Annotated in this window: 114 protein-coding genes and 1 riboswitch; of the genes, 38 read left to right on the top strand and 76 right to left on the bottom strand. The window is 69.9% G+C overall.

Going from position 1 to position 113471, the window contains the following annotated elements:
• Nucleotides 1-112: 112 nt before the first annotated feature.
• From murD to mraZ, 9 genes are all read right to left on the bottom strand, one after another.
• On the bottom strand, nucleotides 113-1561 hold the full coding sequence (gene murD, locus WBG06_RS19650; protein WP_336738655.1) for a UDP-N-acetylmuramoyl-L-alanine--D-glutamate ligase: 1449 nt from the start codon (nucleotides 1559-1561) through the stop codon (nucleotides 113-115).
• Nucleotides 1561-2679 carry a phospho-N-acetylmuramoyl-pentapeptide-transferase gene (gene mraY, locus WBG06_RS19645; RefSeq protein ID WP_336738654.1) on the bottom strand — a complete coding sequence of 373 codons (1119 nt, stop codon included), beginning with the start codon at nucleotides 2677-2679 and terminating at the stop codon, nucleotides 1561-1563. Before mraY ends, murD begins: the two co-directional genes overlap by 1 nt.
• A 138-nt stretch (nucleotides 2680-2817) precedes the next feature.
• On the bottom strand, nucleotides 2818-4296 hold the full coding sequence (locus WBG06_RS19640) for a UDP-N-acetylmuramoyl-L-alanyl-D-glutamate--2,6-diaminopimelate ligase (RefSeq protein ID WP_442945487.1): 1479 nt from the start codon (nucleotides 4294-4296) through the stop codon (nucleotides 2818-2820).
• A gap of 139 nt (nucleotides 4297-4435) precedes the next feature.
• Nucleotides 4436-6151, bottom strand: a complete 1716-nt coding sequence (locus tag WBG06_RS19635; protein WP_336738653.1) for an MFS transporter — start codon at nucleotides 6149-6151, stop codon at nucleotides 4436-4438.
• Nucleotides 6152-6207: 56 nt separating this feature from the next.
• Nucleotides 6208-6636, bottom strand: a complete 429-nt coding sequence (locus tag WBG06_RS19630; protein WP_336738652.1) for a MarR family transcriptional regulator — start codon at nucleotides 6634-6636, stop codon at nucleotides 6208-6210.
• Nucleotides 6637-6745: 109 nt separating this feature from the next.
• The gene (locus WBG06_RS19625) at nucleotides 6746-8503 is read right to left on the bottom strand and encodes a peptidoglycan D,D-transpeptidase FtsI family protein (protein WP_336738651.1); all 1758 of its coding nucleotides are present in this window, start codon (nucleotides 8501-8503) and stop codon (nucleotides 6746-6748) included.
• An 82-nt stretch (nucleotides 8504-8585) separates the two neighbouring features.
• Entirely contained in the window at nucleotides 8586-9167 is a 582-nt protein-coding gene (locus WBG06_RS19620) for a hypothetical protein (RefSeq protein ID WP_336738650.1), read from the bottom strand.
• Nucleotides 9164-10174, bottom strand: a complete 1011-nt coding sequence (gene rsmH, locus WBG06_RS19615) for a 16S rRNA (cytosine(1402)-N(4))-methyltransferase RsmH (RefSeq protein ID WP_336738649.1) — start codon at nucleotides 10172-10174, stop codon at nucleotides 9164-9166. The genes WBG06_RS19620 and rsmH overlap by 4 nt, the downstream gene beginning before the upstream one ends.
• A 250-nt stretch (nucleotides 10175-10424) precedes the next feature.
• Entirely contained in the window at nucleotides 10425-10847 is a 423-nt protein-coding gene (gene mraZ, locus WBG06_RS19610) for a division/cell wall cluster transcriptional repressor MraZ (protein ID WP_183545302.1), read from the bottom strand.
• Between the two features lie 218 nt (nucleotides 10848-11065).
• On the opposite strand from mraZ, the gene WBG06_RS19605 reads away from it, so the two are divergent.
• Genes WBG06_RS19605 through WBG06_RS19595 form a run of 3 tightly spaced genes read left to right on the top strand, consistent with a single transcriptional unit; the run spans nucleotide 11066 to nucleotide 15673 of the window.
• Nucleotides 11066-12055 carry an AAA family ATPase gene (locus tag WBG06_RS19605; RefSeq protein ID WP_442945480.1) on the top strand — a complete coding sequence of 330 codons (990 nt, stop codon included), beginning with the start codon at nucleotides 11066-11068 and terminating at the stop codon, nucleotides 12053-12055.
• Between the two features lie 31 nt (nucleotides 12056-12086).
• Nucleotides 12087-13382: a DUF58 domain-containing protein gene (locus WBG06_RS19600; protein ID WP_336738648.1), complete on the top strand. Its 1296-nt coding sequence runs from the start codon at nucleotides 12087-12089 to the stop codon at nucleotides 13380-13382.
• Nucleotides 13379-15673, top strand: coding sequence for a transglutaminase family protein (locus WBG06_RS19595; RefSeq protein ID WP_336738647.1), 2295 nt, complete (start codon nucleotides 13379-13381; stop codon nucleotides 15671-15673). The genes WBG06_RS19600 and WBG06_RS19595 overlap by 4 nt, the downstream gene beginning before the upstream one ends.
• A 7-nt stretch (nucleotides 15674-15680) precedes the next feature.
• On the opposite strand, the gene WBG06_RS19590 is transcribed toward WBG06_RS19595, so the two are convergent.
• From WBG06_RS19590 to WBG06_RS19570, 5 genes are all read right to left on the bottom strand, one after another.
• The gene (locus tag WBG06_RS19590; protein WP_336738646.1) at nucleotides 15681-16049 is read right to left on the bottom strand and encodes a DUF3040 domain-containing protein; all 369 of its coding nucleotides are present in this window, start codon (nucleotides 16047-16049) and stop codon (nucleotides 15681-15683) included.
• Between the two features lie 145 nt (nucleotides 16050-16194).
• On the bottom strand, nucleotides 16195-17400 hold the full coding sequence (gene dinB, locus WBG06_RS19585; RefSeq protein WP_336738645.1) for a DNA polymerase IV: 1206 nt from the start codon (nucleotides 17398-17400) through the stop codon (nucleotides 16195-16197).
• Nucleotides 17401-17472: 72 nt separating this feature from the next.
• Nucleotides 17473-18198 carry a methyltransferase domain-containing protein gene (locus WBG06_RS19580; RefSeq protein WP_336738644.1) on the bottom strand — a complete coding sequence of 242 codons (726 nt, stop codon included), beginning with the start codon at nucleotides 18196-18198 and terminating at the stop codon, nucleotides 17473-17475.
• Nucleotides 18199-18235: 37 nt separating this feature from the next.
• On the bottom strand, nucleotides 18236-18676 hold the full coding sequence (locus WBG06_RS19575; protein ID WP_336738643.1) for an SAV_6107 family HEPN domain-containing protein: 441 nt from the start codon (nucleotides 18674-18676) through the stop codon (nucleotides 18236-18238).
• 193 nt (nucleotides 18677-18869) lie between these two features.
• The gene (locus WBG06_RS19570) at nucleotides 18870-19463 is read right to left on the bottom strand and encodes a hypothetical protein (RefSeq protein WP_336738642.1); all 594 of its coding nucleotides are present in this window, start codon (nucleotides 19461-19463) and stop codon (nucleotides 18870-18872) included.
• Between the two features lie 162 nt (nucleotides 19464-19625).
• Between WBG06_RS19570 and WBG06_RS19565 the strand changes: the two genes are divergently transcribed.
• Both WBG06_RS19565 and WBG06_RS19560 read left to right on the top strand, forming a co-directional pair.
• A complete protein-coding gene (locus WBG06_RS19565; protein ID WP_336738641.1) occupies nucleotides 19626-20261 on the top strand; it encodes a DUF4126 domain-containing protein in 636 nt (211 codons plus the stop codon).
• Nucleotides 20262-20265: 4 nt separating this feature from the next.
• Nucleotides 20266-21597: a phytoene desaturase family protein gene (locus tag WBG06_RS19560; RefSeq protein WP_336738640.1), complete on the top strand. Its 1332-nt coding sequence runs from the start codon at nucleotides 20266-20268 to the stop codon at nucleotides 21595-21597.
• Between the two features lie 7 nt (nucleotides 21598-21604).
• Here WBG06_RS19560 and metF read toward each other — a convergent pair whose 3' ends face one another.
• Complete coding sequence (gene metF / locus WBG06_RS19555) at nucleotides 21605-22495, bottom strand: methylenetetrahydrofolate reductase [NAD(P)H] (protein WP_336738639.1); 891 nt, start codon at nucleotides 22493-22495, stop codon at nucleotides 21605-21607.
• A gap of 35 nt (nucleotides 22496-22530) precedes the next feature.
• Between metF and WBG06_RS19550 the strand changes: the two genes are divergently transcribed.
• Nucleotides 22531-23616 (top strand): polyprenyl synthetase family protein, encoded by a 1086-nt coding sequence (locus tag WBG06_RS19550; protein WP_336738638.1) that lies wholly within the window; start codon nucleotides 22531-22533, stop codon nucleotides 23614-23616.
• A 116-nt stretch (nucleotides 23617-23732) separates the two neighbouring features.
• Here WBG06_RS19550 and WBG06_RS19545 read toward each other — a convergent pair whose 3' ends face one another.
• The gene (locus tag WBG06_RS19545; RefSeq protein WP_336738637.1) at nucleotides 23733-24413 is read right to left on the bottom strand and encodes an anti-sigma factor; all 681 of its coding nucleotides are present in this window, start codon (nucleotides 24411-24413) and stop codon (nucleotides 23733-23735) included.
• Entirely contained in the window at nucleotides 24403-25035 is a 633-nt protein-coding gene (gene sigK, locus WBG06_RS19540; RefSeq protein WP_336738636.1) for an ECF RNA polymerase sigma factor SigK, read from the bottom strand. The genes WBG06_RS19545 and sigK overlap by 11 nt, the downstream gene beginning before the upstream one ends.
• A gap of 102 nt (nucleotides 25036-25137) precedes the next feature.
• Here sigK and WBG06_RS19535 point away from each other — a divergent pair, with 102 nt between their 5' ends.
• Entirely contained in the window at nucleotides 25138-26670 is a 1533-nt protein-coding gene (locus WBG06_RS19535; protein WP_336738635.1) for a molybdopterin-dependent oxidoreductase, read from the top strand.
• Here WBG06_RS19535 and WBG06_RS19530 read toward each other — a convergent pair whose 3' ends face one another.
• From WBG06_RS19530 to WBG06_RS19520, 3 genes are read right to left on the bottom strand one after another with little or no spacing between them, the layout of a single operon-like run.
• A complete protein-coding gene (locus WBG06_RS19530) occupies nucleotides 26671-27093 on the bottom strand; it encodes a barstar family protein (RefSeq protein ID WP_336738634.1) in 423 nt (140 codons plus the stop codon). It abuts the gene before it with no gap.
• A gap of 5 nt (nucleotides 27094-27098) precedes the next feature.
• The gene (locus WBG06_RS19525) at nucleotides 27099-27518 is read right to left on the bottom strand and encodes a ribonuclease domain-containing protein (protein ID WP_336738633.1); all 420 of its coding nucleotides are present in this window, start codon (nucleotides 27516-27518) and stop codon (nucleotides 27099-27101) included.
• 36 nt (nucleotides 27519-27554) lie between these two features.
• On the bottom strand, nucleotides 27555-27926 hold the full coding sequence (locus WBG06_RS19520) for an Rv2175c family DNA-binding protein (RefSeq protein WP_336738632.1): 372 nt from the start codon (nucleotides 27924-27926) through the stop codon (nucleotides 27555-27557).
• Nucleotides 27927-28119: 193 nt separating this feature from the next.
• Here WBG06_RS19520 and pknB point away from each other — a divergent pair, with 193 nt between their 5' ends.
• From pknB to WBG06_RS19500, 4 genes are all read left to right on the top strand, one after another.
• Nucleotides 28120-30246 carry a Stk1 family PASTA domain-containing Ser/Thr kinase gene (pknB, locus tag WBG06_RS19515; protein WP_336738631.1) on the top strand — a complete coding sequence of 709 codons (2127 nt, stop codon included), beginning with the start codon at nucleotides 28120-28122 and terminating at the stop codon, nucleotides 30244-30246.
• 2 nt (nucleotides 30247-30248) lie between these two features.
• Nucleotides 30249-31148, top strand: coding sequence for a deoxyribonuclease IV (locus tag WBG06_RS19510; protein WP_336738630.1), 900 nt, complete (start codon nucleotides 30249-30251; stop codon nucleotides 31146-31148).
• A gap of 184 nt (nucleotides 31149-31332) precedes the next feature.
• On the top strand, nucleotides 31333-32328 hold the full coding sequence (locus WBG06_RS19505; protein ID WP_336738629.1) for a hypothetical protein: 996 nt from the start codon (nucleotides 31333-31335) through the stop codon (nucleotides 32326-32328).
• 10 nt (nucleotides 32329-32338) lie between these two features.
• The gene (locus tag WBG06_RS19500) at nucleotides 32339-32809 is read left to right on the top strand and encodes a GNAT family N-acetyltransferase (protein WP_336738628.1); all 471 of its coding nucleotides are present in this window, start codon (nucleotides 32339-32341) and stop codon (nucleotides 32807-32809) included.
• Between the two features lie 28 nt (nucleotides 32810-32837).
• Here the strand turns inward: WBG06_RS19500 and WBG06_RS19495 are convergent, their stop codons facing one another.
• Complete coding sequence (locus WBG06_RS19495) at nucleotides 32838-34178, bottom strand: class II 3-deoxy-7-phosphoheptulonate synthase (protein ID WP_336738627.1); 1341 nt, start codon at nucleotides 34176-34178, stop codon at nucleotides 32838-32840.
• A gap of 112 nt (nucleotides 34179-34290) precedes the next feature.
• Complete coding sequence (locus WBG06_RS19490; protein ID WP_336738626.1) at nucleotides 34291-35754, bottom strand: APC family permease; 1464 nt, start codon at nucleotides 35752-35754, stop codon at nucleotides 34291-34293.
• Nucleotides 35755-35898: 144 nt separating this feature from the next.
• On the opposite strand from WBG06_RS19490, the gene WBG06_RS19485 reads away from it, so the two are divergent.
• From WBG06_RS19485 to WBG06_RS19475, 3 genes are all read left to right on the top strand, one after another.
• Complete coding sequence (locus tag WBG06_RS19485) at nucleotides 35899-36741, top strand: DUF1028 domain-containing protein (RefSeq protein WP_336738625.1); 843 nt, start codon at nucleotides 35899-35901, stop codon at nucleotides 36739-36741.
• Entirely contained in the window at nucleotides 36738-38222 is a 1485-nt protein-coding gene (glpK, locus tag WBG06_RS19480; RefSeq protein ID WP_336738624.1) for a glycerol kinase GlpK, read from the top strand. Before WBG06_RS19485 ends, glpK begins: the two co-directional genes overlap by 4 nt.
• A gap of 79 nt (nucleotides 38223-38301) precedes the next feature.
• Nucleotides 38302-39174 carry a metallophosphoesterase gene (locus tag WBG06_RS19475; protein ID WP_336738623.1) on the top strand — a complete coding sequence of 291 codons (873 nt, stop codon included), beginning with the start codon at nucleotides 38302-38304 and terminating at the stop codon, nucleotides 39172-39174.
• A gap of 10 nt (nucleotides 39175-39184) precedes the next feature.
• On the opposite strand, the gene WBG06_RS19470 is transcribed toward WBG06_RS19475, so the two are convergent.
• Nucleotides 39185-40486: an HNH endonuclease gene (locus tag WBG06_RS19470; RefSeq protein ID WP_336738622.1), complete on the bottom strand. Its 1302-nt coding sequence runs from the start codon at nucleotides 40484-40486 to the stop codon at nucleotides 39185-39187.
• 206 nt (nucleotides 40487-40692) lie between these two features.
• Here WBG06_RS19470 and WBG06_RS19465 point away from each other — a divergent pair, with 206 nt between their 5' ends.
• Complete coding sequence (locus tag WBG06_RS19465; RefSeq protein ID WP_336738621.1) at nucleotides 40693-41250, top strand: GNAT family N-acetyltransferase; 558 nt, start codon at nucleotides 40693-40695, stop codon at nucleotides 41248-41250.
• Between the two features lie 3 nt (nucleotides 41251-41253).
• Here the strand turns inward: WBG06_RS19465 and WBG06_RS19460 are convergent, their stop codons facing one another.
• The 5 genes from WBG06_RS19460 to WBG06_RS19440 all read right to left on the bottom strand — a co-directional run bounded on the left by WBG06_RS19460 (nucleotide 41254) and on the right by WBG06_RS19440 (nucleotide 44460).
• Nucleotides 41254-41454 carry a hypothetical protein gene (locus tag WBG06_RS19460; protein WP_336738620.1) on the bottom strand — a complete coding sequence of 67 codons (201 nt, stop codon included), beginning with the start codon at nucleotides 41452-41454 and terminating at the stop codon, nucleotides 41254-41256.
• 4 nt (nucleotides 41455-41458) lie between these two features.
• Entirely contained in the window at nucleotides 41459-42352 is an 894-nt protein-coding gene (locus WBG06_RS19455) for a hypothetical protein (protein WP_336738619.1), read from the bottom strand.
• Nucleotides 42353-42377: 25 nt separating this feature from the next.
• Nucleotides 42378-43223, bottom strand: coding sequence for an arylamine N-acetyltransferase family protein (locus WBG06_RS19450; protein ID WP_336738618.1), 846 nt, complete (start codon nucleotides 43221-43223; stop codon nucleotides 42378-42380).
• Nucleotides 43220-43633 carry a flavin reductase family protein gene (locus WBG06_RS19445; RefSeq protein WP_442945485.1) on the bottom strand — a complete coding sequence of 138 codons (414 nt, stop codon included), beginning with the start codon at nucleotides 43631-43633 and terminating at the stop codon, nucleotides 43220-43222. Before WBG06_RS19445 ends, WBG06_RS19450 begins: the two co-directional genes overlap by 4 nt.
• An 80-nt stretch (nucleotides 43634-43713) precedes the next feature.
• A complete protein-coding gene (locus WBG06_RS19440; RefSeq protein WP_336738617.1) occupies nucleotides 43714-44460 on the bottom strand; it encodes a lysophospholipid acyltransferase family protein in 747 nt (248 codons plus the stop codon).
• A gap of 182 nt (nucleotides 44461-44642) precedes the next feature.
• On the opposite strand from WBG06_RS19440, the gene WBG06_RS19435 reads away from it, so the two are divergent.
• Nucleotides 44643-45131, top strand: a complete 489-nt coding sequence (locus WBG06_RS19435; protein WP_336738616.1) for a hypothetical protein — start codon at nucleotides 44643-44645, stop codon at nucleotides 45129-45131.
• On the opposite strand, the gene WBG06_RS19430 is transcribed toward WBG06_RS19435, so the two are convergent.
• Together WBG06_RS19430 and WBG06_RS19425 are read right to left on the bottom strand one after the other, a co-directional pair.
• Nucleotides 45132-46235, bottom strand: coding sequence for a hypothetical protein (locus tag WBG06_RS19430; protein WP_336738615.1), 1104 nt, complete (start codon nucleotides 46233-46235; stop codon nucleotides 45132-45134).
• A gap of 328 nt (nucleotides 46236-46563) precedes the next feature.
• Nucleotides 46564-47064: a hypothetical protein gene (locus WBG06_RS19425; RefSeq protein ID WP_336738614.1), complete on the bottom strand. Its 501-nt coding sequence runs from the start codon at nucleotides 47062-47064 to the stop codon at nucleotides 46564-46566.
• A 160-nt stretch (nucleotides 47065-47224) separates the two neighbouring features.
• On the opposite strand from WBG06_RS19425, the gene WBG06_RS19420 reads away from it, so the two are divergent.
• Nucleotides 47225-47833 (top strand): hypothetical protein, encoded by a 609-nt coding sequence (locus tag WBG06_RS19420; RefSeq protein ID WP_336738613.1) that lies wholly within the window; start codon nucleotides 47225-47227, stop codon nucleotides 47831-47833.
• A gap of 119 nt (nucleotides 47834-47952) precedes the next feature.
• Here WBG06_RS19420 and WBG06_RS19415 read toward each other — a convergent pair whose 3' ends face one another.
• From WBG06_RS19415 to WBG06_RS19395, 5 genes are read right to left on the bottom strand one after another with little or no spacing between them, the layout of a single operon-like run.
• A complete protein-coding gene (locus WBG06_RS19415) occupies nucleotides 47953-48924 on the bottom strand; it encodes an ROK family protein (RefSeq protein WP_336738612.1) in 972 nt (323 codons plus the stop codon).
• Nucleotides 48921-49874 carry an ROK family glucokinase gene (locus tag WBG06_RS19410; RefSeq protein ID WP_336738611.1) on the bottom strand — a complete coding sequence of 318 codons (954 nt, stop codon included), beginning with the start codon at nucleotides 49872-49874 and terminating at the stop codon, nucleotides 48921-48923. The genes WBG06_RS19415 and WBG06_RS19410 overlap by 4 nt, the downstream gene beginning before the upstream one ends.
• A gap of 3 nt (nucleotides 49875-49877) precedes the next feature.
• Entirely contained in the window at nucleotides 49878-50300 is a 423-nt protein-coding gene (locus WBG06_RS19405) for a DUF5304 family protein (protein WP_336738610.1), read from the bottom strand.
• Entirely contained in the window at nucleotides 50297-51514 is a 1218-nt protein-coding gene (locus WBG06_RS19400; protein ID WP_336738609.1) for an ArsA family ATPase, read from the bottom strand. Before WBG06_RS19400 ends, WBG06_RS19405 begins: the two co-directional genes overlap by 4 nt.
• Nucleotides 51511-51957: an SRPBCC family protein gene (locus WBG06_RS19395; RefSeq protein WP_336738608.1), complete on the bottom strand. Its 447-nt coding sequence runs from the start codon at nucleotides 51955-51957 to the stop codon at nucleotides 51511-51513. Before WBG06_RS19395 ends, WBG06_RS19400 begins: the two co-directional genes overlap by 4 nt.
• Before the next feature lie 132 nt (nucleotides 51958-52089).
• Here WBG06_RS19395 and WBG06_RS19390 point away from each other — a divergent pair, with 132 nt between their 5' ends.
• Nucleotides 52090-53880, top strand: a complete 1791-nt coding sequence (locus WBG06_RS19390; RefSeq protein ID WP_336738607.1) for an AMP-dependent synthetase/ligase — start codon at nucleotides 52090-52092, stop codon at nucleotides 53878-53880.
• Nucleotides 53881-53965: 85 nt separating this feature from the next.
• Here the strand turns inward: WBG06_RS19390 and WBG06_RS19385 are convergent, their stop codons facing one another.
• From WBG06_RS19385 to WBG06_RS19370, 4 genes are all read right to left on the bottom strand, one after another.
• Entirely contained in the window at nucleotides 53966-55195 is a 1230-nt protein-coding gene (locus WBG06_RS19385; protein WP_336738606.1) for a M48 family metalloprotease, read from the bottom strand.
• 93 nt (nucleotides 55196-55288) lie between these two features.
• Complete coding sequence (locus tag WBG06_RS19380; protein WP_336738605.1) at nucleotides 55289-56491, bottom strand: hypothetical protein; 1203 nt, start codon at nucleotides 56489-56491, stop codon at nucleotides 55289-55291.
• Between the two features lie 38 nt (nucleotides 56492-56529).
• Nucleotides 56530-57522: a C40 family peptidase gene (locus WBG06_RS19375; protein WP_336738604.1), complete on the bottom strand. Its 993-nt coding sequence runs from the start codon at nucleotides 57520-57522 to the stop codon at nucleotides 56530-56532.
• A gap of 15 nt (nucleotides 57523-57537) precedes the next feature.
• Nucleotides 57538-57741: riboswitch (cyclic di-AMP (ydaO/yuaA leader) on the bottom strand.
• A 96-nt stretch (nucleotides 57742-57837) separates the two neighbouring features.
• Nucleotides 57838-58020 (bottom strand): hypothetical protein, encoded by a 183-nt coding sequence (locus WBG06_RS19370; RefSeq protein WP_336738603.1) that lies wholly within the window; start codon nucleotides 58018-58020, stop codon nucleotides 57838-57840.
• 122 nt (nucleotides 58021-58142) lie between these two features.
• Here WBG06_RS19370 and WBG06_RS19365 point away from each other — a divergent pair, with 122 nt between their 5' ends.
• The 3 genes from WBG06_RS19365 to WBG06_RS19355 all read left to right on the top strand — a co-directional run bounded on the left by WBG06_RS19365 (nucleotide 58143) and on the right by WBG06_RS19355 (nucleotide 61690).
• A complete protein-coding gene (locus WBG06_RS19365) occupies nucleotides 58143-59408 on the top strand; it encodes an NYN domain-containing protein (protein ID WP_336738602.1) in 1266 nt (421 codons plus the stop codon).
• Between the two features lie 225 nt (nucleotides 59409-59633).
• On the top strand, nucleotides 59634-61388 hold the full coding sequence (locus WBG06_RS19360) for a DEDD exonuclease domain-containing protein (RefSeq protein WP_336738601.1): 1755 nt from the start codon (nucleotides 59634-59636) through the stop codon (nucleotides 61386-61388).
• Between the two features lie 23 nt (nucleotides 61389-61411).
• Nucleotides 61412-61690 carry an Lrp/AsnC family transcriptional regulator gene (locus WBG06_RS19355; protein ID WP_336738600.1) on the top strand — a complete coding sequence of 93 codons (279 nt, stop codon included), beginning with the start codon at nucleotides 61412-61414 and terminating at the stop codon, nucleotides 61688-61690.
• Between the two features lie 48 nt (nucleotides 61691-61738).
• Here WBG06_RS19355 and trpD read toward each other — a convergent pair whose 3' ends face one another.
• Both trpD and WBG06_RS19345 read right to left on the bottom strand, forming a co-directional pair.
• Nucleotides 61739-62776, bottom strand: coding sequence for an anthranilate phosphoribosyltransferase (gene trpD / locus WBG06_RS19350; RefSeq protein WP_336738599.1), 1038 nt, complete (start codon nucleotides 62774-62776; stop codon nucleotides 61739-61741).
• Nucleotides 62773-63183, bottom strand: a complete 411-nt coding sequence (locus WBG06_RS19345) for an Rv3143 family two-component system response regulator (protein WP_336738598.1) — start codon at nucleotides 63181-63183, stop codon at nucleotides 62773-62775. The genes trpD and WBG06_RS19345 overlap by 4 nt, the downstream gene beginning before the upstream one ends.
• Nucleotides 63184-63322: 139 nt before the next feature.
• Here WBG06_RS19345 and ctaE point away from each other — a divergent pair, with 139 nt between their 5' ends.
• The 5 genes from ctaE (at nucleotide 63323) to WBG06_RS19320 (ending at nucleotide 68230) form a co-directional block, all read left to right on the top strand.
• Entirely contained in the window at nucleotides 63323-63988 is a 666-nt protein-coding gene (gene ctaE, locus WBG06_RS19340; protein WP_336738597.1) for an aa3-type cytochrome oxidase subunit III, read from the top strand.
• Between the two features lie 13 nt (nucleotides 63989-64001).
• Nucleotides 64002-64883, top strand: coding sequence for a cytochrome bc1 complex diheme cytochrome c subunit (gene qcrC, locus WBG06_RS19335; RefSeq protein ID WP_336738596.1), 882 nt, complete (start codon nucleotides 64002-64004; stop codon nucleotides 64881-64883).
• On the top strand, nucleotides 64880-66043 hold the full coding sequence (gene qcrA / locus WBG06_RS19330; protein WP_336738595.1) for a cytochrome bc1 complex Rieske iron-sulfur subunit: 1164 nt from the start codon (nucleotides 64880-64882) through the stop codon (nucleotides 66041-66043). The genes qcrC and qcrA overlap by 4 nt, the downstream gene beginning before the upstream one ends.
• Nucleotides 66040-67767 carry a cytochrome bc1 complex cytochrome b subunit gene (gene qcrB, locus WBG06_RS19325; protein WP_336738594.1) on the top strand — a complete coding sequence of 576 codons (1728 nt, stop codon included), beginning with the start codon at nucleotides 66040-66042 and terminating at the stop codon, nucleotides 67765-67767. The genes qcrA and qcrB overlap by 4 nt, the downstream gene beginning before the upstream one ends.
• 112 nt (nucleotides 67768-67879) lie before the next feature.
• Complete coding sequence (locus tag WBG06_RS19320; RefSeq protein WP_336738593.1) at nucleotides 67880-68230, top strand: hypothetical protein; 351 nt, start codon at nucleotides 67880-67882, stop codon at nucleotides 68228-68230.
• Nucleotides 68231-68234: 4 nt separating this feature from the next.
• Here WBG06_RS19320 and WBG06_RS19315 read toward each other — a convergent pair whose 3' ends face one another.
• From WBG06_RS19315 to ctaC, 10 genes are all read right to left on the bottom strand, one after another.
• On the bottom strand, nucleotides 68235-69086 hold the full coding sequence (locus tag WBG06_RS19315; protein ID WP_336738592.1) for a MurR/RpiR family transcriptional regulator: 852 nt from the start codon (nucleotides 69084-69086) through the stop codon (nucleotides 68235-68237).
• Nucleotides 69083-69958 (bottom strand): phosphonate ABC transporter, permease protein PhnE, encoded by an 876-nt coding sequence (gene phnE / locus WBG06_RS19310; protein WP_336738591.1) that lies wholly within the window; start codon nucleotides 69956-69958, stop codon nucleotides 69083-69085. The genes WBG06_RS19315 and phnE (WBG06_RS19310) overlap by 4 nt, the downstream gene beginning before the upstream one ends.
• A complete protein-coding gene (phnE, locus tag WBG06_RS19305) occupies nucleotides 69955-70767 on the bottom strand; it encodes a phosphonate ABC transporter, permease protein PhnE (protein ID WP_336738590.1) in 813 nt (270 codons plus the stop codon). Before phnE (WBG06_RS19305) ends, phnE (WBG06_RS19310) begins: the two co-directional genes overlap by 4 nt.
• Nucleotides 70768-70921: 154 nt before the next feature.
• Nucleotides 70922-71686: a phosphonate ABC transporter ATP-binding protein gene (phnC, locus tag WBG06_RS19300; protein ID WP_336738589.1), complete on the bottom strand. Its 765-nt coding sequence runs from the start codon at nucleotides 71684-71686 to the stop codon at nucleotides 70922-70924.
• Entirely contained in the window at nucleotides 71683-72651 is a 969-nt protein-coding gene (gene phnD / locus WBG06_RS19295; RefSeq protein WP_336738588.1) for a phosphate/phosphite/phosphonate ABC transporter substrate-binding protein, read from the bottom strand. The genes phnC and phnD overlap by 4 nt, the downstream gene beginning before the upstream one ends.
• On the bottom strand, nucleotides 72645-73379 hold the full coding sequence (locus WBG06_RS19290) for an HAD family hydrolase (RefSeq protein ID WP_336738587.1): 735 nt from the start codon (nucleotides 73377-73379) through the stop codon (nucleotides 72645-72647). Before WBG06_RS19290 ends, phnD begins: the two co-directional genes overlap by 7 nt.
• A 192-nt stretch (nucleotides 73380-73571) precedes the next feature.
• The gene (locus WBG06_RS19285) at nucleotides 73572-74780 is read right to left on the bottom strand and encodes a L,D-transpeptidase (RefSeq protein WP_336738586.1); all 1209 of its coding nucleotides are present in this window, start codon (nucleotides 74778-74780) and stop codon (nucleotides 73572-73574) included.
• Between the two features lie 150 nt (nucleotides 74781-74930).
• Nucleotides 74931-75347, bottom strand: a complete 417-nt coding sequence (locus WBG06_RS19280; RefSeq protein WP_336738585.1) for a cytochrome c oxidase subunit 4 — start codon at nucleotides 75345-75347, stop codon at nucleotides 74931-74933.
• A 5-nt stretch (nucleotides 75348-75352) separates the two neighbouring features.
• Nucleotides 75353-77035 carry an aa3-type cytochrome oxidase subunit I gene (ctaD, locus tag WBG06_RS19275; protein WP_336738584.1) on the bottom strand — a complete coding sequence of 561 codons (1683 nt, stop codon included), beginning with the start codon at nucleotides 77033-77035 and terminating at the stop codon, nucleotides 75353-75355.
• The gene (ctaC, locus tag WBG06_RS19270) at nucleotides 77032-77919 is read right to left on the bottom strand and encodes an aa3-type cytochrome oxidase subunit II (protein WP_336738583.1); all 888 of its coding nucleotides are present in this window, start codon (nucleotides 77917-77919) and stop codon (nucleotides 77032-77034) included. Before ctaC ends, ctaD begins: the two co-directional genes overlap by 4 nt.
• 174 nt (nucleotides 77920-78093) lie before the next feature.
• Between ctaC and WBG06_RS19265 the strand changes: the two genes are divergently transcribed.
• Together WBG06_RS19265 and WBG06_RS19260 are read left to right on the top strand one after the other, a co-directional pair.
• Nucleotides 78094-79203: a cysteine desulfurase family protein gene (locus WBG06_RS19265; protein ID WP_336738582.1), complete on the top strand. Its 1110-nt coding sequence runs from the start codon at nucleotides 78094-78096 to the stop codon at nucleotides 79201-79203.
• Nucleotides 79204-79282: 79 nt separating this feature from the next.
• Nucleotides 79283-79519: a sulfurtransferase TusA family protein gene (locus WBG06_RS19260; RefSeq protein WP_336738581.1), complete on the top strand. Its 237-nt coding sequence runs from the start codon at nucleotides 79283-79285 to the stop codon at nucleotides 79517-79519.
• A gap of 8 nt (nucleotides 79520-79527) precedes the next feature.
• On the opposite strand, the gene WBG06_RS19255 is transcribed toward WBG06_RS19260, so the two are convergent.
• Entirely contained in the window at nucleotides 79528-80511 is a 984-nt protein-coding gene (locus tag WBG06_RS19255; protein WP_336738580.1) for a carbohydrate kinase family protein, read from the bottom strand.
• Between the two features lie 119 nt (nucleotides 80512-80630).
• On the opposite strand from WBG06_RS19255, the gene WBG06_RS19250 reads away from it, so the two are divergent.
• Nucleotides 80631-80846 (top strand): hypothetical protein, encoded by a 216-nt coding sequence (locus tag WBG06_RS19250; RefSeq protein ID WP_336738579.1) that lies wholly within the window; start codon nucleotides 80631-80633, stop codon nucleotides 80844-80846.
• 180 nt (nucleotides 80847-81026) lie between these two features.
• On the opposite strand, the gene erpA is transcribed toward WBG06_RS19250, so the two are convergent.
• Nucleotides 81027-81380 (bottom strand): iron-sulfur cluster insertion protein ErpA, encoded by a 354-nt coding sequence (erpA, locus tag WBG06_RS19245; protein WP_008363173.1) that lies wholly within the window; start codon nucleotides 81378-81380, stop codon nucleotides 81027-81029.
• A gap of 64 nt (nucleotides 81381-81444) precedes the next feature.
• Complete coding sequence (locus WBG06_RS19240) at nucleotides 81445-82530, bottom strand: glycerate kinase family protein (RefSeq protein ID WP_336738578.1); 1086 nt, start codon at nucleotides 82528-82530, stop codon at nucleotides 81445-81447.
• A gap of 91 nt (nucleotides 82531-82621) precedes the next feature.
• Here WBG06_RS19240 and WBG06_RS19235 point away from each other — a divergent pair, with 91 nt between their 5' ends.
• From WBG06_RS19235 to nadA, 3 genes are read left to right on the top strand one after another with little or no spacing between them, the layout of a single operon-like run.
• On the top strand, nucleotides 82622-83671 hold the full coding sequence (locus tag WBG06_RS19235; RefSeq protein WP_336738577.1) for a DUF695 domain-containing protein: 1050 nt from the start codon (nucleotides 82622-82624) through the stop codon (nucleotides 83669-83671).
• A 23-nt stretch (nucleotides 83672-83694) separates the two neighbouring features.
• Complete coding sequence (locus tag WBG06_RS19230; protein ID WP_336738576.1) at nucleotides 83695-84561, top strand: GNAT family N-acetyltransferase; 867 nt, start codon at nucleotides 83695-83697, stop codon at nucleotides 84559-84561.
• A 57-nt stretch (nucleotides 84562-84618) separates the two neighbouring features.
• Nucleotides 84619-85815: a quinolinate synthase NadA gene (nadA, locus tag WBG06_RS19225; protein WP_336738575.1), complete on the top strand. Its 1197-nt coding sequence runs from the start codon at nucleotides 84619-84621 to the stop codon at nucleotides 85813-85815.
• Between the two features lie 101 nt (nucleotides 85816-85916).
• On the opposite strand, the gene WBG06_RS19220 is transcribed toward nadA, so the two are convergent.
• The 11 genes from WBG06_RS19220 to WBG06_RS19170 form a co-directional block, all read right to left on the bottom strand.
• Complete coding sequence (locus WBG06_RS19220; protein WP_336738862.1) at nucleotides 85917-86558, bottom strand: response regulator transcription factor; 642 nt, start codon at nucleotides 86556-86558, stop codon at nucleotides 85917-85919.
• 8 nt (nucleotides 86559-86566) lie between these two features.
• Complete coding sequence (locus tag WBG06_RS19215) at nucleotides 86567-87799, bottom strand: sensor histidine kinase (protein ID WP_336738574.1); 1233 nt, start codon at nucleotides 87797-87799, stop codon at nucleotides 86567-86569.
• A 17-nt stretch (nucleotides 87800-87816) separates the two neighbouring features.
• Complete coding sequence (locus WBG06_RS19210; protein ID WP_336738573.1) at nucleotides 87817-89166, bottom strand: FtsX-like permease family protein; 1350 nt, start codon at nucleotides 89164-89166, stop codon at nucleotides 87817-87819.
• The gene (locus WBG06_RS19205) at nucleotides 89166-89933 is read right to left on the bottom strand and encodes an ABC transporter ATP-binding protein (RefSeq protein WP_336738572.1); all 768 of its coding nucleotides are present in this window, start codon (nucleotides 89931-89933) and stop codon (nucleotides 89166-89168) included. Before WBG06_RS19205 ends, WBG06_RS19210 begins: the two co-directional genes overlap by 1 nt.
• Before the next feature lie 110 nt (nucleotides 89934-90043).
• Entirely contained in the window at nucleotides 90044-91495 is a 1452-nt protein-coding gene (locus WBG06_RS19200) for a sensor histidine kinase (protein WP_336738571.1), read from the bottom strand.
• A complete protein-coding gene (locus WBG06_RS19195) occupies nucleotides 91492-92217 on the bottom strand; it encodes a response regulator transcription factor (RefSeq protein ID WP_336738570.1) in 726 nt (241 codons plus the stop codon). The genes WBG06_RS19200 and WBG06_RS19195 overlap by 4 nt, the downstream gene beginning before the upstream one ends.
• Nucleotides 92218-92277: 60 nt before the next feature.
• Entirely contained in the window at nucleotides 92278-93060 is a 783-nt protein-coding gene (locus WBG06_RS19190) for a class I SAM-dependent methyltransferase (protein ID WP_336738569.1), read from the bottom strand.
• A 5-nt stretch (nucleotides 93061-93065) separates the two neighbouring features.
• Nucleotides 93066-93665: a PspA-associated protein PspAB gene (gene pspAB / locus WBG06_RS19185; protein WP_336738568.1), complete on the bottom strand. Its 600-nt coding sequence runs from the start codon at nucleotides 93663-93665 to the stop codon at nucleotides 93066-93068.
• Nucleotides 93666-93675: 10 nt separating this feature from the next.
• Complete coding sequence (htpX, locus tag WBG06_RS19180) at nucleotides 93676-94584, bottom strand: zinc metalloprotease HtpX (protein WP_336738567.1); 909 nt, start codon at nucleotides 94582-94584, stop codon at nucleotides 93676-93678.
• A gap of 14 nt (nucleotides 94585-94598) precedes the next feature.
• On the bottom strand, nucleotides 94599-94877 hold the full coding sequence (gene pspAA / locus WBG06_RS19175; protein ID WP_336738566.1) for a PspA-associated protein PspAA: 279 nt from the start codon (nucleotides 94875-94877) through the stop codon (nucleotides 94599-94601).
• A complete protein-coding gene (locus tag WBG06_RS19170) occupies nucleotides 94874-95656 on the bottom strand; it encodes a PspA/IM30 family protein (protein ID WP_336738565.1) in 783 nt (260 codons plus the stop codon). Before WBG06_RS19170 ends, pspAA begins: the two co-directional genes overlap by 4 nt.
• Before the next feature lie 187 nt (nucleotides 95657-95843).
• On the opposite strand from WBG06_RS19170, the gene WBG06_RS19165 reads away from it, so the two are divergent.
• Nucleotides 95844-96428 (top strand): DUF3043 domain-containing protein, encoded by a 585-nt coding sequence (locus WBG06_RS19165; protein WP_336738564.1) that lies wholly within the window; start codon nucleotides 95844-95846, stop codon nucleotides 96426-96428.
• A gap of 3 nt (nucleotides 96429-96431) precedes the next feature.
• Here the strand turns inward: WBG06_RS19165 and WBG06_RS19160 are convergent, their stop codons facing one another.
• Together WBG06_RS19160 and WBG06_RS19155 are read right to left on the bottom strand one after the other, a co-directional pair.
• Nucleotides 96432-96815, bottom strand: a complete 384-nt coding sequence (locus WBG06_RS19160; protein WP_336738563.1) for a hypothetical protein — start codon at nucleotides 96813-96815, stop codon at nucleotides 96432-96434.
• Nucleotides 96815-97159 carry an STAS domain-containing protein gene (locus WBG06_RS19155; protein WP_336738562.1) on the bottom strand — a complete coding sequence of 115 codons (345 nt, stop codon included), beginning with the start codon at nucleotides 97157-97159 and terminating at the stop codon, nucleotides 96815-96817. Before WBG06_RS19155 ends, WBG06_RS19160 begins: the two co-directional genes overlap by 1 nt.
• Before the next feature lie 124 nt (nucleotides 97160-97283).
• Here WBG06_RS19155 and WBG06_RS19150 point away from each other — a divergent pair, with 124 nt between their 5' ends.
• Genes WBG06_RS19150 through WBG06_RS19140 form a run of 3 tightly spaced genes read left to right on the top strand, consistent with a single transcriptional unit; the run spans nucleotide 97284 to nucleotide 100041 of the window.
• Complete coding sequence (locus tag WBG06_RS19150) at nucleotides 97284-98009, top strand: response regulator transcription factor (protein WP_336738561.1); 726 nt, start codon at nucleotides 97284-97286, stop codon at nucleotides 98007-98009.
• On the top strand, nucleotides 98006-99394 hold the full coding sequence (locus tag WBG06_RS19145) for a HAMP domain-containing sensor histidine kinase (RefSeq protein ID WP_336738560.1): 1389 nt from the start codon (nucleotides 98006-98008) through the stop codon (nucleotides 99392-99394). Before WBG06_RS19150 ends, WBG06_RS19145 begins: the two co-directional genes overlap by 4 nt.
• Complete coding sequence (locus WBG06_RS19140) at nucleotides 99391-100041, top strand: GerMN domain-containing protein (RefSeq protein WP_336738559.1); 651 nt, start codon at nucleotides 99391-99393, stop codon at nucleotides 100039-100041. Before WBG06_RS19145 ends, WBG06_RS19140 begins: the two co-directional genes overlap by 4 nt.
• 16 nt (nucleotides 100042-100057) lie before the next feature.
• Here the strand turns inward: WBG06_RS19140 and dapB are convergent, their stop codons facing one another.
• Nucleotides 100058-100804: a 4-hydroxy-tetrahydrodipicolinate reductase gene (dapB, locus tag WBG06_RS19135; RefSeq protein WP_336738558.1), complete on the bottom strand. Its 747-nt coding sequence runs from the start codon at nucleotides 100802-100804 to the stop codon at nucleotides 100058-100060.
• A 215-nt stretch (nucleotides 100805-101019) separates the two neighbouring features.
• On the opposite strand from dapB, the gene WBG06_RS19130 reads away from it, so the two are divergent.
• On the top strand, nucleotides 101020-101487 hold the full coding sequence (locus tag WBG06_RS19130) for a class I SAM-dependent methyltransferase (RefSeq protein WP_336738557.1): 468 nt from the start codon (nucleotides 101020-101022) through the stop codon (nucleotides 101485-101487).
• 101 nt (nucleotides 101488-101588) lie between these two features.
• Here the strand turns inward: WBG06_RS19130 and WBG06_RS19125 are convergent, their stop codons facing one another.
• The 8 genes from WBG06_RS19125 to WBG06_RS19090 form a co-directional block, all read right to left on the bottom strand.
• Nucleotides 101589-102959: a M16 family metallopeptidase gene (locus tag WBG06_RS19125; protein ID WP_442945479.1), complete on the bottom strand. Its 1371-nt coding sequence runs from the start codon at nucleotides 102957-102959 to the stop codon at nucleotides 101589-101591.
• The gene (locus WBG06_RS19120; protein WP_336738555.1) at nucleotides 102956-105217 is read right to left on the bottom strand and encodes a polyribonucleotide nucleotidyltransferase; all 2262 of its coding nucleotides are present in this window, start codon (nucleotides 105215-105217) and stop codon (nucleotides 102956-102958) included. Before WBG06_RS19120 ends, WBG06_RS19125 begins: the two co-directional genes overlap by 4 nt.
• Before the next feature lie 275 nt (nucleotides 105218-105492).
• The gene (locus tag WBG06_RS19115; protein ID WP_336738554.1) at nucleotides 105493-106677 is read right to left on the bottom strand and encodes a molybdopterin-dependent oxidoreductase; all 1185 of its coding nucleotides are present in this window, start codon (nucleotides 106675-106677) and stop codon (nucleotides 105493-105495) included.
• Nucleotides 106678-106796: 119 nt separating this feature from the next.
• The gene (gene rpsO / locus WBG06_RS19110) at nucleotides 106797-107072 is read right to left on the bottom strand and encodes a 30S ribosomal protein S15 (protein WP_336738553.1); all 276 of its coding nucleotides are present in this window, start codon (nucleotides 107070-107072) and stop codon (nucleotides 106797-106799) included.
• A gap of 343 nt (nucleotides 107073-107415) precedes the next feature.
• Nucleotides 107416-108567: a hypothetical protein gene (locus WBG06_RS19105; protein ID WP_336738552.1), complete on the bottom strand. Its 1152-nt coding sequence runs from the start codon at nucleotides 108565-108567 to the stop codon at nucleotides 107416-107418.
• The gene (locus WBG06_RS19100) at nucleotides 108564-108890 is read right to left on the bottom strand and encodes a PadR family transcriptional regulator (protein ID WP_176884102.1); all 327 of its coding nucleotides are present in this window, start codon (nucleotides 108888-108890) and stop codon (nucleotides 108564-108566) included. The genes WBG06_RS19105 and WBG06_RS19100 overlap by 4 nt, the downstream gene beginning before the upstream one ends.
• A 92-nt stretch (nucleotides 108891-108982) precedes the next feature.
• Nucleotides 108983-109819 (bottom strand): hypothetical protein, encoded by an 837-nt coding sequence (locus WBG06_RS19095; RefSeq protein ID WP_336738551.1) that lies wholly within the window; start codon nucleotides 109817-109819, stop codon nucleotides 108983-108985.
• 48 nt (nucleotides 109820-109867) lie between these two features.
• Entirely contained in the window at nucleotides 109868-110815 is a 948-nt protein-coding gene (locus WBG06_RS19090) for a bifunctional riboflavin kinase/FAD synthetase (RefSeq protein WP_336738550.1), read from the bottom strand.
• A gap of 95 nt (nucleotides 110816-110910) precedes the next feature.
• On the opposite strand from WBG06_RS19090, the gene WBG06_RS19085 reads away from it, so the two are divergent.
• Nucleotides 110911-113322: a penicillin acylase family protein gene (locus tag WBG06_RS19085; protein WP_336738549.1), complete on the top strand. Its 2412-nt coding sequence runs from the start codon at nucleotides 110911-110913 to the stop codon at nucleotides 113320-113322.
• The last annotated feature ends 149 nt before the right edge of the window (nucleotides 113323-113471 follow it).

The raw sequence follows: 113471 nt of genomic DNA, 5'->3' as shown, positions 1-113471 counted from the left end.
CAGTCCCGGTGCCACGTACGTCCGTTACATTCTCGCCGCCGTCGCCTCGTTCCCCGCGCATCTGGCCCGCGTGTCGCCCCGGCCGCGGCGTCTCCCGGGTCGGCCGAGTGGGTCAGAGCTGGCGGCGTACGGCGTCGGCGAAGGCGTCGCCTCGGGCCTTGTAGTCGCGGAACTGGTCCTGGCTGGCGCAGCCGGGGGCCAGGAGCACGGTGTCGCCGGGCTTGGCCAGGGCGGCGGCGATCTCGACGGCCTCCGCGAGGGCGGCCTCGCCGTCGGGGTCGTCGATCTGGACGACCTCCAGGTCACCGGCGTGGGCGGCGAGAGCGGAGGCGATGACGTCGCGGTCCTGACCGATCATGATCACAGCACGCAGGTGATCGTGGACTGACGCCACCAGGTCCTCGAAGCGAGCGCCCTTGGCCAGGCCGCCGGCGATCCAGACCACCGGGTCGTAGGCCTGCAGCGAGGCCTGGGCGGCGTGCGGGTTGGTGGCCTTGGAGTCGTCGACCCAGGTGACGCCCCCGGACTCGGCGACGACCTCGATGCGGTGACCGTCGGGACGGAACGACTTCAGCCCGTCGCGTACGGCTGCCTGAGAGACGCCGTGCGCGCGGGCGAGCGCGGCGGCGGCGAGCGCGTTCTGGACGTAGTGGGGCGCGGAGGAGGCGAGGTCGGAGATCTGGCACAGCTCCGCGGCGGAGGTCTGGCGCTCCTCGATGAAGGCGCGGTCGACCAGGATGTCCTCGACGATGCCGACCTGGCCCACCGCCGGGGTGCCGAGGGTGAAGCCGATCGCCCGGGCGCCCTCGACGACGTCGGCCTCCTCGACCAGATGCATCGTGGCCTCGTCGGCGACGTTGTAGACGCAGGCCCGCTCGACGCCCTCGTAGACGCGGCCCTTGTCGGCGGCGTACTCGGTCATCGAGGGGTACCAGTCGAGGTGGTCCTCGGCGATGTTGAGGACGACAGCGGCCTCGGCGGCCATCGAGGTCGTGTAGTGGAGCTGGAAGGAGGAGAGCTCGACGGCGAAGACGTCGTAGGGCTCGGGGTCCATCACGGCCTCGACGATCGGCAGGCCGACGTTGCCGACGGCGACGGACCGGAGCCCTGCCGTACGCAGGATGTTGTCGAGCATCTGCACGGTCGTGGTCTTGCCGTTGGTGCCGGTGACCGCCAGCCAGGGGGCGGCGTTGTCGGGGTCGCGCAGGCGCCAGGCCAGCTCGACCTCTCCCCAGATGGGGATCCCGCGCTCACGCGCCTGGGCGAGCAGCGGCGCCGTCGGCCGCCAGCCGGGCGAGGTGACCACGACGTCGACGTCGTCGGGCAGCACGTGGGTGGCGCCTTCGCCGAGGCGTACGTCGGCTCCCAGGATGCCGAGGAGCTTGGCCTTCTCCTGGCGCTCCTCGTCGCCCGGCGACTCGTCGAGCGCGATCACCGAGGCACCCAGGTGGGTGAGGTTGTCGGCGGCAGCGAAGCCGGAGACGCCGAAGCCGGCCACGACCGCCTTCACGCCCTCCCAGGAGTCGTTGCGGCCGAGCTTGTCGAGAGTTTCCTGGTCCATCAGATCGTTGCCACCCATTCGGCGTAGAAGATTCCCAGGCCGGCCGCGACGCAGAGGCCGGTGATGATCCAGAACCGGATCACCACGGTCACCTGCTCCCACCCGAGCATCTCGAAGTGGTGATGGATCGGAGTCATCCGGAAGATGCGTTTGGGGGTCCCGGTCACCTTGCGGGTGATCTTGAACCAGCCGGTCTGCAGGATGACCGAGACCGTCTCCGTGACGAAGAGGCCACCGAGGATGATCAGCAGGAACTCGGTGTGCGACAGGATCGCGAAGCCGGCCAGCACGGAGCCGAGCGCGAGCGAGCCGGTGTCGCCCATGAAGATCTTGGCGGGGCTGGCGTTCCACCACAGGAACCCGATGCACGCGCCGCTGATCGCGGCGCCGAGGATGGCCATGTCGAGCGGGTCGCGCACCTCGTAGCAGGTGCCGATCTCCACGCTCGGGCGGCCACAGCGCTGGTTGTTCTGCCAGATCGAGATGATCGTGTAGGCGGCGAAGACGATCGCCGAGGAAGCGGCCAGCAGGCCGTCGAGACCGTCGGTGAGGTTGGTCGCGTTGGACGTGCCGGTGACCATGATCCAGAAGATGCCCAGCAGCAGCGCCCCGCCCAGCCAGAAGAGCACGCCGTCGCCACCGAGGAAGTGCGGCCCGAAGTCGCGGATGAAGGAGAGCTGATCGGCGGCCGGGGTGATGCCGTCGTCGTTCTCCAGCGCCGGATGGATCGCCACCGCACCGAAGCCGACCGCGACCAGCGTCTGCCCGACCATCTTGGACCACGCGCGCAGACCGAGGTTGCGCTGCATGAAGACCTTGATGAAGTCGTCGACGAAGCCGACCGCGGCCATGCCCACGAGCAGGAAGAGCAGCAGATAGGCAGTCGCGCTCGGGGCGTCTCCGGTCAGCAGCTTGGCCGCGAAGTAGCCCACCACGACCGAGATCACGATCGCGACGCCACCCATGGTCGGGGTGCCGCGCTTGGTGCGGTGGGTCGTCGGCCCGTCCTCGCGGATCTCCTGGCCGTAGCCCAACTTCGTGAACTGTACGATCGCAAATCGGGTGCCGAGCAGCGAGAACAGAAGCGCAATCGCTCCGCTCAGCAAGATCGCTCTCATGTCAGCCGGGTGCCTTCCTTGCCATGCCGTTCGTGGTCCTTGCCCCCGGGCCGGTGTGCATAGCGAAGACACCGGCCCCGGGCATTCTTCCCTACGGCTTCGCCGGCTCTGCGGCACCCCGCCGTATCGGCCAGTCGATCAGTGTGCCGCCAACGCCTCGCGGACGACGTCGCGGTCGTCGAACGGGTGAGTGACGCCATCGATCTCCTGGCCCGTCTCATGCCCCTTACCTGCGACGACAACGATATCGCCGGGCTCGGCGAGGGCGATCGCCCGGGCGATCGCGGCACGCCGGTCACCGATCTCCTCGACGCTGGCGCTCCCGCCGGTGGTCCCCGCCAGCACCTGTCGCCGGATGCTCGCCGGATCCTCGGTGCGGGGGTTGTCGTCGGTGACGATGACGTGGTCGGCCAGGCGCGCGCTGATCTCGCCCATGATCGGCCGCTTGCCGGTGTCGCGGTCTCCCCCGGCCCCGATCACGACGATCAGCCTGGACTCGGTCAGCGGACGGAGCGTGCCGAGCGCGGCCTCGACCGCGTCCGGCTTGTGCGCGTAGTCGACCACGACGGTGAACGGCTGGCCCTCGTCGATCCGCTCGAGGCGCCCCGGGACCCCGGAGCCCTTGGCGAGGGCGGTGGCGACGTCGCGTACGACCGACTCGTCACGGTAGGCATGATGGATGCTGGCCAGCGCGGCGAGGGTGTTGCTGACGTTGTAGTCACCGGCCAGCGGGCTGGCCGCCAGGAAGGACAGGCCGGCGGGGCCGTGGACGGTGAAGCTGGAGCCGTCGGGGCGCAGCTCGATGTCGGTGGCTCGCCAGTCGGCGGCGTCGTCGTGCAGGGCGTAGGTGAGGATCGGGATGGTCGCCTCGGCAGCAAGCCGGCGGCCGTGCTCGTCGTCGATGTTGACGATGCCCAACATCGCCCGCTCCGGGGTGAACAGGTCGGCCTTCGCCGCGTAGTAGTCCTCGACCGTGTCGTGGAAGTCGAGGTGGTCACGACCCAGGTTGAGGAAGACGGCGACGTCGAAGACGACCCCGTCGACACGCCCCATCACCAGGGCATGGGAGGAGACCTCCATCGCGCACGCCTCGGTGCCCTCCTCCACCATCCGGGCGAAGAGGCCGTGCAGGTCGGGGGCCTCGGGCGTGGTCAGCGGCGTCTTCACGTCGCGCCCGCCGATCCGGGTGCCGACGGTGCCGATGACCCCGGCGCGGTGGCCGGCGTCGAGCAGTGCGCTCTCGGCCAGCCGGGTGGTCGTCGTCTTGCCCTGGGTGCCGGTCACCCCGATCAGCCGCAGCCGGCCCGACGGGTTGCCGTAGATGTGGGCCGAGAGCGCGCCGAGCACCGTGCGCGGCTGCTCCACGACCAGCATCGGCACCTGGTCGAGGCCCTGGGTCTCCAGCAGGGAGGCACCGGCGGCGTCGGTGAGCACGGCGACCGCCCCGGCCTCGACGGCACCGGCGGCGTAGCCGGCGCCGTGCGCCCGGCTGCCGGGGAGCGCGGCGTAGAGGTCCCCCGGCAGCACCCGCTGGGAGCTCAGCGTGACCCCGGTGACCCGGGCCTCGCCCCGGACCTCCAGATCGACACCGCCGTCCCGGCCGAGCTCGTCGGCCAGCTCGGCCAGCGTCACCGGCTCGGTCACTCGGGGGCGGGTCGGGCTCTGGGGCTCCGCCGTCTCGTACGCACTGCTCACCTGCCGAAGGTTATCCGCCCGGCGGGACCAGGTCCCGCCGGGCCGACCTCGGGCATGGCGCTCAGGCGTGACGCAGCTGGGCGAGCGCCGCAGCGCTGAGCTCGTGCGGGTCCTCGCCGGGCACGACGAGCACGACGGGTACGCCGGCGTTCCGCACGACCGCGGAGGTGATCGAGCCGTCGGCGAGCTGGGCGGCACGGCCACGGGGCGAGGAGCCGAGGGCGATGGTGCGGGCCCGGGCCTCGGTGGCGTACCGGGCCAGCACGACCCCGGCGCTGGCGTGGTCACCGACGCTGTGCAGAACCAGCCCGGTCGCGGTGATGCCGCGGGCGGCGAGGCGGTCCAGGTGAGCGCGTACGGTCGCGGCGGCCACCTCCGGCTCCTCGGCGTCGATCGCGAGCTCCTCGACGACCTCGGTCTCGCGGACGTGGACGACCTCGAGCGGTGCCCCCTCGGCAGCGGCCATCTCCGCGGCACGGTCGACGACCGCGTCGGCGTCGAGGGTGGCACCGACGGCGACCAGCACGGGACGACCCTCACCGCGGACGGGACCGACGGGCTCCAGCGTCGGCGCGACCGGCTCGGCGGTCTCGGCCGACTCCGCGGCCGTGATCAACCGGTGGCCGCTGGCCAGGACCGGGATCGCGACCAGGAACGCAGCGGCCCCGACGTAGAAGGCCACCGACTGGTCGGTCGCCTCGGCGATCTTGCCCGCGGCGAACGGGGCGAGGCCGCCACCGACGAAACGTACGAAACCGTAGGCCGACGACGCGATCGGCCGCTCCACCGGCGAGACCAGCATGACGGCCTGGGTGGTCAGCGTGTTGTTCAGGCCCACGAAGATCCCCGAGAGGATCACCGCGACGATCACCACGGTCGGCGAGGAGACGCCCAGGCCGATGACGGCGAGCAGCACGCCGAGACCGAGGAGGTTGACGTAGAGGGTGGGCGCGGTGCCGAACCGGCGCTGCGCCCACGGCGCACCCCACACGGCGAAGACGGCGACCAGGATGCCCCAGGCGAAGAAGACCCAGCCGAGCTGGAGCGGGTCGTGCAGCTCCATCGGGTAGGGCGCGTAGCCGAGCAGGGTGAAGAAGCCCCAGTTGTAGAGGAGCGCCATGATGCCCATGGTCAGCAGCCCGCGATGGCGCAGCGCCGCGAGCGGCGCGACCAGCGAGACCTTCTTCTCCGGCTTCGGGGTCGGGGGCAGGAAGAGCAGCGTGGCGACCAGTGCGATCGCCATCAGCGCGGAGACGCCGAAGAACGGGCCGCGCCAGGAGATGCCGCCGAGGACGCCGCCCAGGAGCGGCCCGACCGCGATGCCCAGGCCGAGCGCGGTCTCGTAGAGGATGATCGCGCCGGCGAACCCACCGGTCGCCGAGCTGACGATCACCGCCAGGCTCGTGGAGATGAACAGCGCGTTGCCCAGACCCCAGCCGGCCCGGAAGCCGACGATGCCGTCCACGCCGCTGGCCGTCCCGGCCAGTCCCGCGAACCCGACGATCAGGACCAGGCCGAGGATCAGCGTCCGCTTCGCGCCGATCCGGCTGGAGACCCAGCCGACGCCGAGCATCGCGACGGCGGTCACCACGAGGTAGCTGGTGAACAGCAGCGACACCTGCGCGGGCGTCGCCTCCAGCTCCTCGGCGAGCACCGGGAGGATCGGGTCGACGAGCCCGATGCCCATGAACGACACCACGCACGCGAACGCGACCGCCCACACGGCGCGGGGTTGCTTGAACGGACTTGCGGCAGCTGCCCCTGGGTGGGAGCTCATACTTCTTGCCTCTTCTCAGACGTTGGTTTCGTACGCGTCGCCGGCAGGCCGGCGCGTCAGGAATCGAGCACGGCGTCGACGAGCCGGTCGAGCGCGGGCAGCGCGGCCGCGATGGCGGCCCGGTCGGCCCGGTCGAGGCGCTCCAACGCCGCCTCGAGAGCCTCGGCCCGCTGCGTACGCCGCGCCTCGATGACCTCACGACCCCGGTCGGTGGTCTCGACGAGGACGCCACGACGGTCGGCCGAGTCGGCCGTCCGGCGGACCAGCCCGTCGTGCTCGAGCCGGTTGACCAGCTGGGTCATCGCCGGCTGGGTCACACCCTCGGCCCGGGCGAGGTCGGTGATCCGCTGGCCTCCGAGCCGGCCCAGCCGGGCGAGGACCGCGGCTCCGGTCGTGGAGACCTCCCCTGCCGTCGACACCTCCCGCACGAGTCGCACCAGGCGCTCCATGACGGGCGCCAGACTCCGGCCGGTTGCTTCGCTCACCCCAACAACATAACACGCTTATGCATCTATGGTGAAGACGGGTTCCTGGCCCGCAGTGCGAGATGCAGGCCCGAGCCCGACGGGCAGGTCGACCGGGTGTTGGACCCGCTCACCACCCGGTAGGCATCTTCGAGGGCTCCGTGCCCGTCGGCGGGACGCCGTAGCGGCGCAGCGCGAAGGACATGATCTGCGAGAAGACCGGACCGGTGACGGAGCCACCGCCACCACCGTTGCCGGGATTGTGGATCGCGACGTAGACCGTGAACCGCGGGTCGTCGGTGGGAGCGAAGCCGCCGAAGGAGACGGTGGTGGTGCCGTCGTAGCACTTGCACTCGGAGTTGACCCGCTGCGCGGTCCCGGTCTTGCCGGAGACGCGGTAGCCGGGGACGGCCGCCTGCTTGGCGGTACCGTTGACGGGGTCGTTGATGACCCGCTCCATCATCTCCGCGGTCTGGGAGGCGGCCTCCTCGGAGACCACGCGGGTGCGCTCGGCGGTGTCGGTGCCGACCTCGACGCCGGAGTTGTTGGTGGCGCTGCCGGCGATCAGGCTGGGGTCGATGCGGACGCCGCCGTTGGCGATGGTGTTGAGGGCGGCAGCCATCTGCACGGCGTTGACGGAGATGGACTGACCGAAGTCGATGCGGTCCTCGTCGGCGGCGTTCCAGGTCTCCGGCGAGGCCAGCAAGCCGGCCGACTCGGTGTCGAGCCCCAGGCCGGTGCGCCGGCCCTGGCCGAATGCGGACAGATACTCGCGCAGCTGACCGTCGGCGTACTTGTCGGCGGCCATCACGGTGCCGATGTTGGAGGACTTCGCGATCACGCCGGCGAGGGTGAGCTTCTCGACGCCGTGCGGATACCAGTCGCGGATGGGGGCGCCACCCGACATGTAGGACTCCGGGATCTTGATCCGGGTCGAGGGCGAGACCAGACCCTGGTCGAGCAGGCCGGCGACGGTCAGCACCTTCTGCACCGAGCCGGGCTCGTAGACGTTGGAGAGGGCGTTGCTCCCGCGCAGCGCCTTCGGCGAGGCTGCCGGGTCTCGGGCATCGAAGGTCGGGTAGTCGGCCAGGCTCAGGATCTCGCCGGTCTGGGTGTCGATGACCACCGCCATCCCCGACTCGGCGCGCGACTTCTGCACCGCGTCCATCAGGGTCTGCTGCACGTAGTACTGCAGGTCCCGGTCGATGGTGAGGGTCAGGTCCTTGCCGTCGACCGGGGCGACCCGGTTGTTGGTGCCCAGCGGCATCCGGGTGCCACTGACCGGGCTGGTCGCGTCGTACTCGGCGTGCCCGTCCTTGCCGGCGAGGTGCTTGTCGAAGGCGGCCTCGAGGCCGGCCAGCGGGCCGTCGTTGCCGAGGAAGCCGACCAGGTTGGCCGCGACGTCACCGTTGGGGTAGTTGCGCAGCGGGTCGCGGCTCGTCCACAGCCCCTGGAAGCCCTGCTTGCCTGCCTTCTCCACCGCAGCGGTCGCCTGGGTCGCGGGCACCTGCCGCTTGATGTACTGGAACCGGCTGCCGTCCTTGCGGAGCTTGGCGAGCGCGGACGCGTAGTCGACTCCGAGCTCCTTGGCCAGGAACGCGGCGATCGCCGGGGCGTCCTTCTTGGTCTGCTTCGGGTCGGCCAGCACCATCAGGCCGTCGGCCGAGTCGGCCAGCGCCTCACCGTCGCGATCGAGGATCTCGCCGCGCTCGGCGGGCAGCACGACGTCGACGACGTTCTCGGCGGCCGCCATCGCGGCGTACGAGTGGGGGTCGATGCCCTGCAGCTGCACCAGCCGGCCACCGAAGACCGAGAGCACCATCGCCACCAGGATGAAGCCGACGCGGAGCCGGATGTGCACCGGCCCACGCCGCTGTGGCTTCGCCATCGCCGTTCTCCTCACCTACCGACCGTGACTGGTGTTGCCAGTGTGTCCCAAGTGACCCCTGGGATCAGCCAGCGACTCGCCCTCAGCGAGCCTCACCCGACGACGTACGCTGCTGCTCGTCGGCCGCCTGCTGCTCGGACTTCTTCTTGGCGATCTCGGCCGCCTTCTTCTTCGCGGCCTCCGCCGCGGCCGCCTTCCGCTCGGCGACCAGCACGCTGTAGGGCTTGGAGACCTTCGGGTGCAGCGGCGGCGTCGCCGAGCGGTCGGCAGGGGCCGCCTCGCCCTCGATCTTCGCCTCGGGGACCCGCAGCATGGCCGCGTTCTGCGGGACGACCATGCCGAGCTCCTTCGCCTTGGCGGCGATCTTGTGCGGGTCCTCCATCTTCTTCAGCTCGCCGTCGAGCGCCTGCTCCCGGGCAGCCAAGGTGGTCGCCTGCTCCTGGAGGCGCTGCTCCTGGAAGGCCGACTGCTGCATGGACGTGTTGAAGACGAGCAGCCCGACGACGCCCCCGATGAGCAGCATCGAGACGAGCACGACGAACGGCAGCCGAGGCGCCATCGGCGCCGGCAGCGGCGCCGGGACAGCGGTGAGCCGGGTCTGGGTCTTCTCGCTGGCCCTGTCCGGGCTGCGCGCGGGCGCCTGCGGCGCGGCGGCGATGCTCATCTGGTCGCTCCAGGGTTTGGCTTGGCGGTCGTGGCTCGTGGGGTGGTGCGGCGCTTGGTGCGCTCCACCGCGCGCAGTCGCACCGAGGCGGCGCGCGGGTTCTCCTCGATCTCTTCGTCGGTGGCCTGCTCGGCGCCCCGGGTGAGCAGCCGGAAGGACGGCTCGGCCTCGGGCGGCACGATCGGCATGTCCGGAGGTACGTCGAGCTTCGTCGCCTCCGCGAAGGCCCGCTTGGTGAGCCGGTCCTCGAGCGAGTGGTAGGACTCGACGACCACCCGGCCACCGAGACCGACGGCCTCGAGCGAGTCCGGCAGTGCCTGCCGCAGCGCCCCGAGCTCGTCGTTGACCTCCATCCGCAGCGCCTGGAAGGTGCGCTTGGCCGGATGTCCGCCGGTGCGGCGGGCCGGAGCCGGGATCTCCGCGTAGAGAAGCTCGACCAGGGGTCCGCTCGTCGTGAACGGCACCTTCTCGCGTCGGTTGACGATCGCGTAGGCGATCTTCTTGGCGAACTTCTCCTCGCCGTAGTCCCGCAGGATGCGGGTCAGGTCAGCCGCGGAGTAGGTGTTGAGGACGTCGGCCGCAGTCTGGCCACGGGTGGCGTCCATCCGCATGTCGAGCGGTGCGTCCTCCGCGTACGCGAATCCCCGCTCCCGCTGGTCGAGCTGCATCGAGGAGACACCCAGGTCGAAGAGCACCGCCTGGACCTCGTCCAGCCCCTGCCCGGCGACGACGTCGAGGATCTCGTCGTAGACCGCGTGGACGCCCGTCCACCGGTCTCCGAAACGGGCCAGCCGCTCCCCCGCGATGCCGAGGGCATAGGTGTCGCGGTCGATGCCGATCACCCGTGCGTCCGGGATGCGCTCCAGGACCGCCTCGGTGTGGCCACCGTGACCAGTCGTGCAGTCGACCAGGACGCCACCGTCGGTGAGCGCCGGCGCGAGCAGGTCGACGATGCGGTCGAGCATCACCGGCACGTGCTTCTGGTTCGTCACCGCCTCGACCCCCATCGCACGGCTTCGTCTGGTGTGTGTTCTCGCCCGCTCTCCGGCTGAGCCACGGGCTGACAACGCCACGGATCCGCAGAGCCAGGTCTCATGCCCGCTCCGTCACGCCGAGTGCCGTCCGGAACCGGGGAAGGTGCCCCGGATGGCTGGCTGAGTGGAGCGGGACTGAGACCTCGTCCTGCGGATCCGCTGTTGACTTGTTTGCTTCTGATCAGTTGATCGCTGCTTGTCGCTTTGTCGATCTGTCCCTTTATCAGTCCGCCGACTCGTCGAGGTCTGCGAACTTGGCCTGTGCACCCGCGGAGTACTCCGCCCACTTGGCCGGGTCCCAGATCTCGATCCGGTCCATCACACCGATCACGACCACGTCCTTGACGATCCCGGCGTAGTCACGCAGGAGCGGCGGGATGCCGATCCGGCCTTGCTTGTCGGGTGTCGTCTGCTCTGCCCCCGCGAAGAGGACACGGGCGTAGTCACGTGCGTCCCGAGAGGTGAGCGGCGTCTGCTGGGCCCGCTGCGCCTCCTGCATGAAGACGTCCTCGGGCCACACCACGAGGCAGTTCTCCTGACCTTGCGTCACGACAACCCCCTCCGCCAGTCGATCTCGGAACTTTGCAGGGAGGAAGACCCGGCCCTTCTCGTCGAGCTTCGGCGTGTACGTGCCCATGAAGAACATGTGCTCGCCCCCGCGGTCAGCTCAACGTGGATCGTTCCTCCACTTTGCCCCACCGTACCCCACTATCCCCCACTTTCAAACCACCTTCCTCCCCCACGGGGCGATTTCGCACCACACCCCGCTCCACCATGCAGGTCACAGTCGGGTGAATGACGCAGACGCCATGGACGGCTACCCCGTACGGTGTTCTCATCAGCAGTGAGTCGGAAGGACGCGACGTGGCGACGCCGTTGGAGGCCCCCGGATCGAACCCGGTGGATGGGGCAGAGATCGAGACATTGGTGCGGGTCGCGGGCCGCATTCGCGACAACATCGAGAAGGTGATCGAGGGAAAGACCGACGTCGTCGACTCCACGCTCACCGTGCTGCTCGCCGAGGGCCACCTCCTGATCGAGGACGTGCCCGGCGTCGGCAAGACCCAGCTCGCCAAGGCGCTGGCGCGCTCGATCGACTGTTCGGTCCGCCGCATCCAGTTCACGCCCGACCTGCTCCCGAGCGACGTCACCGGGGTGTCGATCTTCAATCAAAACAGTCGGGAGTTCGAGTTCCGCCCGGGCGGCATCTTCGCCAACATCGTGGTCGGTGACGAGATCAACCGCGCCTCTCCCAAGACCCAGTCGGCGCTCCTGGAGTGCATGGAGGAGCACCAGGTCACGGTGGACAACGTGACCTATCAGCTGGAGTCGCCGTTCATGGTGATCGCGACCCAGAACCCGATCGAGATGGAGGGGACCTACGCCCTTCCCGAGGCACAGCGTGACCGGTTCATGGCACGCGTCTCGGTCGGCTATCCGCCGGTCGCCTCCGAGATCGCGATGCTGGCCAGCCACAGCGCGGCCAATCCCCTCGACGACCTCGACCCGGTGACCGACGCCGCCGAGATCCGCAAGCTGGTCGGCGTCGTCAACCAGGTGTACGTCGCGGACGCGGTGCGCCGCTACACCGTTGCCCTGACCGCGGCCACCCGCGCCAACAACGAGCTCGCCCTGGGTGCCTCACCGCGGGCGAGCCTGCACCTGCTGCGGGCCGCGAAGGCTCATGCCGCTCTGCACGGACGCGAGTTCGTCCTTCCCGATGACGTACGCAGGCTGACCGGCCCGGTCCTTGCCCACCGTCTCCTCCCCAGCGCCTCCGCGGCGATGCACGGCCGGTCGGTCACCGACATCCTCGAGACCGTCGTGTCCGCCGTACCGGTGCCGCAGACCTGACCTGCCGGGCCGAGCTCCAGGAGAGAGAACCATGCGCGAGGCGCTGTCCGGACTCACCGTCCGAGGACGGACCTTCCTGGCCGCCGGGATCACCGCCATCGTCTGCGGGATCCTGTTGGACCAGTCCACGCTGTCTCGGATCGGGATGCTGCTGGTCGCGCTGCCGCTGGTCACCGCGGTGGTCGCCGCCTGGGGTCGTTACCGGCTCGCGCTCGTGCGTCGCATCGAGCCGCACCTGACCGAGGCCGGGCAGCCGGCCAAGGTCGAGCTCACCCTCGCCAACGAGGGCCGGATTCCCACCGGGACCCTGCTGCTCGAGGAGACCGTTCCCTACGCACTGGGCGGGCGTCCGCGCTTCGTGGTCGACAGGATCGGCTTCGGGTGGCGCCACAAGCTCGGCTACCAGATCCGCTCGGAGATCCGCGGCCGCTTCGACATCGGTCCGATGCGGGTGACGGTGGCCGATCCGTTCGGTCTGGTCGAGCTCAACCGTGCCTTCCAGTCCACGGTCCCGTTCACGGTCACGCCGCGGGTGCTCCCGTTGCCCTCGACTCCGCTGACCGGCAACGCGACCTCGTCGGGCGACTCGCGGCCCAGGGCCTTCCTCGGCGGCAGCGCGGAGGACGTCACCGTGCGCGAGTACCGCCGCGGCGACGAGCTCCGGCGGGTGCACTGGCGCAGCTCGGCCCGGCTCGGTGAGCTGATGGTCCGCCGGGAGGAGCAGCCCTGGCAGGCCCGCGCCACCGTCTTCCTCGACAACCGGCGCTCGGTCCACCGCGGACAGGGCGCGAGCTCGTCCTTCGAACAGGCCGTGGTGGTCGCCGCCTCGGTCGCGGTCCACCTGGTCGAGGCCGGCTACTCCGTACGCCTGGTGACCTCCACGGGCACCGCGGCAGGACTCGGTTCGGCCGGGAGCGAGCTCGCCGGCGGCTGGCACGACCGCGAGGGCCAGGCCGACGCGGCTGCCCTGCTGGAGGCGCTGGCCGTGGTCGAGACCGTCCAGCACCATCGCATCGACGCCTCCTGGATCGGCGAGGCCGGCCAGGGTGGAGTCACCGTCGCCGTGCTCGGCTCCCTCGACGAGGAGGACGCCGGGGTCCTCCGCCGCGTACGCCACCACACCGGTGTCGCGCTCGCCTTCTCACTCGCCGTCGACGACTGGAGCGCAGTGCATCTCGCGCCCGAGCAGCGGCGCCCCAGCGGCGTACCACTGCTCGTCCAGCACGGCTGGAAGGCGGTCGAGCTCGGGGTCGGAGACCCGGTGGCGACGCGCTGGCGCGAGCTCGGCACCCGGGGTGCGGCAGCGGGAGCAGGTGCCGCGCGATGATGAGCTCCACCAACGTACGCGGTGTCCTGCCCTCGATGGCGGTGCCGATGACGTGCTTCCTGACCGTCCTGTTCGCGCTGTCGTCGTGGGGCTCGTTCACGAGCTCCCGCTTCCCCTATCTCGGCCCGATCCTGGTCGCCGGTCTGCTCGTGGTCGGCACCGGCATCTCTGCGCGTCTGCTGCGCGTGCACGGCTCGGTCGTGGTGCTGCTGCAGGCGCTCCTCGGCACCATCGCGACGAGTCTCCTGGTCGTGCAGCACCCCTTCCCGGTCGCCGGCAGCGGCACGGCGCGGGTCGTCGCCGAGATGACCGAGGCGTACGCCGCGTTCGACCCCTACCACCTGCCGATGTCCGCACCGGAGGTGGCCGCCTATCTCATCCCGGGCGGGGTGGCCGCGGTGCTGCTGGCCGACATCCTGGCGGTCACGCTGCGGCGGCCACCGATGATGGGGCTCGTGGTGCTGGGCGTCTTCACGGTGCCGTTCAGCATCATCGGCGCCGGTGGCTGGGGCGGAGTCTCCTGGGTCGTGTTCGCGCTCACCGCGACCTCGTTCCTGGTGATGCTGCGCCTCGACCGCGCCGAGCAGCTCGGTCGCTGGGGCCGGCGTCTCGACGAGGATCTGCCGGTGGTGCCTGCGGCCGGTCCGGCGGTCATCGGAGTCTCCGCGCTCGCGATCGCGCTGCTCACGCCTGCCTGGCTGCCCAGCCCCAACGTTACGCTCCCCGGCCTGGGACCGGGCGACGGCAACGGCCCGCTACGGGTGATCAACCCGACGGTGGGTCTCTACGACGACCTGCGCCGGCAGAGCGACCAGGTGATGGTGACGGTGACCCCCGTCTACGGGGACACCGAGACTCCTCCGTCGTATCTGCGGGTGGGCGCGCTCACCAAGTTCACCGGGACGGAATGGACCTCGGGCAACCGCGACGTGCCCTCCGACCAGACCGGCGTGACCACCATCGAGCCCCCGATGTCGGACGAGACTCTCCTGGGCGAGTCCACGACCTACCAGATGAGGGCCAGCGAGAAGTTCGAGTCGACCTGGCTCCCGGTCTTCTCCCATCCCCTCGAGGTCACTGCCAACGGCCCGTGGCGCTATGACGAGGACACCCTCGACTTCATGTCCACCGAGGGCCGGGACGAGACCGTCGCCGGACAGCAGTGGCGGTTGACGGCCGCCCCGGTGGAGCCGTCGCAGGAGCGGCTGCTGGCCGCCGGCGAGCCCGGCGTCGGATCACCGCCGGGGATGACCGACCTGCCGCTGCTCCCCGACGAGATCGAGAAGATCGCCCGCGAACGAACCGCCGGTCAGGACCGGCCGTTCACCCAGGCCGTCGCCCTGCAGAACTGGTTCCGGCACAGCGGCGAGTTCACCTACAGCCTGGAACGAGACGTCGGCACCGACGGCGCCGCGCTGCTGGACTTCCTGACCGACAACAAGGTCGGCTACTGCCAGCAGTACGCCACTGCCATGGCCGTGCTCGCTCGCGAGCTCGGCATCCCGGCCCGTGTCGCCTTCGGCTTCCTGGGCGGCGACCAGGACGAGGAGGGCCGTTGGCTGTTCCGCGGCCGCGACCTGCACGCCTGGCCCGAGCTGTGGTTCGAGGACATCGGCTGGGTGCGCTTCGAGCCGACACCGGCCGCTGCCGACACCCGTGAGCCCGACTACACCACGGGCGCCCTGGGCAATGCCCGCAACGAACCGGAGGCACCCGTTCCCAGCGCAGGCACGAGCCTGGCGCCGGTGCCCAACCGGCCGGAGCGGGAGGCGCCGGAGACGCCCGAGGTCGCCGACACCGGCAGCGAGGAGTCCAGCTCCGGTGCCGTCTGGACCGGACTGGGAATCATCGCCCTGATCGGCGCGATCGCACTCGCCGCGCCCGCCGTGATCCGACGCCGGCGACGTGCCGCGCGGCTCGCCGGCGACGCCGAGGCCGGCTGGGCCGAGCTGGGCGACACCGCGATCGACCTGGGCCTCGCCTGGTCCGGGACGCGTTCACCGCGGGAGGAGGCCACCGCCCTGGCCTCGCAGCTGCAGGGTCGGCGCGAACCGATGATCGCGCTGCAGCGGATCGTCACCGCCGTCGAGCGCGACCGCTATGCCGAGCGCAGCGACGCCGCAGCGATCGGAGACGACGTGAGCCTGGTCTCGGCCGCTCTCAGGGAGCACGCCGACCGGCGGGCCCGGCGCCGAGCGCGCCTGTGGCCGGCGTCGGTCTTCCGTCGCCCGAGCGCAGCAGCCACCGACGGACCGGCGACGCGGTCCGAGCGGGAGCTGATCTCCTCGTAGCGTGAGGTCAGAGGTCCTTGTCGCGGCGGCGCTGCTTCCAGCGCTCGCTGGCCCGGTCGAGGAACGACGAGCGTGGAGCGTGGTCCCCGTCGTCCTCCTCGACCGCGGCAGCACCGCGCAGAGCGGTCAGCAGCACCGAGGTCGAGGCCAGCATCACCAGGAAACCGACCACTCCGACGATCCACATCCCTGAGATCACACCGGTCATCAACAACGCGACGCCACCGGCGAGCACGATGCCCGCGATGACCGCATGACGACGTTGGGCACGGCGCAAAGCCGTGCCTCGGAGGGCGGAGGCGAACTTCGGGTCCTCCGCCGAGAGCGCGCGCTCCATCTGCTCGAGCAGGCGAAGCTCCTCTTCCGAGAGTGGCACCGTACCTCCCATGTCCTGTTGGGGTATCTCCAAGTCTAGGCTCGCCACCCTGACGGCGGTAGGGAGCCCGGGAAATTCTTCCCCTGTGACGTTCTGCCCCTTGGCACAACCTGAGCTGATTGTGTCAAGCAGACCGGCAGATGCGTCAACCCCGGCCGTTGCCGAGGAGGCTCGCGCGGCGTAGAAGACTGGATCCGAACCGCTCGGCGACCTGGTCCGCGGCACGATCCGCCTCGGACCAGCCCCGCTCCCGCTCCCCGAGAACGAGCTGACGGTCGGTCCCCTCCCGCGCGACCAGATGCTCCACCCGGACCCCGACCAGGCGGAGGGCCCGGCCACGAAGGTTCAGCTCGTCGAAGAGCCGGACCGCGGTGGCGTGGACCTCCTGGGTGACGTCGGTGGGGTCGGGCAGCGTACGGGAGCGCGAGATGGTCCTGAAGTCGGTGAACCGGACCGTCAGGGCGACCGTGCGGCCGACCGTGCCGGCCTTCCTCATCCGGCGCGTGACGCGGGCCGAGAGGCGAAGCAGCTCGCGGACGATGTCCTCGCGGTCGCTCAGGTCGTGGCCGAAGGTCTCCTGGGCCCCGGTCGACCGGTCCGGGAGATCGGGGCCCAGCCGCCCGGTCAGCTCGCGCCGGTCGGTGCCGGTGGCGAGCCGGTGCAGATGGCCACCGAGTCGAGGCCCGAGAATCTGATGGAGCGTCGGGACCGGGGTGCGGGCGATGTCGCCGACCGTCTCGAACCCGAGCCGCCGCAGCCGGTTCCGAGTGCTCGGTCCCACGCCGTAGAGCTCACCGACGTCGAGCGGGTGGAGGAAGCCGGGGATGTCCTCGGGGCGGACGACCACCACGCCGTCCGGCTTGGCCTTGCGGCTGCCGACCTTGGCCACGCTCGGCGTCGGGGCGACGCCGACCGAGCAGGTGATGCTCAGCTCGTCCGCGATCTGGCCCCGGATCCGCTCCGCGATCTGCTCCGGGCTCCCGAAGAGCCGCGTCGCCCCGCTGACGTCGAGGAACGCCTCGTCGACACTGACCACCTCGACCAGCGGGGTGGCGCGGCGAAAGATCTCGCGCACCTTCCGGGAGACCTCGGCGACCTCGCCGAAGTCGAGACGGACCGAGACGAGCTGAGGGCACAGCCGTCTCGCCATCGAACCCGGCATCGCCGCCTTCACCCCGAAGGCCCGGGCCGGGTAGTTGGCGCAGGTCACCACGCCTCGGGCGTGTCCCCCGACCACGACCGGCTGGTCCCACAGCTCGGGCTGGTGCCTGATGGCCACCGACACGAAGAAGGCGTCCATGTCGACATGGAGGATCGGGGTGGCCTCTGGAGCGCCGGCGGAGGAGATCACCCCGATCCTCCGAGGACGCGGACCAGCGCTGACGCGCCGCGTCGGCGCCGGGCGGCGACGCCAGGCGCGCCGTCAGCGAAGCGACGCGAGCAGGTGCACCTGCGAGGCCAACGGCAGATAGTCGCCCCGTGTAGAAGCGGCCTGCTCGAGCTCGACCAGCGCAGAGGTAGCGGCCGGATCCACGTCGAGCAGCGACCCCGGGACGTGATCGACGAACACCCGTACGCCTCGAACGTCCGAGACCTCGAACCCAGCCCCCTCGAGCAGCTCGCGAGCCTCGTCGAGCGAGAACCTCCGTCCCGAGCGTCCCTGCGGGGCCGTGTCGTCGAGCAGCTCGGCAGCCTGGGCGAACTGACCGGCCAAGGCCCGGGAGAGCACGGCGGCGGTCCGCTGGGCGACCAGCAGGCTGAGCGTGCCGCCGGGACGGAGCACGTCGCGGATCCCCGCCAGTGCCGCTGCCGGGTCGGGGACGATCTCGAGGACACCGTGGCAGAGCACCACGTCGACCCCGCCGGGGTCGGCGACATCGGCGAGCGCGGCGAGGTCGCCCTGGCGCGCGTCGACCGAGACCCCGGCCTCGCGGGCGCGGCGGTCGAGCGCGGCGAGAGCGTCAGGGCTGGGGTCGACCACGGTGACGTGGTGGCCGAGCCCGGCGATGCGTACGGCTGAGGTGCCGGTGCCACCGCCGATGTCGAGGACGTCGAGGGAGCCGGCCGCCAGGACCGGGTCGAGCGCATCCCAGACGGCGACGGTCCGGGCCCCTGCCCGACGACTGGTTGATGCGGAGCCAGCTGCCATGGGGCCAAGCGTAGGCCCTGATCCCACCACACTTGAATCAGCCCACGAGGCGGTCACGCCGGGGGCGGGTGACCGGAGAGCTGTGGGCCATCAGCCCGAGGGACTCTTCGACGACGGCGAGGAAGCGGTCGGCGTCGCGCACCTGGTCGTCGGCCTCCTCGGCGGTGACGGCCCGGATCGATCCGGCCTCCGCGGCGGCACGCTTCGCCGCACCGGCGGCAAAGTAGTCGGCCCACTCGGAGAGCTCGGGTGCCACCTTCTTGAGCCGGACCCAGGCGTTCCAGGGGCGTCGGCGACCGGCGCGGCTGGCGGCCTCGACGGGGTCGGTGCGGGCGGCGATCAGGGCCGCGGCGGCCTGGAGGGCGGCGACATGAGCGATGGCGTACCTGCTCGGCACGTCGTCAGCCACGATCGCCTCGGAGAGCGACTCCGTGGCTCGGAAGAGGTAGTTGTGCGTCGTCGCCGGCAGCAGATGCATCGGGGTCGTCCTTCTCGCTCAAAGGTCGACCCCGCAGTGGACGGCTCCGGCGGGCGCCGGGGGTCGAGGACGACACCCGCCAGAGCCTGGTTGTTCGAACACTTGTTCGAACACGAGATCAAACTACACCCCGCCACCGACAGTCACAAGACGTTTCGGTGACGGGGCGTGTCGAGCCGGTGCTGCGGCTCGCTCAGTCCTCGGCGACCGCGCCGCGGATCCGGTGCGGCGGGTGGATGTAGCGGGTGTTCGCCGGCAGCCACATGACCACCAGCAGCGTCGCGGCGATGACGATCGCGATCGCGGTGAGCACGCTGATGATCACCGGCGGGCCGGTCAGGATGCCACCGATGCTGGCCACGGTGGAGATGAACACCAGGAAGGTGATCGTGATGCGCGCCCACTCGAAGCCGTTGCGCATGAAGACGGCGAGCACACCCATCATGGTGGCCATCACGCCGAACAGGGTGATGGCGGGGGCGATGAACGCCGGCGCGCTGACCCGGTTGTCGGTGGGCGGGTTGATGAGGGCGTCGAGGCCCTCGGTCTCGAGGATGCGCTTGGCCGAGGCGTTGCCCTCCGCCCAGGCGCGCACCAGGTCGTCGGAGCGCAGCACCATCACCACGACCACGACGGCGCTGAACGCGATCAGCCCGATCATCAGTCGGATCGCCCACGTCATCTCCCGGGGCACGGGTTCGGCTGCGAGGGCAGCCACCTCGACCGCGGCCTCCGGGCCCTCGCTCACGACCACACCTTCGTTCTCGTCGGGTGTCGTCATGGTCATCCGGTCTCCTTGCGACGTGGGGGTTCAGTCTCTGATCAGCCCATTCTGCCGCACGGGGCGCAACGGAGGTAAATACGGGATCACGTGCTCTTGGTCTCGGGTCGGCACGACTCGGTCTCGGCCGCAGGCTCGGATGTCGGTGGCGTACGTCAATATGTCCCCATGGAATCTCTAGCGCTGACCTTCTCCAGCGGGTGGGCCAGTGGCATCAACGCCTACCTGGTCGTGCTGGTTCTCGGCATCGTGCAGCGCGCGACGGGGGCCGAGGAGATCCCCGACGTGCTCGGCACCTGGCCGGTGCTGGCCGCGGCGGCGACGATGTTCGCGATCGAGTTCATCGCCGACAAGGTGCCCTACGTCGACTCGACGTGGGACTCGATCTCCACGGTGATCCGGCCCACGATCGGCGCCGTGATCGGCGTCCTGCTCGCCGGTGAGGCCGACTCCCTCAACGCGGCCGTCGCGGGCGTCGTCGGCGGCACCTCGGCGCTGATGTCCCATCTGGTCAAGGCCAGCGAGCGGCTCGCGGTCAACTCCTCCCCCGAGCCGGTCTCCAACTCGGTGGTCAGCCTGGCCGAGGACGGCCTGGTCCTCGGCGTGGTCTGGTTCGCGACCGAGCATCCCCTGGCCGCCGCCGGGATTGCCGCAGCTCTGCTGGCGGCCGGGCTGGTGCTGATGTACTTCATCATCCGCACCGTTCGCGGCGGTTGGCGCAGGCTCACCCGCCGTGGCAGACGGGGCGCGCCGCCGCCGGACGAGCCCTCCGACGGCACCACCAAGCCCTACCCCGTCCAGTGAGTGAGTGCCAGTGAGTGAAGTCGTCGTCCTCGGAGGCGGGTACGCCGGGATGGCCAGCGCCGCGAGGCTGGCCAAGCTCGGCCACTCGGTGACCCTCCTGGAGGCCTCCGGTCAGCTCGGCGGCGCGCTGGTGCCGGTCCGCGAGGAGGGCTTCACCTGGGACGCCTCGGCGACCTCGACGCTGCTGCCCGCGGTGATGCGCGACCTCTTCCGGAAGTCGGGGCGGCCCGCGGAGCGCGAGCTCGAGCTGGTGCCGATGGACGTCGTCCGCGAGCACCGGTTCACCGACAAGACCTCGGTCGCGGTGCCCGGCGGCACCCGCGGGGCCCAGCTGGCGGCGTTCGACGAGCTGGGTCCGGGCATGGGGCGGCAGTGGACCGACTACGTCGCCCGGTTCAGCGAGGACTGGGAGGTGCTGCGCAAGCACTACTTCGAGGTTCCCTGGGAACCCTCGGCGCTGCCGTCAGCGGTCGCGGAACGGTTCCGGTCCCGCGAGACCCTCCACAAGCGACTGCGCAAGACCTTCAAGGACGAGCGGCTCCGGCTGGTCGCGGCGCACCCGTTCGTCGCCGCCGGACAGGAACTGCGCGACGTACCTGCCTGGGCAGGACTCACCGCCTACCTCGAGCAGCGGTTCGGCGCCTGGCGGGTCGAGGGCGGCATGGGCGTGGTCGCCGAGGTGCTCGCCGCCCGGATGACCACCCGCCGGGTCTCGGTGCAGACCGCGACCCGGGTGGAGGACATCGTCGTCCGCGACGGACGGGCGGTCGCGGTCGCCACCACGGCCGGCGAGATCGACCTCGGCGCCGACGGAGCGGTCGTGGTCGCCTTCGACCCCCGCTCGCTGCCGGCCCTGCGGCCGCTGGTGGACCGCACCCTGCCGGCGATCCCGCCGATGACGTTCCACCTCGGTCTCTCCTCGCTCCCCGACCACCTCACCGACCTGCCCGACGAGCTGGTCCTGCACGGCGAGCCCACCCTGGTGGTCCGCACTCGCGGGTTCGCCCCGGAGGGCCAGCACGCCTGGACCATCCACTCCTACGGCAAGCTGATGGAGGACGTCCTGCTCGCGCTGGCGCGCCACAAGATCGACGTCCGTGAGCACATCGTGCACCGTGTCGACCTGGGTGCCGCCGAGCTCGTACGCCGCTGGCGCGGGTCCCCGCTGGGCATCAAGTGGGTGGGCCGGAGCACGGTGTTCCAGCGCCTCGGACCGCGCACCCCCATCCCGAACGTCTACGCCGCCGGCGCCCACGCCACCCCCGGATCCGGGCTGCCGTACGCCGGGCTGTCGGCGGCACTGGTCGCGCAGTCGATCGGGCCCGCCGAGAAGTGAGCGGGGTCTAGACCGTCACGTTGAGCTTGGCGAAGATCTCCAGCGTCGCCTTGGAGCGGTTGAGCGTGTAGAAGTGCAGCCCGGGCGCGCCTCCGTCGAGGAGCTCCCGGCAGAGCTCGGCGGCCACCGCGATGCCCTCGGCACGGATGTCGGCGGGTTCGGGGCCGGCCGCGGTGAGACGCTCGACTATCTCGTCGGGGACCTCGGCGCCGATGAGCTCGCTCTGCCGGCGGATGGCGGCAAGGTTCAGGATCGGCATGATCCCGGGCAGGATCGGGATGTCGACGCCGCGGGCACGCACACGGTCGACGAGACCGAAGTAGTCGTCGGCCCGGAAGAACATCTGGGTGACCGCGAACTCCGCGCCGGCTCGCGCCTTGGCGACCAGCACGTCGGCGTCGGCCTCGATCGACTCGGCGCTCGGGTGGCCCTCGGGGAAGGCGGCGACGCCGATGCGGAAGTCGCCCCGCTCCCTGGCCAGCCGCACCACGTCGATGGCGTAGTCGAGGCCGCCCGGCGTCGGCGTCCACTCGGCGCGCGGGCCGTCAGCGGGGTCACCGCGCAGTGCCATCACGTGGGCGACACCCTGAGCGGCGTACGCGTCCAGGATCCCGGCGACCTCGTCACGGGTGTGTCCGACGCAGGTCAGATGGGCGACGGGCAGCAGCTCGGTCTCGGCGGCGATCCGGCCGGTGATCGCCACGGTCTTGTCGCGGGTCGACCCACCGGCGCCGTAGGTGACGCTCACGAAGGTCGGACGGTAGGGCTCGAGCGCGCGCACGGCGTTCCACAGCTGCTCCTCGCCGGCCTCGTCCTTCGGCGGGAAGAACTCGAACGAGAACGAGCGTTCGCCCTCGTTGATCAGCTCGGCCAGAGAACGTCCACGTCCGGTCACCATCGGGTCATCGTAGTGAGTGCCCTAGGCTCAGGAGGGTGAATGAGACGTGGGACGCTGATGAATTCCGAAGTCGCGTCCAGGGGGCGCTGGACAACTTTCTCGAGACGATGTCGGAGCGGTTGGCCCCGCTCGGTGACGAGGTCGAGCCGCTGCTGCGCAGGGCTCGCGAGTCGATGTCCGGCGGCAAGCGGCTGCGGGCCGCGTTCTGCTACTGGGGCTACCGCGCAGTCCGCCCCTTCCCGTCGCCTGCCGAGGAGGAGTCGCTCGTGCGCGCGGCCGCCGCGCTCGAGCTCCTCCAGGCCTCCGCACTCGTCCACGACGACGTCATCGACGACTCCGACACTCGGCGCGGCGCACCCGCCGCGCACCGCGCCTTCGAGGCCGACCACTCCGCGGCGGGCTGGCCGGGCCGGTCCCGCGCCTACGGCGACGCCGCTGCGGTGCTCCTCGGCGACCTGCTGCTGACCTGGTCGGACGAGCTGCTGCGTACGGCTGGCTTCGGGGCACCCGAGACCGCCGCCGCGCTGTCGGTGTTCGACCACACCCGCAGCGAGGTCATCGCCGGACAGTTCCTCGACATCACCGTGCAGGCGCGTGGCTCCGCCGACGTCGAGGCCGCCATGAAGGTGGTGCGCTACAAGGCCGCCAAATACTCCGTCGAGCGCCCTCTCCACGTCGGCGCCGCCCTGGCCGGGGCATCCAATGAGCAGATCGAGGCTCTGACGGCCTACGGCCTGCCCGTCGGCGAGGCCTTCCAGCTCCGCGACGACCTCCTCGGCGTCTTCGGCGACCCTTCGGCCACCGGCAAGCCCGCCGGCGACGACCTGGTCGAGGGCAAGCGCACCGTCTTGGTCGCCCTCGCCCTCGCCGGCTCGACCCCCGAGGACGCCGACCTGTTGGACCAGGCCCTCGGACAGCCGCTCAGCGTGGACCAGGTCGCGGCGCTGCGTGCTCTCATCGCCGACTCCGGCGCCGAGCAGCAGGTCGAGAAGTCCATCACCGAGCTCGCCGACCAGGGCCTCACCGCCCTCGACGAGGCCAAGTCCTCGGGCGTCCTGGACGCGAACGCCGCCGAGGTCCTCCGCGCCCTCGCCACCGCTGCCACCCAGCGCACCGTCTGAATCGAGCCGTCAGGTACGTCGGCCGAAGCGTCTCCCCGGCCGGCCGAGACGTCACGTGATGCCGTCTCGGCCGACCTACCTGCCGTCTCGGCCGACCTAGTCGACGCCTCGGCGGGTCAGAGACGTTCGGCGGGCATGTGGAAGAGGACCTTCTCGGACGGTTGGTCGGAGCCACCCTCGGGCTCCATGGTGACCATCAGCTCGCCGTCCTCGACAGGTAGGGCGACGGCCATCTCCTCGTCGAGGACCCCGGCGGACTCCATGCCGGCGTCGGTGTGCCACCAGACCTGGTAGGTCATCCCGTCGGGACGCGAGAGGCGGGCGGTGTCGACGGCGACCATGTGCATCTCCTCGGACATGGCGACCATGAGCTCGCCGTCGGAGGTCTTCTCCTTGTGCATCGTCGCGTCGGGAGCGGACATCACCTGGGCCGCGGTCATCGCGGGCGGGTTGTCGTCTCGTACGACCACCCCGACCGTCACGCCGACACCGACGACCACTGCGGCGGCCGCGGCGGCAGCGCCGACGAGCCATCGACGACGCCGACGCCGGCTCACGGCGACCACCGGCGGCAGCTGCGGCGTCTCCGAGGCCGTACGCAGCACCCGCCCGCGCAGCGTGGCCGGCGGCGTCTCGGCGACCTCTTCGGCGAGCGAGGCGGTCGCCGACCGGAGCGAGTCGACCTCCTCGCGACACTCGGCGCAGACCGCCAGGTGGGCCTCGAACTCGGCCCGCTCGGGCGGCTTCAGCGCGTCGAGGAGATAGGCCCCGACCAGGCCGTGGACGTCAGGCGCCATCGCGAGTCTCTCCGTCCATCGCCTCGAACTCCGTCTCGGCCAAGCAGTCGCGCAGACGGATCAGCCCGTCCCGCATCCGCGTCTTGACCGTCGACAGCGGCCGGCCGAGCATCTCGGCGACCTCGGGATAGGTGAACCCCTGGTAGTAGGCGAGCCGTACGGCCTGTGACTGCAGCGGTGTGAGCGAGTCCAGGCAGCGGCGTACGCCGGCGTGCTCGGCCGCTCTGACCACGGCCTCCTCCGGACCCGCGGTCTCCACCGGCTCACGCCGAGCGACATGCTCCTCCCGTGCCCGCGAGGCCTGCGAGGAGCGCACCGTGTCGACCGCCCGCCGGTGCGCGACCGTCAGCACCCAGGTCCGGACCGAGCCGCGCGACGCGTCGAACCGAGCCGCCTGGCGCCACACCTCGGTGAACACCTCCTGGGTCACCTCCTCCGCCCGTGAGGGATCCCGCACCACCCGCCGGGCGACACCGAAGACGAGCGGAGCCAGGTCGTCGTAGAGCCGGCCGAACGCATCGAGATCGCCGCCGGCGACCGCGGCGAGCACCGCCGCCGGGGCCAGGTCGTCGTCCCGGCCCGGTGGCGACTCCTCGCCCACGACCCGCAATGCTCTCCGCACGCGCACCTCATCTCGACAGTTGACTGATCTCACCCCGGGTTCGCAGCCGAGGAGTGGGAGGATTGGTCCCATCCGACCAGTGATCGGCCACGAACCCACAGCATGACATCCCGCAACCTCCCTGGACCTCGTCCCTACGGTCCCGCCGCGGGCATCGCCGCTGGCGTGCTCGGCCTCGGTGTCGCCGAGCTCATCGCCGCTCTCGCCGGTGGTGCCTCTCCCCTGCTCGCGCTCGGAGACCGGGTCATCGACCTCACCCCTCGTTGGCTCAAGGAGGCAGCGGTCGCCACCTTCGGCACCGCCGACAAGCCGATCCTGCTGGCCTGCGTCGCGCTGGTGACGCTGGCACTGCTCGGGGTCGCCGGCGCCCTGGCCGTACGCCGTCTCGCGCTCGGCGCGGGCATGCTGATCCTCCTCGGGGCCGTCGACATCGCCGCCCTGCTGGCCGACCGGGCCGGCAACGGGACGGCCGGGATCGTCGCGCTGGTCGTCGGTCTGGCGGTCGGCATCGGCGCGCTGGGTCTGCTGACCCGGCCCCTGAGGGTGCCTGACCGAGCACCTGCCGACGCGGAGGCCCCCGAGGGCTTCGACCGCCGCAGGTTCCTGGTCTCGGCCACAGCCGTCGCCGCGGCGGGCGTCGCCGGCGGCGTCGGCGCGAAGGTGGTCACCGCCCGCCGACACCCGGCGACGACGGTGGCGATCCCGGCGGTCGTCTCCCCCGCCGCGCCCCTCCCGGCGGGCGCGGAACTCCGGATCGACGGGCTGACGCCCCACCTGACCCCCGTCGACGACTTCTATCGCATCGACATCGCGCTGCTCACCCCACGCGTCGACATCGCCGACTACCGGCTCAAGATCCACGGCCTCGTCGACAACCCGGTCGAGCTCACCTACGAGGATCTGCTCGCGATGCCCCTCTACGAGCGCCGGGTCACGATCTGCTGCGTCTCCAACGAGGTCGGCGGCGACCTGATCGGCAACGCGACCTGGACCGGCGTACGCATCCGCGACGTGCTCCAGCGTGCCGGCCTCGACCCCGACGCCGACGCGGTGAAGTCCACCGGTGCCGACGGCATCACCATCGGCACCCCGCTCGAGGCACTCACCGACGGGCGGGACTCCCTGCTGGCGATCGCCCAGGACGGTGAGCCGCTGACCCGGGACCACGGATTCCCGGTCCGCATGGTCGTCCCCGGTCTCTACGGCTACGTCTCGGCGACCAAGTGGCTCACCGATCTCGAGGTGACCCGGTTCGCCGACTTCCGCGCCTACTGGACCGACCGCGGCTGGTCCGCCGAGGGCCCGATCAAGACCCAGTGCCGCATCGACCTCCCCGGCGAGGAGGTCATGCCCGGCGAGCGCACCGTCGCCGGCGTCGCCTGGGCACAGCACCGCGGCGTGAGCAAGGTCGAGGTGCGCATCGACGACGGCGCCTGGCAGCCCGCCACGCTCGCCGCCGAGGACAGCATCGACACCTGGCGCCAGTGGACCTTCCGCTGGGACGCGACCGAGGGCGAGCACCGGATCCAGGCGCGCGCCTACGACCGCACCGGCACGCCGCAGACCGAGACCGAGGCGCCACCCGCACCCGACGGCGCCAGCGGCTACCCGACCCGCACCGTCACGGTCGGGTGATCAGCCCAGGTCGGTCAGATCCGTCTCCGGGCCGTCACCGCGCAGCAGCACGGTGAACGCCGGCCGGTCCTCGGAGATCTCGGCCGCGCGGTCCCGGAGCACCCCGACGATCTTGTCGAAACCGGCTCGGTCCGCGTAGGCAGCGCACCCCCAGGTCTCCCACAGCAGCACCGTGGGGGCGGAGAGGTCACGCAGCGAGTCCCACAGTGCGTCGAGGTTGCGGCCGAAGTGGGTCGGGAACCCGAGCGCGGCACCGATGGCGCCGAGCACCTCCTCCTTGGTCTCGGCCACGTCGGCGATCTGCGCCAGCGACCAGCCCGCACCGGTCACCGACTCGGTGAGGTCGGCCACCGCCAGCTCGGTGTGCCATCGGTAGACACCGGGATCGATCCTCCCGGCCAGTAGACCTGCCAGCCCGCTCATTCCCATCACCCCCGGTCGATCCGCGAGAACGACTCGTAATGGTCCTCGGTGTAATAGAACTCTCCGCCGTCACCTGTGACGATACGCCGCGCACCGCGATCCTCGGAGCCGGGCGTCGGCACGGTGTATTCGGCGTAGTAGCCCGACGGCTCCTCGGGCAGGATCCCCTCGCGGTTGCCGAAGGTGCTGCCGTCCTTGCCCGGGTAGGGGAAGGGGCCGCCGGCATCGATCAGCTCGAGCGTCTCCACCCCTTCGGGCGGCAGATCCGACTCCGCGATCCAGGCCAGACCGCTCTCGGGGTCCGTGCCGGTCTTCCCGCCACCCGAGCCGGAGCTCGTGGAGTCCCCCGTCCCGCCTCCGCATCCGGCGAGTAGGGCCAGCACGAGCGCCAGCAGCAGACCGACCAGAGCAGACTTAGACCTCACGACGGTCCTCCGAGACGTACGGGTGGGCAGGTGGGATCACAGTGCCATGGCCTGAGCCCGGCGCTTGACCTCCGACCCGCGGTTCTCCCGAAGTGCGTCGATCGGACGGCCGGGGAGGTCGTCGTCGAGGAAGAGCCAGGCGATGATCTCGCGGTCGTCGTAGCGTCCGTCGTGAAGCACGTGCAGCAGCCCGCTCAGGCCCTTGACCGGCAGGCCGTCCTGGATGAACAGAGCCGGGATGTGTTGGCCCTTCATCCCGGGAGGAACCGCGGCGGCGAGCTCGTGCTCGCGGATCATGGTGCGCACCTTCCCCACCGTCACACCGAGCTGCGACGCGGCGGTGGACCAGTCGATCCAGTCCTCCACCAGGACACCCAGGTCCTGCTCTGCCAGCGGCAACTCACTCATCCCGCCACCTCTGTAGCGCAAGCGCCAGGATACGGACGTGGCGGCCTGAGGCCCATGGTCACTCGCTGACGCTCGCTCATAACGATCACATTACCGGCCGAGGCACCCGCGCCGGAAAGTCGTGAGTCGGACCCCCTGGTCCGTACCATTGCCCGGTCCGGAATACTTCTCCAACCGGAGACAGGAGGATCGCGTGGCTAGTGAGGCTGACCCCCGCGACGGCATCATCGGCCGCCACGGCGGAACCTCGGCTACCGCATCCGACCCTCTGCTGGGCAAGCTCTTGGGGATGCGTTACCGGATCGTCGAGAAGGTCGCGAAGGGCGGGATGGCGACGGTCTACGTCGCCCACGACACCCGGCTGGACCGGATCGTCGCCGTCAAGGTCATGCACCAGGACCTCGACGAGGAAGGCAACTTCGCCGAGCGGTTCGTACGCGAGGGCAGGTCGGCCGCGAAGCTGTCCCACCCCAACGTGGTCGCCGTCTACGACCAGGACGAGGACGACGGCGTCGCCTTCCTCGCGATGGAATACATCGAGGGCCACACCCTGCGCGACACGATCGCCTCGCAGGCTCCGCTGGGCGCAGCGAAGGCGCTCGCCTACATCGAGCCCATCCTGAGCGCGATGACTGCAGCGCATGCGGTCGGCATCGTGCACCGTGACATCAAGCCCGAGAACGTGCTCATCACCACCGGGGCCGGCTCGATCTCGCAGCGGGTCAAGGTCGCCGACTTCGGCCTGGCCCGGGTGATGAACAACAACTCCAACGACGCCACCACCGGCAACCTGGTCGGCACGGTCTCCTATCTGGCACCTGAGCTGGTCACCGAGTCCAAGTCGGGCCCTCGGAGCGATGTCTACGCCGTCGGCGTCGTGCTCTATGAGCTGCTCACCGGGCGCAAGCCGCACAGCGGCCCCTCTCCGGTCGAGGTCGCCTACAAGCACGTCCACGAGGACGTCCCGCCACCGTCGAAGGCGGCACCCGGGATCCCGAGGTACGTCGACGCCCTGGTCGCCCGTGCGACCGCCCGCGACCCGGAGCTGCGCCCGGCCGACGCCGGCGTGCTGCTGCGGATGGTCAACCGCGTGATGGCCACCCTGTCCGCCGGCATCTTCGACGACCCCGATCTCACCGCAGACCTGGCCCTGCCGTCAGCCGGTGCCCCGGACACCGCGACCAAGACCCCCGGCGGCGGGGAGCTCCCGGCGAGCGCCCACGACGAGACCAGTGCCGAGTCGACCGCCGTCCTGCCCCCGCTCGGCCTCGGGTCCCCGGACCCGTCCGGCCCGGCCGCGGGCCGGCCCCAGGGTCCGTCCGGACCCCCTCCCGGCGTCGGTCTCCCCGCGGGCGCTCGGCTCTCGTTGAGCGAGCCCGAGGAGAACGTACGCATCGCCCCGACGCCCGTGCAGCCGAAGCAGCGCCGGCGGATGCCGGGAAGGTGGAAGGGACCGATCGCGATCGGTGCCGCCGTGGTCGCCGTCGCGCTGGTCGCGACCGGGCTGTGGTGGTTCATCGACGGCCGCTATGAGCGGGTGCCCTCGGTGGCCGGCCTGAGCAAGGCCGACGCGACCGCCGAGCTGCAGGACGCCGGCTTCGAGGTCTCGGCCGACACCGAGTTCTCCGACACCGTCGAGAAGGGTGTCGTGATCGACTCCGATCCCGGCCGCGGCCACAAGGCGCTGCCCGGTTCGACGGTCGAGATCAGCGTGAGCAGAGGGGTCGAGGAATACTCCGTGCCCAAGGTCAAGGGCATGCTCGCCGACGACGCCCAGGACAAGATCCAGGACCTCGGGCTCAACATCGGCGACCCGATCGAGAAGTTCAACGACAACGTTCCCGCCGGCCACGTCATCAACTCCCAGCCCCGCGCCGGCACGATGGTGAGGCCCGGCAAGGCCGTGGTGCTCGTGATCAGCAAGGGCCCGGCGCCCGTCGACATCGTCGACTGGACCGGTCGTAGCGCCGAGCGGGCCAAGAAGTCGCTGGAGGCCGACGGTCTGAAGGTCGAGATCCAGGAGGAGGAGAACCGGGAGATCCAGCCCGGGACCGTGCTCAGCCAGAGCCCCAACTCCGGCACCCTTCCCAAGGGCGAGACCGTGACGCTGGTCGTGGCCAAGGGCCCTGCCGCCGTGCCCGTCCCCAACGTCGTCGGCGCCGACAAGGACACCGCCAGGCAGGCCCTCGAGTCGGCCGGGTTCAAGGTCAGGGAGGAGCCGGAGGCCGGCATCAACCTCGGGCTCGGCTACGTGACCCGTCAGGAACCCGCGAGCGGCGAGGCGCCGTACGGCTCCGAGATCACGATCTGGCTGAACTGACCTTGATCTCCTCTCTTCGCAACCCGATCGGCACCCACGTCCAGGTCGGCAAGGGCCTCGTCGCGGGTGCCCTCGCCAACACCGACGCGGTCGGTGGCGAGACCCTGCAGATCTTCGTCGGCAACCCGCGGGGCTGGGCGCTGTCGGCGGGGAAACCGGCCGATGACAGGGCATTTCGCGCCGAGCTCGAACGCCGCGGGATGCGCGCGTTCATCCACGCCCCCTACCTGGTCAACCTGGGGTCGCCGACGCCGGCGACCTACGAGAAGTCGGCGGCCCTGGTCGCGCACAACCTGCGCCGCGCCGCCGAGATCGGTGCCGAAGGGGTCGTCATCCACACCGGCTCGTTCGTCTCTCCCGAGGGGGACGCGGGGCAGAACCACGCCGCCGCGATGAAGCAGGTGCGCGAGGCGTTGCTGCCCGTGCTCGACAGCATCTCGGCCGACGGCGCCCCCTGGCTGCTCCTGGAGCCGACCGCCGGCCAGGGCCGGTCGCTGTGCGCGGGAGTCGAGGACCTGCCCACCTACCTGGGGGCCGTCGACTTCCATCCCAAGGCCGGGATCTGCCTGGACACCTGCCACGTCTTCGCCGCCGGGGCCCCGCTCGACGAGCCGGGCGGCGCCACCGCCTGCGTCGACCGGATCGTCGAGATCGGCGGGCCCGGGCGGCTCCGGCTGATCCACGCCAACGACTCCAAGGACGTACGCGGCAAGAATCTCGACCGCCACGAGCAGATCGGTCGCGGCCACATCGGAACGACCGCGTTCGAGGAGCTCTTCGCGCATCCGGCGACCAGCGGAGTGCCGTTCATCCTGGAGACTCCGGGCTCCCGCGACTCGGACAACCCCGATATCCCACTGCTCCGCGATCTGCGGGCATCGGCGCACCGTCAAGGCGTGTGACCTAGTCTTGGAGACGCACAGGAGTGATCTTCCAAGCCATGGGGGTGGCATGACCAACTGCGCACAGTGCGGATACCGGCTGTCCGGAGAGCCGACGTGTCCGGTGTGTGGTCTCGAGGTCGCCACGGAGCTCGACCCAGCAACCGAGGCTGACTCCACCGATGTAGAGGAAAGGACGCCACCCGTGTCCAGTGCTGCGAAAGACGACGTCACACCCGAGCCCGAAGAGCTCGATGAGCCGAACGAGTCCACGGTGATCCGGAAGCCGGTCGAGGCGATCGCCCCGGAGGCCGTCGACGATGTGCCCGAGGCGGAGCAGACCTCGCTGAGCCTGCCCCGGATCAGCGCCTACGGCGACGACGACCGGCCCGGCCCGGCCTCCTCGATCGCCGCCACCGCCCCTGGCGAGGGAGCAGCCGCGCACAGCGCGGAGCCCACCGAGCGCACCTCGAGGCGCACGTCCCCGGATGTCGAGGAGAAGCTCGACACCGACGAGCCCAACGAGTCCACCGCGATCCGTCCGGCGTACGCACCCCCGACCGCGCCGCCGCCCAGCACTCCCCCTCCGGTGCACGAGCCGGCCGCCGAGGACGCGGTGATCCCCGACCCGGAGCCCTCGCCTGTCCCCGATCCCTCGCCCTTCCCGGAGCCGACTCCCGAACCGCCGCCGGTCCCGGACCCCGAGCCCGTCCCCGACCCGGAGCCGACACCCGCCCCGGTGCCCGAGCCGGGGCCCCTCCCCGGTCCGGAGCCCGTGCCCGTCCCGGAGCCCGATCCGGTCTCCGAGACCACGGTCGATGCTGCCTACCGGCCCTTCGTCGAGCCCTCCGGGACTCTCGTCGAGGGGTCGCGCAACGGGCAGGTCCGCCGCTGGGCGCCGCCGGAGAGCACGACCGCCGACCATGCCCACGAGCCCGAGCCCGCCTACGCGACCGGTTATGCCGAGGAGGCCTTCGCGACCGAGGGTGCCGGTGACTGGCAGGCCGACTACGGCTACGCCGGTGAACCGGAGCCGATCGAGCAGGACTTCGGCGACTACGGCGCCCAGCAGGAGTACGTCTCCTCGCTGATGGCCGGCGAGGCCGAGGACAACCCCTCGACCTGGATCGTGCTGCTGTGGGTGGGTGCGATCTTCATGATCGTGATGCTCGTGCTCGGCATCTGGCTGATGACGCTGTAGCGCCGGCCCAGTGCCCCGGATCATCGTCGCCGAGATAGCCAGCGACGAGCAGCGCGCGCTCGCCCTCGACATCTGGCGAGCAGCCAACGCGGCTCGTCGCCGGACCGCCACCGAGGCCCGGGTCCGTCGGGTCCGGGAGAAGCTGGACACCGCTGAGCTCGCGCTGCTCGCCCACTACGGCGACCGGCCCGCGGGGATGCTGGTGGCCGAGACCTACCTCGTCGACGGCGTACCGCTCCCCGGCTACGGCCACATCTCGATGGTCTTCGTCGACCCCGCCGTGTGGGGCTCCCACGTCGGCACCGAGATGATCCGCGACCTCCAGTCGCGCGGCTGGGAGGGCCTCAGCGTGTGGACCCGCACCGACAACCGGCGCGCCCAACGCCTCTACGAGCGGACCGGCTTCACCGACACCGACAACCGCAGCACCCTCCACGACGGCGAAGAGATCATGCAGCTCGCCTGGGCGCGGCAGGAGTGAGCCTCGTCCCGGTGTGCCGGGGCGACGCTCAGCGGGACCGCAGCATCTCCGCGACCTGAAACGCCATCTCTAGGGACTGGACACGGTTCAACCGCGGGTCGACGACGGACTCGTAACGGTGCACGAGGCCGGCCTCGTCGAGCTCCTCGCCACCGCCGATGATCTCGGTGACGTCATCGCCGGTGTTCTCGACGAGGATGCCACCGGGCACCGTCCCCAACGCGTGATGGACGTCGAAGAAGCCCTGGACCTCGTCGAGGACGTCCTCGAAGCGGCGGGTCTTGTAGCCGTTGGAGGTGGAGAAGGTGTTGCCGTGCATCGGGTCGGAGATCCAGGTGACGTTGACGCCCTCGGCGGTGATCTTCTCGACCAGACCGGGCAGCCCGTCGCGCACCTTGCCCGCACCGAAGCGGGTGATGAAGGTGAGCCGGCCCTCCTCGTTCTTCGGGTTGAGCTTGGCGGCCAGGGCGAGCGCGTCGTCGGGGGTCGCGGTCGGGCCGAGCTTGCAGCCGATCGGGTTGTTGAGGTGGCGGAAGTACTCCACGTGGGCACCGTCGAGCTGACGGGTGCGCTCGCCGATCCAGACGAAGTGGCCGGAGACGTTGTAAGGGGTCTCGGTGCGCGAGTCGATGCGGGTCATCGCGTGCTCGTACTCGAGCAGCAGCGCCTCGTGCGAGGAGTAGAAGTCGACCCCGTGGAACTCGTCGAGGTCCGCGCCGATGGCCTCCATGAACGCGATCGCGCGCTCGATCTCGGAGCCCATCGCCTCGTACTTGGCGCCGACGGGCGAGTTGCGCACGAACTCGGAGTTCCAGGTGTGCACCTGACGCAGGTCGGCGTAACCACCGGTGGTGAACGCGCGCACGAGGTTCAGCGTGGAGGCGGAGGCGTGGTAGACGTCCAGCAGCCGCTGCGGGTCGGGGATGCGGGCCTCGGGGGTGAACTCGTAGCCGTTGACCGCGTCGCCGCGGTAGGCCGGCAGGGTCACGTCGCCACGGGTCTCGGTGTCGGAGGAGCGCGGCTTGGCGTACTGCCCCGCGAGACGTCCGATCTTGACGACCGGGACGGAGGCCGCGTACGTCAGGACGACCGCCATCTGCAGCAGCACCCGAAGCTTGTTGCGGGTGTTGTCGGCGGTCGCCTCGGCGAACGTCTCGGCGCAGTCGCCGCCCTGCAGGATGAACGCCTCACCGCGGCCGGCGGCGGCGATCGAGCTCTTGAGCTGGTCGCACTCCCCCGCAAAGACGAGCGGCGGCTGGTTCCTCAGCTTCTCGACCGCCGCGGCCAGCGCGGCCGGGTCGGAATACGTCGGCTGCTGAAGGGCTCCGATGGCGTGCAGCTGCTCGAGAGAGGGGAAGGCGTCGTTCACGTGCCTCAGGGTACGCGGAGAGGACGGTGGTTACGAAGTCATCTCAGAGACGGCGGGGCCGGCGTACGTCCCAGAAGTTCGTACGCCGGCCCCGACCGCGAAAACCCTTCGTTTACTTGTCGTCCTCCGGGTTGACATCCATGTGCTCGATGTCCTGGAAGTGCGGCGGCTCGTCGTCCTTGTTGGCGAACTTGTTGATCAGCCAGGTGATGGCCCACAGGATCACACCGATGACCATCAGGCCCCCGGCGATCTCGTAGACGATCCCGTCACGGTCGACCCACGGGCCGGCCAGGTAGATGCACAGGATCGCGGCGGCCGGCGCCACCCACCTCGGCGCGGTGAAGAACGCCTTGTCGGTGTCGCCACGGCGGTTGCGCAGCACCACGGCGGCGATGTTGACGATCGCGAACACGCACAGCAGGAGCAGTGCGGTCGTGGAGCCGAGGTTGGAGACGATGTTGCTGTCGGGGTCGCTGGAGACGTACCAGATCAGCAGCAGCGCCAGGATGGTCGTGAAGACGATCGCGATGTAGGGAGTGCGACGTCCGGGCAGGACCGCGCCCAGCTGCTTGGGCAGCACCCGCTGCTTGGCCATGCCGTAGACCAGCCGGCTGGCCATCAGCATGTTGATCAGCGCGGTGTTGGCGACCGCGAAGACCGCCAGGAACGGGAACACCTTGTCGATCGGGAAGTCCGGAGCACCCTTGCTGACCACCTCCAGCAGGGCCCGTCCCTCGGACTCACGGATCGTCTCGAGCTCACCTGGGCTCAGCACGCTGACCACCGAGATGGCGACCAGGATGTAGAGGAGCGCGGCGGCCCCCAGACCCATGAACATGGTGCGCGGGAAGATCCGCTCCGGCTCCTTGGTCTCCTCGACCATGTTGACCGCGTCCTCGAACCCGACCATGGCGAAGAAGGCGACCGAGGTCGCGGCGGTCACCGCGAAGACGGCGCCCATGTTGTTGTAGTCCTCGAAGGAGATCAGCTCGGCCATATCGGCCTTGCCCTGGGCGATCACGTAGAAACCGACGCCGATCACGATGCACAGGGCGACCATCTCGACGAGGGTGAGGATGATGTTGAACTTCACGCTCTCGCCCACGCCACGCAGGTTGATCAGCGCGAGCAGGACCATGAAGCCCAACGCGACCAGGGTGACGACGCCTTCGCTGGGCGCGTCCATCCAGCCGTTGATCTCCAGGCCGCCGAAGAAGTTCTGCGCCAGCGTGTTGGCCGAGGTCGACGCACTGGTGATGCCCGAGCAGGCGACCGCGAAGGTCACCATGAAGGTGAGGAAATGGATGCCGAACGCCTTGTGGGTGTAGAGCGCGGCACCGGCGGCACTGGGATACTTCGTCACCAGCTCGAGATAGGAGAACGCGGTCATCGCGGCGACCACGAACGCGAGCAGGAACGGCAACCACAGGATGCCGCCCACGTATCCGGCCATGGTCCCGGTCACGGCGTAGACGCCGGCTCCCAGGATGTCACCGACGATGAAGAGAAGCAGGAGCCATGGCCCCATCACTCTCTTCAGCTCGGGTGTTTCTTCTTTCGCCAGGGTTGTCATGATGTCCTTCCTGGTCACGATCGAAACTCAGTTCCGAAATTGGGATGAAGGGATCCCTCAATCAAAGCCCAACCTGAGCGTCAGGTGTACGACAATTCGTCAACACGCCGTAACCGGTCGAAATTTCGCGGATAGGGTCGCGCCATGACCTTCTCCATCGTCGCCAGAGCAGTTGATCCAGGCACCGGGGAGCCCACCTGGGGTGTGGCCGTAGCCTCGAAGTTCCTGGCCGTCGGATCGGCCGTCCCGGCCGCCGTCGCCGGCGTCGGAGCCATCGCCACCCAGGCCGAGGCCAACGTCGCCTACAAGGGTCTCGCGCTCGCTCATCTCGACGAGGGAGCGACCGCGGCGGTCGCGCTCGAGCGGCTCCTGGAGGAGGACGATCGCCGCGACCACCGCCAGGTCGGCATCGTCGACGTCGACGGCAACGCCGCCACCTACACCGGGCCGTCCTGCTTCGACTGGGCGGGCGGCCGGTCCGGCTCCACCGACGACGGGGCCTACGCGATCCAGGGCAACATCCTCACCGGCCCCGAGGTCGTCGAGGCGATGGAGGCCGCATGGCTCGCCTCGTCCCCCAACGAGCCCCTGCAGCACCGGCTCCTGGCGGCCCTGGCCGCGGGCGACGACGCCGGCGGCGACAGCCGTGGACGGCAGAGCGCGGCCCTCCTGGTCGTGCGCGAGGAGGCCGGCTACGGCGGCAACGACGACATCGCCGCCGACCTCCGGGTCGACGACCACCCCGCGCCGATCACCGAGCTGAAGCGACTCCTCGACCTCAGCGACCTCTACCTGACCGCCTCGACCGACGCCGAGAAGGTGGCGGTCACGCCGGAGATCGAGGCCGAGCTGGAGACGTACGCCGCCGCGCGCGGCTTCACCGGCTTCCTCGCCTGGGTCGCCACCGAGAACTACGAGATGCGGGTGGCCGACGACCTGTCCTGGATCGACCGGCGCATCCTCGACATCATCAGGACGCCCCAGTGAGTTCGGTTCTTGCCATCGACGCCGGCACCACCGGGGTCACCGCCCTGATCGTCGACGAGCGGGGCGCGGTCGTCGCCAAGGGCTACGAGGAGTTCGACCAGCACTTCCCCAGGCCGGGATGGGTCGAGCACGTCCCCGAGGGGATCTGGCAGGCCACCCTGGAGGCGTGCCGTACGGCGCTCTCCGCGCACGGGGCCCACACGAACGGGCACGGTGATCTCGTCGGCATCGGGATCACCAACCAGCGCGAGACGGTCGTCCTGTGGGACCGGGAGACGCTGGGCACCCCGCGGCGCGCGATCGTGTGGCAGGACCGGCGTACGACGGCGATGTGCTCGTCGATGGCCGCCCACGACGCTCGCGTCCGGGAGCTGACCGGGCTCCGGCTGGACCCCTACTTCAGCGCCACCAAGCTGGCCTGGATCCGCGAGAACGAGCCGCACACCTGGGCTCACGTGGAGTCGGGGCGCTATGCGATCGGCACCGTCGACTCCTACCTGATCGCCCGGATGACCCGGGGTCTGCACCACGTCACCGACGTGTCCAACGCGTCGCGTACGTTGCTGTTCGACATCGGCGCCAACGACTGGTCCGACGAGCTGTGCGACCTGTTCGGGGTGCCGCGCGACGCCCTGCCCGAGATCGGCCCCAACTGGGGCGAAGGAGTCGTCACCGACCCGCGCTCGTTCCTGGGCCTCTCCCTGCCGATCGCCGGCGTCGCCGGTGATCAGCAGGCCGCGCTGTTCGGTCAGGCCGCGTTCCAGGTAGGCGATTCCAAGTGCACCTACGGCACCGGCTCGTTCGTGCTGACCAACACCGGCACCACGCCCCAGCGTTCCGAGTCCGGACTGCTCACCTCGCCCGGCTGGATGTCGCCCTCCGGTGAGGTCACCTACGTCCTCGAGGGTTCGATCTTCGTGACCGGCGCTGCCGTGCAGTGGCTCCGTGACGGCCTGCAGATCATCGGCTCGGCCGCGGAGACCGAGGCTCTGGCGGGCACCGTCTCCTCCTCCGACGGGGTCGTCTTCGTGCCCGCCCTGACCGGTCTCGGTGCGCCCCACTGGGACCCCGATGCCCGCGGCACCATCATCGGCCTCACCCGCGGCACCACCCGCGCCCACATCGTGCGGGCGACCTTGGAGGCGATCGCCTTCGAGGTACGCGACGTGGTCGCGACCATGCCCACGCCGGTCGCCTCCCTCAATGTCGACGGCGGCGCGGCCGCCAACAACCTGCTGTGCCAGCTCCAGGCCGACCAGCTCGGAGTCGACGTCTCCCGCCCTCGTTTCGTCGAGACCACCGGTCTCGGTGCGGCCTTCCTCGCGGGCCTCGGTGTCGGGGTGTGGTCCTCGTTCGACGAGATCCGCGAGACCTGGGCCCTGGACCGCACCTTCTCCCCCGATGCCTCGCGACGCGAAGCGGCCGACGAGGCGTACGCCTCGTGGACCAAGGCGGTCGATCGGTCGAGGGATTGGGCGTGATCCTGGCCGAGTTCCTCGATCCGAGCCGATCTCGCCATGTCGACCGCGTCGCCGGCGCGCGCATGGCAGCCTTCACCACGTGACCCGGATCCTGCATCTCTCCGACACCCACGTCTCCGCCAGCGGCCACGACATGGACGGCGTCGACGCCGTGGCCTCGCTCGAGGGCATCCTGCGCGACGCCCGCCACGTGCCAGGTCTGGACGCTGTCGTCGTCAGCGGCGACATCGCCGATGACGGCTCGGTCGAAGGCTGCCGCTCGGTCCTGGATCGGGTGGGTGCGTTCGCGGCCGAGCGCGGCATCCCGCACGTCTACTCGACGGGCAATCATGATGCTCGCGGACCGTTCCGCGAGGTCCTCGGCAGCGGTCACCTCGAGGCCGACGGCAGCGACCGCGGCCGCCTGCTGGACCCGGACTCGGACCTGTGCGCGGCGGTCAGCTTCCTCGGCGACCTCCGGGTCGTCACCGTCGACAGTCTGGTGCCGGGCAAGACCCACGGCTTCCTCGACGAGCACCAGCTAGCCGGCCTCGCGGCGGAGCTGGCCACCCCGACACGCGACGGAACGGTCCTCGTCCTCCACCATCCGCCCCTCCACCTCACTGCCCTCCCGTGGGTAGCCGATGTCGTCCTGCAGAACATCTCGGCCCTGGGCCGGGTGGTGCGGAGCAGCGACGTACGCGTGATCCTCGCCGGACACCTTCACTTCCAGGCCAGCGGGTTCCTCGCCGGCATCCCCGTCTGGGTCACCCCTGGCGTCGTCACCCGCATCGACACCACCGCGCCACCACATCTCGTACGCGGCGTGCTCGGAGCCGGCGCCTCCGTCATCGATCTCGCCGACCCCGCCTCCCCCACCTTCCACGTCATCTCCGCGCGCGACCCTCGCGCGGGCGAGCAGGTCTACCTCTACGACCCCGTCTCCGGCGACGACGTCCTCGAGGAGCTCTGACTCGGCTCGCTCAGGCTGCGAGGGTGTGGTCGAGGAGTACGTTGCGCAGCCTGAGCTCTCCCCGCGACAGCGGTGGTGGGTCCGGTCGCCAGGTGTCCGGGGGCGGGCTGGTGTAGGTGTGCCCGGTGGGTGTGATGGTGGTGATGCTGCCGTCCGGGCCGGGTCTGGCCCGCCATCCGATCGCCTCCTTCGCCTGATTACACCTCTCACACAACCCTTGAAGATTGCCGGCACTGGTCGTGCCGCCATCAGCGTGGCGCTCGATGTGGTCGATGTTCCGGATCGGGGCGTCACACCCAACCGTCCGGCAGATCCCGGCATCGCGGGTGGCGATGAACTCAGCCAACCCCTCAGGGGCTTTGCGTGCCCGGGACTCCATCGTGACCAGCTGACCGACAGGGTCGGTGAACAGACGACGCACAAAGACCTCGGCATCAGCAAGCGCTTCGCGAGCCCACGTGGCAGGCACCGGGCCGTAACCCTCCACCATCGCCGGCTGGTCACTGGTGTTGGCGAGCGCGTCGGCGCTCATCACGATCTTCACCTCGACCCGAGGCCGCGCAGCACCGTCCACGCTCTCGCGCCCGGTGACCCGCTCGACCAGGGTGTCGGCCATCACCTGACCCCGAGTGCGTCCATCGCCAGCCGCACGAGCCGCGTTCGCGGCTTGATCCAGGGCGGCGAACACCGCGACGCCGTCCTTGACCGGGAGCAGGGCACCGAGCCAGGTCATCGTGTCCGGTGCGGGTCGCACACTGACCCGCCGGTCCTTGACTGCGTTGGCGGCACGGGCGACGACCGATTCTTGGTCGAGGGTGATGGCCAGTGTCTTGGCGGCCTTCTCGAGCTGCTTGAGCCCCATCGCCAGCACCCTCGGGGCCTGACCGTCCTCGCCCGGCCCGCACAGTTGCGTGTCGATGATCCGACGGTCTTCCAACGACAGGCAGGCTGTCTCGCGGGCCAGGATGGTGGCCTGCCACTGCGAGAACTGCCCGGCTTTCATCAACTCGAACGTATGCGGCATCTCCGCGATCAAGACCTTCGCCAGACCCAGCAGGCTCGCCCCCTTGACCGGTGCCACCCGCCGAGCGAGAGCGATCTGGGAGGCCGCACCTTCTCCGAGGCGACGAGCGGGAACTCCCGCGGCAGCCTGTCGCGACCGGACCGCGTCTTCGAGGCGTACCGCTGCTTCTGCTTGGACCGCTTCAGCGCGACACTTGATCTCTTCGAGGCGCGTGATCCAGTCGATCAGCTCGCCCTCGGACGCACCCGTGGGAGGCCCGGCGAGCAACTGGTCAGCGGTCTCGTTCATACGTTCCATTATGCCCCGAGAAGCACACGCGGTCCAGGCCATTCATGCTGGTCAGATGATAGTTATGCGGTCAGCGAACAAGTGATGGCGAATTTGCGCTGCGCCCCAAGGGACGACCCAGATCGATCTCTCGTCCCCCGGTCTCCGACCTCTCGCGCCAAGAACTGACGCCTCTGCAGTGGCCCCGCACGTGGCAGTCTCTTCCCGTGCCATTCACCCACCGCATCGCAACACCAGCAGACATCCCAGCCCTGACCTCGATCATGAACAGATCGATCGCCGAGCTCCAGAAAGAGTTCCTCACGGAGTCCCAGATCACCTCCAGCAAGACAGTGATGGGCATCGACACCCAGCTGATCGAGGACGGCACCTACTTCGTCGTCGAAGAGGACCGACAGATCGCCGGCTGCGGCGGCTGGAGCAGGCGGGCGACGCTGTACGGCGGCGACCACACCCCAGGGCGCGAGCCGACGCTGCTCGACCCTGCCACCGATCCCGCGCGGGTGCGTGCCATGTACACCGACCCCGGATTCGCCAGGCGCGGCGTGGGCAGACTGATCCTCGACCTCTGCGAGCGTGCGGCCGCGGCAGAGGGTTTCACCACTCTCGAGCTGATGGGCACGCTGTCCGGCGAGCCGCTCTACCGGGCGTACGGCTTCGAACCGGTCGAGCGGATCACCGACGACCGCGGCGGCGCCCCGGTGCCGCTGGTCAGGATGCGAAAGGACATCAGGCCCGAGACCGGGAGCACCCTCGCCGTCTGAAGCTCAGCGCGCGAAGGCGAACAGCCTCTCGGGGAGAGGCACGCGCGCGTCCTCGACAGAGCGCCGATGTACCCCGACCCGAAAGCCTGCATCGGCAGGACGTACGAACGTCTCCTCGGTGAAGCCGTGACGGGCGAAGACCCCACGAACGAGGTCGGCCGGGTCGTCGCAGAGCTTCTGCCACTCGTGCCAGTCGGTGCTCACTCCGCTACCCCTCGAGCCGCTCGACCTCGGCGGCAGCGGCGTCGCGGGCTGCGGCAGCGTCGGAGACCGCGGTCTCGGCGGAGTCCCGCGCCTCCTCGGCCTCGGTGAGCTCGTCCTCGACCTCGAGCGCGGTCGACTCCAGGTCGGCCAAGCGGCGGCGCAGCTCCTCGATCTCCGACTTGACCTGGAGCGAACGAGCCTCGACGTCCTTGAAGGCAGACATGGCGCCGTCGCGTCTCGACTCGGCCTCGGACAGGGCGGACTCCGCCTCGGCGAGCGCCTCGCGGGCCTCGTCGAGGGCGGCGGTGTCGGGCAGGTCAGGGACCGCACGCAGCGGTTCGCGAGGCGGCGGGACGACCTCGGGAACTTCGAATCCCAACGCCTCGGGCAGCGCGACGGCAGAGGCAGCATCGACCGCGTCGACCCCGGTCGCGGACAACGCGGAGACCAGCAGCCCGCTGCGTACGGCCTGGGCAGCGGACTCGTCGATCATCGCCGCGGTCAGGGTGGCCTCGACCTGCGTGGCCACCGCCTCCGTCACCCGCAGCCCGCTCTCTCGTGCCAGGCCGCGCGCCCGGGTGGTGACCGCGGCGGTCAGCTTCCGGCGCTGCTTGGTGAGCTCTCGCAGCTGAGCCGCATCCATCCCGGTCTGCGCCTCGCGCAGCAACGCACCGACCGAGATGACCTCCTCCACCTGCGAGGTCTCGCGGCGCACCAGCAGGTTCACCACCCATGCCGCGGTCGAGGGCTTCTTGAGTCCCTTGACGGACTTCGCGACAGGCGTCCCCTTCAGTGCCTTGGCCCGCGCGTCGCGCTCCGGGGTGAAGTCGGCCAGCGGCAACCCGTAGAGCTCGGCCGCGATGTCGAGCAGCTCGGGGGCAGGTGCGTCGTCGCTCATGTCGGCCATCTCAGCACGTCGCCGACTACCGCGTCAGCAACCACTCGTCGTACTCGGCAGCCTGTCGCTTGTGGAGCTCGCGCAGCGCGTCGTCCTCGACACCGCGGAACGACAGTCCGATCCCGGCCAGAGCCGTACGCCACTGCTCGAAGTCGCGCAGCTCGCGCTCGAAGGACTCCTCGCCGCGGCGGAGGTGCCGGATGGAGCGGACCGTCTCGGCACCGGACGCGTCCCGCCGCTGCACCACGAGCTTGCGCGTGAAGTCACCGTCCGGCGGGGTGGAGAGCCGCACGTGCGAGGCCTCGATGTCCGCCACCGCCACGCCCCCGCGCACGAACGACCCGTTGAACGAGCCGTGCGGGTCGTGGTGGAAGGTCCACCCCGACTCCCCCACCCGAGCCAGCCGGTAGACGAATCCCGACTGCCGAAAGTGCCCTTCGACCAGCGGAAACGGGTCTCGGAAGCCGTCCCCGTAGCCGACATCGACGACCCATCGCCCGTCCGGGTTGTCCGACGTCGGCAGGCCGACGACTTCCAGCGCCAGGTGGTCCAGGGTCCCCGACGGACCGGTCGCCTCGAGCATCTGACCGCTGCGGCGTACGACGTCGAAGCCGAGCTCGGCGAGCACCAGCGAGAAGACGCCGTTGTTGTGGAAGCAGTAGCCGGCGTTGCCCCCGGCCGCCACCCGCTCGAGCGTCTCCACCGGGTCGACGGCGTCGGGCGCGCTCGTCGCTCCGATGGCCGCGAGCATGATCGAGAGGTTCTCATAGGGAAGCGTGTCGAGATGGCGGTGATGGAGATCGACAAGCGTCTCGTACGTCGGCTCCGGCCGCCCCTCGATGCCGAGCCGTCGCAGATAACCGTCGATCATCGTTCATACCTTCCGTGCCGGTGGACCAGCGGGTCGGAGTCGTCACCGACCTCGAGCGACACGATCTCGCACGTCGCCAGCACAGACCAGCCGATTTCCGTCATCGAGACCAGACGCACGCCGGCCCATGTCGGGGCATCGGCCAGCCGCGGTCCGAACTCGGTCGACTCCCACGACCCGCTGCGGAATGCTCCGCCCGGCGCGGGAGCGGTGCCACCGAACGCCTCGGCGAGGTCGCGGTGACGCCAGTGGAGCAGCGACACGACCCCGACGCCCGTCTCCTCGAGCTCGTCACGCAGCTCGGAGTCGGGGTCGAGCAGGCCGAGCACGGCGCCGGGCGCCCCGTTGGCCATCATCAGCGAGGAGACGGTGAGCCCGGCCCGGGAGCCGGCGGAGCCCGAGGTCCACAGCGAGACCCGCCCACCCAGACGCCCGCGCCACCGGCGTACCGGATCCTCCGGCGTCGGGAACGGGTGGGAGGAGTGGATGGTCAGGCGACGTCCTTGTTCGGCGCGGCCTTCTTCGCGGCCTTCTTTGCGGGCTTCTCGCCGTTGGCGAGCTTCTTGGCGTCGGTGGCGTACATGTCGACGTACTCCTGGCCGGACAGCTTCAGGATCTCGTAGACGATCTCGTCGGTGATCGCACGCAGGATGTAGCGGTCGTTGGCCATGCCCTCGTAGCGCGAGAAGTCCAGCGGCTCGCCGAAGATGATCCGCGGGCGAACGATCTTGCCGAGCTTCTTGCCCGGAGGCGCGATCACGTCCGTGCCGATCACCGCGACCGGGATCACCGGAGCGCCGGTGTCCAGCGCCAGCCGGGCGATGCCGGTGCGGCCGCGGTAGAGCTTGCCGTCGTGAGAACGGGTGCCCTCGGGGTAGATGCCGAAGAGCTCACCGTCGCCGAGCACCCGCTTCGCGGCGATCAGGGCACCCTCGGCCGCGGTCGCTCCCGACCGGTCGATCGGCACGTTGCCGGTGCCGCTGAAGAACGTACGCTGCAGGAATCCCTTCACGCCCGTGCCGGTGAAGTACTCCGCCTTGGCGACGAAGCGCACCATCCGCGGGGAACCCAGCGGCATGAAGAGCCAGTCGGCGTAGGAGAGGTGGTTGCCGGCCAGGATCGCCGGGCCCTTGCGCGGGATGTTCTCCACGCCCTCCCAGGTCGGGCGGAAAACCGCCCGGAGCAGAGGACCGACAGCGACCCACTTCAAGAACGAGTAGAAGAGCTTCGTCGACACCCCATCGCCTTCCCTATTTGCCTTCGACCGGTGAGCCTATAACGAGACAGGTACTTTCGACTCGCGCGCCCTCTCATGAGGTCGGGCTAGGCTTGGAGCGTGAGCGAGCGCCAGCGAGGGAACCGAGGAATCAACACGCCGCCGCGTCCGTATTCTGGCGCTTGCGCAACGGGGGTGGCGGCGTGAGCGACCGAGACGACCGGCCTGAGGACGCGACCGGGGCCCCTGACGATGCCTCCGTGCCCTCGGAGGGCCAGTCGGCGGAGGACGAAGCCTGGCGTGCGATCGTCGAGAACTACGGCGACCGTCCCGCGCTCGAGGAGGATCCCGTCCCCCGCGGCCTCTTCGAGAAGAAGATCGACATCGTCGAGCCGGTCGATGAGCCCGACGCCTACGAGGACATGTGGCGCGACGACGACGAGGGGTACGTCCCTCCGCCTCCGCCGCCGCTCCCGAAGCCGACCCCGGCTCGCCTGCTCGCCTGGATCGGCGTTCTGGGAGCCCCGGTTGCCGTGCTGCTCCTGATCGTGGTCACCCAGATCACGGGCCGCCACTTCAACAGCTGGGTCATCGGCGGCCTGGTCGCTGCCTTCTTGGCCGGCTTCGTCTACCTGCTGGCGACGATGCCCTCCGAACCCCGTGACCCCTGGGACGACGGCGCGCGCGTCTGATCAGCTCTGCCTAGGAGACCCGTCCGGGTTCTGGGTCTTCGGGTCGTACGTCGCCCAGGCACGTCTGTCGGTCTCGGGATCGAGAACGTTGTTCCCGTTCGGGTCGGACCACTGCTCGTCGGTGTCTTCCAAGAACTCCTGGTTCTTGCCCTGCGCCTTGTCGTCCTTCTTGCCTCCGGTACGACCACCGGCGCCGCCGGCGCCTCTCATCCCGGCACGGCTGCCTGACCCGGTCATCGACCTGCCCCCGGAACCCGCCCCGCCACCGGCACGCCCGACGCCACCCGCACGTCCGGCGGTGCCACCTCGTCCAGCGGCCGAGGTCGCCCTGGCCGCCCCCGACGCCGCACTCGTACGCGCCGCACCGGCGCCCGCGGTCGCGGCCCTTCCGGCGCTCGCGGCCCCGAAGCGGTTCGCGATCGCCTTGGCCAATCCCGCACCCACGGCAGCACCCCCGACGCCCACACCCAGGGCAAGCGCACCGCTGCTGCCACCCGCCAGCGGAGCCAGTCCGTCGGCGGTCTCCACCGTGGCGTACTCGGTCGACTCCGCTGGAGAGCCGTCGGCGTTGATCCACTGGGACCCGTCCCACTCGGGCTCGTTCTTGGCCAGCTCAGCGTTGATGGTCTCGTTCTCGGCGGCGATCAGCTCATGACCCCAGCCATCGGGATAGATGACCTCCGGTCGGTACCCGGCCTTACGCGCCTCCGCTTCCTGGATCCGGCTCGCGGATCCGTAGGAGTAGGGGGCCTGCGACCCCGCCCCTCCGATGCCGCCGCTAGAGCTCGCGCCGGCCTTGTCGTTGGGGTCCTCGGTGATCGCCCGGACCTTCGGGTCCGCAGTCACCACTCCGTCGTTGATCTGCTCGATGTGATGGGCGGCCCGCGCCTCACCCGCAGCGATCGCAGCCTCTTCCGCCGCATAGGCGGCCCGATCCGAAGCCAGTGCCTTCTGGTTCTGCACCGCCTGCGCGGTATCGATCCCGATCCCGGTCTGGGCGTACTTCTGGCTCGACGGATCCGGCGCCGGCCCATGAGACGACGGCCCGTGCAGCTCGTACGCCGCCCGATCCGCCTCTGCGGCCCGCAGACGCTCCGACACCACCTGAAGAACCTGAACTGCCGCTTTCAACTCAGTCGCACGGTCCTCCAGCGCGTTTCCCGAGGTCTTGAATGCGTTCACCGCAGCGCGACCGGAATACGACGCCTCCGCGAACGCGTCTTGGAGGTGCTTCACCGCCTGGAGCAACTCCTCCGCGTCATCCTTGAGCTCTCGGGAGATTCGGTCCCAGGCGTCGTTGCTGGTGTTGATCGTCGCTGGGTCTGCTCCTAGGCAAGTCTTATCCAGTTCGCGCATCATCGGGCCTTTGACGGTCATAGCGCAGTCCTCGCAATCGCCCGCAATGGGTTCGCTCGGGTGTCAGACAGCGTGATCACTTGCCCTCGCCCCCACTCTGTCCTTGCTCGAGTCCGGACTTGGACGTTACTTCCTGCACGGCCTGCTCGATGGCCTCGGCCATCGAGCCAAATCCCGGGATCAGGCCGGCAGCGTCTGGGATGTCGATCTTGACCCGCGTGTCCTTACCGGTGCTGTCGAAGAAGGGTTGACTCAACTTGTCCACGCCTTCTTGGAGCGTCCTGAAGTAACCTTCCGCGTCCTCGTCAGCTCCCTTCACCTCTCGAACGGTGCCTTCCAAACCATTGTGAAGACCCTCGACGCCATCGTGGAGGTTCGACAGCAGTGACTTGATGCGGCTTCGGGCCTCGACGACCTCCTTGCCGAGCGCCTGCCCGTTAGCGCTTCCCCCGAATGCACCGGCAGAGATCTCAGGGACCTCCAGCACATCGATCCGGACCAGCATGTCGCCCAGCATCGCCTGAACCTTGTTCACGGCACTTTCGACGACCTTGACCTCGTTTGCCCCCGAAGTCATGCGATCCTCCCGAGCAGATGACCGGGCCATCGACGACGGCCCGCTTTACTTGCCAATTGAAACACCTCGGGTCGCGGGCTACCACGCCAATCCAGACACCAGCGTTTGACACCGAGCACCGACCCGCTCGACGGCATCCCAGTCGGCTAGTCTCGCCCGCATGACCTCTGCTCGGGACGCTCGCACTTTGCTCGCCTCCGCTGCGCTCGCCATGTTGCTGACGGCGGCCATCACTGCCTGCGGCACGCCTAGCGACGCGCCCTCCGAGGGGTCTACACCCAGCTCGACAGCAGCCCTCCCCACAGAGTCCGGATCGCCAACTGCCGCATGGCAGACTGCCGACGCTAAAGGTGCCACCGTTCAGATTCCCCCGGACTGGTCCCAGGATTGGGACGGCGCAAGCATCCTGTTCAAACCTCCGGCCGACTCGACAGGTTTCGACGTGGCCCGCACCGTGTTCGTGGTCAAGCCTGGGCTGTGGGAAGGCACCCCTGGAGAGATCAACTCCCTGGGGGATGACGAACTCAGCGATACCAAGTCGGAACCAGGAGTACGGGCCGCTCGACGCTTGCCAGACCTGAAGGTCAACGGCGCCACGCTGTTTCACATTCGGGCAGAAGACGAGACGAACTGGATCGACGTCTTCGGCACGCTGAACGGCAGCGAACGAACAACCGTCGCCTGGCAGATCAGCAAGGGGGCGTTCCCAGACCGCAAGGAAGCCGACGCGATGATCGACCCGGTGATGCAGACCTTCACGTTGAGCTGAGCGACTACAGGTCAGTGAGAGTTCGCCGCCAGGGACGCTGACCGTCCATGGCTCTTCCCCGATGGCGAGATCTCAGGAGCGGTGACCACACCCGGGTAGGCGAACACACTGCGGCGGCATCATGACCTGGTGAGCCGACGCGCCAGGATGCTCGCACCGACAACCCCGGCCTCGGCACCGAACTCGGTGGCCACGATCCGCGGCACCTCACGATGGTGGCGACCGACGAGCGACGCCTCGAGAGCCGCGCGAGCGGGCGCGAGCAGCAGGTCGCCCGCGGTGGAGACTCCCCCGCCGACGACCAGCAGCTCAGGATCGAAGGCGGCGACCAGGCCGGCCATGCCGACCCCGAGCCACGAGCCGACCGACTCGTACGCGGCCAGGGCGAGCACATCGCCGTCGGCCGCGGCGGCGGTGACCGCCGGACCGGTGATCTTGAGCGGGTCGCCCGCGGCCAGCTCGTCGAGCGGGCACCCGGCGTACTCCTCGGTCTCCACGCGGGCGCGGACGAAGGCGACCAGCGCGTTGCCGGAGGAGTACTGCTCCCAGCAGCCGGTGAGACCGCACTCGCACGGCAGCCCACCAGGGACGACCTGCATGTGGCCGAACTCCCCGGCCATGCCGTTGCGGCCACGTACGACCCGGCCGTCCAGGACCACGGCGCCACCGATCCCGGTGCCGAGGGTGATGAGCAGGGCCGAGTCGACGCCGCGGGCCGCGCCGAGCTCCAGCTCGGCCAGAGCAGCGCAGTTGGCGTCGTTGTCGAGCGCCACCCGCGTGCCCCAGCGCGCGGACAACCGGGTCAGGGTGGGCTCGCCACGCCAGGGCAGGTGAGGCGCGAACATGACCCGCTCACCGGCGGCGTCGACGAACCCGGCAGCCGCCAGCCCGACGCCGGCGACGGGTCGGCCGGCGGCCACCTCGGTGACCGCCTCGGTCAGCGCGTCCTCGACCAGCTCGAGGTCGACCCGGCGTCCCGGTGTGCTGCGGTGGGCCGTGCGGAGCACCTCGCCTGTCGGCGAGACCTCCGCCGCGAGCACCTTGGTGCCGCCGATGTCGACACCGACATGGACGGAAGCGCTCGAGCTCACTTGCGAGCCAGGTCAGCCGCGCCGATCAGACCGGCGTCGTTGCCCAGCGTCGCCTTGCGGATGTCGAGCATCGGCCGGTGTCCCCGGCCGGTCAGCTGGGCCTCGAAGGCGCGCCGAGCAGGTCCCAGCAGCAGGTCGTCGGCATCTGCCACTCCCCCGCCGATGGCGACCACGGCCGGGTCGAGGACGGCGGCGATCGACGCGATCCCCTCGCCGAGCCAGATGCCGAGATCGGTCAACGCCTCGATCGCGAAGGCGTCGCCGTCGCGGGCCGCCTCGGTGATCAGCGGGCCCTTGATCTTGTCGAGGTCGCCCTCGGCGCGGTCCAGCACCTCACGGGCCAGCAGCGAGCCTCCGCGCGCGGCGGAGCGGACGTTGCGCACCAGAGCCGAGCCCGAGGCGTACTGCTCCCAGCAGCCGCGGTTGCCGCAGCCGCACAGGTGGCCGTTCGGCACCACGCGCATGTGGCCGATCTCGGCGCCGACGCCGAAGGCGCCGCGGTAGAGCTCGCCCTCGAGCACCAGGCCGCCGCCGACACCGGTGCCGACGGTCACGAGCATCATGTTGTCGACCTCGGCACCCGCGCCGTACTCGAACTCGCCCCACGCGGCCGCGTTGGCGTCGTTCTCGATCACGACCGGCAGCTCGAGGACCTTCTCCAGCCGCTCCTTGAGCGGTACGTCGCGCCAGGCGATGTTGGGGGCGAACATGACCGTCGAGCGGTCCTTGTCGATGTAGCCGGCCGCGCCGATCCCGACGCACTCGATCGGGTGGCGGGTCTTGAGCTCCTGGACCACCTCGATGATGGCGGCCTCGATGGCCTCCGGGCTCTTCGCTGGGGACTCGACGCGGTGGTTCTCGATGATGTTGCCGTCGTGGTCGACGACGCCGCCGAGGATCTTGGTGCCACCGACGTCGACGCCGCAGGCGAGCTTCTTCACCGTCGTCATACCTCAGCTCCAGCCGTCGAGATCGATCCGCTCGACCTTGTCCGAACGCTGCGCCCGTCCCTGGGTCGCATCTTCCTCAGCCCGCACGCCATCACCGTGAGCATCCTCGTCTTCACTAGGGCCAGCACCCGGACTCGTGGCCGCCGCGTTGAGCACCGTGGCCGCGGCCTGCATCAACGATGCGGCAGCGCTGGCCAGGTGCACCTTGACCTCCGGGCTCGACTCCCGGAGGACATGAACGGTACGGCACAGCGGGCAGTAGGCGCACTCCGGCGCTCCCGAATCGAGATGCTCGCCGAACGACTCGGCGAGATGTCCGATCCGGGAGTCCTTGGCCCATTCCCCGATCGCCTCCATCAGGCGGCCGAGCTCCTCGGCCGTCGAGCCCAACGGCTCCTCGGCCCACTCGTGGCGCTGCTCGCTCACGATGTCTCACTCTCGGTGTTCGTCGTCTGCCGAGAGAACGTTACTCGCAGCTCCCCGCCCTCGACCCGCGCCCCGTTGACGCGCATCCGGGCGAGTGCCGCGGGGAGCGTCAGCAGGCGCCGGTAGGCCCCCACGGTGATGGCCAGCTCGTCGCCGTTGCGGCCCAGCTGGACCTGGTCGCGATCGACCCACTGGGCCAGCCCGGGCAGCGCCAGATGGACGATCGTTGCCTCACCGATGGTCTCGGTGCGGAACGGAGCCGCGGTCGCGGGGGCGGCGAGCGGGTCGACGCTGCCGGACCAGGCGTACGCGGCCTCGGCGACCTCACGCAGGTCTTCGACGCCCACGGGCTCGGTCGGCCGGTAGAACGAGCGCCAGACCGGCAGGCCCTCGAAGGAGGCCCCGACATCGCCGAGCACGTCGTCCTGCGCCTTGACCCAGCCAGCGCGCCAGTCGTCGGAGCCGCCGGCCGGGAAGATGCGGTTGGCGATGACACCGTCCACGCGGTAGCCGTAGAGGGAGAGCGTCGTCCAGGAGCGTCGCGCCTCGGCGAGCACCACCCGCTCGGGGGTCAGCACGATGCGTACGGAGGCCTCGGGGCCCGACAGCAGGGCACGCACCTCGGTGAGCTCGCCGTGGAGGCGGACCAGTGCGTCGAAGACGGAGTCGCCGGGCATCGGCACCCCGGCGGCCTTCGTGAGCACGGGCTTGAGCGCCTTCACCATCGTGCGCTGCACCGGGAGGATGCGCTCGAGATACCAGCCGAGCGCCTCGGGAAGCGCGAGCAGGCGCAACGTCTCAGCGGTCGGCGCGCAGTCGACCACGATCGTGTCCCACTCGCCTGAGAGCGCCATCCGGCGCAGCTCCAGGAGCGCGAAGACCTCCTCGGCACCGGGGATGATGGTCAGTTCCTCGGCCGCGATCCGGTCCACGCCGATGGTGTCCAGGACGCTCAGCAGATAGCCCTGCACCTCCGCCCAGGACTCCTCGAAGCGGCGCTGGGCATCGACGTGCTGGACGTAGAGGTGGTCGGAGACCTCGACAGGCTCGGAGCCCAACGCAGACTCGAGACCGAAGGCGTCGCCCAGGGAGTGGGCGGCATCGGTCGAGAGCACCAGCGTGCGCAGCCCACGGGCCGCGGACATCGCCGCGGTCCCGGCCGAGACGGTCGACTTGCCGACGCCGCCCTTGCCGGTGAAGAGGAGGATTCTCACGAAGGCGGACCCTGCTTCTCGACCCTCTGCTTGAGACCGCGCAGCGCGGTATCGATCAGGACCTTCTCGCCCTTGCGCTTGAGCATGCCGATCAGCGGGATGCTCAGATCGAGGGCGAGCCGGTAGGTGACCTCGGTGCGGCCGCCGAGGTCGCGCAGGATGTAGGCACCGTCCATCGAGCGGAGCAGGTTGCCCTTCACCAGCGACCAGGTGACCTGGCGGTCGCCGTCCCAGTCGTACGCCAGGGTGTATTCGTCCTTGATCGGCGCGACGTCCAGCACGAACCGGACCTGTTCGGCCCGCCCGTCGACGCCGGTCTCGACGACGTTGACCTCCTGCATGCCCTTGGCCCAGGCCGGATATGACTTGAAGTCCGCGATCACCGCCATCACTGCCGAGGGCGCGGCCTCGATCACGATCGTCGAGGTGGTCTGATCGGCCATCGGTGGTGTCCTCACTCCCTGACTTGCTAGGTGCCATGGAGCGTACCGGATAGCATCCCGGTGAAATGGTCGGGCTGTGACGGGGGTAACCTCCGGTTCGTACCCACCTACCATCAGTATGCGGAGGCCCTTGTGCGCGAGTTCTCCACGCCCGCGACGTACGTTGTTCCCCCCACCGGCAACCTGACCGACGATGTCGTGCGCAACGCCGCCGAGGCGCCCGAGGTGGCCGTCCTCAGCCGCCCAGGCCCCGATGGCTGGGTGGACGTCACCGCCGCGCAGTTCCTCGGTGAGGTCTCGGCGGTGGCCAAGGGCCTGATCGCAGCGGGTGTCGGCGCTGGGGACCGGGTCGCGCTGCTCTCGAAGACGCGCTACGAGTGGACGCTGATCGACTACGCGATCTGGTTCGCCGGGGCGACGACCGTGCCGATCTACGAGACCTCCTCGGCCGAGCAGATCGAGTGGATCCTCCAGGACTCCGAGACCGTGGCGATCATCGCCGAGGACGCCGGCCACGTCAGCCGGATCAGCGAGGTGCGCGCCGGCTGCACCTCGCTCAACAACGTCTGGTCGATCAGTGACAACGCCGTCGACCTGCTGGTCAAGCTCGGCACCGACATCACCGACGAACAGCTCGAGGCCCGCCGCAGCGCGGTCACCCCCGATGACACCGCGACGCTGATCTACACCTCCGGCACCACCGGACGCCCGAAGGGCTGCGTGCTCACCCACGGCAACTTCATGTTCGAGCTCGGCGTCGTCGTCGACTCGCTCGACGACCTGTTCACCTTCGAGGGCCGCAGCACGCTGCTCTTCCTGCCGCTCGCGCACGTCTTCGCCCGGATCATCCAGATCGGCTGCATCAAGTCGCGCACCCGGCTCGGCCACACCCCCGACATCAAGAACCTCGTCGCCGACCTCGGCACCTTCCAGCCGACCTTCGTGCTGGCGGTGCCGCGGGTCTTCGAGAAGGTCTACAACACCGCTTCGCAGAAGGCGGTCGCCGACGGCAAGGGCAAGATCTTCGACCTGGCGACCGAGGTCGCGATCGATTACTCCCGCGCCACCGAGACCGGCAGGGCCTCCTTCCTGCTCACCGCCAAGCACAAGCTGTTCTCCAAGCTCGTCTACGGCAAGCTGCTGGCCGCGCTCGGCGGCAACTGCTCCTACGCGGTCTCCGGCGGCGCGCCGCTCGGCGAGCGCCTGGGCCACTTCTACCGCGGCATCGGCGTCACCGTCCTGGAGGGCTACGGCCTCACCGAGACGACCGCCGCGCTCACGGTCAACCTGCCCGAGGCGTTCAAGATCGGCACCGTCGGGCGACCGCTGCCCGGCACCTCGGTGCGCGTCGCCGACGACGGCGAGCTGCTCTTCAAGGGCGGCCAGGTGCTCAAGGAGTACTGGCAGAACCCGCAGGCCACCGCCGAGGCGAAGACCGCGGAGGGCTGGTTCCACTCCGGCGACCTCGGCGAGGTCGACGACGAGGGCTTCGTCAAGATCACCGGCCGCAAGAAGGAGATCTTGGTCACGGCCGGCGGCAAGAACGTCGCCCCTGCCGTCCTCGAGGACCGTCTCCGCGCTCACGTGCTCGTCGACCAGTGCATCGTCGTCGGCGACGGCCAGCCGTTCATCGGCGCGATCGTCACGATCGACCCCGAGGCCCTGCCCACCTGGGCCGAGGCCAACGGCAAGCCCGCCGACATCAACGCCCTCGTCGAGGACGAGGACCTGCGCGCCGCGATCCAGAGCGCCGTCGACGACGCCAACAAGGCGGTCTCGAAGGCCGAGTCGATCCGCAAGTTCGTGATCATCCCCGACTCCTGGACCGAGGAGGGTGGCCAGCTCACCCCCAGCCTCAAGCTCAAGCGCAACGTGGTCATGCGCGAGTTCAGCCACGAGGTCGACGCGCTCTACGCGAAGTAGTTCTGGTGGCGCCGAGTCGGCGCATCTGACCCCGTGCCTGGCGAAGCGAAGCGAGCCAGAGGGGTCGGATGCGCCGACTCGGCGGTTAATCCAGCACCCGATGGGCGATCGCGATGCGCTGCAACGTCGTCGGGTGCGACCCGAACCACCACTGCGACCAGGCCTGCGGCGACGGGTCGGAGAGCGAGCGTACGCCGAGGGAGTGCTGCAGCCGCGTGAACGACTCCAGGTCGCCGGTGGCATGGAGCGCGTCGACGTCGGCCCGGATCTCGACCTGCCTGCTGAGGCCGTTCTGGACGGGCATGGCCAGCACGCTCGCCAGCGCGAAGATCGCCAGCAGCATCGGGATGCCCTCGGGGGTGGCGTACTCCTCCCGGCGGCGGTAGGACAGCAGCAGTCCCAGCAGACCGACGCCGGTGACCGCGCCGGCGGCCCCGATGACCGTCCCGACCAGGACGTCGTCGTGCTTGGCGTGGGCGAGCTCGTGGGCGACGACGGAGAGGACCGCTCCGCGTGCGGCTGCGCCCCGCTGGGAGTCGACGAGGTTGTCGTAGAGGACGACCCGGCGGGTGGAGCCGAAGCCGGTGACGTACGCATTGAGCGAGGTCGTCCGCCGGGAGGCGTCGACCACCAGCACATCGTCGAGATCGACGCCCTCGCGCTCCGCGATCGCCATCACCTCGGTGCGGAGCTGACCGCGCTGGAGCGGCTCGAAGTCGTTGAACAGCGGCTCGATGACGACCGGGTAGACGAACGAGCCGAGCACCACCAGGACCGCGACCAGACCGGCGGCGAGGGCAGGCCAGAGCCCGCCCAGACGGATGCAGGCGAAGAGGGCGAGCAGCGCCAGGGACGTGGTCAGGATGCCGACGACCTGGTTGAGCAGCGAGTCGGTGAGCCAGGGGCCCCAGTCCTGCCTGGAGAGCCCGTAACGCACCTGCAGGCGGTGGATCGCCACCCCGAACGGCAGCGTCGCGATCCAGCCGAGGAGCGTGACCACGGCGACCGCGAGCACCACTCGGAGCAGCCACGGTCCGCGCAGCCGCGCCACCAGACGACGACCGAGCGAGGTGAACCCCAGCACGCAGGCGACCGCGAGCGAGACGACGAGCGAGGCCCTGCTGATCCAGCGGGCGGTGCCGGAGTAGGCCAGCATCCGCTCCAGCTCCTCGGGCGTGAACACGTCACGCTCGTCGGGGAGCTCGAGCGCACCGCCCGGGTAGGGGTGCCACGGAATCAGCAGCCACGCCAGCACCACGAACGAGACCGCTCCGAGGACGAGAACGACCCAGGACGTACGCCTCGTGGTGATCACACCGCCACCCCCGTAGCGCAAGCGCCAGGATACGGACGCGGCGGTGTGTCGTATGCATGGTTCACTCGCTGACGCTCGCTCATTTCGCCCCAGTCATCGAGCAGAGTCTGACAGATGGGTCCGCCAGCGGGCGGTGAGCTCGTCCTCTCCGAAGCCGAAGCTCGCTTGCAGGGCCTTCTCGAGACCGATTCCGCGGCCGGTGTCCTCATAGAGGTCGACCAGGGCTTGCTCGCCGCCCGCGTCGGCGAGGACCTCGCAGGCCAGCCAGGCGGCTTCGTACTCGGCCCCGAAGTGCTCCGAGCGAGTGTTGAACTCGGCCTTGCCCGGCAGGTGCTCAGGAGGGCCGTTCTCGCGGACCTGGGCGAGGATCTGGCCGGCGGTCTTGCTCAACGGGAGGGCGGTGTCCCGGAGCGCGACGTAGTCGGCGAAGCCCTCGACCAGCCACATCGGCCGGTGGGTGTTGGTGGGCGCGTCGGTGGCCGCGTGCGTCGCCTCGTGGGTGATCACCACCTGTGCGCCCGGTGCGTCCAGGTCGCCGATGACGTCCTGGTTGACCCACACGTGCAACGGGGTTCCGGCCTTCATGGACCCGTCGACGGTCGCCGTGACCGCGGCGACGGCGGCGTAGGTGCCCTGCTGGGCCCCCAGGGCGGTGTCGAGCCCGTTGGCCGGCACCTCGAGGACGAGGCGCGGGTCGTCCCAGTCGACGACCTTGCGGACCTCGGTGACCGCAGTGGCGGCCAGCTCGGCGTAGCGGTCGGCCACGTCGGCCGAGGCCTGGACGACCACGAGGGTGGAGCCGGTGCGGCGCACCTCCACCGGCCCACTCAGCCACAACGGGGCCCGGGTGCCCTGGCTCGCCGAGAACCCGGTGATCGCGCCGTCGGCGTCGAAGCCGACCTTCAGCTCCTCGGTCAGCACCGGGTCGCCGGGAGTACGCCAGGACATCTCGACGTCGGCCGTCCAGGAGCCGTCCGGCGCCACGTTGCCGGACTCGGCGACGTACGTCGCGGTGACGTCCTCGACGCCGATGGCGTGCGCGTTGCGCACCGCCACCGCGGCAGCACCCTCGCCGTCGGGTGCCGCCCCCTCACGTACGCCGGTGACGAGCTGCTCCAGCGAGGCGCGGGCGGCTTCGGTGTCGGCGCGCACGACCGGCGCAGCGGTCGGGGTGGGCGCGACGTACTCGCCCCCGCCGGTCAGCCGCCACCCGACGAACCCGGCGAGCAGCATCACCAGCACGAGCCCGGTCCCGATCAGGACCCGGCGGGAAAGAAGAGAGCCGACCGTTCGCACCTGCGAACGATCGGCCTCTTCAGGGTCCTGGGTCAAACTCACCCCGGGCGGACGGCGCCCGTGTAGGGCATCTCGTCCATCGGGGAGACCTTCACACCGGTGCTCGGGTTGGACGCGTGCACGATCATGCCGTTGCCGATGTAGATGCCGACGTGGCTGATCGGGCTGTAGTAGAAGACCAGGTCACCGGGGGCGAGCTGGTCGCGCGAGACCTGGGGTCCGCTGCTGTATTGCGCCGAGGAGGAGTGCGGGAGCCCGACACCTGCCTCGCCCCAAGCGCCCATGGTGAGGCCGGAGCAGTCCCACGCCGCGGTGCCGGTGGCACCGTAGGAGTAGGCGTCGCCGACCTGAGCGAGGGCGTAGTCGACGGCGATCTTGGCGCGGCCCGAGGGCGGCGGCAAGTTGGACGGGATGCCCGCGCCCGCACCGGCGGCCTTGAACTCCTCCAGCTCGTCGGCCTCGAGCTCGTCGAGCTCGGCCTGCGCCGCCTCGTACTTCTTGTCGATCTCGCTCTTCTTCTTCTGCATGGTCGTCTTGACCTTGGCCATCTCGGCCTTGCGCTCCTCGGTGGCCTCGCGGCGCACCTGGAGGGCCTCTGCCTCGGTGTTGTAGCGAGCCAGCAGATCGGCCTGCAGCGCGTTGTAGGACGAGACGGTGGAGAGCCCGGCGAGGAACTCCTGCGGGTCGTCGGAGGTGATCACCTGGCCGACGGCAGAGACGTCGGAGCCCTCGAACTGCCGCAGCACGGAGTCGCGGAGCTCGGCGCGGATCTTGTCGAGCTCCTTGCTCTGGCGCTTCTCGTCAGCAGTGAGGTCCTCGAGCTGGTCCTTGATGTCCTGCAGCCGCAGCTTGGCGTTGCTGTAGTCCTCGTTGGCAGCCTCGGCCTGCGTGTAGAGCTTGTCGACCTTCTTGCGAACGTCGTCGATGTCTGGGTCGGCCTGGGCGGGGGTCGCGGCGGGAATGATCCCGGCGACGCCGATGGCGGCAATGCCGGCTGCACCGGCAATGAGTCGCTTCCGGTCGCGTGTCACGAGCGGACGGTCTCCTTGTGTAGTCGTTGACGCCTACCGGGTGAGCTGACGGGTTCAGGCACGACCTGCCCTACCACCGCTCCTCGACCCGGTCTCCCGGATCGCCCTTGCGGCGGATGCACCCCAGGTGGTCGGACCCCATGTTGCGGCGTACGACCGGTGTGGTTCCCCGGCTCCTGGCCCGCCCTGAAGCGGACCAGGACTAAGCGCGGCTCCCGCGTGGGCCGGTTGACCCACTTCCACGGGCGCCAAGTCCCTGCGCACACTAGCCGACGCCGTCCCCCACCTGCCAACCACCCACGCCCAAAAGTTCGTCTACATCCCTTCCACCATTCGCAGAGGCGGGATCAGTCCACCATCGGCCAGCACGTCGAGCGCCCGGCGCTCGTCGTCCTCGATGGTCAGCTCCGGGGGCGGGCCCAGGAGCACAGTGACCACGCAGTCGTGGCACGCCAGTCCCCGCACGAGGCAGGTGTCACAGTCGATTCTCGTCGCCATGTCGTGACGGTCTCACCGAGCACCGACATTTTTGCTTCCGTGCGGTTGCGTGCGGCGTGTCATCACCATCGCAGCACGGTATTCCAGGCGGCGATCGCGGACCGGGTCCCTACACTTGGAGCATGGAGGTCTCCGCGTACGCGACGCTCCCCGACACGGTCCGGGGACGCATCGTCGCGCTCACCGCCGGGGTCCTTCCCGACGTCGCGCGCCTCCCTCCCGCGCTCAAGCGGATCGCCGACTTCGCGCCCGCCCGGCGCGCCAAGGCCGGCGGCGCGATGATCGCCTCGGTGCTCGAGGGCGACGAGGAGGTGCGGGAGAGGATCGGGAGCCAGCTCCGGGCCGCCTACGTCACCGAGGGCTCCCCCGACGATCTCACCCCGCCCGAGGATCCGGCCGAGGCGGCCGCCGTCCTCTGGCTCGTGCGCCCCGACGGCTGGGAGGTCTCGCTCAAGGAGGCCCTGGACCGTCTCGACGCCGCCGCGGTGCCGGCCGTCGACGCCGAGGTCGCCCGCCTGCGCGCCAAGCTCGCCGCGGCCGAGGACGAGATCCGTGAGGTGCGGGCCGACCGCAAGGCCCGCCTCGACGACCTCAAGGCCGACAACACCGCCCTGAGACGCAAGCTCGGTGAGGCCCGGGCCGCTGCCCGCGAGGCGGGGACCGGCCTCGACGAGGCTCTGACCGAGGCCCGCACGGCGCTCGCCCGCGCGGAGGACGAGATCGCCGCACGCGACCGCCAGCTGCGCCAGCTCCGCAGCCAGATCGACAAGCTCGAGCGCGAGGCGGCCGCGGAGCGGCGTACGTCCAAGGCGGACCGCGACGACGCCTCGCTGCGGGCCCGGTTCCTGCTCGACACCCTGCTCGACGCCGCGGGCGGGCTCCGGCGCGAGCTCGCGCTGCCACCGGTCACCGGCACGCCGGGCGAGCGCGTGGAGGCCGAGCTGGCCGGCGCGGACGCCGCCGCCGGTGCCGGGGTCACCAGCAGCGCCCATCTCGAGCAGTTCCTGGCGATGCCGCGGGTCCGGCTGATCGTGGACGGCTACAACGTCTCCAAGGCCCTGTGGCCCGACTCCGCACTCGATGCGCAGCGGCTGCGGCTGCTGCGGTCGATCGCGCCCATCGCCGCCCGCACCGGTGCCGAGACGACCGTCGTCTTCGACGCCCACTCGGCATCTGTACGCCCCACCGCCGTGCCTCCGCGCGGCGTCAAGGTCCTCTTCTCCCCCGAGGGCGTCATCGCCGACGACGTCATCCGCGACCTCGTCGATGCCGAGCCCGCCGGCCGCATCATCCTGGTGGCCACCGACGACGCCGAGATCGTCAAGGACGTACGCCGCGCCGGCGCCCGCACCGTCCCGCTCTCCTCCCTCTCGCCCCTGCTGGGCTGACCCCAGCGTCGGAGCGGAGGAAGACGAGGATCAAGCGCAGGCGCTGCGCGAATTGCGAAGCAATCGCCACCAGTACAGCGCCGGAGCGTCCCTCGTCTGGACGCAGCGCAGAGAGGAGCGCAGCGACGAACGGAGCGGAGGAAGACGAGGATCAAGCGGAGGCGCTGCGCGAATTGCGAAGCAATCGCCAACAGAACTGTCGGCGGCATTCGCTAGTGTGTTCGCATGGGCAGTGCGGCGGTTCGTGAGGCGCGAAAGGAGATGCGCGCCCGGGCCGTCGCCCGACGCCAGCACGAGCAGGCCACGGGCCGCTGGGAGGCCCAGCGCGGCTTCGACGAGCTCGGCCGGCCGCTGCGCGACCTCACCTTCTGCGTGGTCGACCTGGAGACCACCGGCAACAGCCCCGACAACGGCGGGATGATCACCGAGGTCGGTGCCGTGAAGGTGCGGGGCGGCGAGGTGCTGGGCGAGTTCCAGACCCTGGTCAACCCGCACGTCGGCATCCCGCCCTCGATCGCCGTGCTGACCGGGATCACCAACTCGATGGTCGCATCCTCCCCCACCATCGAGTCGGTGCTCCCGGCGTTCCTCGAGTTCGCCGAGGGCTGCGTGCTGGTGGCCCACAACGCCCCCTTCGACATCGGCTTCCTCAAGCACTTCGCGGCGAAGCAGGAACGGCCCTGGCCCCGTTTCGAGGTGCTCGACACGGTGAAGATCGCTCGTCGGGTGGTCACCAGGGACGAGGCGCCCAACCACAAGCTCGGCTCGCTCGCCCGGGTCTTCGGATCGCCCACGACCCCCGACCACCGTGCCCTCCACGACGCCCGGGCCACTGTCGACGTCCTCCACGGGATGTTGGAGCGCCTCGGCAACATCGGCGTGCAGACCCTCGAGGACCTGGCCGTCTTCTCGGCCAAGGTCACCACCGCCCAGCGCAAGAAGCGTCATCTGGCCGAGGACCTGCCGCACGCCCCCGGGGTCTACCTGTTCAAGGACGAGAAGGGCCGGGTGCTCTACATCGGCACCTCGAAGGACCTCCGGACCCGCGTACGCACCTACTTCACCGCCTCCGAGACCCGCTCCCGGATGGGCGAGATGGTGGGACTGGCCGCGACCGTCCAGGGCATCGAGTGCGCGACGGCGCTCGAGGCTGGCGTGCGCGAGCTGCGGCTCATCGGCGAGCACAAGCCGCCCTACAACCGCCGCTCGCGCCGCCCGGAGAAGATGCACTTCGTCAAGCTCACCCGCGAACCCTGGCCGCGGCTCAGCCTGGTCAAGCAGGTGCTCGACGACGATGCCGACTATCTGGGTCCGTTCGGCTCCAAGAAGGTCGCCGAGAAGGCGCTCCAGGCGCTGCACGACACCTTCCCGATCCGGCAGTGCTCCGACCGGCTTCCACTGCTCCCGCGGCGCACCCCGTGCGTCCTCGCCGAGCTCCACCGCTGTCTGAGCCCGTGCGACCAGAGCGTCCCCGCCGAGACGTACGCAGCGCTGGTCGCCCGCGTCCGCGAGTCGCTGCTCCACCGGCCCGACGAGGTGGTCGAGACGGTCACGGAGCGGCTCACCGGCCTGGCCGAGCAGGAGCGGTTCGAGGAGGCCGCCGTCCACCGCGACCGGCTGACCTCCTACCTGCGTGGGGCCGCCCGCACCCAGCGGCTCAGCGCTCTGACCCGGCTGCCCGACCTCACCGCGATCCGGCGCGAGGACGACGGCCGGTGGGCAGTCCACGTCGTCCGACACGGTCGGCTCGCCGCAGCCGGCGTGATCCCGCGCGAGGCCAACGCGCACGCCTACGTCGCCGACCTCCAGCTCAGCGCCGAGACGGTCCTGGATGCCCCCGGCCCGGTGCCGGCCGCGAGCGCCGAGGAGACCGAGCTGGTGCTGCGCTGGCTGGAGTCCCCCGGCGTGCGCCTCGCCCATATCGAGGGCGAGTGGACCTGCCCGATCGGCGGTGCGGGCCGTCGGGCAGCGGCGCTCTAGGCGGATCCGCTAACGTGACCTGCGTGATCACAGCGATCGTCTTCATCAATGCCGAGGTCTCCCAGATCCCCGAGGTGGCCGAGGCCGTGGCCGCCATCGACGGTGTCAGCGAGGTCTACTCCGTCACCGGCCAGATCGACCTGATCGCCCTGGTGCGCGTCCACGCCCACGAGGACGTGGCCGTCGTCGTCGCCGACAAGGTCAACAAGGTCCCCGGCGTGCTCGAGACGGAGACGCACATCGCCTTCCGCACCTACTCCCAGGTGGACCTGGAAGCCGCCTTCTCGATCGGCCTGGACTAACGGGCGAAGCCCGTCGTGTGCAGCCGAGTCGGCCCGTGATCATCTAGATCACCGCGACGTAGCCGCGACCCACCGCTCGAGCACAGCCTGCGCCGCTCCCGAGTCGATCGACTCGGCAGCCCGAGCGATCCCTCCGGAGAGCCGCTCGTCGACCGAGCCGGACCCGGCGTCGTGGACCGCGAGAGCAGCACCCGCGTTGAGCAGCACCGCGTCGCGCACCGCGCCCTTCTCCCCCGCCAGCAGCCTCCGGACGACGGCAGCGTTGTAGGCGGCGTCGTCTCCACGCAGGTCCTCGGCAGTGGCCCGGCCGATGCCGTGGTCGAGAGGCTCGACGGTCGCCTCGGTGACGACACCCTGAGAGACCATCCACACGTGCGAGGTCGTGGTGGTGGTGAGCTCGTCGAGGCCGTCGTCGCCACGGAAGACCCAGGCGTCGGTGCCTCGGCGGGCGAAGACACCGGCCATCACCGGAGCGGCGGAGGCGTCGGCGCAGCCGATCGCGGAGGACGCGGGGCGGGCCGGGTTGGTCAGCGGGCCGAGCAGGTTGAAGACGGTGGCGATGCCGATCTCACGCCGCGCAGCCGCGGCGTGGCGCATCGCGGGGTGGAAGGCGGCGGCGAACAGGAAGGTGATCCCGGCCTCCTCGGCCACCTCGCCGACCCGCGAGACGTCGAGGTCGAGCCGGATGCCGAGCGCCTCGAGCACGTCGGCCGAGCCGGACTTGGAGGAGGCGGACCGGTTGCCGTGCTTGACGACCTTGGCGCCGGCTCCGGCCGCGACGATCGACGACATCGTGGAGATGTTGACCGAGAAGGACCGGTCACCACCGGTGCCGACGATGTCGAGCACGCGTCCGGGGACGAAGATCGGGTTGGCCTTGGCCAGCATGCCGTCGGCGACCCCGGCGAGCTCGTCGACGGTCTCGCCCTTGGCCCGCAGCGCCACCGCGAAGGCGGCGACCTGTGCGGGTGTCGCCTCGCCGGAGAGGATCTCCCCCATCGCCCATGCCGCCTGGTGCGCGGACAGCGACTGTCCCGCGACCAACGTGGTGAGGACCTCTGGCCAGGAGTTGGGCGCCGACGTCATGCGCCAACGTTAACGGGCCGCAACAGTCCCACGACCGTCCGGGCCAGCTCGAACGGGTCGAGCGGGTGCGGCACGGTGGCTTCCGCACGCGACCAGGTGCCGAGCCACGCGTCCTGAGGACGACCGATGAGGACCACGATCGGCGGAGCGTCCTTCACCTCGTCCTTGACCGCCTTCGCGATCCCCAGCCCGCCGGCCGGCGCGGCCTCCCCGTCGAGCACTGCCAGCGCGAGACCTCCGGCATCGAGCTGCGCACGCACGGCCGGCTCGGTGGCCACCTCGACGTATTCCACCTCCGGGAGGGAGGGGTGCGGACGGCGTCCGAGAGCGAGGATCACCTGCTTGCGGACGTCGAGGTCGTCGCTGTAGACGAGGATCTTCAGTGAGTTCGAGGTGGTGTCGGTCACACCCCGATGCTAGCGCCAACACCATGCTCTGAGGCCAGATGTCACACCCTGATCCTGAGCGGTGTCTCAAGGGTGTAGCACGGGTCTGAAACACGACACACAGGGTCCCAAGAAGACTCTGGGAAGGGGGCAGGACATAATGGCGGGCGTGGCGACAGTATCGACTCTTCCAACAGCCCGCCTGCACGGGCATCATGACCGTCCGAGCATGGTCAGCGTGGGGACGATCATCTGGCTCGCAAGCGAGCTGATGTTCTTCGCGGCGCTGTTCGCGGCCTACTTCACGATCCGCGCGGTCAGCCCTGAGCAGTGGCATGCCAACACCGAGGGGCTCAACATCCCGTTCGCGGCGGTCAACACGACCATCCTCGTGCTGTCGTCGTTCACCTGCCAGTTCGGCGTCTTCGCCGCCGAGCGTGGCCAGGTCGGACGCAAGGGCTCCCTGCTCGCGGTCCGCCTCTGGGGTCTGCGTGAGTGGTTCATCCTCACCTACCTCATGGGCGCGGTCTTCATCGCCGGCCAGGCGACCGAGTACGCAGCCCTGGTGCAGGAGGGCATCGCCCTCAACCGCGGCATCACCGGTCCCGACGACCCGTACGGCTCGGTCTTCTACCTGACGACGGGCTTCCACGGCCTGCACGTCACCGGCGGTCTGATCGCCTTCCTGTTCGTGCTCGGCCGGACCTACGTCGCCAAGCGCTTCACCCACGAGCAGGCCGTCTCCGCGATCGTCGTGTCCTACTACTGGCACTTCGTCGACGTGGTGTGGATCGGCCTGTTCGCGACCATCTACCTCCTCAAGTGACCAAGGACTGAATGTGCGTCTCCTGAACCGCTCCGTCGGTCGACTGTCGCGGCACCGTCGCCGCCCGTTGGCCGGTGCCGCCGTGCTCCTGGTCGCCCTGTTGAGCACCGGCGGGCTCTACGCCATCTTCTCCCCGGCCTCCCAGGCCGAGGTGGAGAAGGACAACGCCGCTCTCGTCGCCGAGGGCAAAGAGCTCTTCATGATCAACTGCTCCACCTGCCACGGCTCCAACGGTGAGGGCATCACCACCCAGAACGGGAAGCTCTACGGCCCCTCCCTGATCGGTGTCGGTGCCGCCTCCGTCGACTTCCAGGTCGGCACCGGCCGGATGCCGATGGCCCAGCCCGGCGCCCAGGTCGAGGTCAAGGACCCCAGCTTCAACCAGGACGAGATCGACGCGATGGCGGCCTACGTCGCCAGCCTCGGCCCCGGCCCGGCTGTCCCGGACCGGGAGCAGTACGACCCGGACACCTTCGAGTCCGAGGAGGAGAGGGAGGCCGCGGTCGCCCTCGGTGGTCAGATCTTCCTGACCAACTGCACCGCCTGCCACAACTTCACCGGTGCCGGCGGCGCCATGCCGCGCGGCGGCGAGGCTCCGAGCATCCTCAACACCGACCCGCGGCACATCTACCAGGCGATGCTGACCGGTCCGCAGTCCATGGACACGTTCTCCGACGGCAACATCAGCCCGGAGGAGAAGAAGGCCGTCATCGCCTACGTCGAGTCGATGAAGGAGCAGCCCGACTACGGCGGCTTCAACAACGGCGCGCTCGGTCCGGTGACTGAGGGCATCGTCGCCTGGGTCGTCGGTCTCGGCGTCCTGGTGGCCTTCACCGTGTGGATCGCCGCGCACACGACGCGCACCAACCAGACCAAGAAGGGATCTGCCAAGTGAGCAGCGACCTCAGCGAGATCGAGAAGCACGACGACTCGCACCCCGAGCTCAACGCGCACACCGACGCGCTGCTGCCCGACCCGGGCATGCACGAGCATCACTGGCGTCCCACCGACGTCGACCCCAAGGCGGAGAAGCGCGCCGAGCGGCAGGTGAGCCTCTTCTTCGCTCTCTCCGCGATCTGCTCGGTGCTGTTCGTGGTCGCCTACTTCGCGATCAAGCCCGGCTACGACGGAGACGTCTGGGCCGGCTACGGCGCCTCCAACCTGGCGCTGGGGTCGACCCTGGGCTTCGCCCTGCTCTTCCTCGGCATCGGCGTCATCCAGTGGGCCCGCAAGCTCGTGGTCGACATCGAGCACGCCGAGGACCGGCACCCGGCCGCTTCCTCGCCGGCGACCCGCGAGGTGGCCATCGCCGAGCTCAAGGCCGCGCTCAACGAGTCCGGCATGGCGCGCCGCCCCTTCATCCGCAACGCGATGATCGGCTCGGCCGCCCTGCTCGGTCTGCCCGCGATCGTCATGCTCCGCGACCTCGGCCAGACCAACGCGCAGATCACCCGGGAGCAGCCCTACCCCGGCGCCGGTCTCGAGAACACCGTCTGGGACGCCGGCGTCCGCGTCGTGCGCGACGTGGTCGGCACCCCGATCCGCCCGGGCGACCTGGAGATCGGTGACCTGGTCAACGCCGAGCCGGCGACGATCTTCGACGGCAGTCTGCACGGCGCGCCGCTGCAGATCGCCAAGTCGAAGGCGGCCACCATCCTGCTGCGGATGGATCCCGACGACATCTCCCACGACGTGACCCGCAACTGGTCGGTCGACGGCATCGTGGCCTACTCTAAGATCTGCACCCACGTCGGTTGCCCGATCTCGCTGAACGAGCGGACCACGCACCACCTGCTGTGCCCCTGCCACCAGTCGACCTTCGACCTCGCCGACCACGGCAAGGTCATCTTCGGCCCGGCCGGCCGGCACCTTCCGCAGCTGCCCCTGGGCGTCGACGCGGACGGCTACCTGGTTGCCCTCTCGGACTACCCTGAGCCTGTGGGCGTCAGCTACTGGGAGCGCAACACCTACGACATCGACGAGATCTTCGACGACTGGTCAGCCGACCACGCCGCCGATGCTGAGCAGTACGGCTACAAGGAGGGCGGCCAGTGAGCACCGACACGTCCAAGGTTGCCGCCAGCAACGGCACCGAAGCCGCTGCCCCGGCGGGCAAGCCGACCAAGGTGGGCGCGGCGGCCAACTGGGCCGACGAGCGCCTCGGTATCGGCGGTCTGAGCAAGTTCCTCTCCCGCAAGATCTTCCCCGACCACTGGTCGTTCATGCTGGGCGAGATCGCGCTGTGGAGCTTCGTGGTCCTGCTCGTCACCGGCACCTTCCTGACCCTGTGGTTCAAGCCGTCGATGGCCGAGATCACCTACCAGGGCTCCTACGCCCCGCTGCGCGGCATCGACATGTCCGAGGCGATGGCCTCGACGCTGGACATCTCCTTCGACGTCCGTGGCGGCCTCCTGCTGCGTCAGGTCCACCACTGGTCGGCGATGCTCTTCATCGCCTCGATGATGATCCACATGATGCGCGTCTTCTTCACCGGCGCGCACCGCAAGCCACGTGAGATCAACTGGGTCATCGGCGCGACGCTGCTGCTGCTCGGCACGCTCGAGGGCTTCACCGGCTACTCGCTGCCCGACGACCTGCTCTCCGGCACCGGCATCCGGGCCGCGGACGGGTTCATGATGGCGATCCCCATCGTCGGGACCTACATCTCGTTCTTCCTGTTCGGAGGCGAGTTCCCAGGCGACGACATCATTCCACGCCTGTTCACGATCCACGTGCTGCTGATCCCGGCGCTGCTGCTGGCGCTGATCGGTGCCCACCTGATCCTGCTGATCTACCACAAGCACACCCAGTGGCCTGGACCCGGCCGCACCGAGAAGAACGTCGTCGGCTACCCGATGGTGCCGAACTACATCTCCAAGATGACCGGCTTCTTCTTCATCACCTTCGGTGTGACCGCCCTGCTCGGCGCGTTCTTCTCGCTCAACCCGGTGTGGAAGTTCGGTCCCTACGACCCGACCAAGGTCACCGCGGGCTCGCAGCCTGACTGGTACATGGGCTGGCCCGACGGCGCGCTGCGCATCATGCCGGGCTGGGAGTCGCACTTCTGGGGCTCGACCTGGTCGTGGAACATCTTCTTCCCGGTCATCGTGCTGCCGATGCTGGCGTGGATGGTCGTGCTGATGCTCCCCTTCATCGAGGCGTGGATCACCGGCGACAAGCGCGAGCACCACCTGCTCCAGCGCCCGCGCAACGCTCCGACCCGCACCGCCACGTTCGTCGCGCTGATGACGTTCTACGCGGGCTTCTGGGCCGCGGGCGGCAACGACATCATCGCGATCAAGTTCGACCTCTCGATCAACCAGATCACCTACTTCCTGCGGGCGTTCGTGTTCCTGGGTCCGATCGTGGCGTTCATCATCACGCGTCGTTGGTGCATCTCGCTGCAGCGTCACGACAACGAGAAGCTGCTGCACGGCTACGAGACCGGCACGGTCATCCGTACGCCGGAGGGCGCCTACCACGAGAAGCACCTGCCGCTTCCCGCGGACGAGGCCTTCGCCATGACCGTCCGCGACCGCGGCCGGGCCGGCGAGGAGCCGGAGCTGAAGAAGAACGGCAAGCCGACCTTCCGCGCGAAGCTCCGGGCGTTCTACTACGACCACGACGTGGACAAGCCGACCCCCGAGGAACTCAGCGAGGCACACCACCACGCCGAGCACGAGGCCCACGAGCTGGCTGCCTACGAGGGTCACGTCGTCGACGGACACGACTTCGACGACCACCGTCACTCGGCGGTCGAGGAGCCTCTCAGCCACTGATCACAGCTGGTACGCCATGTGGCGCCGTTCCCTTCGGGGGACGGCGCCACGTGCGTTTTCCGGCGCGAAACCCGGTTGCCCCTCCCCCGGCAGGAGACCTAGGGTCCCGCACATGACCGGCCTCCAGGCTCGCCTCCGAGCCGACCTCCTCAACGCCCGCAAGGCCCGCGACACCACGGCCACGACGGTGCTGCGCTCGACGCTGTCGGCCATCGCCAACGCCGAGGCGCTGCCCGTGACGGAGACGGCCCTCGCCACAGACGGTCCGATCGCCGGAGCCGCGATCGGCGTCGGTGCGACCGAGGCCTCCAGGCGCGACCTGAGCGACGAGGACATCCGTTCGATCATCGCGGCCGAGCAGGCCGAGCGGCGGGCGGCCGCGAGCGACATGGAGGCGCACGGCGCCGGTGACAGAGCGGAGCAGCTCCGTGCGGAGGCGGAGCTGCTCGCGACCTATCTCTAGAGGTTCAGCCCTGAGGGTCGAGCTCGCCGCCGACGACCTCGAGCACCCGGGCGCGTACGTTCGCCGCGGCCTCCGGGTCACGGGCCGCCACCGCCGCGACGAGCGCGTTGCCGAGGATGAGCTGCGGGATCCGGATGATCGAGTCCAGCTCCTGGCGGAACCCGGCACGACCGCCCTGGGGAGTGACCAGCTCGACCTCGGCGAGCTTGGTCAGCTGGGTGCCGGTGAAGGAGGTCAGCGCGATGACGGCCGCTCCCCCGGCGACGGCGGCCTGGGCCACCTGGATCGTCGGCGCCGTGGCACCGGTGCCGCTGACGACGACACACACGTCGCCCGGCTGGAGCAGACGGGCGCGGATGAGCTGGTCGAGGTGGTCGCCGGGCGCGACGGTGCTCAGCCCCTGTGAGGCCAGCCTCATCGCGATGTCCTTGGCGACCGGCGAGGAGACCCCGGTGCCGGCGACCAGGATCGAGCGCGCCTCGGCGAGCAGGTCCACGGCTCGGCTGACCTGGTCCTCGGAGAGGAGCCCGACCATGTCGGAGGCGGAGTCGGCGATGTCGGCGAAGAAGGAGCGCACCACCGTCAGCGGGCTGCCTCCCTCGGTCGTCTCCGTCTTGGCCGAACCCAGGTCGCGCGCCAGCAGCACCTTGAGGTGCGGGAAGCCGCGGAACCCGAGTCTCTGCGCGGCGCGGACCACGGTCGCGGTCGAGACGGAGGCCTCGGCAGCGATCTCGGCGGTGGTCGCCTCGATGGCCCATTCGGAGCGGGTCAGCACGACCTCGGCGACCGCACGCTCGGACGGGTTGAGCCGCGGCATCGCGGCTCTGATGGCGGGAAGTACCGGCGCGCTCGTCATGCCCACACCGCGGTGGCTTCGGCGCCGTGCAGGATCCGGTGACGCACCGCTGCGGACAGCTGGTCGACCAGGATCGTCACGATGATGATCACAGCTAGCATGATTCCACCCCACTCCCATTCACGGCCCCGAAGGACACGGTTTAGTAACGCACCAATTCCACCGGCGCTCACGACGCCGAGGATCGCGCTTGCCCGGATGTTCACCTCGAAGCGGTAGAGCCAGAACGCCACGGTCTCCGGCAGCAGCTGCGGGATCACCGCGGTGCGGATGCGCTGCCACCGCGTCGCACCGGCCGCAGTGACCGCCTCGACCGGGCGAGGGTCTATCGACTCGATGTTCTCGAGGGTCAGCTTGCCGAGCGAGCCGATCGAGTGGATGCCGATCGCCATCGCCCCGGCCATCGGGTTGAGCCCGAACAGCGGCAGCATCACGATCACCGCGAGCAGGATCTCGGGAACGGCACGGATCGCGTTGAAGAAGGTCCGGACCGGCAGCCGCAGGAACCAGGGCGCGGTGGTGGAGGCGGCCAGGAACGCCAGCGGGAACGAGAACAGCGCCCCGATGCAGGTGCCGATCCAGGCGAGCGCGACCGACTCCCCCATCAGCCGCAGCGCCTGCAGCCACCAGTCGCCGTAGGTGAGGTCGGGGTCGGACTGACCGTCGGGGTGTGCCCCCGGCCAGGTGAGCACGCCGTCGAGCATCTGACTCGCGTACTGGAGGACCTCCCCCGGGAAGAGCGGCAGCCGCCCCCATCTGGCGTCGTCCAGGGACCAGCCGGCCAGCAGCACGATGCCGACCAGAGCGACCCCCACCGCGGTGTAGGGCCACTTCGGTGGCGGCTCGGGCCGCTTCGCAGCGCCGGGGCTCACCTCAGCCTCCGGCGCAGGCCCTGGGAGAGCAGGTCGATCGCGACGACGACCACGAAGATGACGATCACCACGGCCGCCAGCCGCGGATAGTCGGCGCGGTTGAAGTAGAGCATGATCAGCTGCCCCACCCCGCCGGCCCCGACCGCGCCCAGCACCACGGAGGCCCGGATGTTGAGCTCGAAGACATAGAGGACGTACGAGGCGTAGCCGGGCAGGATCTGCGGGATGATGCCTGCCCGGGCCCGCTGCCAGCGGGTTGCCCCGGCAGCGTCGAGCGCCTCCAAGGGCCCGGGATCGGTGGCGTCGATGCTCTCCGCGGTCAGCTTGGCGACGATGCCGACGTTGAAGGCGGTCAGCGCCAGGATCCCCGGCAGCGGGCCCGTGACGACCGCGACGAAGACCAGCGCGTACACCATGTCGGGCAACGACCGGATCACCGACATCCCCGACTTGGTGACCCGGTAGATCGCCGGCGGCGCACTGACCTTGGAGCTCAGCAGGGCCACCCCGAGGGCGATCAGGGAGCCCACGAAGGTCGCGATCACCGCGATGGCCGCAGTCTCCCTCAGCGCCGTCCACAACCGCGAGGACGGGTCGGTGATCTCCTCCCACTCGGGGTGCGCCACCTCCTGGAGGATCATCGTCAGCGCAGGCCACTGCTCGACGACCGGCGCGAGCGAGAAGTCGATCGCCCAGCCCGCGACCATCGTCACCACGACGGCGCCGAGCACGCCACCGACCAGCAGCGGGCTCGGCGGGGGCTTCGGCGGTCGCACCGGTTTCGGCCGCTCGAGGATGGCCTGCGTCATGCCGCCACCTCCGTAGCGCGAGCGCCATCATACGGACGCGGCGGCATGAGGCCTGTGGTCGCTCGCTGGCGCTCGCATGCCGCCACCTCCGTAGCGCGAGCGCCATCATACGGACGCGGCGGCATGTGGCCTGTGGTCGCTCGCTGGCGCTCGCTCATGCGGAGAGGTCCTCCGTGGTCAGCGACCGACCGTAGATCGTCTCGAAGACGGCGTCGTCGGCCTCGGCGGCCGGACCGTCGAAGACCACCCGGCCCGCGCGCATCCCGATGATGCGGTCGGCGTAGCGCCGGGCGAGGTCGAGGAAGTGCAGGTTGACCACGGTAGTGATACCGAGATCGCGGTTGATCCGTTGCAGGTCACGCATGACCAGGTCGGCGGTCGGCGGGTCGAGCGAGGCGACCGGCTCGTCGGCGAGCACCACCGACGGCTGCTGCGCCAGGGCACGGGCGATCGCGACCCGCTGCTGCTGTCCACCGGAGAGCTCGGCGGCGCGTACCCACGCCTTCTCGACGATCCCGACGCGCTCCAACGCCTCGAAGGCGATCTCCTTGTCGGCCTTGGTGTGCACCCCGAAGACCGACCGCAGCGGCGACTGGGCGTGCAGGCGGCCGGTGAGCACGTTGCCCATCACCGTGCGTCGGGTCACCAGGTTGAACCCCTGGAAGATCATCCCGATCTCGGCGCGCAGGCGCCGCAGCCGACGCCCACGTGCCGAGGCCACCTCGGTCCCGCCCACCGAGAGCGATCCCGAGGTGACCGGCACCAGGCCGTTGATCGTACGGATGAGCGTCGACTTCCCGGATCCGGAGAGCCCGACGATGACGACGAACTCCCCTGCCGGGATGGTCAGGGAGATCTTGTCCAGGCCGCGGGTGCCGTTCGGGTAGACGACCGAGACGTCGTCGAAGACGATGCTCACCCGCCGAAGTTCTCCTCCACGGCCTTCGCCTTCTTCAGCGCCTCGGTGTCGACCGGTGTCAGGCCCTCGATGTCGTAGACGGCCTCGAGCGTCTTGAGTCCCTTCGGGTCCTTCGCCATCGCTGTGAACGCCTCGGTCACCTTCGTACGCAGCTCCTTGGAGAGCCCGCCTGCGACGACGATGCCGTCGTTGGGGATCTCGGTGGAATAGGCGAACACGACCACGTCGGAGGCGACCTTGGGCTCGTCTGCCGCGACCTCCTCGCGGGCGTCGTCGAAGCTCACCCCGACCGGGTAGTCCCCGCGCGCCACGGCGAGCACAGCGGCGTCGTGGTCGCCGGAGAACTGCGCGTCGAGGTCGACCAGCGCGTCACCGCCGGTGACCTGGCCCCACTGGGTGGCCGGGTAGTAGTAGCCGGCGGCCGACCCCTGGTCGACGAAGGCGATCGACGTGCCGGGCTTGACCTTGGCGATCGCCTCCTCACCGATGGGGCCGGTCTTCGCGGCGTCGGTGCCGTTGCAGTACTTGAGGCCCTCGACCACCGTGACCTCGTCGGCGCAATAGGTCTCGGGGTCGTTGGTGAACCACTGGGTGTGGAAGGTCTTGGAGCCATAGCGCACCGACTGCAGGATCGGCACCGCCCCGGCCTGGTCCTCGGCCTGCACCACCCCGATCGGGCCGAGCATCGCGACCTGGGCCTGGTCGGACTTCAACGCGACGATCGCGGACGCATAGCTCTCGGTCACCTCGGCGCGTACGGGGATACCGATCTCGTCGCTCAGGAACGACTCCAGACCCTTCGCGCTCTCGGTGATCGAGTCGACGTCGCCTGACGGCACCAGCGACACCACGATCTCCTCGGGATCCTCCGCGGGCGCGGCGCTGTCCTCGCCACCGCAGGCGGCGAGCGAGAGGGCGAGCGACGTGGCGGCACCGACCGCCAGCAACCGGGGGGTTCTCAACATGGGACAGACTCCTTGAGGGGGTGAGCTGCGATGAAGGCTGACGGGTCATTCGACCATTCCGAGACTGCTGGGTACAGGTCCACGAGCGACCCTGCACGAACATGAGCCGGTCCCTGACGGCGGTCGAAGGCGTCAACGTACGCAGCAACACAACCACGCTCGACAGCGGGTGCGAGGTCATTGCGCCAGATGTCGCCCACCGACATCAACCACTCCGGGGTGTCGACGGTGCCGAAGGTCTCGAGGAAGCCGTCCAGGTGGCCGATCATCCGGGTCGGCTTGAGCGCGTCGGTGCGCACCTCGTCGACCACGTCGCGGAGACCGAGGTGCTCCAGGATCGCATCCAGCCCGCTCCCGGGCGAGTTGGTCAGGATCACCCGGTGCGCGTCGATGCCGTCGAGCAGGTCGGCCAGACCTTCGGGTGCTCGGATGTCGCCCGGCTGCTCACTCATCATCGCCCGGCTCGAGACGTACGCAGCGCTCAGCTGCTCCTCGGTGACCCCGGCCGTCAGGCCCAGGATCTTGACCGCCTCATAGCCGTCCTGAGCGCCCGTGAGCGTCTTCGGAGCGTCCTCCGGCAGTCTCTGCCCGAGGAACGCCTCAGCGGTCTCCAGAAGCGCTTCTGGGGCGTCTGTGTGAGCCGCCACCTGGGTGGCGTAGAGAAGGGCTGGCGTGTCGCCGAGACACACCGTGCCGTCCAGATCGAGCACCAGCACCGGCCGAGACAACGAGTCCACCTTCCAGGCGCGGGTCGTCGGGGTCGACTCCGCGCAACGCAGTTGCGTGTCGGCTGGAACGTAGGAAATGACGCTTCCAGGACGCAAGCGGCAGTCGCTTGGTGTCACACGCTGATCACTGCAGTCCAGGATATCGAGTCCGGCCGGGCCGACGGCTCAAACGAGGCCCGACGCGCCGCCGGGTCAGGCGAGCGCAGACCCCGCCCGGTATTCGTCGTAGGAGGTGTTCCAGTCGCCCCAGCCGTTGCTGAAGGTCATGCCCCGGTTGGTGCCGACGGTCTCGACCACGTCACCGCGGCGGGTCATGTCGTAGAGGAACTTGGCGTTCTCGTCGCTCATCCCGGTGCAGCCGTGGGAGACGTTGGCGTTGCCCTGCTGGGCGACGGACCACGGGGCGCCGTGGATGAACTCGCCGGAGAACGTCAGCCGCATGGCCCACTTCACGCCCTCCATGTTGTAGTACTCCCGGTCGCCCTGGTTGATCCCGATGGTCTCGGAGTTCATGGTCTTGCGCTTGAACTTCTCGATGATCACCTTCACGCCGCTGCGGGTGATGAACCCTTCCTTGCCTGTCGTGATCGGGATGGTCTTGATCTTCTGCCCGTTCTTGAAGACCTCCATCTGGTGGGTCTGCGCGTTGGCCCGGTAGATGTGGGCGTCACCGGTCTTGAAGGTGATCTGCCGGTTCTTCTGACCGAAGATGCCGCCACCGGCGGGGACCGAGTTGATGTTGAGCTTCACGTTGACCGTGGAGTTGGCCTTCCAGTAGGTGCGCGGACGGTAGTGGACCTCCTTGTCGCTCACCCAGTACCACGACCCCTCCTGCTTCGGGGTCGACTCGACGATCATCTTCTTCTCGAAGGCGGCCTTGTTCTTCACCGGCAGGTCGTAGGTCACGATGATCGGCATCCCGACGCCGACCGTCTCACCGTCCAGCGGTGCGATCGACGGGTAGGTCTGGCGGTCCAGGCCGAGGTCCTCGGTGGAGAACGTGGTCTGGCTCTTCTTCTGCAGACCGTCGTCACCGGTGGCGGTGACCGCGAGGGTGTAGGAGGCGGTCGGCTCGAGCACCTCGCCGGCGCTCCAGCGGAGGCCGTCCTCGGTGATGGTGCCGCGCACCTTCGTCCCCTTGGCGCCGGTCAGCATGACCTCGTCCAGGCGCCCCTTGGCCACGTCGACCTTGACTACCTTGTCGACCGCGACGCCGGTCGCCTGGTCCTCGACGTTGGCCGTGATCTGCACCGTGGGCTCGGCGGGCTTCTTGGGCTCCTTCGAGGCCGAGTCCGCTCCGCACGCGGTGAGCACCGGCGCGAGGACGGCTGCCGCGGTGGTCAGCAGCACCCGGCGACGAGCGAGCGGGGACGTACGGCGAAACGGCGACTGCGTTGACACGGTGAGACTGCTCCAGACCTGTTTTCATGTACCTTCGCGCCCCGAACCGGGGCGTGGGCGCGATAACCCTACCGGGCATCTCCAAGAGCTGCCCAAGAAAATGCACAGGGGCCCGATCCATCTGGATCGGACCCCTGTTGCGGCTTCAGCTCAGTGCTTGAACTCGCCTCGGTAGTACTCGAAGTTCCAGCCGGCGGTGGCCAGCATGCCGAGCACGGCGGCGATGATGACCAGCCACCAGGCGGCCATCGCGACGGCCAGAACCACCAGACCGAAGGTGAGCGCGGCCCACAGCGGCCACCAGGAGAACGGCGGGAAGAAGCCGTACTCACCAGCGCCCTCCGCGATCTCGCCGTCCTCGCGGTCCTCGGGACGCGGATCCATCTTGATGGCGTGGAAGCCGAGGTAGATGGTGATCATCGCGAACAGCAGTGTGCACATCACCAGCGCCGAGGTGCCGGTCCAGTCGCCGCCCTCCTCCGAGGCCGCGGTGACGAACCAGTAGGCCGGGGTGACCAGCACCATGAAGGCGGTGCAGACCACGAAGATCCAGGCTTCAGACTTCATCGTGCTCAGCCTTCCTTGTTCGAGCTGGTGGAGACGAGATCGTCCTCGTCGTGCTCCAGCGCGGCGATCTCGGGGTGGTGGAGGTCGAAGGCCGGGGACTCCGAGCGGATCTTCGGGATGGAGACGAAGTTGTGGCGCGGCGCCGGGCAGGCGGTGGCCCACTCCAGCGAACGGCCCCAGCCCCACGGGTCGTCCACGGTCACCAGCGGTGCCTTGCGGGAGACGTAGAGGTTGTAGAAGAACGGCAGCATCGACAGGCTCAGCAGGAACGCGCCCACGGTCGAGAACTGGTTGAGGAAGGTGAACCCGTCACTGGGCAGGTAGTCGGCGATACGCCGCTGCATGCCCTCGACACCCAGCCAGTGCTGGACCAGGAAGGTCGCGTGGAAGCCCACGAACAGCAGCCAGAAGTGAACCTTGCCGAGACGCTCGTCGAGCATCCGGCCGGTCATCTTCGGCCACCAGAAGTAGAAGCCGGCGAACATCGCGAACACGACGGTCCCGAAGACCACGTAGTGGAAGTGAGCGACCACGAAGTAGGAGTCGGAGACCTGGAAGTCGAGCGGCGGGCTCGCCAGGATGATGCCGGTCAGACCACCGAAGAGGAAGGTCGTCAGGAAGCCGATCGACCACAGCATCGGGGTGTCGAAGCTGACCGAGCCGCCCCACATCGTGCCGATCCAGTTGAAGAACTTCACACCTGTCGGTACCGCGATCAGGAATGTCATACCGGAGAAGAACGGCAGGTTGACCGCCCCGGTGACGAACATGTGGTGCGCCCACACCGCCACCGAGAGGATCGCGATGCCGAGGGTCGCGGCCACCAGGCCGATGTAGCCGAAGATCGGCTTACGGCTGAAGACCGGCAGGATCTCGGAGATGATGCCGAAGAACGGCAGCGCGATGATGTAGACCTCGGGGTGGCCGAAGAACCAGAACAGGTGTTGCCACAGGATCGGGCCGCCATGGGCGGCATCGAAGACGTGGGAGCCGAACTGGCGGTCGGACTCGAGCATCAGCAGCGCGGCGGCCAGGATCGGGAACGCGATCAGCGCGAGCAGCGCGGTGATCAGGGTGTTCCAGGTGAAGATCGGCATCCGGAACATGGTCATGCCCGGCGCGCGCATGCAGATGATCGTGGTGATGAAGTTGACCGAGCCGAGGATGGTGCCCAGACCGCTCATGTAGAGACCCATGATCCACAGGTCGCCACCGACGCCCGGCGAGTACTGCGCGCTGGAGAGCGGCGTGTAGGCGAACCAGCCGAAGTCGGCCGCGCCGGTCGGGGTGAAGAAGCCGCTGGCCGCGATCAGGCCGCCGAAGAGGTAGAGCCAGTAGCTGAACATGTTCAGCCGCGGGAACGCCACGTCGGGCGCGCCGATCTGCAGCGGCATGATGACGTTGGAGAACCCGAAGAACAGCGGCGTCGCGAAGAGCAGCAGCATGATCGTGCCGTGCATCGTGAACAGCTGGTTGAACAGCTCGTCGTTGACGACCTGCTGGCCGGGGAAGGCCAGCTCCGAGCGCATCAGCAGCGCCATCAGGCCGCCGACCAGGAACCAGAAGAACGACGTGACCAGGTACATCTTGCCGATCAGCTTGTGATCGGTGGTGGTCAGCAGCTGGTAGATGAGCTTGCCGAGCGGCTTGCGGCCGCCGGCGACCGGGGGTGCAGCGGTGGCGGTCACTCGCCCTCCTCGTGGTTCGCGATGTCGTCGGCGGGGCGGGTGGACTTGCCGCCACCGAGCAGCGGACGCTCGGCCTCGAAGCCCCTCTGCGCCAGCGTGTCGACGTAGGACTTGTAGTCGCTCTCGGAGAGGATCGCGACCTTGAAGATCATCCGGGCGTGGTAGACGCCGCAGAGCTCGTAGCAGGCCCCGCGGAAGGTCGTGCCGTCGATGAGGTCGTCGGCGCTCGGGTCGAAGGTGGCCGTGGCCTCCTTCGTGGTGATCGAGTAGTGGTTCACCCGGCCCGGGACGGCGTCCATCCTCATGCCGAACTCCGGCACACCGAAGTTGTGGATGACGTCGGCCGAACGCAGGTTGAACCGCGTGGTGGTCTTCTCCGGGAGGACCAGCGTCGGGATGTGCGAGCCGGTGCCGACCACGTAGCCGTAGCTGTCGTAGGCGTACTTGTCGTCGACGAGGTTGTCGTCGGCGGCGAGGTCGGGCTCACCGATGCCGTGGTTGAAGGTCCACTGCCACTGCTGGCCGGTCACCTCGATCACGTTGGTCGGGTTGCCGTTGTCCAGCATCTCGTTCTGGACCTTGACGGTGTGGTCGAAGAAGACGATCACCATCATGACCGGGGCGATCGTGTAGAAGATCTCCAACGGCAGGTTGTAACGCGTCTGGACCGGGACGTCGGCGTCGCTGCGGCGCCGGTAGCGCCAGATCGCCCAGAAGATGAGCCCCCAGGTCAGGACACCTGTGATCAACGCGGCGATCCACGCGCCCTGCCACAGGGCGAGGTTGTGCTCCCCCTGCTCAGAACGTGGCTCGGGGAAGCCGAAACGCGCCGCCTCGTCCGAACAACCACTCAGCAGGAGGGCGCCGGCCGTCAGCGTCGCCACCAGCGCACCACGTCGGGCGCGGGCGTGGGACGGAGTCGATCCGGCCCCTGGCAAGTGCAGACCCACTACGAGCCTCTCTCTCATGCGAACACTCAGATGTCGGCAGACTACCGCGAGCGGCTCCGGTTTCATCTTCAGGGGTTCCTCATGTCGCGTATGGCTACCGTTAGGTACGTGACGGAAAGCTTCACCTACCTCGACGCCGCGTCCGCCGAACCGCTCCATCCTGCGGCGCGAGACGTGCTTCTGGCCGCGGTCGAGCAGGGGTACGCCGACCCTCGCCGCCTCCACCGCCCGGCCCGCAACGCGGGCCTCCTCCTCGCCAACGCCCGCGAGGTCGTCGCCGAGGCCTTGGGCGTACGTCGCGATGAGGTGCTTTTCACATCGTCGGGCACCGCCGCGGTGCAGACGGGCCTGCTGGGGCTCGGATCACGTGGCATCGCTCACAGTGCCGTCGAGCATCAGTCGGTCATCGACGCTGCCAGGTGGTCACAGCGCTCCCCCGTCGCCGAGCTGAGCGTGGACCGCGACGCGCGGGTCGAGGTGGCCGCCGTACGAGACGCTGTCACAGCCGGGGACGTCGACGTGATCGCCGTCCAGCAGGCCAACCACGAGGTCGGGACGGTGCAACCGCTGGACGAGGTCGCCGCGGCCGCCGGCCCGGCCTCCCTCTTCGTCGACGCCGGCGCCTGCATGGGCCGGCTGCCGCTGCCGGCGGTCGGCGACGCGATCGCCGGGTCCGCCCGCAAGTGGGGTGGTCCCGGCGGCGTGGGGGTGCTGGTGGTGCGCAGGTCCGCGCGGTGGCGCTGGCCGTTCCCGGGTGATGAGTGGTCGCGGACGGACCAGGGGTTCTCGAACATCCCCGGGGCGCTCGCCGCCGCGGCGGCGCTCCAGGCCGTCGTCGCCGAGCGCGCCGAGATCAACGCCCGCCAGCACGAGCTGATCTCGCTGGTCCGGGATCGGGTCCGCGCGGAGATTCCGGACGTGGACGTCGCCGGACCGGAGGAGGGCCGGCTCCCCCACCTGGTGACCTTCTCGGCGCTCTACGTCGACGGCGAGGCGCTGGTGACCGCGCTGGACCGCCTCGGCGCCGGCGTCGCGAGCGGATCGGCCTGCACGTCCGATACCCGCGAACCGTCGCGCGTGCTCGCCGCCATGGGCGCGCTGACACACGGTAACGTTCGGCTATCGCTGACCCGCGACACGACGCGAGAGGATGTGGAGCGCGTGCTGGACGCACTGCCCGGGATCGTCAAGGACCTACGAGCCGAGGCGGGGCTATGAGCGAGCGCCAGCGAGTGACCCATCAGGACATCACACGACCGCGCCCGTATCCTGGCGCGTGCGCTGCGGGCGTGATCGTGTGAGCGCGCCGGTCGTCACCCTCGACTGCCGCGGCCAGGCATGCCCGCGGCCCATCATCGAGCTCGGCCGTCACCTCGGCGACATCGAGGTCGGCGAGATCATCGCTGTCGCGGCCGACGATGTCGCCGCCCACCACGACGTCCCCGCCTGGGCCCGCATGCGCGGACAGGAGTTCGTCGGCGAGGTGGAAGCAGAAGACGGCGTACCCGTGTATCGGATACGCCGCCTGAGCTGAGCGAAGGTTCAGCTCTTGATGTGCGGGGCGATCTGGTCGGCGGCGGTGTCGCCGTAGGACTCGCGGACGCGGGCGACGAACTCCTCGGCGGTGAAGGAGTACTCCTGCGGGCCGACGGTCTCGACGCAGTAGGCGGCGAGGACGCAGCCGACCTCTGCGGCCTGCTCCAGCTCGCAGTCCCAGGCCAGCGCGGCCAGGAAGCCGGCGCGGAAGGCGTCGCCGACCCCGGTGGGCTCGACGGCGTTGACGTTCTTCGCGGCGGGCAGCTCGATCGCGTCCTCGCCCTTGCGCTGGATGCGTACGCCGTCCTTGCCGAGCGTGGTGACCTGGGTGCCGACGCGGGCGAGGACCTCGTCGGCGGACCAGCCGGTCTTCTGCTGGAGGACGTGCGACTCGTACTCGTTGGTGAAGAGGTAGGCGGCGCCGTCGACGAGCTCGCGGATGAGCTCACCGTCGCCGAAGGCGAGCTGCTGGCTCGGGTCGGAGATGAAGGTGTAGCCGCGCTGGCGCGCCTCCTCGGTGTGGCGCTTCATCGCGTCGGGGTCGTCGGGGGCGATCAGCACGTAGGCCGGCTCGCCGACCTTCTCCGCGATCGGTCCGAACTCGATCTCGCGGGCCTCGGCCATCGCGCCCGGGTAGAAGCTGGCGAACTGCGCCATCGCGGTGTCGGTGGTGCACACGAACCGCGCGGTGTGCAGCGTCTCGGAGACCCGCAGGTGGTCGCAGTTGACGCCATGGCGCTCCAGCCAGGAGCGGTAGTCGGCGAAGTCCTCACCGACCGCACCCACGAGCACCGGCTCGAGGCCGAGGTTGGCCAGGCCGAAGGAGATGTTGGCGCCGACGCCGCCGCGACGGATCTCGAGGTCGTTGACCAGGAAGCTCACCGAGAGCTTGTCGAGCTGGTCAGCGACCAGGGAGTCGGCGAACTTTCCACCGAAGCTCATCAGGTGGTCGGTGGCGATGGAGCCTGCGATCAGGAGTGAACCGGACATGCGCGGAACCCTACCGGCGAGACCTCGGGCGACGTTAAGGCTCGGCCGTAGACAGCAGATGAAATATTACCGCTGAGTCGGCCTTCTTCTACCGGTTGGTAGTGCTTACCGTCGTTTGCATGACAGATGCGCGCACTCCCTACGACGACCTCGACAGCCCCGCGCAGCTCTGCGCCGACTGCGCCGCCGCCGACAGCGCGCTGAGCCTGCCCGCGCCACGGGTGCGTGAAGCGGCTCGCCCGGCTCCGACGGTGCGGATGCAGTCCCGCGAGCCGCGCGACGCCGCCATGCTCGAGGCCATCGGGCACGTCGCCGACGATCTCGCCCTGACCTGATTCACCGTGGTGGAGAACGTCAGCAGCCCCTGCCGATCGGCAGGGGCTGCTGTCGTGCTCATCTATCTGAGGCGTCCGGTGCGTGCGATGGCAAGGCGCGGGCGCGAAGGCGACCTTTGGGGCGAAGCCGGTCGTCGAAGCACCCGCAACGCGGCCAGCGTGCGTGCCGGGCGCTTCAGATCAGTGGAACGAGTCGCCGCAGGCGCAGGAGCCGGTGGCGTTGGGGTTGTCGATGGTGAACCCCTGCTTCTCGATGCTGTCCACGAAGTCGATCATGGCGCCGTTGAGGTAGGGAACGCTCATCCGGTCGACGACGACGGAGACACCGTCGAAGTCGGTGACGACGTCACCGTCGAGGGTGCGCTCGTCGAAGAAGAGCTGGTAGCGCAGGCCGGAGCAGCCACCGGGCTGCACGGAGATGCGCAGGCTCAGGTCGTCGCGGCCTTCCTGTTCCAGGAGGCTCTTCACCTTCGCGGCGGCGACGTCGCTCAGGTTGATGGAGTCGGCGCGGCGTTCGGTCGTCTGCTCGGTCATGTAGCTGGGCTCCCTGTGCGTGGGTGCGGGTGTGTCTTCAGGCTCAATCGTCGCACATCCTCGGTTATTCCCGGTGGTCGGTGGACCAGGTCCGGGCGACCCTGGCAGCGACCTGGGCCAGCGAGTCGTACGCCTCTCCGAGCGCTCGCTCCTCGCCGACGCTGTCGACGAGCGAGTAGGCGGCGTCGATGCCGAGCGTCCGCATCTCGCGGCCGCTCATGCTGACCTTCCCGGCCAGCACGATGCAGGGTCTCAGCGCCCGCTCGGCCAGGCGTGCCACCCCCACCGGAACCTTGCCGGCAGCACTCTGCGGGTCGAAGGACCCTTCGCCGGTGATCACCAGGTCGGCTCGGGACGCCTCCTCGGTCAGCCCGAGCAGGTCGGCGACGACGTCGAACCCGGGCCGCCGGGTGCCACCGAGGAGCAGCAGCGCGAAGCCGATCCCGCCGGCCGCTCCCGCGCCCTTCTCGGTCGCGGTCTTGCGTGAGGTGGCGGCTGCCAGATCCTGGAGCGCGCCGTCCCAGCGTGGCATCGCCTCCTCCGCCAGCCCCTTCTGCGCCCCGAAGACCTTGACCGCTCCGAAGAGCCCGGTCAGCGGGTTGTCCACGTCGCTGGCGATCTCGATCTCGAGGCCGAGCGGCTCGGGCAGAGTGACCTCAGCGACCCCCTCGAGCCCGGCGACCCCGGCGTCGAGCGGCCGGTCCGCGGTGGCACCCAGCGCGGCGAGCAGGCCTGCTCCCCCATCACTGGTGCCCGAGCCGCCGAGCCCGACGACGACCTTGCGCGCTCCCACATCTCGGGCGGCGAGGAGCAGCTGCCCCACGCCGTAGGACGTCGCCCGCTCGGCGTCCGTCCCTCCCGTCAGGTGCAGACCGGCGGCCTGGGCCGACTCGACGTAGGCGGTCCGGCCCTCGGCCAGGACCTGTGCGGTCACCGGGTCACCGTGCGGTCCCCTGACCTCGAGCTCATGGAGGTCGCCACCGAGGACCTCGTGCAGCAACCCGAGGAAGCCCGGCCCGCCGTCCGCCATCGGGATCAGCGAGAGCTCGTCGCGCGGTGCCGTACGCCGCCAGCCTTCCGCGATCGCGGAGGCCGCCTCGAAGGCGGTGAGCGTGCCTGCGTACTTGTCGGGGGCGATCAGCACTCGCATGGGCGAAACCTACCCGCGCCCCGAAGGTCGGGGATCCGCGGCGTTGTTCGAACGCACATTTCTCGCGCATGCGTCGGGTTAAGGTCGTTTCGTGCGGATCTTGTGGCGGGGCGGGGCCAACGACTCGGAGACCAGGCGGATCCGTGCCTTCTGGAGATGGTGGGCGCAGAAGGGTGCGCTCGCCTGCGGTGCCGCGCTCGATGCCGACGACCAGGACGCCCTGGTCTCTTTGCTGGCCAGGCGGGTCGACGCGATGGAGGCGGGCCTCAGCTGGGAGGTCGGCCCCGGACCGCTGGGCGGACGGCTGCTGGTCGTCTCGGCCGGTGGCAACCCGGATCACCGCGCGCTGGCACGCCGCTGGCTGCTCGCCGCTCCTGAGCCGGACGGCGTCTCTCCGTGGGAGTTCAGCGACCAGCGACCACCGCTCGACGACCCGGTCCAAGCGGTGCTCACCACGCCAGGGGGCGCCGTGGTCCGGCTGGCCGACGTGCTGGTCGGCGCCCGGCAGGCAGGTGCCCACTTCGACGTCACCCTCTTCCATCCGGCCTTCCCGGATCTCACCGAGGACGCCCGGCTGCAGGTCGCCTTCCACGCCCTCGACACCACGCTGGGCGAGTCCAGCACCGAGCTGTGGATCGGCGAGGTCACGACCACCACGGCGCGTCCCGGCGACGGCTTCGGCCTCGACGGGCTCCGCGCCGCCGTACGCAACCTCCGCAAGGAGTACGTCGACCCCGACGGCAACCCCGCCTGGGTGCTGCTCCACGGCGAGAGCCCGCAGGGTCCGGTGGTCGCGAGCGCAGTCGTGCCGCTGCACCCGGTGATGGCACCCAACCTGACCCATCACGTCGGCGTGATGGTCCCCTACGTCGGCTTCGCCGAGCACGGGCTCCCCTCGGCCGACGCGCTGCGCGAGCTCGGGCAGCTCGAGGACCGGCTCGCGACGACCCTGGGGCCCGACGGGCGGGTCGTGGCCCACGAGACCACCAACGGCGTACGCCTCCTGCACGCCTACGTCGACCCCACCACCTCGGCGCCCCAACGGCTGGTGGAGATGGTCGACGGATGGAGCCACGGCGACGTCGTCACCCGTGTCGACACCGACCCTGCCTGGGACGCCGTCCGGCCGCTGCGCGCCTGAGACCTGAGATAGGTTCGGCGGCCATGGAGATCCGGACGATGCAGCCGGCGGACGTGCCGCTCGCCGAGAAGCTCAGCGATGACGCCTTCTACCACGCCGCGCTGCAGTCGCGGCGCGACTCGGACCCGCCCGCCGGGCGGCGTTCGGTCAGCCGCTCCGCCAACTGGATCACCCGCACCGAGGGCTTCCTGACCACCGATCCGGACGGCTGCTTCGTGGCGTACGATGCCGAGGGCCTGGCCGGCTTCGCCACCTCCGCGCGCCGCGAGGACACCCTGTGGTTCCTGTGCACCTTCGCCGTCCGGCCCGGTCTCCAGGGCCAGGGGCTCGGAAAGCGCCTGCTGGACGCCGCGATGGCCTATGGCGCCGACTGTCCCCACTGGATGCTGTCGGCGAGCGACGACCCCAAGGCGCTGCGCCGCTACCGGCTGGCCGGGTTCGACCTCCACCCTCAGCTCATGCTCCACGGCGAGGTCGACCGCTCGCGGCTGGTCGCGGTCGACGGCGTCCGTGAGGGCAGCGCCGCGGACCTCGATCTGCTCGATGCGATCGACCGCAAGGTCCGCGGTGCGGCTCGCGGTCGTGACCACACCACCCTCGCAGGCACGGGATCTCTGCTCGTCGACGTCGAGGGCGGAGGCTACGCGTACGCCGCCGACAACGGCCCCACGTTGCTCGCCGCCATCGACGAGGAGACGGCGACCAGGCTCCTGTGGGAGTGCCTTGCCCGGACCGACGGCGAGGCCGCGATGTCTCATGTGACCGGCGCCAACCAGTGGGCGCTCGACGTGGGCCTGGCGGCGCGTCTGAGGATCGGCACCGAGGGGGTCCTGGGGGTGCGTGGCATGGCTCCCCCCGCTCCCTACATTCACAACGGCGCTCTCCTCTAGACCGGATGTGACCTACGCCACCGGCCCGGCCAGGGCCTGACATGTATTATCGTCATCATGACGACTGTCGACCTCCCGCTGCTCCCCCTGGGGCGCGGCACCGACCTGAACTCCGAGCGTGGCGTCGAGTGCCCCGGGGACCTGCCGGCCGCCTCCGACCCCGACCTGGTCGAGCGTGCGCTGGCCGCGAAGGAGAAGCTGGGCGAACGCGTGTTCATCCTCGGGCACCACTACCAGCGCGACGAGGTCATCCAGTTCGCCGACGTGACCGGTGACTCCTTCAAGCTCGCGCGCGACGCGGCGGCCCGGCCGGACGCGGAGTACATCGTCTTCTGCGGCGTGCACTTCATGGCCGAGTCGGCCGACATCCTCACCTCGCCGTCGCAGGCGGTCATCCTGCCCGACCTCGCCGCGGGCTGCTCGATGGCCGACATGGCCCGGCTCGGCCAGGTGGAGAAGGCCTGGGCAGCCCTGGAGGAGGCGGGTGTGGCCGAGCAGGTCGTGCCGGTGACCTACATGAACTCCTCCGCCGACATCAAGGCGTTCTGCGGCCGCCACGACGGCGTCGTGTGCACCTCCTCCAACGCACAGGCCGTGCTGGAGTGGGCCTTCGAGCAGAAGCCTGAGTCCGACGGGGGCGCGAAGGTGCTCTTCTTCCCCGACCAGCACCTCGGCCGCAACACCGCGGTCCTCAAGCTCGGCATGTCGCTCGATGACTGCGTGGTCTGGGACCCGCTCAAGCCGGGTGGCGGCGTCAGCCCCGAGGAGCTTCGCGCGGCGAAGGTGATCCTGTGGAAGGGCCACTGCTCGGTCCACGGCCGCTTCTCCCCCGACACCATCGACGACCTGCGCGCCGAGATCCCGGGTGTGCAGATCCTGGTCCACCCCGAGTGCAAGCACGAGGTCGTCCTCAAGGCCGACCTGGTCGGCTCGACCGAGTTCATCATCTCGACCATCGAGGCGGCTCCTGCCGGCTCGGCCTGGGCGATCGGCACCGAGCTCAACCTGGTCAAGCGCCTGGCTGCCGCTCACCCCGACAAGCGGATCGTCTTTCTCGACCGCACCGTCTGCTACTGCTCGACGATGAACCGCATCGACCTGCCCCACCTCGTCTGGGCCCTCGAGTCCCTCGTCGAGGGGCAGGTCATCAACCGCATCGAGGTCGATCCCGACACCGAGCACTACGCCAAGCTGGCCCTCCAGCGCATGCTCGATCTCCCGGGCCTGGCCCCGGCCACCGCGGCTGACGACTGACCCACCCCCGCCGAGGCGTCACCCCGGTCGGCCGAGTGGGCACCAGCGTGACGTCTCGGCCGACGCGGGTGACGCCTCGGCCGACGTACGCGACGCCTCGATCAGGTGTCGTTGAGCCAGGCCAGGACGGCGAGCACACGGCGGTTGTCGTCGCCTGCCGGCGGCAGGTCGAGCTTGGTGAAGATCGAGCTGATGTGCTTGCCGACCGCCTTCTCGGTGACGAAGAGCCGGGCGGCGATCGCGGCGTTGGAACGGCCCTCGGCGATCAGGGTCATCACCTCGCGCTCGCGCTCGGAGAGCCGGTCGAGGGGACGCTCGCGCCGGGTCAGGAGGCCGGCGACGACCTCCGGGTCGAGGACGGTTCCGCCGCCGGCGACCTGGCGGACGGCCCCGAGGAAGGCATCGACGTCGGCGACCCGGTCCTTGAGTAGATAGCCGACCGCGCCCTCCCCTCCGGCGAGCAGGTCGCGCGCGTAGAGCGGCTCGACGTACTGACTCAGCACCAGCACCGGAAACCCCGACCGCGCCTGTCGGGCCTCGATCGCGGCGGTCAGGCCCTCGGTGGTGAAGGACGGTGGAAGCCGTACGTCGACGACTGCGGCGTCCACGTCCGGCCGTGTCAGGGCCCGCGCCAGGGCGGGAGCGTTGTCGACGGCCTCGACGACCTCGATCCCGCCCGCCTCGAGGATCCTGGTGAGCCCGACACGGAGCAGGGCCTGGTCCTCGGCCAGGACCACCTTCAGATCCGGCCTCAGATCTGGCAAGGCACCTCCAAGGTGATCAGGGTCGGTCCCCCGGACGGGCTCTCGACCTCCACGGTGCCGTCGAAGGCGGCCAGCCTGCTCGCCACCCCGGCGATCCCGTGCCCGGCCGGGTCGGCACCGCCCCGACCATTGTCACCCACCACGATCCGCAGCCGCTGCCCGTTGTGGCTGCCGCGTACGAACGCGCGATCGGCACCGGAGTGCTTGACCGCGTTGGCCAGGCACTCGGCCACCGCGAAGTAGGCCGCCGACTCGACCGGGTCGGGCAGCCGCCCCGGCAGGTCGACGGCGACCGTCACCGGCAGCGGCAGCCCCGCGGTGAGAGCCTCGACGGCACCCACGAGACCGAGGTCGGCCAACACCGGCGGCAGGATGCCGCGTACGACACCTCGGAGGTCCTCCAGCGCCGAGACCGTGGTCTCGCGGGCCTCGCGCAGCAGCGCGGCGGCGGCCTCCGGGTCGGTCGCCATCAGCTTCTCCGCCAGCCCGACGCTCATCCCGACGGCGGCGATCCGGGCCTGTGCGCCGTCGTGGAGGTCGCGCTCGATCCTTCGCAGCTCCGCGGCCGAATGGTCCAGCGTCTCGGCGCGGGTCGACTCGACGGTCTCGACCCGGGCAGCCAGCTCGGCGACCCGCGCCTGGGCGAGGATGCCGCGTTCGGCCAGCGCTCGCGCCCGGACGAGAACCGGTGTGGTCACCCACCACGCCACCAGCAGCGGCACGGAGAGCAGGAGCAGCAGCCAGGCCACCCAGTCGATGCCGGCGAGCGTCAGGACCAGCCAGTTCAGCGGCGCGGTCAGGAGCACGACCGGGATCAGGGAGAGCACGAACCCACCGGTCGCGGAGAAGCAGCAGAGGGCGAAGTCGCGCCATCGGGCCTGCTCCCGGACCCACCGGAACGGCCGGACGAGCACCGGCAGGTCGCTGAGGTCTGCGTACGTCTCCGGGATGCGCTCACCGAGCAGCATCCCGCTCATTCGACGGTGCACGCCGGCAACGGCCTGCATGGCCGGCACCGCGCCCAGGGCGATCACGATGCCGACGCCGGCGACCAGCGTCAGCGGGATCGAGAGCACGATGAGGATGGCGAGCGCCAGCGCGGGCGCCATCATCAGCGCATAGCCCAGCGACAGTCCGGTCAGCCGGAGCCGCTCGACGAGCGTCTGCCCGCTGAACGGCTCCGGCCGCACGGTCCGGATCGGTGCGTCCCACTCGGTCATCAGGAGGGAGTCTGACATCAGCGCGCCCCGGCCGTCGCGCGTAATGTCCGGTTGGTCGCGCCGACCGCGGAGACCAGGGTGAGCACCGCAGCGCCGCCGAGCACCAGCGGCAGCAGCCACAGCTGAGCATCAGGCACCAACCCCTCACCCCGGACGTAGGCGAAGGGGACGATCGTCGCGTGGGCGGCGGCCAGTCCCACGACGGTGCCGACGGCGGCGACCACGGCGGCCTCGGCGAGGATCGAGCCTCGCACCTGGGCCGGCGTCGCGCCGAGCAGCCGCAGCCGGTGCAGCTCCAGGCGGCGGTCGGCGAGGACGGCGGCGAAGGCGTTGACGACCATGATCGCCGCGAACGCGCAGATCATCGCGGTCACCACGTTGTTGAGCAGGTGGATCGTCTCGAACTCCTCGGCGAGCTCGGGAGCCAGGTCTGCGGGACGCGTACGCTCGTCGATCCCGACCAGCATCAGGATGCTCACCGCGGCCGAGGAGAGCACCATCACCGGAGCGAGCACGCCCGCGAGCAGGTGCGACCTCCGCGAGGTGTTGTACGCCGCCAGGTGGCCGCTCGTCCCGCCCAGCACCGGCCGCAGCACCCAGCTGCCGGCCCGCAGCAGCAGCGGTGCCAGCGCGGCGAGGCCCACCGCGAGCAGGAGACCGAGGGAACCGGTCATCGCCATCGCGTCGTACGGATTGGCGGCGTCGTCGCCGGTCACCATGGTCATCGCGACCATCGTCGCGGTCTGAGCGATGGTGACCAGCGCCACCAGCCAGCGCCACCAGGCGATCTTGCCGGCGCCGGACCTGGCGTCGGCGGGGACGATCGACGCCGGTCCGCGAGACGCTCGGGACCCGGCCAGGCCGGCCGCGGCCAGGGTGACCAGCAGGAGCAGCACGACGGTGGCCGCGAGCGCGACCCAGCCGCCGGTGCCGGCGACCTGCTCGCTGACCACGCCTCCGGACTGCAGCAGGTCGAGGAGGGCCCGGCTGGTCAGGCTCGCCACGAGGGCGCCGAGGAGCGCGGCGACGAGCGCGACCGCCAGCGTCTCGGCCCGCACCAGCGCTCGGACCTGACGTGGCTCGGCGCCGATGGTGCGGAGCAGGCCGATCTCGACCTCGCGCTGGCGTACGGTCACGCCCACGGTCGAGACGATCGAGAACAGCGCGATCACGGAGCCCCAGGCGCCGACGACGGCGCCGAGGATGATCAGGGTCTCCCGCTCGGCGGCCGGGGTGTCCGGGTCGAGCCCCACCTGGACCAGCGGCATGAACGACCCCATCACCGCGGTGCCCAGCAGGATCGCGACGAAGGTCGCGGACATGGCGGTGGCGCGGTGGCGCAGCGAGCGCAGTGCGGTCGTGAGCATCACACCAGCTCCCGCTCGGTCAGGGCGGTGAGCTCGTCGAGGTGCGCCATCTGGCCGGCGACCGCCTCGGCGACGGGATTCTCCATCCGTCCCACGACACGGCCGTCGACGAGGAAGACGACGCTGTCCGCGTACGCAGCCGCGACCGGGTCGTGCGTCACCATCACCACGGTGGCCCCGAGCTCGTGGACGAGACCTCGGAGCAGGGCGAGCACCGAGGCGGCCGTGTGCGAGTCGAGCGCGCCGGTCGGCTCGTCGGCCAGGACGATGTCGGGGCCGGTCACCAGCGCTCTGGCGATCGCGACCCGCTGCTGCTGACCGCCGGAGAGCTGAGCCGGCAGGTGGCCGGCGCGTTCACCCAGACCGACACGGTCGAGCAGCTCCCGAACCCGACGGCGGGCCGGCGCGTCGATCCGGCGACCGGCCAGCCGTAGCGGCAGCGCGACGTTCTGCTCGGCGGTGAGGTAGGGCAGCAGGTGGAAGCCCTGGAAGACGAAGCCGATCCGCTCGCGGCGCATCCTGGTCCGACGCGCCTCCGACAGCTCGGTCATGTCCTGCCCGGCGATGAGGACCCGGCCGCCGGTCGGCTGCTCCAGCGCTCCGGCGCAGGTCAGGAAGGTGGACTTGCCGGAGCCGGACGGCCCCATCACAGCGGTGAACGTGCCGGGCGCGCACGCCAGGTCGAGGCCGTTGAGCGCGGGGACGGAGGCCGCGCCGGTGCCGTAGGTCCTGGTGAGGCCGGTGACCTCCAGGGCGGGTGTGGTCATGGGATGGCTCCTCGGGTTTCGGGTGGCTGATGTCACCCTTCGACGCTAAGGAACGCGGCGCCGGCCCACGATGGGCTCAAGGAGCAGACCCGGGTAGGGAAAACCCCACCTCACCCGTCGGTGGAACGCGGGAGGCGTACGGCGATCGTGGTGTCGCCGGGGGCACTGGTCAGCTTCACGGTGCCGCCGTGGGCGGTGACGATGGCATGGACCAGAGCCAGCCCGAGCCCCGCGCCGCCGTCACGCTGCCGGGCCTCGTCGGCCCGGGTGAACCGCTCGAAGGCCCGCGGGACGAGGTCCGGCGGGAATCCCGGCCCGTCGTCGTGGACGTCGAAACCGTCGGGACGTACGCGGACGGTGACCGTGGTGCCGGGCGGCGTGTGCCGGCGCTCGTTGGTGAGCAGGTTGCTGACCACCTGGTGGAGTCGCTGGTCGTCGCCGGTGACGATCACCTCGGCGTCGCTCGAGTCCGCGCCGGCGGGCAGCTCGAGCCGCCAGGTGCGTTCGGGGTCGACGACGCGAGCGTCGTCGACGGCCTCCAGGAGCAGGCGGGTCAGGTCGACGGGGTCGCTGGCGAGCGGACGACCCTGGTCCAGTCGCGCGAGCAGCAGCAGATCCTCGACCAGCGTGGTCATCCGGATCGACTCCTCCTCCACCTTGCCCAGCGCCAGCGGGACCGCTTCGGGCCGCTGCTGGGCGAGCTCGGTGTAGCCGCGGATCGTGGTCAGCGGGGTGCGCAGCTCGTGCGAGGCGTCGGCGACGAACTGGCGCACCTGCTGCTCGCTTCGATGCCGCTCGGCCAGGGAGGTCTCGACGTGGTCGAGCAGGGCGTTGAGGGCGGCACCGACCTGACCGACCTCGGTGTCCTCGTCGGTGAGCCGTTCGGGGACCCGTTCGGTCACCGAGACCTCCCCCGAGGACAGCGGCATCCCGGCGACGGCGTGCGCGGTCGCGGCGACCTCGCGCAGGGGGCTGAGCTGGCGGCGTACGACGACGTAGCCCACGCCTGCGGCGGCCACCACCCCGAGCAGGGTCAGCAGCGCCTCCCAGAAGACGAGGCTCTCGATGGTGTTGTCGAGCTCGGCGGTCGAGCGCCCGGTGATGACCACTGCCCGGGCGCCGTTGGAGAGGTTGCCGGACTGGGCGATCACGCGGAAGGTGCCGTGATCGGGCAGCTCGATCTCGTGGGGGCGGGCATCGACGCGTACCTCCGCCAACGCCTCCAGATCGGCGGAGCTGAGCGACTCCATCTGGTCGGGGTCGAAGTCGCCGAAGTTGCCTCGCGCTACCCCGCTGTCGGGGTAGAGCGCGATCACCGAGCCGGGGCCGATGTTGACGTCGCCCGCCGCCCCCGGCTCCGAGACCCCGCGCGCCATGTCGTGCACGTCCCGGTCGAGCCGGTCCATCAACGTCTCGCGCAACGCGATCGTGGCGACGGTGGCGATCAGCAGCGAGACGACCAGCACCAGCGAGACCGAGGTGATGACCAGCCGCGAGATGAGCGGCGCGACCGCCCGGTGGACCTTGGCCCTCGCCGGGTTCACCGGCTGACGCTCGGTCACTCAGCGGCCTTCAGCACGTATCCCGCACCGCGCATGGTGTGGATCATGGGCTTGCGGCCGGCGTCGATCTTCTTGCGCAGGTAGGAGATGTAGAGCTCCACGACGTTGGCCTGACCACCGAAGTCGTAGGACCAGACCCGGTCGAGGATCTGGGCTTTCGAGAGCACCCGGCGGGGGTTGCGCATCAGATAGCGGAGCAGCTCGAACTCGGTGGCGGTGAGCGTGATCTCCTCCCCGGCCCGGTGCACCTCGCGGGAGTCCTCGTCCATCGTCAGGTCGCCGACGCGGATCACCGAGTGCTCCTCGACCCGGGTCGCTCCTGCCCGCCGCATCAGTCCGCGCAGCCGCGCGACGAGCTCCTCGAGGGAGAACGGCTTGGTCACGTAGTCGTCACCGCCCGCGGTCAGCCCGGCGACGCGGTCCTCGACCGCGTCCTTGGCGGTGAGGAAGAGGACCGGGACGACCGGGTTGGTGCTGCGTACGCGGCGCAGGACCTCCAGCCCGTCGAAGTCGGGCAGCATCCAGTCGAGCACGATCGCGTCGGGTGTGGTCTCCTTGGCGGCGCTCACGGCCTTGGAGCCGGAGTGGGCCATGGTCACCTCCCAGCCCTCGAAGCGCAGCGCCATCGCGATCAGCTCGGCGATGTTCACCTCGTCGTCGACGACGAGCACCCGCAGCGGTGATCCGTCGGGACGGGTCAGGTCCTGGGCTCCAGCAGTCATGACTCCATCATGCGGCTGTTTGCTGTGTGGTGCCTGTGAGGTCGCTTTGGCGTGTCGATGTCACCCGTCGATCACCCCTCGAGGTGCCCGGCGGGCGGTATGGACCATCAGGTCCGCGCGCACCTCCACCCGCTCGGGGAGGACGGCAACGAGGTCGGCGAAGAGCGCGGACCGGTCGGCGGGCGGAAGGATCCGGATGGCGGAAATCGTGTCGAGGTGGCGCACATAGTCGGCACGAGCGAGGGTGAACCGGCGCGGCACCTCCCGTTCACGTACGTCACACAGCCGGCCGTCGGCCAGCATCTCGTCCCCGGGGAACAGCATCGGCGCGTCCGCCGGGGACGGCGGCGGGAGGTGGCGGCCGTCCGGGGCGTACGCCGCGATCAGCTCGTCCTCGATGGCCGCGACCTCGTCGTCGCCCAGCACGAACGGGCCGCCGAAGAAGGCCACCGCTCCCCCGTCCCGGACCAGGGCCGTGGCGAGGTCCCACCGTGTCGCCGGCGCGGTCCAGTGCCAGGCGGCGGCAGCGTAGAGCAGGTCGAACGGCTCGTACGCCAGCGGGTCGAGCTCCTCCAGGGCAGCGCGTACGGCGGTCACCGGCAGGCCCGCGCACTCACGCCGGAGCACGCCGAGCATGTCGGCGTCGGGGTCGGAGGCGACCACCTCGATCCCGGCGGCCGCGAACGTCCGGGTCGCCTTCCCGGTGCCGGCACCGATCTCGATCGCCCGTCGCACCGGGCCGTCGGCGACCTCGCTCACCATCGCGACCACGTCGTCCGGGTAGCCGGGACGGAAGCGTTCGTAATCCTCCGCGACCGCTCCGAAGCTCCGCGCCCGTTCCACAGGTCTCAGAGCCCCGGGGCGCCCCAGACGGCGAGCCAGCGGGACCGGTCCTTCTCGACCGGGAGATCGCCCTCGATCGCGGTGCGGACGTTGATCTCGAGGAGGTTGTCTCGCTCCTGGGGCCCGGTCGGGGCGAACGGGTAGAAGGTGCCCTGCTTGTAGAGGTAGATGAGCCCGACGCTGCGACCGTCGGCGTCGTTGCCCGGCTCACGGAAGGCGATCAGCGAGCACAGCAGCCCAGGGCCGAAGCCGTTCATCTCCAGCGTGGTGTTGACGGCGTGGAGGTCGGTGACCAGACCGGTGATGTCGGGGTTGGCCGGGTCCAGGGGCTCGTGGTCGACGCTGAGCCAGGTGAAGCCGTACTCGTCGACGCTCGTGGTCACCGTCGGAGCGCCCTCGGAGGCACCGAGCAGCTCGACGACGTCGTTCTGGGTGCCGGCGAACCCTGCCCCCGCCGCAGCCCGGTAGCAGACCGCACCGTCACCGGTCGGCACCAGCCCGAGCGACGTCTGCATGGTGAGTGCAGCGGTCGGCACCGCGAAGAGTGCGTCGAGGTTGGCCTGCTTCGGTCGCGTACGACCCGTGATCACGTCCCAGAAGCCCACGCAGCCGACCTTACTGTGCCGGACGGCCGAGCTCGGCCTCGATCCGGGCGAGCTGCTCCAGACGCTGCTCCAGCGAAGGGTGTGTCGAGGTCAGGGTGCGCAGCGACTGACCGCTGATCGCCGGCGCGATGAAGAACGCGTTCATCGCCTGCGACGACCGCAGGTCCCGGCTCGGCGTCGCGGAGATCTCGCCGGTGATCTTCTGGAGCGCGCTGGCCAGCGCGCCCGGCTTCATGGTCAGGTGTGCGCCGGCGCGGTCGGCGGCCAGCTCGCGGTAGCGCGACAGCATCCGCAGCAGCAGCCAGGACACGGCGTAGACGACCAGCGAGACCACCAGCACCACCAGCCACACCGGGAGGGTGTTGTTGCCCTCGCGGCGGCCACCACCGGCGTACGCACCGAACTGGGAGCCTCTGCTCAGCATCCCGGCCACGATGCCGGCCGAGGAGGCGACGGTCATCACCAGGACGTCGCGGTGAGCGACGTGGGAGAGCTCATGGGCGAGCACGCCCTCCAGCTCCTCGGCTGTCAGCCGCTGCATGATGCCGGTGGTCACCACGACCGCGGACCGCTTGGGCGAGCGGCCGGTGGCGAAGGCGTTGGGCATGTCGGTGTAGGCGATCCCCACCCGCGGCTTCGGCATGTCGGCCAGCGTGCACAGCCGGTCGATCATCGCGTGCAGCTCGGGCGCCTCCTGGGCCGACACCTCGCGCGCGCCCATGGCGCGCATCGCGAGGGTGTCGGAGGAGTACCACTGCCACCAGGCGATGCCGAGCCCGACGATGCCGATGATCGGCGCCCACTGTGCGGGCATGACGAACATCAGCGCCACGATGAGCCCGACGAACAGCGCGCCGAGCAGGAACATCACCGTGGTCATCCGGGCGGTCAGCCCGGCATCCCCTTGGAAGCGTGACATGTTCAGCCCGGGCTCTAGCCGGGGATGAGGCCCTCGTCGCCGAGCATCTCGGAGACCTCGGCCAGCGTGGAGCCGGGTCCCGGAAGGATCAGGTCGGAGGAGTCGATCGCGTCGACCGGGTGCGCGGTGCCGAGCGAGCGCACGCCGTCGAGCAGCGCGGCCAGCGCCGCCTCGAAGACGGTCTCGTCGGTGCCCTGACAGGCGGCCTCGACCGCCGCGTCGAGCTCGTTGAGCTTGGCCATGCCGGCCTCGTCGAGGTCGTACTGCCCCTCGCCCAGGATGCGAACGATCACTGCTCCGCCTTCTTCTCGGTCGCGTCCACGTCGATGACCGGCGAGCTGGTGTCGGCACCGGGCAGTGCCTGCGTCTGCTGCGGGGAGCTGAGGCCCTTGAGGGCGGCGAGCTCGGCCTCGACGTCGCTGGTGGAGCTGAGCGCGTCGAGCTGACGGGTGATGTCGTCGGTCGGGCCGGCGGTGAGGTCGTCGAGGGCGCCCGAGGCGAGCAGCTCGTCGACGGCGCCCGCACGTGCCTGCATCTCGAGGGTCTTGTCCTCGGCACGCTGCATCGCCAGGCCGACGTCGCCCATCTCCTCGCCGATGCCGGAGACGGCCTCGTTGATCCGGGTCTGCGCCTCGGCGGCGGTGTAGGTCGCCTTGATGGTCTCCTTCTTGGTGCGGAAGGACTCCACCTTGGCCTGCAGCCGCTGCTGCGCCAGGGTCAGCTTCTCCTCCTCGCCCTGGAGCGTGGCGAGCTGGGTGCTGAGGTCGTTGATCTGGCTGGTCAGACCGGACTTGCGGGTCAGCGCCTCCCGGGCGAGATCCTCGCGGTTCATCTCGATGGCCTTCTGGGCCTGCTGGGTGAGCTTGTCGGACTGCTGCTTGAGCCCGTTGATCTGCAGCTCGACGCGCTTGCGGCTGGTCGCGACGTCCGCGACGCCGCGGCGCACCTGCTGAAGCATCTGAAGCTGCTTCTGATAGCTGTAGTCGAGCACCTCCCGTGGGTCCTCGGCCTTGTCGAGCGCCTTGTTTGCCTTCGCCTTGAAGACCAGGCTCAGCCGCTTCATCACACTCATCGGTTCCCTTTACGCCTCTCATATGCGGCCGACCGCCGGCCGCCCCGCGTCGTCGCTTGCCGCTGGACTCTCGTCGTCCTAGGACAAGTGTTGCCTCTCACCTTAGGCCGGGTCCACAAAACTCGCTGTCAGGGTCTGTCGGGATATCCTGTATGTGTCCCAGCCAACAGGTAAGAGGTCACTCACGTTGTTCGGTCGCAAGTCCCCCTCCCCGCAGGTCGTCGAGCCCGAGAACCCGGTCAAGGAGACCGGAAAGGGTCGTCCGACCCCTACGCGCAAGGAAGCGGAGGCGGCTCGCAAGGCGCGCCTCAAGCAGCCGCGTACGCGCAAGGAGATCAACGCCGCCAACCGCGCCCAGCGCGCGGAGCAGGGCGACAAGATGCGCCAGGCGATGAAGACCGGCGACGAGCGCTACCTGCCGCTGCGCGACAAAGGCCCGGTCAAGCGCTTCATCCGCGACTGGATCGACTCCCGGTTTACCTTCGCCGAGATCGTCCTCCCGGTGCTGATCATCGCGCTCGTGGTGCCCTACATCAGCCTCGAGCTGGCGATGTACTCCCAGCTCTTCACCCTCGTGGTGATGGCCACCGTGATCATCAACCTGATCGCGCTGCGTTTCCTGCTGCGCAAGGAGCTCAAGCGCCGGTTCCCCGACAACGACCTCAAGGGCACCACCTACTACGCGATCATGCGGGCCATCCAGATCCGCCCCCTGCGCCTGCCCAAGCCGCAGGTCAAGATCGGCACCCAGCTCTCCGACGACTACCGCTGAGGTTCACCTCGGGGTCGGAGAGTCCTCGACCTCGCAGATGAGACTGGCGCCGCCGACGCGGTCCTGGAAGGTCCATGAGCCGGCCAGGTCGGTGAGCTTCTCGGCGACGTACGGCTCGGGCGCGGCGGCCGGCATCGAGGTGAGCGTCCAGTGCGTGGAGAGCTCGACGCGGGTCGGCGTACGCCACGCCAGCTTCACCCAGATCTCGCCTGGCAGGTTCGAGACGGCCACGTGGACCCCGAATGCCGCGAGCACCTCGAGGCGGTTGGCCGCGCGGTCGCCGACGACCCGTGAGTCGGTCCACGCCCGGACCTGACTCATCGCCTGGTCCGGCGTCAGCAGCTCGACCTCATGCTCGCGGTCCGTCTCGTGGACGTGGTTGATCATCAGTTGACCTTTCGGGTGAGGGAGGACGCGGCCGGAGCCGCCTGGATGTCCCAGATGGTGTCGAGGCCGGCTCGGCGGAGCTGACCGGCGAGCGCCGGGTCGGCGTTGCGGAGACGAAGCGGCACGCCCCGCGTACCGCAGCGACGTTTGGCCCACAGCAGTGCCGCGACGGTCGTCGAGGAGAACCGGGTCAGACCGGCCAGGTCGACCACGACCGCCTCGGGACCGCCTGCGAGCATCTCCGGCAGCCGCCAGCGCAGGCTGTGGATGGCCCGCAAGCAGGTGGTGTCCGCGAACGGGACGACGATGGTCTCCTCGTCCGGGTAGAACTCCGCCTCGCTCATGTCCTCCACACTGCCCGTGGAGTATGGAGGGCCTTTCGCGGTTTCATGTCAGTTTCGTGTCACTTCCGGCCGATGGACCGCGACGGGTCGGTGTCCGGACCGATCGGGTGAGACGATGCGGGACGTGCACGAGGCAGTGAAGCGGGTGCTGATCCTGGAGGACGACTACGGGCTGCGTACGTCGCTCCGGCTCTTCCTCGAGCAGGAGGGCTACGCGGTCGGCGAAGCCGACGACGCCGAGGTCGCCCTCGAGCTCGACGCTGCCGAGCCGTTCGACGTGATGCTCGTCGACCTGATGCTCGGCGGCATCGACGGGTTCACCTTCATCCGGAGCGTGCGCCCGCGGACGACCGCGCCGATCATCGTGATCAGCGCCCGCGACGGCGCCAGGGACGTGGTCACCGCGCTGGAGGCGGGAGCCGACGACTACGTCCGCAAACCGTTCGACGTGGCCGAGGTCAGGGCCCGGATCCGGGCGGCCCTGCGGCGTCCGGACCTTCCCCTCGTCCCGGCCGCGGGCGGCTACCCCGCTGCCAACGGCATCGTGCTCGACTCGACCGACGGCCCGCTCGTCTTCGATCCGGACGCGGCGACGCTCCGCCGCGGCGCTGAGGACCTGCACCTGACCAGCACGGAGTTCAAGCTGCTGCTGGCCCTGACGAACAGCCCCGGCCGCGTGATGACCCGCGAGAACCTGGTCCACCAGATGTGGCCGGAGGGCCACCACGGCGACGTCCGGGTCGTCGACGTGCACGTCAGCCGACTGCGCAACAAGGTCGACAAGGACGCGGCGGCGGGCGGAGTCATCTCCACGGTCCGCGGGCTGGGTTATCGGCTGGACCCGCGATGAGCCGGAGCCGGCGCGGTCTTCGCGCCAACGTCGTGGCCGCGTTCGCAGCGGGCGCGCTGCTGATCAGTCTGATCCTCGCCTTCAGCACCTACTTCTCCGCGCGCCACTACCTGATCGCACAGCGCGAGCGGAACGCCCTGCAACAGGCCTACATCGACGCCGCTCTGGTGAAGGAGCGGCTGCGCACCAACGGCGTGAACGTCGCCGAGGTCCTGTCCGAGATCGCCCAGCCGAGCCGCACCACGGTGTTCGTCCACCAGGACGGTCAGTGGTACTCCTCCGACCTCACCACCGAGGTCCACGACGCCACCAGCGACGTCGCCTCGAGTGTCCGGGCCGGGGACGTCGCGCTGACCTGGACCGACACCGGCGACCGGCCCAACATCGTCGTCGGGATCCCTCTCGAGGGGGTGGACGCCGACTACTACGAGGTCACCTACGCCAAGGAGCTGAGCGAGACCCTCGACACGATGGGCTACGCGCTCGCCATCTCGGCCGCGGTCACCACCATCGCCGGGGGCGTTCTCGGCTGGTACGCCGCCCGGCGGGTGCTGCGTCCGCTGAGTCAGGTCGCCCTGGCCGCCGCGCGCATCTCCGCCGGCGAGCTCGACACCCGCGTCGAGGCGACCGACGATCCCGACCTGGCGACCCTGACCGGGTCGTTCAACACCATGGTCGACACGGTGGTCGAGCGCCTCGACCACGATGCCCGCTTCGCAGCCGACGTCAGTCACGAGCTCCGTACGCCGGTGGCCACCCTCACGACCAGCCTCGGTGTCCTGCAGGGCGACAAGCACCTCTCCCCCAGCTCCGCGACGGCCGTGGAGCTGATGGCCGGCGAGCTGGAACGTTTCCGTGGGGCGCTCGAGGATCTCATCGCGCTGGGACGCCTCGACGCGGGAGTGCGGGAGTCGGAGTGGGAGGTGCTGCGCGTCTCCGCCCTGGTCGCCGCGACTCTCACGGAGAACGACCTCGACCACATCGACGTCGTCGTCGACGTGCCGGACGACCTCGAGGTCTACGGCGACCGGCTCCAGCTCCACCGCGCCCTGGCCAACCTGGTCCGCAACGCCGATAGCCACGGCGGCGGCCTCACCTCGGTGCGCGCCGCCGCACGCCGTGGCCGCGCGGAGATCCATGTAGAGGACTCCGGGCCTGGTGTGCCCGTCGAGGCCCGCGAGCACATCTTCGACCGCTTCGCCCGGCTCGGCGCTCGGGGTGCGACGACCGGGAGCGGGCTGGGTCTGAGCATCGTGGCGCGGACCGCGCAGCTGCACGACGGCTCGGTCTGGTGCCGCGACGCCGATTCGGGCGGCGCCGATTTCGTGCTCTCGCTCCCCCTGGCTCCCACGGCGCGGACCAGCGCCGGCAGGGAGGTGACATGAGGTTCGTGCGTACGTCGTGGGCGGCGCTGATCGCCGGCCTGTCGCTGGTCGTGACCGCCTCGTGCGGCGTCCCGGTCGACGACGAGGTGCGGACCGTCGATCCCGCCGAGGTTCCCTACCATCTGCTCGACGACACCGCCGCGGTTCGTCCCGGGGCGGCGCGCGAGGTCGCCGGGCCGCGGCTCTACTGGGTCGACGGCCAGGACCGGCTCGCCAGCAGGCCCGCGGCCCGCTTCTGCGCGAAGGCCGTGGCCGGGGTCGCGGAGAACATCCTCGACCAGCTCGGCGACGGCCCTTCGGACGTCGACCTGAGCGCGGGTCTCGGCACCGCCCTGCCACCGGACGGATGGTTGGAGCTCGTGTCGATCACCGACCGCACCGCCCACCTCCGCGTCACCTCCGACGACACGATCGCCACCAACCGGGTCCTGCTCGCCACCGCTCAGACGGTGCTCTCGCTCACCTCGATCCCGGGGGTGGACCGGGTGAAGATGGCCTACGACGCCGAGCCGCTCCAGGTGCCGCGGTCCTCGGGCGAGCTCGCCGAGGGCCCGTTGCGGCACGACGACTACCGCAGCCTGTTGGCCGATCCGGACGAGGAGCCCAAGGACGAACGGCTACGGCGCAGGGATCTCTGCCCCGGCTGACGTCGCGGCGCCGGCCTCAGCGGAGCCCGAGGACGTCCTCCAGGCCGATGGTGAGGCCCGGCCGTGATCCGATACCGCGAATCGCAGCGAGTACGCCATGGGCGAAGGAGGCGTGGGAGAGCGAGTCGTGGCGGATGGTCAGGAGCTCGCCGACGCCGCCGAGGATGACCTCCTGGTGGGCGACCGAACCGGACATGCGCAACGAGTGGACCGGGATGCCCTCGACCGTGGCGCCACGGGCGCCCTGGAGGGCCGAGGTGGTCGCGTCCGGAGCCGGGTCCACCCCGGCCTCGCCGCGGGCCGCAGCGACGAGCTCGGCGGTCCTGCGGGCCGTGCCGGAGGGGGCATCGGCCTTCCGCTCGTGATGGGTCTCCACGATCTCCACCGACGGGAAGTGGGCCGCGGCGAGCTCGGCGAAGCGCATCATCAGCACGGCACCGACCGAGAAGTTGGGCACCACCATCGCGCCCACGCCCGGCGCCTTCGCCAGCCAGGCCTCGAGCTGCTCGACGCGGTCGGGTCCGAAGCCGGAGGTGCCGATCACCGTGTGCACACCCTGGGACAGACAGAACTCGGCGTTGCCCATCACCGCCTCGAGGGTGGTGACGTCGACGGCCACCTCGGCACCGGCGTCGGTGATCGCCGACAGCTCGTCGCCACGCCCGATCCTCGCCACGAGCTCGAGGTCGTCGGCGGACTCGACGGCTTCGCAGACCGCCGAACCGAGCTTGCCGTGTGCACCGAGGACAGCCACTTTGGTCATGGCGCCCAACCTTATGCGACGCGGTCGTGGAGCGAAGCGACCGGCGCCATAGATCACGCTCCCGCAACGATCCACCACGATCCGGTGAACAATTCTCGAGGCTTGTTCCGAAGCTTCTCGAAGGGGCTGTGCGCGGAACCGTAGGAGGATCTGGCAGTCTTGGACCCATGGTGGTGCAGACGATCCCTGCTCGGATCCGTTGGGCCGTTGACTTCATGGACATTCAGCCGAACGATCATGTCCTTGAAATCGGCTGTGGCCCGGGGGCTGGTGCCGAGCTGATCTGTAGCCGGCTGGAGACCGGAAAGCTATTTGCGATCGACCGCTCGGAGTCGGGTGTCGATCGTACGAAGCGACGCTGCGCGAAATACCTGGAGGCAGGACGCCTCACGGTCCGCCAGATCGACCTCGCGACGCTGCGGGTTCCGGTCAAGCGGCTGACGAAGGTCTTCGCGTTCAACGTCAACCTGTTCTGGGTGCGCGACGCGTCCGCCGAGATCGCGCTGCTCCACGAGCGTGTGCTCCCCGGCGGCACGGTCAACCTCTTCTACGAGGCCACCCAGCGCGAGCAGGTCCCCGAGATCATCGAGAAGTCGAGCAAGGCCCTGGCCGACGCCGGGTTCCGGGTCTCCATCGTCGACTCCAAGGTGCCGGCAGCCGTCGGCATCATCGGCAAGCGCTGACCCGATTCACGCCGAGACGTCAGTTTCTGACGTCGAAGAGTCGATTCTTGATGCCGAATGGTCCATTCGGCATCAATAATCGACGTCTCGGCGCGCGCGGGTCAGGCGGGTCCCACGACCGCCAGGATCTCGGGGCGAGCCAGGATCTCGGCGGCCACCTCGCGACACTCTTCCAGGGTGACCGCGTCGATGCGCGCCAGGACCTCGTCGATCGAGTAGAGCTCGCGGTGGACCAGCTCGGCGCGGCCGATGCGGGACATCCGCGAGGCCGAGTCCTCGAGACCCAGCACGAGACCGCCACGCAGCTGGCCCTTGCCGAGCTCGAGCTCCTCGGCGGTGATGCCGTCGCGGGCGACGGTGGCCAGCTCGGAGCGTACGACCTCGAGGACCTCGTCGAGCTTGGCCGGCAGGCAGCCGACCTGGACCCCGAAGAGACCCGTCTCGGCGTGGCTGTAGGCGTAGGAGTAGACCGAGTAGGCCAGGCCGCGGTGCTCGCGCACCTCCTGGAAGAGCCGTGAGGAGGTCGCGCCGCCGACTGCGGTGTTGACCACCTCGAACGCGAAGCGGCGGTCGTCACCTCGCTGCAGACCTTCGCGGGCCAGGACGACGTTGACCTGCTCCAGCGGCCGCTGCGCGCTGATCTCGCCAGGGGTGACCTCGAGCGGCGAGCCCTCACGCGGGGGCACCGGAGCGGCCGCTCCCCGCAGGAAGCCCGCTCCGGAGAATGCCTTCTCCACCATGGCCACGACCTCGTCGTGGTCCACGTTGCCGGCGACCGAGACGACCATCCGGGGCGCCACGTAGTGGGTCCGGTAGAAGTCGTCGATCTCCTCGCGGGTCAGCGCGGAGATCGAGGCCTCCGTGCCGGCGATGCCACGCCCGAGCGGCGTCTCGGCGCCCCATGCCTGCGCGGCGACGAGGTTGTGGATCACATCGTCGGGGTCGTCGTCGTGCATGGCGATCTCGTCGAGGATCACGTCACGCTCGGCCTCGACGTCCTCTGCCGTGATCAGCGACGAGGTCAGCATGTCGCCGACGACATCGATGGCCAGGGGCAGGTCGACGTCGAGCACCCGCGCGTGGAAGCAGGTGTATTCCTTGGCGGTGTAGGCGTTGAACTCACCGCCGACGCGGTCCATCGAGGAGGAGATCTCCAAGGCCGTACGCGACGGGGTGCCCTTGAACAGCAGGTGCTCGAGGAAGTGGGAGCAGCCGTGCTGACGCGCGGTCTCGTCCCGGGACCCGACACCGATGAAGACGCCGATCGCCGCCGAGCGGACCCCGGCCATCTGCTCGGTCACGATCCGCAGGCCCGACGGATGGACCGTACGCCGCACCAGCGAGGTCACCGCGCCGTTGACCTCGGTCTGCTCGAGCGTGACGGTGGTGCCGGGCTCCTGGTTATAGCCGGAGGACCGGCCGACACCCATGTGTCGACCGGTCCCCCAGGTAGTGCGTGACGCCAAGGTCACTCCTCGTCTGCGGCCTCGGTGGCGGCCTCAGCCGGAGCGTCCTCGGAGGAGGGCTCCTCCTCGAGCACCGGGGCGAGCGAGAGCTTGCCGCGGTCGTCGATCTCGGCGATCTCGACCTGGATCTTCTGGCCGACCTCGACGACGTCCTCGACCGACTCCACCCGCTTGCCGCCGTTGAGGGCACGCAGCTTGGTGATGTGGAGCAGGCCGTCCTTGCCCGGGAGCAGGGCGACGAAGGCACCGAAGTTGGTCGTCTTCACGACCGTGCCGAGGTAGCGCTCGCCGACCTCGGGCATGGTCGGGTTGGCGATCGCGTTGACCGCCGCACGGGCGGCCTCGGCGGCGCTGCCGTCGGTCGCACCGATGAGCACCGTGCCGTCGTCCTCGATGGAGATCTGGGCGCCGGTGTCCTCCTGGATCTGGTTGATCACCTTGCCCTTCGGGCCGATGACCTCGCCGATCTTGTCGACGGGGACCTTCACGGTGATGATCCGCGGAGCGGTCGGGGCCATCTCCTCGACGCCACCGATCGCCTCGTGCATGACGTCCAGGATCGTCGCACGCGCGTCCCTGGCCTGGTTGAGGGCCTGAGCGAGGACCTCGGCCGGGATGCCGTCGAGCTTGGTGTCGAGCTGCAGCGCGGTCACGAACTCCGCGGTGCCGGCGACCTTGAAGTCCATGTCGCCGAAGGCGTCCTCGGCACCGAGGATGTCGGTGAGCGCGACGTACTTGGTCTCGCCGTCGATCTCACCGGAGATCAGACCCATCGCGATGCCGGCGACCGGGGCCTTCAGCGGCACACCGGCGTTGAGCAGCGACATCGTCGAGGCGCAGACCGAGCCCATCGAGGTGGAGCCGTTGGAGCCCATGGCCTCGGAGAGCTGGCGGATCGCGTAGGGGAACTCCTCGCGGCTCGGGAGCACCGGCAGGAGCGCGCGACGGGCGAGCGCACCGTGGCCGACCTCGCGGCGCTTGGGCGAGCCGACCCGGCCGGTCTCACCGGTGGAGAACGGCGGGAAGACGTACTTGTGCATGTAGCGGCGCTGCTTCTCCGGGGAGAGCGTGTCGAGCTGCTGCTCCATCTTGAGCATGTCGAGGGTGGTGACACCCAGGATCTGGGTCTCGCCGCGCTCGAAGAGCGCCGAGCCGTGGACCCGCGGGATCACGCCGACCTCGGAGTGCAGCGGACGGATGTCGGCCAGGCCGCGACCGTCGATGCGGACCTGGTCGCGCAGGACCTGGGTGCGGATGGCCTCCTTGGTGATGGCCTTGTAGGCCGCACCGATCTCGCCCTCGCGGCCCTCGAACTGCTCGCCGAGCTTGTCGAGCAGGGCGGACTTGATCTTGTCGCCCTCCTCCTCGCGCTCCTGCTTGCTCAGGACGCGCTCACGCGAGCCCTTGACGCTGTAGAGGTCGCGGACGTCGGCGCCGACGGTGGCCTCGACGGCCTCGTAGACGTCGTCCTGGTAGTCCAGGAAGACCGGGTAGTCCTGGACCGGCTTCGCGGCCTGCTTGGCCAGCTCGGCCTGGGCCTCGACCAGCTGCTTGATGAACGGCTTGGCAGCGTCCAGACCGCCGGCCACGATCGGCTCGGTCGGAGCCTGGGCGCCGGAGGCGACCAGGTCCCAGGTCTTCTCGGTGGACTCGGCCTCGACCATCATGATGGCCACGTCGCCGGAGTCGGTGACACGACCGGCCACGACCATGTCGAAGACGGCGTTCTCGAGCTGGCTGTGGGTCGGGAACGCGACCCACTGGCCCTCGATCAGGGCGACGCGGACGCCGCCGACCGGGCCGGAGAACGGCAGGCCGGAGAGCTGGGTCGACATCGACGCGGCGTTGATCGCGAGCACGTCGTAGGGCTGGTCGGGGTCGAGCGCCATGACGGTGATGACGACCTGGACCTCGTTGCGCAGACCCTTCTTGAAGGTCGGGCGCAGCGGGCGGTCGATCAGGCGGCAGGTGAGGATCGCGTCCTCGCCCGGGCGGCCCTCGGAGCGGAAGAAGGAGCCGGGGATCTTGCCCGCGGCGTACATCCGCTCCTCGACGTCGATGGTCAGCGGGAAGAAGTCGAAGTGCTCCTTCGGCTGCTTGGAGGCAGTGGTCGCCGACAGCAGCATCGTCTCGTCGTCGAGGTAGGCGGTCACGGAACCCGCGGCCTGCCGGGCGAGCAGCCCGGTCTCGAACTTGACGGTGCGGGTGCCGAACTTGCCGTTGTCGATGGTGGTCTCGACGGCTGTGATGACTGGTTCGGTCAAGGAATTCGTCCTTAGTCTTTGTCGCGGAGCGTCCCCGCGCCGGGCGTGTGCGCTCGTTGCGCACAGGGCCGGTCTTCGATCGAGACCCTCAGCCTTCGCGACACATGCCGAAACCTGGGAGTCACTACCGAGGACCGAGCCGGACGGGCGGGCCGCTCCTGGTGATGATCTTTTCTTCGTACGCCGGCCGGTGGCCGTAGCACTCTCGGTCCAGCCTATCCGCCGTCCGCCCGAAACGTGGAACGCGCGCCTGCACCCGCCTCCGGGTGCGCGTCTCAGACGACGGTGACGGGGTGGCGTACCACGGCGTCGAAGAAGTAGCCGCCGGGGTTGTGGGCGGCGATGTCGGGCTGGGTGCGACCGGCCCGGTCGGTGGCGCGGACGAGGATCTCGTACGCCCCGGGCGCCGGGTCGCGCCAGGTGAAGTCCCACTGCGCCCAGCCGAGGCCGTGACCGCCGGTGGGGCGGCCCGGCGCGTGCTGGATCGCGTGGGCCCAGGTCTCACCGCCGTCGGTGCTGATCTCGACGCGCACGATCGGCGCCGCGCCGGACCACGAGCGCCCGCTCAGCACGATCCGTTTTCCTGCCGGGAGCTCGGCGTTCCACGCGAGCTCGAGGGCGGAGCGGACGGGGTTGACGGTGAGCGGTCCGTCGACGTTGTACCACGTCGTGTCCCACGGCGAGGTCTGCACGCTCGTGGAGACCTCGAGCGAGCCGAGCCACTTGATCGACGCGATCCCGATCCAGCCCGGCAGCACCAGCCGCAGCGGGAAGCCGTGGTCGGGAAGCAGGTCCTCGCCGTTGGCTCCCCAGACGAGCAGCGCGTCGTCGAAGGCCTTCTCGATCGGGAACGGGCGGCGCACCCGGCCGTGGTCGACGCCCTTGTCCACATACGTGGCATCCAGCCCGGCCGCCTGCACCGAGATCGCGTCCCGACGCACACCGACGGCGGTGAGGACATCCTCGAGACGTACCCCCTTCCAGCGGACCGCGCCGACGGCGCCGAGCGTCCACTTCGTGCCGCTGACCTCCTGACCCTGTTGGGTGCTGAAGAAGCTGCGCCCGTTGCCGGTGCACTCGTGGACCGAGGTCGTCTCGACATGCCGGAAGGCCTTGATGTCCGCGAGGGTCAGGCTGGTGCCGGCCGGATCCCGCAGCCCGTCGCCGAAGATCTTCAGCTCGTACGTCGCGGGGTCGATCCGGGGGGTCGCGGTGTGGTTGCGCACGAACAGGTCGGCCTGAGGAGTCAGGTAGCGGCGCGGGTCGACCGAGTCCCAGCGGGTCTCGGCGTTGGTGCCGTAGTCGATGAACCGCTCCGTCGGGAGCGGCTTCAGGATCGCGGGCGCTCCGGCGGCGGCAACGGTCGTCACCGAGTCGACGGCCTGGGTGGCCCCCACCGCGGCTGCGCCGAGGGCGGAGGCGGTGAGGAAGGAGCGGCGGTTCAGACCTGGGGACGTCATGCCCGGAGTTTAACAGGAGTAAGTCACTCTAGTTAGTTCTTCTCTGATTTCGTCGCGACATGGCGAACGGGCCGCCTCCCCGCAGGGAGACGACCCGTTCGTACGCGTCTGAGAGGAGATCAGCGACGGAGGCCGAGCTTCTCGATGATCGAGCGGTAGCGCTCGATGTCCTTCTTCTGAAGGTAGTTGAGAAGGCGGCGGCGCTGGCCGACGAGCAGCAGCAGACCACGACGGCTGTGGTGGTCGTGCTTGTGCGACTTGAGGTGGTCGGTCAGGTGGGAGATGCGGTGCGACAGCAGCGCGATCTGCACCTCCGGCGAGCCGGTGTCACCCTCGGTCGTGGCGTACTCGGCGATGATCTTCTTCTTGGTCTCCGCGTCAGTTCCAACTGCCATGCGAAGGCTCCCTTCCGGCCCGTGGGCCTACTCGTTGCGCGGCGCGCCCGGGCCTGTTCACCGGGGCACTCTTGGTCCGCGGCCGATTTCACGGCTTGAGTCGCCGACCCCCATGGGCCGACAACCCGAGAAGACTAACAGCGAGCCGGTACGCCCCCCGAATCGCCGACGGGCCGCCGGCTCGCGCCGTCCGGCCATACCGCCCGGCCATACCGCCCGTCATACCGCCAGCACGAGCCGCGCCACCAGCCGACGCAACCTCCACCAGAGCTTCATCGCCCTCTCCTGTCTCTCCGCCATCTGGATCGACGCTGCAGCAACAGGATCGGTTGCATGGGTCAGGTCACGGCTTGTCGTCGGTACCCACAGAGGCGCTCGGTGATGCACTCGGTGAGCTCGTCGCGACCCCTGGAAGGGAGACCTTGGGCACCGCGGCCAGCGGCGGCTCCTGGATCGCCGGAGCATCCTCGCCCGCGAAGGCGTTCGGATCGAGCGTGGTGTCCGGCTGGACGCGGCTGGGCAGCGGGAAGACGTTGTAGAGCTGCGCCGCACCGTTGGACCACGGGTAGTGGATCCGCGGCTGCAGGGCCTCCCCGGTGTTCTCGTCCAGGCACAGCTCGGTGAGGATCCCGTCCTCGTCGGGAGCGGCTGGCGGGAGCGGGGCGGCGGGCGTCGAGGTGCAGTCCGGCTGGGTGACGACGTCGATTGGCCTGCCGTCCTGATCGAAGAGCTGGACGCCGGTCAGCGGCTTGCCCGCGGCATCGTAGGGGTAGATGTTGCTGACCCAGCTCCCGCCGGAGTAGACCCCCGCCTGCTGGTCGATCGGCGATCCCTGCCCGGTCGTCGCCTCGCTATAGCCGTCGTTCCAACCTTGGTCGTAGTCGGCCCCGCCGACCACCCCGTTCGCCCAGGCCATGAAGAGCACGAACCCGGCCAACGTGTTCAGCCCCAGGAGAGCGACCCGCGCCCGGGTCCCGCGTTCGCCGCCCGGCCACACCCGACCGGCGCCGACGAACATGCTGACCACGACCGCGATGATGAGGAGCACTACCGACAGCCCGCTCCACATGCCCCAGCCGAGCATCACCGAGACGCCCCAGACCGCCGCCCAGGCGCGCAGGATCCACCACAGAGGTCGCAGCCAGGCGACCACGGGCGTCAGGTCCGTACGCAGCAGCTCACCGAGCTTGGCGACGGCTCGGTCGAAGCGGTCGTGACCGGCGTCGAGGAGCCCGTCGACCTGCGCCGCGAGACCGCGGTGCGGCTGCGGCCCCACCGGAATCCCGGCCGCGGCACGGAGCTCCTTGGCGTACTCGACCGGGTCGCCGAGCGCATCGGGTCCGCGCTCGGCGACCAGCTCGGTGAAGTCGGCCTCGAGCCCGTCGGTGATGTCGCTGAGCACCTCCGGCTCGAGATCGGCCAGCTCACGGCGTACGCGAGCCAGGAAGAGCCGCACCTCCGGTGCGACGTTCGACTCTGCATCTGTGGTCGTCATGCCCGTGCCCCTTGGAGAATCTCTGTGACGGTGGTGGAGAAGTGGGACCAGTCCTCGCTCTGCTGCTTGAGCTGGCCTTGCCCGGCAGGCGTGATGCCGTAGTACTTGCGGTGCGGACCGGACTCCGACGGCACGACGTAGGAGGTCAGGGCGCCCGCGGCGTACAGCCGCCGCAGGGTGCCGTAGACCGACGCGTCCCCGACGTCCGTGAGCCCGCTGTCGCGAAGCTTGCGGACGATGTCATAGCCGTACGCATCCTCGCCGTCGACGACGGCCAGGACGGTCAGGTCGAGCACCCCTTTGAGCAGCTGGGTGGTATCCATGCTTCGCACACTACTACGCAGTGCACACTACTCGCCACAGCAAGGCACCGCGCGTCGCCGACGAGCTCAGCGACGCCGCTGGTGCCGAACCCTCAGGATCGGCCGCGGACGTCGCGTACGAAGTCCTTCCAGGCGGCCGTGTCACCCGCCGGGCCCTGACCGCGTGCCGGCCCGGTGAAGGTGCGTACCTGAACCGGCTGGGCCGGGTGGGTGGTGGACACGCGAGCGAGGCTCGTCTGGGCGGTCGGCACCGCGACGCTCGTACGCAGCGGCTGACCGTAGTCACCGGACGCTCCCCCGGAACCGCTCCCGGAGATCAGCGAGGACATCGGCGTGTATTCCTCCACCTCGTCGCTCTTGCCGGGGATCGCGAGCCAGATCAGCGCGATCAGGAATCCGATCGCCCACCCGTACGTCAGCCCGTAGGCGGCACCCGAGGCGAGCACGTCGCCCAGCGCTGCCACCACGGAGTCTTCGCGGCCGTCGCTGAGGTAGGTGTAGAGGCTGTCGGTGACCTGGCCGGCACCCGTGGCGACGATCGCGGCGAACCAGCAGCCGAGGAACACCGGCCAGAACGCCCGCGGCCAGATGCCGATGGTGCCGAGCCAGGTCAGCAGCCAGGTCAGCACGAAGACGGTCGTGGTGAGGATGGCGGAGTGCACGAGCGCGTCGCCCGAGAGGAGATCGCCGAACCCGTCGTCGCCGAAGTAGGCCAGCCGGTCGCCGAGCAGCGAGGCCAGCCAGCCGGCCGAGTCGGTGCCGTTCTCCTCGGCCCAGGTCGAGAGCGGCGCCGTCCCGGAGAAGTACTGGAGGGCCCAGAGGCCACCGGTGACGAGGACCGCGTTGAGGAAGGCCGGGATGCCGCCGCGGGCCCGCTCGGCCTCGACCTCGGTCTCGTAGACGGATGTGGGGGTGGAGTGGGGATCCATAGCCGAGCATTCAACCGCACCACGACCCCTGTGGGTAGAGCGCTCGGACTACTGCTCGGTCTGACCGTCGCCGAGGATGTCGCGCGCCCGCACCACGTCGTCGCGCATCTGCTCGACGAGCGCGTCGATCCCCTCGAAGGCGACCATGCCACGCAGCCGCTCCACGAAAGCCACCTCGACCTCCACGCCGTAGAGCTCCAGGTCGTCGCGGTCGAGCACGTAGGACTCGACCCGGCGCCCGACCACGCCCTCGAAGGTGGGGTTGGTGCCGACCGAGATCGCGGCAGGGAACCGCTCCCCCGTGTCGCGCCGTGTCAGCCAGCCTGCGTAGATGCCGTCGGGAGGCACGGCGGTCAGCGAGTCGGTGGGCACGTTGGCGGTCGGGAAACCGAGCTCGCGACCGCGCTGGTCGCCCTTCACGACGACGCCGCGCACGGAGTAGGGCCGGCCCAGCGCCTCGGCGGCGCCGGTGACGTCGCCGGCCGCCAGACACGTACGGATATAGGTCGAGGACCAGACCTGAGGGCCACCGTCGAGCGGGATCCCCTCGGCGGAGAAGTCGTGGATCTTGCCGTAGGCGACCAGGTCGGCCACGTCGCCGGCGGCCTTGCAGCCGTAGCGGAAGTTGGCACCGACCACGCACGCCTCCGCGTGCAGCGCGTCGACGAGCACCCGCTGGGCGAAGTCGTCGGGTGACCAGTTGGCCATCTCCAGGTCGAACGGCAGCGCGAGGACGGCGTCGGCGCCGGCCGCCAGCAGCAGCTCGGCGCGCTCCTCCATCGTGGTCAGCACACCGGGGGCGTGCTCGGGCCGCAGGACCGCCATCGGGTGCGGGTCGAAGGTGACCGCCACCAGGGTGAGCTCCTTGGCATCCGCCACCTCGCGCCCCCGGCGCAGCACATGCTGGTGCCCGAGGTGGACGCCGTCGAAGTTGCCCACCACGACGCAGGTGCGGCCGAGGTCGGCGGGCACCTCGCTCAGACTTCTCCAGAACACGCCGCCAGAATATCCATCGCCGGTCCCCGTCCCGGGATCCGGGCCACCTGGCAACCAAACAGTAACCTGTTCTACTCGTGCTCGTTGGTGGAGACATGGAGAGCCTCGTACGCAGAGCCGCCATGTCCCTCGCTCCGTTGCTCCTCGTCGGAGCGGCTCTCAGTGCTCCGGCGGAAGGCGCAGCGTCACCGGCCGGCTACGACGCCACGGTGCGGATCACCGAGCACGGCATCCCGCACATCACCGCCCGCGACTGGGGTTCGCTGGGTTACGGCAGCGGCTGGGCGACCGCCGGCGAGGCGACCTGCACCCTGGCCGACATCCTGCTCAGCGCCCGCGGCGAACGCTCCCGCTGGCTCGGCGCCGACAAGGTCTACGACGACGGCGTCTCCAAACCGACCTCCAACCTCGACTCCGACGTGCTCGTGGGCGACCTCCACAACCGGCAGGTGGTCGAGAAGCTGCTCGACTCCCCCGCCGGGCCGTCGGCACGCGCGAAGGAGATGGTGCGCGGCTATGCGGCCGGGGTCAACGAGTGGCTGCGTACGCACGAGGTCACCGACCCGGCCTGCGCGAACGCCCCCTACCTCGAGACCGTGGTCACCGAGAACGACATCTGGTACGGCGTCTATCTCGCCAACCTGATCGCCTCGGCCGGACAGTTCGTCGGCGAGATGAATGCCGCCGCTCCCCCGACGCTGACCGACCCCGGCCTCCCCGATCTGCCCGGCGTCCTGGGGCTGCCCTCGCTGCCCACCACCGCCGCCGAGGTCCCGGCAGCCGCCGCGAAGGTGGACAAGCAGGCGATGCTGGCATCCTTCGGCCGCGACCCCGAGCGCGCCTTCGGGTCCAACGCGACCGCGATCGGCGGTGACGCCAGCTCGACCGGTGCCGGGATGCTGCTCGGCAACCCGCACTTCCCCTGGCAGGGCCGCTACCGGTTCACCCAACAGCACCTGACCATCCCCGGCGAGTACGACGTCGCCGGCGCCTCCCTGATCGGCTCTCCGGTGGTCAACATCGGCTGGAACGACGACGTCGCCTGGAGCCACACGGTCTCGACGGCCTACCGGTTCACGCCGTACGAGTACACCACCCTCGGACCCGGCACCCGCTACCTCACGCCGGACGGCGTGAAGCGCGCCGAGCGACGGACGGTGGAGGTCGAGGTCAAGACCACCTCCGGCACGAAGACCGTCACCGAGGACCTCTACCGCACGCCGGAGGGCTACGTCATCGACTCACCCTCGCAGCTGATGGCCTGGGGTCCGCAGAGCTTCTGGGCGATCCGAGACGCCAACGCCGAGCACCTGCGCACCATCGACACCTTCCTGGGCATGGGCGCCGCCGACTCGGTCGGAGATCTGCTGGAGCGACAGGACGCCGGCGGTGGGATGCCGTGGGTCAACACGATCGCGGCGGACCGACACGGCGATGCCCTCTACGCCGACCACTCGGTCGTGCCCCACGTCACCGACCAGCTCGCCTCCCGCTGCATGACGGTCGTCGGCCGGCTGCTGAACGCCGTCGCGGGGCTGCCCGGTCTCGACGGGAACCGGGCCGGCTCCTCCTGCGCCTGGGGCGCCGACGCCGAAGCCCAGCGCCCCGGGATCCTCGGCGACGAGCACCTCCCCGACGTCGTACGCCGCGACTGGGTCATGAACGCCAACGACTCCCACTGGCTGCCCAACCCGGAGGCACCCCTGGAGGGCTACCCCGCGATCCTCGGCTGCGAGAGGTGCGAGCGGACGATGCGTACGCAGATGGTGGCCCGCTACGTCACCGACCAGCTCGCCGCGCACGGCGTCGAGACGCCGGCCTCGCTGGCGGAGCACGAGTACGACAACCGTCAACGGACCGCCGAGGTGATGAAGGCCGACGGTGCGCTCGACCGGGTCTGCCGGCTGACCGGTGAGAAGGAGGCCTGCGCCATCCTGGCCCGATGGGACGGGCGCTCGGACGCGACCTCGGTCGGCACCGCCGTCTTCACCGAGTTCGTCCAGCGCGCCCCGAGCGGGGTCCAGCTCTGGCGGGTGCCGTTCGACCCCGAGGATCCGCTCGACACCCCGCGCGGGCTGCGCACCACGCCGAGCACGGTCAAGGCGATGAAGGACGCGATCGCGGCCGTCGAGGCGACCGGCCTGCCGATCGACTCGCCGTGGGGCGCCCACCAAGTCGCCGCCGACCGCGGCGCTCCCCCGCTGCCCCTGGGCGGTGGCGACGGCAACCTCGCCGGCAACGCCAACGCGCTCGCCTCCCGCAACCCGGCGCAGAACACGGACCACGCCCGGCCGATCACCTACGGCTCCTCGCACATCCAGGCCGTCGCGTTCGGTCCCGACGGCGTCGAGCCACGCACGATCCTGACCTACGGCCAGTACGAGGACCCGTCCTCACCGTGGTCCAGCGACCAGACCCGGCTCTTCTCCGAGGAGAAGTGGGTCGACTTCCCGTGGACCGACGCCCAGATCCGCGCCGACCTCGTCGAGACCGTACGCCTGCACTGACCCTCCCCGCCGAGACGTCACCCCGGTCGGTCGAAGCGTCGCGCCCCGCGGGGGGGGGGGGGGGGGGGGGGGGGGGAGGAAAGGCAGGGCGTCGGCAGGCACCTCGCGGCCGGCCGCGCGTCGCTCGGCGGCATAGTCGGTGACCATCC

Origin of the sequence: Nocardioides sp. CCNWLW239, assembly GCF_037137035.1 — a bacterium.
In the GTDB taxonomy this organism is placed as follows: Bacteria; Actinomycetota; Actinomycetes; order Propionibacteriales; family Nocardioidaceae; genus Nocardioides.
The sequence above is the reverse complement of the archived record's forward strand: the minus strand, read 5'-3'. Positions and strand labels throughout refer to the sequence as shown.

Bases quoted from the DNA above. Each gene is read 5' to 3' on its own strand.
- murD (WP_336738655.1), bottom strand. From the start codon at position 1,561: ATGGACCAGGAAACTCTCGACAAGCTCGGCCGCAACGACTCCTGGGAG.
- mraY (WP_336738654.1), bottom strand. From the start codon at position 2,679: ATGAGAGCGATCTTGCTGAGCGGAGCGATTGCGCTTCTGTTCTCGCTG.
- WBG06_RS19635 (WP_336738653.1), bottom strand. From the start codon at position 6,151: ATGAGCTCCCACCCAGGGGCAGCTGCCGCAAGTCCGTTCAAGCAACCC.
- WBG06_RS19625 (WP_336738651.1), bottom strand. From the start codon at position 8,503: ATGGCGAAGCCACAGCGGCGTGGGCCGGTGCACATCCGGCTCCGCGTC.
- WBG06_RS19620 (WP_336738650.1), bottom strand. From the start codon at position 9,167: ATGAGCATCGCCGCCGCGCCGCAGGCGCCCGCGCGCAGCCCGGACAGG.
- rsmH (WP_336738649.1), bottom strand. From the start codon at position 10,174: ATGGGGGTCGAGGCGGTGACGAACCAGAAGCACGTGCCGGTGATGCTC.
- mraZ (WP_183545302.1), bottom strand. From the start codon at position 10,847: ATGTTCTTCATGGGCACGTACACGCCGAAGCTCGACGAGAAGGGCCGG.
- WBG06_RS19600 (WP_336738648.1), top strand. From the start codon at position 12,087: ATGCGCGAGGCGCTGTCCGGACTCACCGTCCGAGGACGGACCTTCCTG.
- WBG06_RS19595 (WP_336738647.1), top strand. From the start codon at position 13,379: ATGATGAGCTCCACCAACGTACGCGGTGTCCTGCCCTCGATGGCGGTG.
- WBG06_RS19580 (WP_336738644.1), bottom strand. From the start codon at position 18,198: ATGGCAGCTGGCTCCGCATCAACCAGTCGTCGGGCAGGGGCCCGGACC.
- WBG06_RS19575 (WP_336738643.1), bottom strand. From the start codon at position 18,676: ATGCATCTGCTGCCGGCGACGACGCACAACTACCTCTTCCGAGCCACG.
- WBG06_RS19570 (WP_336738642.1), bottom strand. From the start codon at position 19,463: ATGACCATGACGACACCCGACGAGAACGAAGGTGTGGTCGTGAGCGAG.
- WBG06_RS19565 (WP_336738641.1), top strand. From the start codon at position 19,626: ATGGAATCTCTAGCGCTGACCTTCTCCAGCGGGTGGGCCAGTGGCATC.
- metF (WP_336738639.1), bottom strand. From the start codon at position 22,495: ATGGTGACCGGACGTGGACGTTCTCTGGCCGAGCTGATCAACGAGGGC.
- WBG06_RS19545 (WP_336738637.1), bottom strand. From the start codon at position 24,413: ATGGCGCCTGACGTCCACGGCCTGGTCGGGGCCTATCTCCTCGACGCG.
- WBG06_RS19535 (WP_336738635.1), top strand. From the start codon at position 25,138: ATGACATCCCGCAACCTCCCTGGACCTCGTCCCTACGGTCCCGCCGCG.
- WBG06_RS19530 (WP_336738634.1), bottom strand. From the start codon at position 27,093: ATGAGCGGGCTGGCAGGTCTACTGGCCGGGAGGATCGATCCCGGTGTC.
- WBG06_RS19520 (WP_336738632.1), bottom strand. From the start codon at position 27,926: ATGAGTGAGTTGCCGCTGGCAGAGCAGGACCTGGGTGTCCTGGTGGAG.
- WBG06_RS19490 (WP_336738626.1), bottom strand. From the start codon at position 35,754: ATGACAACCCTGGCGAAAGAAGAAACACCCGAGCTGAAGAGAGTGATG.
- WBG06_RS19485 (WP_336738625.1), top strand. From the start codon at position 35,899: ATGACCTTCTCCATCGTCGCCAGAGCAGTTGATCCAGGCACCGGGGAG.
- WBG06_RS19470 (WP_336738622.1), bottom strand. From the start codon at position 40,486: ATGAACGAGACCGCTGACCAGTTGCTCGCCGGGCCTCCCACGGGTGCG.
- WBG06_RS19455 (WP_336738619.1), bottom strand. From the start codon at position 42,352: ATGAGCGACGACGCACCTGCCCCCGAGCTGCTCGACATCGCGGCCGAG.
- WBG06_RS19450 (WP_336738618.1), bottom strand. From the start codon at position 43,223: ATGATCGACGGTTATCTGCGACGGCTCGGCATCGAGGGGCGGCCGGAG.
- WBG06_RS19425 (WP_336738614.1), bottom strand. From the start codon at position 47,064: ATGACTTCGGGGGCAAACGAGGTCAAGGTCGTCGAAAGTGCCGTGAAC.
- WBG06_RS19420 (WP_336738613.1), top strand. From the start codon at position 47,225: ATGACCTCTGCTCGGGACGCTCGCACTTTGCTCGCCTCCGCTGCGCTC.
- WBG06_RS19410 (WP_336738611.1), bottom strand. From the start codon at position 49,874: ATGACGACGGTGAAGAAGCTCGCCTGCGGCGTCGACGTCGGTGGCACC.
- WBG06_RS19395 (WP_336738608.1), bottom strand. From the start codon at position 51,957: ATGGCCGATCAGACCACCTCGACGATCGTGATCGAGGCCGCGCCCTCG.
- WBG06_RS19370 (WP_336738603.1), bottom strand. From the start codon at position 58,020: ATGGCGACGAGAATCGACTGTGACACCTGCCTCGTGCGGGGACTGGCG.
- WBG06_RS19365 (WP_336738602.1), top strand. From the start codon at position 58,143: ATGGAGGTCTCCGCGTACGCGACGCTCCCCGACACGGTCCGGGGACGC.
- WBG06_RS19360 (WP_336738601.1), top strand. From the start codon at position 59,634: ATGGGCAGTGCGGCGGTTCGTGAGGCGCGAAAGGAGATGCGCGCCCGG.
- trpD (WP_336738599.1), bottom strand. From the start codon at position 62,776: ATGACGTCGGCGCCCAACTCCTGGCCAGAGGTCCTCACCACGTTGGTC.
- ctaE (WP_336738597.1), top strand. From the start codon at position 63,323: ATGGCGGGCGTGGCGACAGTATCGACTCTTCCAACAGCCCGCCTGCAC.
- WBG06_RS19320 (WP_336738593.1), top strand. From the start codon at position 67,880: ATGACCGGCCTCCAGGCTCGCCTCCGAGCCGACCTCCTCAACGCCCGC.
- WBG06_RS19315 (WP_336738592.1), bottom strand. From the start codon at position 69,086: ATGACGAGCGCGCCGGTACTTCCCGCCATCAGAGCCGCGATGCCGCGG.
- phnE (WP_336738590.1), bottom strand. From the start codon at position 70,767: ATGACGCAGGCCATCCTCGAGCGGCCGAAACCGGTGCGACCGCCGAAG.
- phnD (WP_336738588.1), bottom strand. From the start codon at position 72,651: ATGTTGAGAACCCCCCGGTTGCTGGCGGTCGGTGCCGCCACGTCGCTC.
- WBG06_RS19280 (WP_336738585.1), bottom strand. From the start codon at position 75,347: ATGAAGTCTGAAGCCTGGATCTTCGTGGTCTGCACCGCCTTCATGGTG.
- WBG06_RS19255 (WP_336738580.1), bottom strand. From the start codon at position 80,511: ATGTCCGGTTCACTCCTGATCGCAGGCTCCATCGCCACCGACCACCTG.
- WBG06_RS19250 (WP_336738579.1), top strand. From the start codon at position 80,631: ATGACAGATGCGCGCACTCCCTACGACGACCTCGACAGCCCCGCGCAG.
- erpA (WP_008363173.1), bottom strand. From the start codon at position 81,380: ATGACCGAGCAGACGACCGAACGCCGCGCCGACTCCATCAACCTGAGC.
- WBG06_RS19240 (WP_336738578.1), bottom strand. From the start codon at position 82,530: ATGCGAGTGCTGATCGCCCCCGACAAGTACGCAGGCACGCTCACCGCC.
- WBG06_RS19230 (WP_336738576.1), top strand. From the start codon at position 83,695: ATGGAGATCCGGACGATGCAGCCGGCGGACGTGCCGCTCGCCGAGAAG.
- nadA (WP_336738575.1), top strand. From the start codon at position 84,619: ATGACGACTGTCGACCTCCCGCTGCTCCCCCTGGGGCGCGGCACCGAC.
- WBG06_RS19215 (WP_336738574.1), bottom strand. From the start codon at position 87,799: ATGACCGAGTGGGACGCACCGATCCGGACCGTGCGGCCGGAGCCGTTC.
- WBG06_RS19210 (WP_336738573.1), bottom strand. From the start codon at position 89,166: ATGCTCACGACCGCACTGCGCTCGCTGCGCCACCGCGCCACCGCCATG.
- WBG06_RS19205 (WP_336738572.1), bottom strand. From the start codon at position 89,933: ATGACCACACCCGCCCTGGAGGTCACCGGCCTCACCAGGACCTACGGC.
- WBG06_RS19195 (WP_336738570.1), bottom strand. From the start codon at position 92,217: ATGACTGCTGGAGCCCAGGACCTGACCCGTCCCGACGGATCACCGCTG.
- htpX (WP_336738567.1), bottom strand. From the start codon at position 94,584: ATGTCACGCTTCCAAGGGGATGCCGGGCTGACCGCCCGGATGACCACG.
- WBG06_RS19170 (WP_336738565.1), bottom strand. From the start codon at position 95,656: ATGAGTGTGATGAAGCGGCTGAGCCTGGTCTTCAAGGCGAAGGCAAAC.
- WBG06_RS19160 (WP_336738563.1), bottom strand. From the start codon at position 96,815: ATGATCAACCACGTCCACGAGACGGACCGCGAGCATGAGGTCGAGCTG.
- WBG06_RS19155 (WP_336738562.1), bottom strand. From the start codon at position 97,159: ATGAGCGAGGCGGAGTTCTACCCGGACGAGGAGACCATCGTCGTCCCG.
- WBG06_RS19145 (WP_336738560.1), top strand. From the start codon at position 98,006: ATGAGCCGGAGCCGGCGCGGTCTTCGCGCCAACGTCGTGGCCGCGTTC.
- WBG06_RS19140 (WP_336738559.1), top strand. From the start codon at position 99,391: ATGAGGTTCGTGCGTACGTCGTGGGCGGCGCTGATCGCCGGCCTGTCG.
- dapB (WP_336738558.1), bottom strand. From the start codon at position 100,804: ATGACCAAAGTGGCTGTCCTCGGTGCACACGGCAAGCTCGGTTCGGCG.
- WBG06_RS19130 (WP_336738557.1), top strand. From the start codon at position 101,020: ATGGACATTCAGCCGAACGATCATGTCCTTGAAATCGGCTGTGGCCCG.
- WBG06_RS19115 (WP_336738554.1), bottom strand. From the start codon at position 106,677: ATGACGTCCCCAGGTCTGAACCGCCGCTCCTTCCTCACCGCCTCCGCC.
- rpsO (WP_336738553.1), bottom strand. From the start codon at position 107,072: ATGGCAGTTGGAACTGACGCGGAGACCAAGAAGAAGATCATCGCCGAG.
- WBG06_RS19105 (WP_336738552.1), bottom strand. From the start codon at position 108,567: ATGACGACCACAGATGCAGAGTCGAACGTCGCACCGGAGGTGCGGCTC.
- WBG06_RS19100 (WP_176884102.1), bottom strand. From the start codon at position 108,890: ATGGATACCACCCAGCTGCTCAAAGGGGTGCTCGACCTGACCGTCCTG.
- WBG06_RS19095 (WP_336738551.1), bottom strand. From the start codon at position 109,819: ATGGATCCCCACTCCACCCCCACATCCGTCTACGAGACCGAGGTCGAG.
- WBG06_RS19085 (WP_336738549.1), top strand. From the start codon at position 110,911: ATGGAGAGCCTCGTACGCAGAGCCGCCATGTCCCTCGCTCCGTTGCTC.